Genomic DNA, 106,981 nt, shown 5'->3' with positions numbered 1-106,981 from the left:
GACCCACTGCGCGAACTCGTCGACGGGGAGGCCCGCGCCATGGCCGTCCGCGCACCCGGCGAGGACATCTCACCCGCCCGGATGGAGCTGGGACGCGATGTGGAGACGCCGTCGGCGTACCGCACCCGCTCCCGTTCCCGTGTCCGGGCCGTCACGACCCCAGGATCGTCGTCAGGAACTCCCCCGTCCACGCCAGTAGTTCGCGTCCCACCACCGGCTTGCCGCCGATCTTCCCCGTCGTCGGGCGCGGCACCAGGATCTGGTGCACGGCCGGCTTGATGACCGTCTTCGGGTACAGCCGCTTCAGGCGCAGCTCCTGCGACTCGCGCAGCTCCACCGGCGCGAACCGGATGTTCGGGCCCTGGAGCACGATGTCGCCGACACCGCAGGCGCGGGCCAGCATGCGCAGGCCGGCCACCAGGAGCAGGTTCTCGACCGGCTCCGGGAGCTTGCCGTAGCGGTCGGTCAGCTCCTCGCGGACCGCCTTGATGTCGTCCTCCGAGGACGCCGAGGCGATGGACCGGTACGCCTGGAGGCGCAGCCGCTCGCCGGGGGCGTAGTCGTGCGGGACGTGCGCGTCGACCGGGAGCTCGATCTTGACCTCCAGCGGCGGCTCCTCCTCCACGCCACCCTCCAGGGAGGCCCGGTAGTCCGCGACCGCCTCGCCCACCATGCGCACGTACAGGTCGAAACCGACGCCCGCGATGTGGCCGGACTGCTCGCCGCCGAGCAGGTTGCCCGCGCCACGGATCTCCAGGTCCTTCATGGCCACGTACATGCCGGCGCCCATCTCGGTGTGCTGGGCGATCGTCGCCAGGCGCTCGTGGGCGGTCTCGGTGAGCGGCTTCTCCGGCGGGTAGAGGAAGTACGCGTAACCCCGATCGCGGCCACGGCCGACGCGGCCGCGCAGCTGGTGGAGCTGGGAGAGGCCGAAGTTGTCGCCGCGCTCCACGATCAGCGTGTTCGCGTTGGAGATGTCGATGCCCGACTCGACGATCGTCGTGGAGACCAGCACGTCGAACTTCTTCTCCCAGAAGTCCACCACGACCTGTTCCAGGGCCTGTTCGGACATCTGGCCGTGTGCCGTGGCGATCCGCGCCTCGGGCACGATCTCGCGCAGCCGCGCCGCCGCCCGGTCGATCGACTCGACCCGGTTGTGGATGTAGAACACCTGGCCCTCGCGCAGCAGTTCACGCCGGATCGCGGCGCCGATCTGCTTCTCCTCGTAGGGGCCGACGAAGGTCAGGACGGGATGGCGCTCCTCCGGCGGGGTGGTGATCGTGGACATCTCGCGGATGCCGGTCACCGCCATTTCGAGCGTACGGGGGATGGGCGTCGCGGACATGGTCAGCACGTCCACGTTGGCGCGGAGCTTCTTCAGCTGCTCCTTGTGCTCGACGCCGAACCGCTGCTCCTCGTCGACGATGACCAGGCCCAGGTCCTTGAACTTCGTCTCGGAGGAGAAGAGGCGGTGGGTGCCGATGACCAGGTCGACGGAACCGTCCTTCAGCCCGGCGAGGGTCGCCTTGGACTCGGACTCCGACTGGAAGCGGCTCAGCGCGCGTACGTTGACGGGGAACTGGGAATAGCGCTCGGTGAACGTGCCGTAGTGCTGCTGGACCAGCAGCGTGGTGGGGACGAGGACGGCGACCTGCTTCCCGTCCTGCACCGCCTTGAACGCCGCCCGGACCGCGATCTCCGTCTTGCCGTAGCCGACGTCTCCGCAGATCAGCCGGTCCATCGGGACCGACTTCTCCATGTCCTCCTTGACCTCGGCGATCGTCGTGAGCTGGTCGGGCGTCTCCGCGTACGGGAAAGCGTCCTCCAGCTCGCGCTGCCAGGGCGTGTCCGGGCCGAAGGTGTGGCCGGGGGCCGCCATCCGGGCCGAGTACAGCTTGATCAGGTCGGCGGCGATCTCCTTGACGGCCTTCTTGGCCCGCGCCTTCGTCTTCGTCCAGTCCGCGCCGCCGAGCCGGTGCAGGGTCGGGGCCTCGCCGCCGACGTACTTGGTGACCTGCTCCAGTTGGTCGGTCGGGATGTACAGCCGGTCGCCGGGCTGGCCGCGCTTGGCGGGGGCGTACTCGACGAGCAGGTACTCGCGCGTCGCGCCCTGCACCGTGCGCTGCACCATCTCGATGTAGCGGCCCACGCCGTGCTGCTCGTGGACGATGTAGTCGCCGGTCTCCAGCGTCAGCGGGTCGATGGTCTTGCGCCGCCGGACCGGCATCCGGCCCAGGTCCTTCGTGGCGGTGCGCTGCCCGGTGAGGTCCGTCTCGGTGAGGACGGCCAGCTTCAGGCCGGGGTGCACGAAGCCGTGGTCGACGGCCCCGCACGAGACGTGGACCACGGACGGGGAGATCTCACCCAGGTCCGGGTCGAGGCGGGCCGCGATCCCCTCGCCGCCCAGCATCTCGACGGTACGGGAGGCGAGCCCCTGGCCCTCCGTGACGTACACCGTGCGCCAGCCGTCGGCCAGCCTGCCCTTGGTGTCGGCGAACGCCCGCGCGGTGTCCCCCCGGTACGCCTCCGGGGCCTGCATCCCGAGCGCCAGCGTGTCCGCGTCCAGCTCGGCGTCGGCGGCGAACGGGGAGATCGACCACCACATCATGTCCAGCTCACGGGCCCGCTCGCGGACGTCCGCGATGCCCCGCAGCGAGGCCGCGCCGACGTCGATCGGGGCCTCGCCGCCGCCCGCCGACGCCGCCCAGGACGCCTGCAGGAACTCCTGGCTCGTCGCGACCAGGTCCGCGGCCCTGGTGCGCACCCGCTCCGGGTCGCACACGACGGCCATCGCGCCCTTGGGCAGCACGTCGAGCAGCAGCTCCATGTCGTCGACGAGGACCGGGGCCAGGGACTCCATGCCCTCCACCGCGATGCCCTCGGCGATCTTGTCGAGGAGTTCGCCCAGCTCGGGGTGGGCCTCGGCGAGCGCGGCGGCCCGCTCCCGGACCTCGTCGGTCAGCAGCAGCTCACGGCAGGGCGGCGCCCACAGGCCGTGCTCGGCGACCTCGAGCGACCGCTGGTCGGCGATCTTGAAGTAGCGGATCTCCTCGACGTCGTCGCCCCAGAACTCCACCCGCAGCGGGTGCTCCTCGGTCGGCGGGAACACGTCCAGGATGCCGCCGCGCACCGCGAACTCGCCGCGCTTCTCGACCAGTTCGACCCGGGCGTACGCGGCTGCCGCCAGCGCCTCCACGGTCTCGCCGAGGTCGGCGCTCTGCCCGGTCCGCAGCGAGACGGGCTCCAGGTCGGCGAGCCCCTTGACCTGCGGCTGGAGCACGGACCGGATCGGCGCGACGACGACCGAGACCGGCCCGGTCTCCGGGTCGTCCGCGCGCGGGTGCGCCAGGCGCCGCAGCACGGCGAGCCGGCGGCCCACGGTGTCGGAGCGGGGCGACAGGCGCTCGTGCGGCAGGGTCTCCCAGGACGGGAACTCCGCGACCGTGTCCGGCGGCAGCATGGTGCGCAGCGCGGCCGCCAGGTCCTCCGCCTCCCGGCCGGTCGCGGTGACCGCGAGCACCGTCCGCCCGGCGTCCCTGGCCAGCGCCGCGACGGCGAAGGGGCGCGCGGCGGGCGGGCCCACCAGGTCGATGTGCATCCGGTGACCGTCACCGGCGGCCTTCACCGCTTCGTCGAGCGCCGGATCACGTACGACGACATCCAGCAGACCGTTCAGGCTCATGAAGGGCTTCCGTCCGGGTGAGGAGAGGGGCCTCTGACGGCCGGCTGCCGCCAGGGCGCGCTGCCCCGGGGGCAACGCGAAGGGCCCGACACGTGGAACGCGCCGGGGGTTCCAGCGTACGACCCGGGAAGGACCGCCGCTTGCGCGACAGGGGTCCCGCAGGCCACGCCCGCCCCGCACACGCACCGGCCCCGGAGCGTTCCGAGGAACGCTCCGGGGCCGGATCCGTCAGTCTGCGGCCGCCCGTCTCACCCGTCCGTGGCGATCGCGTTCAGGACGTTCATCCGGCCCGCCCGGAACGCCGGGACCAGGGCGGCGAACAGTCCGACGAAGGCGGAGGCGACGAACACCGCGATGATGGTCGGCCACGGGATCTCCAGGACGCCCAGGCCCTCCAGGGCCAGCAGCTTCTGGGCCGAGGTGCCCCAGCCCATGCCCAGGCCGAGGCCGAGCAGGGCGCCGAAGAGGGCGATGACCACGGACTCCAGCCGGATCATGCGGCGCAGCTGGCGGCGGGAGAGGCCGATGGCGCGCATCAGGCCGATCTCGCGGGTCCGTTCGACGACCGACAGGGCCAGGGTGTTCACCACACCGAGGACCGCGACGATGATCGCCAGGGCGAGCAGGCCGTACACGACGTTCAGGAGCTGGCCGATCTGGTCCTTCAGGGTCTCCTTGAAGTCGGCCTGGTTCTGCACCTTGTACTGCGGGTACTTCGCGATCGCGCTCTTGAGCGCCGCGTACGCCGCGTCCTCCTCGCCGTCCTTCGCCTTGGCGAACACCATCATGTTCTGGGGCATCCTGTCGGCGGGGACGTACCGCTGGGCGGTCGAGGTGTTCAGGTACATCGCGCCCTGGTCGAGGGCGGTGTCGTCCGAGGTGATCGCGGCGATCTTCAGCTCCGCCTTCCCGCCCCCCTCGAACGCGACGGTGACCGTGTCGCCGACCTTGACGTGGTGCGCGGTGGCGTAGCCCTCGCCGACCGACATGGCGTCCTTGCCGTACGCCTTGTCCAGGACGCCGGAGAGGACCTCGCGGCGCACGTCCTGGGCGTAGGTCGGGTCGGCCGCCGTGACGCGCTCGTCCGTCGTCGTGCCGTCCGGGGCGGTCAGCTTCGCGCCGAGGGCCTTGTAGTGCGTGAGGTGGTCGATGCCGGGGACGGCGGCCAGGGCCTCGGCGGCCTGCGGCACGATCGGCTGGCCGTTGGCCGACTGGACGATGAAGTCCGCGCCGACGGACTTGTCGAGCTCGTCGGTGGCCGAGGCGACCATGGAGGAGCCGACCACGGACAGGCAGGCCACCAGGGCCAGGCCGATCATCAGGGCCGCGCCGGTGGCGCCGGTGCGGCGCGGGTTGCGCAGGGCGTTGCGCTCGGCGAGCCGGCCGACCGGGCCGAAGAACCGCAGCAGGACGGCACTGAGCGCCCGTACGACGACTCCGGCGAGCAGCGGGCCGATCACGATGAAGCCGACGAGGGTGAGGAGGACGCCCAGGCCGAGGAAGGCGGAGCCGTCGCTCGCCTGGTCGGCCTGTGTGGTCGACCACAGGGCGGCGGCTCCGGCGCCGGTGAGGACCAGACCGAGGCCGGCCCTGACCCAGCCGGACTTGGCGTCGGCCGGGGTGCCGGCGTCGCGCAGGGCGGCCATCGGGGAGACCTTGCCGGCCCGGCGGGCCGGGATGTAGGCGGCGAGGACGGTGACGACGATGCCGAGCGCGAGCCCGGTGACCGGGGTCGTCCAGGCGATGGTGAGGTCCTCGGTGGACAGCTCCATGCCGATGGCGCCCATGGCCTTCATCAGCCCGACGGCGATCCCGATGCCGGCGCCGACGCCGAGGACCGATCCGACGATGCCCAGGAGGACCGCCTCCAGCAGCACCGAGCGGTTGACCTGCTTGCGGCTGGAGCCGATGGCCCGCATCAGACCGATCTCGCGGGTGCGCTGGGCGACCAGCATCGAGAAGGTGTTGACGATGAGGAAGATGCCGACGAGGAAGGCGATCCCGGCGAAGCCGAGCATCGCGTACTTCATGACGTCGAGGAACGACCCCATGGAGTCCTTGTTGGCGTCGGCGGCCTCCGCCTGCGTCTGGACCTTGTACGCGGCGGAGCCGTCGAGCGCCCGGACCACGTTCTGCTTCAACCGGGCGTCGCTGACACCGGGTTCGGCGGTGAGGGAGAGGTGCGAGAAGGCGTCGGGGGCGCCGAGCAGAGCCCGCTGGGCGGTGGCGGTGTCGAGGTAGACGACGGCCGCGCCCGGGTTGGTCACCTTGAAGGCGGCGATGCCGGTGATCTTCGCCTTGATGTCGCCGGTGGCCGCGATGGTGCGCAGCTCGTCGCCGATCTCCAGGTGGTGCTTCTCGGCGGTGTCGGCGTCGACCATGATCTCGGTCGGGCCGCGCGGGGCGTGGCCGGAGGTGATCTCCATGGACCGCAGGTCGTTCTGCGTCCAGTTGCCGGCGATGGTCGGGGCGCCGGTCTCGGAGCCCATGTTCTCGTTGTGGCTGTCGACGACGGTGACGGCCGCGCTGGAGACGCCGCCCTCGGCCGTCTTCACCCCCTCGGCCTTCTCGACCCGCGCGAGGAGGGAGGCGGGCAGCGATTCCGGCCGGCCGTTCTCGGGGAGGTCGTCGGCCTCGGCCTTCTTCGGGCTGACGGTGACGTCGGCGGAGGTCGCGGCGAAGAGCTTGTCGAACGTGGTGTTCATGGTGTCGGTGAAGACGAGCGTCCCGCAGACGAACGCCACCGACAGCAGGACGGCGACGGCGGAGAGCGCCATGCGGCCCTTGTGCGCGAAGAAGTTGCGCATCGAGGTCTTCCACACGGTCATGACGTCCGCCCGCGCGCGTCGAAGTCCTTCATGCGGTCCAGCACCTGGTCGGCGGTGGGGTTGTGCATCTCGTCGACGATGCGGCCGTCGGCGAGGTAGAGCACCCGGTCCGCGTAGGAGGCGGCGACGGGGTCGTGGGTGACCATGACGATGGTCTGGCCCAGTTCGTCGACGGACTTGCGCAGGAAGCTCAGGACCTCGGCGCCGGCCCGGGAGTCCAGGTTCCCGGTCGGCTCGTCACCGAAGATGATCTCCGGCTTCGCGGCGAGGGCCCGCGCCACCGCGACGCGCTGCTGCTGGCCGCCGGAGAGCTGGGTCGGCCGGTGCTTGAGGCGGCCGGCCAGACCGACGGTCTCCACGACCTGGTCCAGCCAGGCGGCGTCGGGCTTGCGGCCCGCGATGTCCATCGGCAGCGTGATGTTCTCCAGCGCGTTCAGCGTCGGCAGGAGGTTGAACGCCTGGAAGATGAACCCGATGCGGTCGCGCCGGAGCTGGGTGAGCTTCTTGTCCTTGAGGCCGGTGATCTCGGTCTCGGCCAGGTGGATCCGACCGGACGTCACGGTGTCCAGGCCGGCCAGGCAGTGCATCAGCGTCGACTTGCCGGAGCCGGACGGGCCCATGATCGCCGTGAACTGCCCGCGGGCGATGTCCACGTCGACGTGGTCGAGGGCGACGACCCGGGTCTCGCCCGTCCCGTACGCCTTGACGACCTGCCGCGCCCGCGCAGCCACGGCCGTACGCCCTCCAGTGCCCCCGTGCCTGGGAATGCTTACAGCCGTTGTCACGGTTCTTCTCCTATGTCGGTCGGCGATGGTCTGTCGCCGTCTGCTGTGAAGTCTGCTGGCAGGAGGGGGTCCGGCGCGCTGGTGCCCAGCGCAGTCTTCCGGTGGGGTTTTCCCCACCCCGGCCCCTGCGGTCCGCCCCTCGGCGGTACGTCTGCGGTACGACAACCACGCTACGGAGGGGCCCGCCCCCGTACGTCCTCCAGCGGGAGGAACGGCCCCTGGCCCGAAGTAAGGAGCTCCCCCTAGGGGGCTGGACCCGTGGATGGCGACCCGTATCAGGGACCGCGCCCAGGGGGCCACGCCGCTGGGCGGGTACGCGAACGCCCCCGGCCGGCGGCGGTGGAAGCCGGGTCGGGGGCGCGGGGGCGGGACGGTGCGGTGCCGAGGAGCCCGCCGGGCGGGCTCAGCCCTGGGTGGCCGCCACCTCCGGGGGCGCCGGGGTGCCGGGCTTGTCCGAAGGCGCGGCGGAACCGCGTACCGCCGGGATGAAGGCGGAGATCGCGACCGCGATCAGCGCGACGCCGCAGCCGAAGACCAGGCCCGTGCGGAAACCGGCCTCGGAGGTGAAGGTGAAGCCGCCCGCCTCGGTGGTCATCTGGGCGAGGATCGCGCCGATCACGGCGGCGCCGATCGAGGTGCCGAGGGCGCGCATGAGGGTGTTGAAGCCGTTGGCCGCGGCCGTCTCGGAGGCCGGGACCGCGCTCATGATGAGGGCCGGCATCGCCCCGTAGGCGAGGCCGACGCCGCTGCTGCTGACCATGAGGAACAGCATCAGGCCCCAGGCGGTGCCCATCAGCAGGATGCCGAGGCCGTAGGCGGCGGCGATCACCAGGACGCCGCTGATCAGGGTGAACTTCGGGCCGCGTGCGTCGGTGAGCTTCCCGCCGTACGGGGAGACGACCATCATCATGATGCCGCCGGGGGCCATCCACAGGCCGGCCTGGAGCATCGACTGGCCGAGCCCGTAGCCGGTGGCCTCGGGAAACTGCAGCAGCTGCGGCGCGATCAGCATGCCGGCGTACATGCCGAAGCCGACGAAGAGCGACGCGAGGTTGGTGATGAGCACCCGGGGGCGGGCCGTGGTGCGCAGGTCCACCAGCGGGTCCGTGGTGCGCAGTTCCCAGAAGCCCCAGGCGAGGAGGATCACGACGGCGGCGGCGAACAGGCCGATGGTCGTCGTGGAGGCCCAGCCCCAGTCGGCGCCCTTGGAGACGGCGAGGAGCAGGCAGACCAGGCCGGCGGCCAGGCCGAGGGCGCCGGGCACGTCGAAGCGCTGCCCCTTGGCGCCGGCCGGGACGTCGGGGATCAGGAACCAGATCAGCGCGCAGACGGCGGCGGCCAGCACGGCCGAACCCCAGAACAGCACGCGCCAGCTGGCGTACTGGGCGACCGCCGACGCGATCGGCAGGCCGAGGGCGCCGCCGATGCCGAGGGAGGCGCTGACCAGGGCGATGGACGAGCTCATCTTCTCCGGGGGCACCACGTCACGCAGCAGGGCGATGCCGAGCGGCACCATGCCCATGCCCATGCCCTGGAGCCCGCGCCCGATGATCATCGGGACGACGGAGGACGCGAGGGCGCAGACCACCGAACCGGCGATCAGCGGCACCGAGCAGGCGAGCAGCATCCGGCGCTTGCCCAGCAGGTCGCCCAGCCGGCCGGAGACCGGCACGCACACCGCGGAGACCAGCAGGGTCACGGTGATGACCCAGGCCGCGTTGGAGGACGTGGTGTCCAGGATCTTGGGCAGTTCCGCGATGAGCGGCGTGACCAGCGTCTGCATGACCGCTGCCACGGTGCCGGCGAGGGCGAGGGTGGCGACGACGCCGCCCGTCCTCGCCGGCGGCTGGGGGGCTTCCATGAGGTGGGACTCCTTGGAGGTCGTGGTCCCGCCTGCCGGGACAGCGACGTGCATCGTACATGTTCAATGCGTCATACACATTATGTGTCCCATACATATTCCGTGCGAGAATGGTCCGCCGTCCCGAACCGGCACCGAAGCAGCAGAAGCAGGAGGCCGCAGCCATGCCCAGGCCCACGGAAGAGGTGGAGTACGAGCAGATGCTGCTCGGCCGCCACAGCCTCGCCGACCACCGCGGCGGACGCCACAAGTACGCCCTCCTGGACCGGAGCGCCTACATCCTGCTGAGCCGGCTGCGCGTCCAGGGCCCCATGTCCAACGGCGAACTCAGCGACGCCTTCGGCCTCGACGCCTCCACCCTCAACCGCCAGACCGCCGCCGTGACCCGCGCCGGACTCGCCGAACGCATCCCCGACCCCGACGGCGGCATGGCCCGCAAGTTCCGCATCACCGACGACGGCGCGAAGCTCCTCGACGCGGAACGCGAACGCGTCGTGCGCTCCCTGGACCAGGTCATGCACGACTGGCCGGACGACGACATCGCCGCCTTCGCCGGCTACCTCAAACGCTTCAACAGCAGCATCGAACAGCTCTCCAAGCGCCCCTGGCCCCGCCCCTGAGACCCCGAGGCCCCGAGGCCCCGAGCCTCTGAGGACCTGAGGACCTGAGGTCAGTCCTGCGCCGAAGACACCCGCCCGGTCAGCGCCGCGAGCGAACTGCGTACGTGAGCCATGTGCGCCTGGATCTCCTCGCGACGCTCCTCGTGCTCCCGCAGTATCCGCTCGGTCTCACGCACCACCCGCTCCTCGCGCACCCGCGCCCGGGCGAGCAGCTCGGCCGCCCGCGCATCGGCATCCTCCCGGCCATGCCGCGCGGCCTCCTCCGCCTCCGCCCGGGCCCGCCGCGCGGCAGCCAGATCCGCCTCCGCGCGCTCCAGCAGCCCGGCCTGCTCCGCCGACCACGCGGCCTCGGCCTCCGCGAGCTCCCGCTCCGCCGCCTTCCACCGCTCGGCGTGCTCCTGCTCCTGATGCGCCAGCACGCTCGCCGTACGGCTGCGGGTCGCCGCCATCGCGGACTCCGCCTCCTCACGCAGCCGCGCGGCCTCGGTACGGGCCGCCTCCAGCGCCTCCCCCGCCGCCGCGTCCGCCGCCGCCACCACCGCATCGGCCGCGCTCACCGCCGCCGCCCGCACCGCCTCCGCGTCCGTGCGCGCCGCCTCCCGCAGGGCCCGCGCCGCCGCGTCCGCCTCGTCCCACAGCGCCCGCGCCTCTTCTTGCGCGGCACCCCTGAGCGCCCCGGCCTCCTCGTCCGCCAGCGCCAGGATCCGCTGCGCCCGCTCCCCCAGCGACGCGTAGTCCTGCGGTGCCAGCCGCGCCACGGCCTCGTCCAGCCGGGCCGACTCCGCCGCCAGCCGCTCCGCCAGCTCCGTCAGCCGGGCCACCCGCGCCACGGCCTCGTCCCGCTCCGCGGACAACGCCGCCACCGCACGGTCCACCTGCTCCGGGCGGTACCCACGGCCCCGCACACCGACACCGACGAACCCGTACGCGGACACCGGTGCAGAACTCATCCCTGACGCCTCTTTCCGATCTTCCCGACTCTGACGCTCCGGCCATCGAGCAATACGCCAAGGATGCGGCAATTGGTCAAGAAGTCTGAATCGATGCGGCGCTTTCCGGACGGAAGCGACCGGCATCACATACGGCAAAGGCGTGATGCCCCGCCCCCGAAAGGGACCGGGCATCACGCCTCGCGTACGGAACGGTCAGATCAGCCCGTCCCACATCTGTTCCAGCAGCACCGACCACCAGCTCTCCGGCGACGCCAGCGCCGCCGCGTCCAGCGCCACCAGCTGCGCCTGGAAGTCCACCGTCCACCGGCCCGCCTGCTCCGGGTTCAGGCCGTAGCGCAGCCGCCACATCCGGCCCAGCAACGCCATGCAGCGCACGAACTCCGGCAGCCCCGTGTTCACGAACTGCGGCGGCACCGGCGCACCGCCCGGCCCCGCCTCCACCGGCACGGCCACGATGTGCGCCGTGCCGTACTGGACACAGATCGCCCGGCCGAAGTCCGAACCCATCACCAGGTACGACCCCGCGTCCGACGCCGGCTGCACCTGCCGCTGAGCCGCCAGCTCCGCCAGCGTCGGCACCACCGGCTGACCCGGCTGTGCCCAGAAGAACGGCCCGAAGTCGGCGGGCAGCCCCGCCCACACCAGCGTCCGCGCCACGATGTCCGGCACACCCTGACGGGAGACCGCACGCTGATCGAAACGCAGCACACCCTGCGGACCGAACGTCTGCAGCATCTCCTCGGCCAGCGCCTCCGGCGGCACCGGCGGCGCGGGCTGCATCTGCGGCAGCGGGGCCCGCACCGGCGCCGGACGCGCCGGCCCGTCCGCCACCTGGTGCAACTCGCCCTGATGCGTCAGCAGATGCTGCATGCCCTGCTGCCGGCTCGCATGGTCGGTGCCGTACGGGGCGACCGAGGTGATCCGCACCTGCGGCCAGGTCTCCCGGATCATCCGCGCACAGTAACCACCGGGCAGCTCACAGGACTCCAGCTCCGTGTGCAGCTCGATCACCTGCTGCGGCGGCACGTTCATCGCCCGCAGCTCGTGCAGCATCTGCCACTCCGGGTGCGGCGTACCCGGCGCCGAGCGGCGGATCAGCTGCTGCTCACTGCCGTCCGGCGCCCGGAAGCGCAGCACGGCCTGATAGCCCGGACCCACGGTCGGCAGCCCGGCGGGCGGCGCCTGCGGATAGCCGTACGCCGGCGGCGGGGTGTGCCCGGCGGGCGCACCCATCGGCGGACCCGGCGGCTGCGGCGCGCCCGGACCGACCTGACCGGGGCCCGCGAGCATCGTCGCCGCGTGATGCACCCCGCCCGGACCGGGCCGAGGCGTCGCACCCGGCGGCGGGGGCGGCATCTGCTGCCCACCGGGAACACCGGGCGGCTGCGGCGCACCGGGAACACCGGGCGGGCCGGGCGGCTGCGGCGCACCGGGAACACCCGGCGGCCCGGGCGGCTGCGGGGCCTGCGGGCCGGCCGCGTTCGGGTCGGCGAACATCGTGGCCGCCTGGTGCACCCCGCCACCGGGCGGCGGCACCGGCGGACCGGGCTGCTGCGGGGCGCCGGGCGGGCCCAGCTGCGAGACCAGCTGCGTCGGCACGTAGCCGCCCGCCGGAGCACCGGGCGCACCCGGGCCCGACGGCGGCGGCACCGGAGCGCCCGGCCGGGCACCCGGAGTGCCGGGGGCACCGGGCGGCGGCGGAGGCGTGCCCCCGCGCTGGGCACGCGGCGTGATGGCCGCCTTGCTCGTCGCGGCGTCGGCGATGTCCCTGGCCCCCGGACCACCGGGCGGACCCGGCGGCGGGGTGTGCTGCGCGGGCGCCGGGGGGCCGGGCGGAGGCGTGGGCCGGCCGGGCACGGGCGGACCGGGCACGCTCGTCCCCGGCACCGGCGGACCGGGCACAGCACTCCCCGGCACCGGCGGACCGGGCACCGGCCCGGCCGGGCGCTGTCCGCCCGGGCTCGGCGCGATCGCCGTCTTCGGAAGCTGGCTGCCACCCGACATCAACGCCGTCGGCGCGTCCGCCGGCACCACCGGAGGAAGCTCCTCCTCGTCGTCGGCACCCGACAGCGGCGGCGCGAACACCGTCGCCGGCAGCGCCACCTCCGCATCGTCCGAGTCCGCGTTCACATCGGTCCCCGCCCACGGCGTCGCCCCCACGGGCGGCTGGAGCGAGGAGGCCGGAACGCCGTCCGAAGCGGTCGGCTCGTACGCCACCGAACCACCCTGCGTCGACGTCGACGGCGACGGGATCGGGGCGGGCGGCGGGAAGGAGGACGGGGCCGCCGGCGCGGGCGGCGGGGTGTCCCCCCGGTCCGCACGCCGGTCCGGAATGCCCAGCTTGTCCGCCGCCTCCTGGAGCCACTCCGGCGGACTCAACAGGAACGACGTCTGATTCAGGTCCACCCGCTCGGGCGGCGCCGGGGCGGCCGGCTCCCCACCCTGCGAGCCGTACTCCTCCTCGTACCGCCGGATCACCTCACCGACCGGCAGCCCGGGCCACAGGGTCGCCTCACCGCTGTCCCGCGCGATCACCAACCGCTGCCGGCCACCGTCCGAAACCGGACCATCCGCACGGTCCTCGGCCCACACCACGAACCCGAGTTCGAATTCGCGTACCCGCACCTCGCGCTGCTGATACGCCGGAACGTCACCGTTCACCCACTCGTCCGCGCGCTCCTGCGCCTGTGCGAAGGTCACCATCGCACTCACCCCTCCACCGGGACGGCCTGCGCGAAGCCACCGTCCACCATCAGGTTCGCCACCGTCTCCAGCTCCGGCGGATTGCCCGCGAGACGCTGCAGGAACGCGTCGAAGTCCTCACCGCACGGCAACAGCAGCCGGTCCACCCGCTCCTGCACCGTCCAGCCGTCCCGGTCCCGGGCGTCGTCGTACGCACAGAACCACACCGAACCCCGGCCCTCGCCCCGCACCTTCACCGCGAGCAGACCGCCCTGGACGAACGCGACACCGAGGTAGTCCTTCGTCAGATGGTCGCGCAGACACTTGTTGACGTACACCAGATCGTTCACGGCGGCCTCCTCGCGCACCGTGAAGAACGGCTGGTCGAGCAGAAGACCCAGCTCCGCGTCCAACGCCGTACCCACCGGGGCCGAACCACCGGCCGCCTTCAAAAACGAACGGTACGCACCCGGCAGCCGGTACCCCAGGTCCTCCTCGACCCCCAGGATCTGCTGCTCGCTCACCGCCACCGCCCCCTTGGGCAGCCGGAAGTGCGCGGGCCGCGTCTCCTGCAACGGACGCGTACCCCGCTTGTCCTGGTCCACCTCCGTCGACGCGAGACCGCCGTGGTGCCGCAGCAGCGCCTTCACCTCGACCGGGACCAGCTCCATCCGGCGGCCGCCCGGCACGTGGTGCCACGTCCAGCCGTGCGGCGTCGCCACCGACGGGATCGTGTCCCACAGCTCATGCCCGGCCGCGGCCATCGCCGCGTTCGCCGACACATAATCCGTGAGCCGCAGCTCATCCACACCGAAACCCTGCGGAGGCTCCGCGATCTCCGCCGCGGCACGCGCGTACGGCGAGAAATCCGGACAGCCGCTCTCGTCCATCCGCACCCCTCCGGGATGACGGGACGCCCGGACCGGGTCCGGGAAGTGCACGAGCTGCCCGGCGTAGGCCGCGTTCGGTGGCGCGGCTTGCTGCCCGAGCCGACCTGTCGTCATGGCGGTTGCCCCCTGCTGCGTCTGGCTGATGAGGACCGACCTGCCCAAGGGGGTGGTCCAGGCACAGCCTAAGCGGTGTCACCCGTACGGGGACCGGCCCCGCCACCCCCGCACCCCATCCGTCACCACCCGTCACAACCAGGTGACGGACGAGCGACGGACCGGCCACCCCCGCGACACGCAGACACGTTTCACCGACCCAGCTTTCACACGACCCGACACATTTGGCAGGCTGTCACCCGCATACACGGGGGCGTGCACACCAGGCAGCGGCCGCTGCGGGCACGGGAGGGACACAGCACCATGCACACCGCACACTCTGCACACACCGTCACGACCGGGGATCCACGACTCAGCTGGAGCAGCACCGACCAAGCCCTCGCCCCCCGCCTCAGCCAGCGCCGCGACGGCATCCTGCCCGCCGTCGCGGCCGCCCTGTCCGTACGCGGCGAAACACTCACCTGCACCGCCGGCAAGGGCGACCAGCCACCCCTCCTGCACCACCTCGTCCAGGACTTCCTCGACGCCCTCCCCACCGCGCAGCGCGAACGGTTCACCGGTCGCTGCCCCGAAGCCATACTGCTCTCCCGCCACCTCACCGCCGCCGAGGCCGGCCGCTCCAAACGCGCCCAGCGCAAGCCCCTCACCAACGGCGAGGCCCGCCGCGCCCTCAAACACGCCCGGCTCACCACCCGCCGCATCCGCGAGGACGGCGACCCCCTGCACGGCAGCTACGCGGCACCCTGCCGCTCCTGCGCCGTCATGCTCGCCCACTTCGGCGTACGCCCCGTCGACCTCACCGCGAACGGCGCGGCCACCACCGCAGAGAAGAGCTGACCGCGCCCATGCACGACCGCACCGACCTGCCCCGGCAGACCGGCCCCGACCACCGGTCCGCCACCCGCTTCCCCGTCGCCGTCGACGCCGCCCTGCGCGCCGCCGGCTGGCAGCCCGGCCGCTGGAACATCCGCCAGGCCGAGGAATGGGCCGACGCCCTGCGCTCCCACGCCTCGCCCGCCGGCCACCAGCACGCCGTCTTCCCGGCCGCCGTCGAGGCATGGGCCGAATTCGGCGGCCTCCACATCACCGCCACCGCCCCCGGCCGCCAGATCGCACCCCCGGCCGTCCGCATCGACCCGCTCAGCGGACTCCACCACGCCCGCACCCTCGGCGACCTCGGCCGCGCGCTGGCGACCGAGGTCGCGCCCCTGGGCGAGGAGGGGGACGGGCAGGCCGTCCTCGCGATCGACCTGACCGGCCGGATCTACAGCATCGACCACACCGGCGACTGGTACCTGGGCCAGGACATCGACGCGGCGCTCGCGACGCTGGTGACGGGGCTCCAGCCGGAGCGGCTGGTCTCGGGCTGAGCGGGCCTCCGGCGCGCGGATGCACGCCGGGCGCGCGGTCACCGGGCCCGGGACCTCCGGGCTGCCGGTCCACGCCGGGTGCGCGGTCCCCACCGCGAGGGTTCCGTCCTCAAACGCCGGACGGGCTTGAAATGCCTCCGCCGGGCGCGCCCCCGGCCGGCAGGACCGCCGACACCCGGAAACCGCCCGCGTCCGTCGGGCCCGAGACGAAGACCCCGCCCAGGCCGAGCACCCGCTCCCGCATACCGACCAGACCGTTCCCGCCGCTGGGCAGCCCCGCGTCCGCCGTCGCCGCGTCCGACGGGCCGTTCTCCACCTGCATCGCGACCTCGGCACCCCGGTGCGCCAGCCGCACCCACGTCCTCGCCCCCGCCGCGTGCTTGTGCACGTTGGTCAGGGCCTCCTGCACCACCCGGTACGCGGTCTGCTCGACCACGGGCGCGTACGCGCGCGCGGAGCCCTCCACCGAGAGCTCCACCGTCATGCCCGCGGCCCGCGACTGGCCGATCAGCGCCTCCACCTCGTCCAGCCGCGGCCCGTCCTCCGCCGCGGCCCGCGCCGCCCGGCCCACGGAGGCCAGCGGCACCCTGTCCACCGGGGCCCGCATCGGCTCGCCGGCCCGCAGGACGCCCAGCATCTCGCGCAGCTCCGTCAGCGCCTGGCGCCCCATGTCACCCACCAGCGCCGCGTTGCGCACCGCCTTCGCCGGGTCCTTGGGCGCCACCGCCTGAAGGGCCGCCGCGTGCACCACCATCAGGCTCACCCGGTGGGCGACCACGTCGTGCATCTCGCGGGCGATCCGGGTCCGCTCCTCCGTACGCGCCCACTCGGCACGCTCCTCGGCCCGGTCCGCGAGCAGCGACAGCTCCCGCTCCAACGAGTCCGCCCGCTCCCGCAGGCTCTCCATCAGCCGGCGCCGGGCCCCTATGTAGAGGCCGAACAGCACGGGCGGGGCGGTCAGCCCCACGGCCATGAAGAGGGACAGCATGGGGACGTACCAGTCGCCGGGCCCGAAGTCGGCGTTCTCGTCGACGCCCTGCCGCAGCCGTACGTACGTCACGATGAACGTCCCCACCAGGGACATGCTCATCAGCACCGCGGTGATCCGCCGGGGCACCTCGGACGCGGCCAGCGTGTACAGGCCGACGAGGCCCATCAGGAAGCCCATCTCGGCGGGCGTCGTCGCGATCGAGACCAGCACCACCACGATCGGCCACCGCCGCCGCACCAGCAGCACCGCCCCCGCGAGCAGCCCGAACACCACCCCGAAGGGCACCGGCAGCCCGGCCTCCCCCGCGAAGGCCACCCCCTCCAGCCCGCATTCCAGCGCCGAGACCAGCGCGAGCCCCACATCCAGCGCGACACCCCGTCGCCGTTCCCACCACCAGTAGCCACGAGTGGTCAAACCCGCCGCTTCCCGGTCTTCCCCCGTTGCGGTCATGGCATCCAGCGTACGGGCGGCCGCATCCCATTTTCGGGTGGCCTGCGCAGCACGTCGTACGTTCGACCGGAGGCCTGTCGCGGGTGCCTGGTGGTCTGCGTGTCCAAGAGTGCCGACCTCCGTCGTCGCGCCGAAGGGGCTTGGTACGGCATAGTGTTGGGTGCCGATCGGGCAGACCGGAGCAATGTCCGGTTTGAACCGAATCATTCCCCCGTGGTGTAATTGGCAGCACTGTGGCTTTTGGTGCCATCTGTCCGGGTTCAAGTCCTGGCGGGGGAGCGTGTTCGCGCGGGCCCCGACCCCTCCGGTCGGGGCCCGCGCCCATGTCCGGCTCCACGCCCCCCGGTATCCTGCGGATGTCCACCACCCGAAGCCGAAGGGCCTATCCGTGAGCTCCGTACGCCCGGCAGCCGTCGTCGTCCTCGCAGCGGGTGAGGGCACCCGCATGAAGTCGAAGACCCCCAAGGTTCTGCACGAGATCTCCGGGCGCTCGCTCGTCGGTCACGTCGTCGCCGCCTCCCGCGAGCTGGACCCCCAGCACCTCGTCGTGGTCGTGGGCCACGCGCACGAGCAGGTCACCGCCCACCTCACCGCCGCCGACGCGCAGGTGCGCACCGCCTACCAGGCCGAGCAGAAGGGCACCGGGAACGCGGTGCGGGTCGCGCTCGACGAGCTGGGCGGGGCCGTCGAGGGCACCGTCGTCGTCGTGTGCGGGGACACCCCGCTGCTGTCCGGCGGGACGCTGGCGGCGCTCGCCGCGACGCACACCGCCGACGGCAACGCGGTCACCGTGCTCAGCGCCGAGGTCCCCGACTCCACCGGTTACGGGCGGATCGTGCGTGACGCGGCGAGCGGTGCGGTGACCGAGATCGTGGAGCACAAGGACGCCACGGACGAGCAGCGGGCGATCCGGGAGATCAACTCCGGGGTGTTCGCGTTCGACGGGAAGCTCCTCGCCGAGGCGCTTGGCCAGGTGCGGACGGACAACAGCCAGGGCGAGGAGTACCTCACCGACGTGCTGTCGATCCTGCGCGAGGCGGGGCACCGGGTCGGCGCGTCCGTGGCGGGCGATCACCGGGAGATCCTGGGCATCAACAACCGGGTGCAGCTGGCGGAGGCCCGCCGGCTGCTGAACCAGCAGCTGCTGGAGCGGGCGATGACGGCCGGGGTGACCGTGGTGGACCCGGCGTCGACACTGATCGACGTGACGGTGACGTATCAGCGGGACGCGATCGTGCACCCGGGGACGCAGCTGCTGGGCGCCACGCACCTCGCGGAGGACGCCGAGGTCGGTCCGAACTCGCGGCTCACGGACACCGTCGTGCACGCGGGCGCGCGGGTGGACAACACGGTGGCGGAGGGCGCCGAGGTGGGCCCGGGCGCGCTGGTGGGTCCGTACGCCTATCTGCGGCCGGGGACGAAGCTCGGCCCGAAGGCCAAGGCCGGTACGTACGTGGAGATGAAGAACGCCGTGATCGGCGAGGGGACGAAGGTCCCGCACCTGTCGTACGTGGGGGACGCGACCATCGGCGACCACACCAACATCGGCGCCGCGAGCGTGTTCGTGAACTACGACGGTGTGGCCAAGCACCACACGACGATCGGGTCGCACTGCCGCACCGGGTCGGACAATATGTTTGTGGCGCCTGTCACGGTCGGGGACGGCGTTTACACCGCCGCCGGCTCGGTCATCACGAAGGACGTACCGTCCGGTTCGCTGGCCGTGGCCCGGGGCCAGCAAAGGAATATCGAGGGTTGGGTGGCGCGCAAGCGTCCCGGAAGCGCCGCCGCGCAGGCGGCTCAGGCGGCCGCGGAGGGGTCGTCCGGCGAAAGCTGACCGGAAACAGGTGCGTCGCGCACCGCGTACCGTGATAGATGCTCACCCCATTTCGGCTGGCTCGTTGCACATCGGGACATCTGCGTGCAGCGCCAGGAACACGTCTGAGGAGACTGTGCTGTGACCGGGATCAAGACGACCGGCGAGAAGAAACTGATGCTCTTCTCCGGCCGCGCCCACCCCGAGCTGGCCGAGGAGGTCGCGCACCAGCTGGGTGTGGGCCTCGTGCCGACGAAGGCCTTCGATTTCGCCAACGGTGAGATCTACGTCCGCTTCCAGGAGTCGGCACGTGGGGCGGACTGCTTCCTGATCCAGAGCCACACGGCTCCGATCAACAAGTGGATCATGGAGCAGCTGATCATGCTCGACGCGCTGAAGCGCGCGTCGGCCCGTTCGATCACGGTGATCGTGCCGTTCTACGGCTACGCCCGCCAGGACAAGAAGCACCGCGGGCGTGAGCCGATCTCGGCCCGTCTGGTCGCGGACCTGATGAAGACGGCGGGTGCGGACCGCATCCTCACCGTCGATCTGCACACCGACCAGATCCAGGGCTTCTTCGACGGCCCGGTGGACCACCTGTTCGCGCTGCCGATCCTGGCGGACTACGTGGGCGCCAAGGTGGACCGTTCCAAGCTGACGATCGTCTCGCCGGACGCGGGCCGGGTGCGGGTCGCCGACCGCTGGTGCGACCGGCTGGACGCCCCGCTGGCGATCGTGCACAAGCGCCGGGACAAGGACGTCGCCAACCAGGTGACCGTGCACGAGGTCGTCGGCAACGTGAAGGGCCGGGTCTGTGTCCTGGTCGACGACATGATCGACACGGGCGGCACGATCTGCGCCGCCGCGGACGCCCTGTTCGCGCACGGCGCGGAGGACGTCATAGTGACGGCGACGCACGGCGTCCTGTCGGGTCCCGCAGCGGACCGCCTGAAGAACTCGAAGGTCAGTGAGTTCGTGTTCACGGACACCCTGCCGACGCCGGGTGAGCTGGAGCTCGACAAGATCAAGGTGCTGTCGATCGCCCCGACGATCGCCCGCGCCGTGCGCGAGGTCTTCGAGGACGGCTCGGTCACGAGCCTGTTCGAGGAGCAGTAGGAAGAGCGGCGCGCACGCGTCGCCGTTGATCCACTTTGGGGTGCGGCCTCCCCGCCGGGTAGACTCAGTGAGTTGCTCGGCGAGGGAGGCCGTACTCATGTACGGCGATCCGTTATCGGCGCGCTCTTCGTAGCAGGCCTGTCGTGGGCCGGGTGACCATCCGTTGTTCCGTCACCTCACGAGGAGTGCCGCCATGGCCGAGATCAAGCTCGCCGCCCAGGTCCGTACCGAGTTCGGCAAGGGCGCCGCCCGTCGCGCGCGTCGCGCCCAGCAGGTCCCCGCGGTCGTCTACGGCCACGGTGCGGAGTCCGTCCACATCACGCTTCCGGCCCACGAGCTGCAGCTCGCGCTCCGCACCGCCAACGTCCTGATCGGCCTGGAGCTCGACGGCAAGGACGCCCTGGTCATCCCGAAGGCCGTCCAGCGCAACCCGCTCAAGGGCGACATCGAGCACGTCGACCTGCTGACCGTGAAGCGCGGCGAGAAGGTCAACGTCGAGATCGCGGTGCACGTCGAGGGCGACCTGGCGCCGGGTGGCAACCTGCTCGAGTACGTGCAGAACACCCTCCTCGTCGAGGCCGAGGCCACCCACATCCCCGAGTCCGTCACGGTTTCCGTGCAGGGCCTGGACGCCGGTGCGTCGATCCACGCCAAGGACATCCCGCTGCCCAAGGGCTCGGTGCTCGCCGGTGACGAGGACGCCATCGTGCTCCAGGTCGTCGCCGCGCAGGCCGAGGAGCCGGCCGCCGACGCCGCCGAGGGCGAGGGCGCCGAGGCCTGAGCCTCGTCCCGCCTGCTTGACTGACGGGGCGGTGGTCTCCCTCCACGAGGGGAGCCGCCGCCCCGTTTTCCTGTCCACGCCCCTGTACGTGTACGAACGAGGAGACTTCGCGCGATGTCCGACGCCACCGACCCCTGGCTGATCGTGGGCCTGGGCAATCCCGGCCCCGAGTACGCGGCGAACCGGCACAACGTCGGTTTCATGGTCGCCGACCTGCTCGCCGAGCGGATCGGCGGGAAGTTCAAGCGTGCCCCGAAGGCGCAGGCGCAGGTGCTGGAGGGGCGGATCGGTCCGCCCGGGCCGCTGAGCCGGCGGGTGGTGGTGGCGAAGCCGATGTCGTACATGAATCTGTCGGGGGGTCCGGTGGCGGCGCTGCGGGACTTCTACAAGGTGCCGCTCGGTCATGTGGTGGCGGTCCATGACGAGTTGGACATCGACTACGGGACGCTGCGGCTGAAGCTGGGCGGCGGTGACAACGGGCACAACGGGCTGAAGTCGATGACGAAGGCGATGGGGCCGGATTATCACCGGGTGCGGTTCGGGATCGGCCGGCCGCCGGGGCGGATGCAGGTGGCGGACTTCGTGCTGAAGGACTTCTCGTCCGCCGAGCGCAAGGAGCTGGCCTACGAGGTGGACCGGGCGGCGGACGCGGTGGAGTGTCTGCTGGCGGAGGGCCTGGAGCGGGCGCAGTCGGCGTACAACACGTGAGCCGGGCCGCGTACGACGGGTAGCGGTGCGGGTTCGGCCCGACCGGGCTGCGGGGTTCCGGCCGAGGGTCCGGGCCGGGGGGCGGAGTCCTTCCCGCCGTGCCTGTCGTGCGGCCGGGGTGCGGTGCCGGCCTCTTCGTGCTGGGGCTGCCGGTGTTCGCCGTCCGGTGAGGCGGGCGGACGCGCGACGGGGCGCGAGGGGAGTCCCCCGCGCCCCGTCGGCGTCCGGTGCCGGGTCAGCCGGTGTTGCGCAGGCCCGCGGCGACACCGTTGACGGTGAGCAGGAGGGCGCGGGCGAGCAGCGGGTCGGGTTCCTCGCCGCGTGCGGCCGCCTGGCGCTGGCGGGCCAGCAGCGACACCTGGAGGTAGGAGATCGGGTCCAGGTAGGCGTCACGGATGGCGAAGGTCTGCTGGAGCACCGGGCTGGTGCCGAGCAGTTCGGTGGAGCCGGTGACCTTGAGGACTTCCTGGACGGTCAGGGCGTGCTCGGCCTCGATGACGTCGAAGACGTGCTTCAGCTCGTCGGGGACGAGGCTGTCGACGTAGTGCCGGGCGATGCGCAGGTCGGTCTTGGCGAGGGTCATCTCGACGTTGGAGATGAAGTTGCGGAAGAAGTGCCACTGTTCGTGCATCTCGTCCAGGACGGTGTCGAGGCCGGCTTCGCGCAGGGCCTTGAGACCGGAGCCGACGCCGAACCAGCCGGGCACGATCTGCCGGGACTGGGTCCAGCCGAACACCCACGGGATGGCCCGCAGGCCGTCGAGGGAGACGCCGGAGCCGGGGCGGCGGGAGGGCCGTGAGCCCAGGTGCAGGTCGGCGAGCTGGTCCACCGGGGTGGAGGCGAGGAAGTAGGCGGGCAGGTCCGGGTCCTCGACGAGCTTGCGGTAGGCGGCGTGGGCGGCGTCGGAGACGGTGTCCATGGCCGCGTCCCAGCGGGCGAGGGCCTCGTCGGACTGGCGGGGGGCGGTGTGCAGGGCGGATGCCTGCAGGGTGGCGGCGACGGTCAGTTCGAGGTTCTCGCGGGCGAGGGCCGGGATGAGGTACTTGTCGGAGATGACCTCGCCCTGCTCGGTGACCTTGATCTCGCCTTCCAGGGTGCCCCAGGGCTGGGCGAGGATCGCGTCGTGCGAGGGGCCGCCGCCGCGGCCGACGGTGCCGCCGCGGCCGTGGAAGAGGCGCAGGCGTACGCCGTAGCGGTGGGCGACGTCGCGCAGGCGGCGCTGGGCGCGGTGGATCTCCCACTGGGAGGTGGTGATGCCGCCGAACTTGGAGGAGTCGGAGTAGCCGAGCATGACCTCCTGGACGTCGCCGCGCAGGGAGACGAGGCGGCGGTAGGAGGGGTCGGCGAGCATCTCGTCGAGGATGACGTCGGCGGCGCGCAGTTCGTCGGTGGTCTCGAGGAGGGGGACGATGCCGATCCTGGCCCAGCCGGCGTGGAGGTCGAGGAGGCCGGCTTCGCGGGCGAGGACGGTGGCGGCGAAGACGTCGTCGGCGCCCTGGCACATCGAGATGATGTAGGACTCGATGACTTCGGGGCCGAAGCGTTCGAAGGCTTCCTTGATGGTGTGGAAGACGCCGAGGGTCTTCTCGCCGGCCGCGTCGAGGGGGGCGGGGGTGGGGGCGAGGGGGCGGCGGGAGCGGAGTTCCTTGGCGAGGAGCTTCTGCCGGTAGTCGCGGGGCATGTCGGCGTAGCGCCAGGATTCCTCGCCGAGCCGGTCGAAGAGCTGGCCGAGGGCGTGGTGGTGGGCGTCGGCGTGTTCGCGGACGTCCATGGTGGCGAGCTGGAGGCCGAATGCGGAGAGGGTGCGGATGGTGCGGTCCATGCGGCCGTCGGCGACGATGCCGCCCTTGTGCCGGCGCAGGGAGTCCTGGATGAGGGCGAGGTCGGCGACGAGTTCGGCGGTGCCGAGGTAGTCGCAGCCGGGGCGGTGGGGGCGGCCGGTGGCGAGGCGCTCGCGGGTGTTGACGAGCTTCTGGCGGATGCAGGTGGCCTTGAGGCGGTAGGGCTCCTCGGCGTTCAGCCGCTTGTAGCGGGGGCTGATCTCGGGGAGGAGTTCGAGGTCGGCCTGGAGGGAGGCGAGGAGCTCGTCGGTGGCGCCGGTGTAGCGGATGGAGTTGGAGAGCAGTCCGCGCAGCTGGTCGACGAGTTCGAGGGCGTCGGTGATGCCGTGTTCGTGCTGGAGGATGAGGACGTCCCAGGTGACCTGGGGGGTCACGTTGGGGTTGCCGTCGCGGTCGCCGCCGATCCAGGTGCCGAAGGTGAGGGGGCGGGTGCCGGCGGGGAGTTCGACGCCGACGCGTTCCAGTTCGGCGGCGAGGTCCTCCAGGACGTCGCCGACGGCGTTGGCGTGGAGCTCGTCGAGGTAGTAGATCGCGTTCCGGGCCTCGTCGGTGGGCTCGGGGCGTACGACGCGGAGCTCGTCGGTCTGCCAGATGAGGTCGATGTTCTCGGCGAGCCGGAGGTCCTGGCGGCGGCGGTCGGCCTCGATGACCGGGGTTTCCAGGAGGGCGGCGATGCGGCGGAGCTTGTTGAGGACGGAGCGCCGGGCGGCCTCGGTGGGGTGCGCGGTGAAGACGGGGCGCACGTTGAGGTTGTTGACGGTGGCGCGCAGGTGTTCGGGGTCGGCGTCCTTGAGGCGGTCGGCGGTGCGGGCGAGGAGGCCGCCCTCGGCCGCGCGGCGGTCGCGCATCTCGTGGGCGCGGTGCACCTGTTCGGTGACGTTGGCGAGGTGGAAGTAGGTGGAGAAGGCGCGGACGAGCTTGGCCGCGGTCTCCAGGCCGGTGTCGCCGAGGAGTTCGGCGGCGGCCTCGCCGTCGGTGCGGGTCAGGGCGCGGACGCGCTCGACGAGGTCGAGGAGTTCCTGCCCTTCCTGGCGTACCAGGGTCTCGCCCAGCAGGTCGCCGAGGCGGCGGATGTCGGCGCGCAGCTCGGGGCTGGCGGCGGGGGTCTGGTCGGCACTGCTCACAGTGTGCGGCTCCTTGCAGTGGTGGTGCACGGGACCCGGGGACCGCGGTCGGCGGATGCCGACGCCACCCCGGAAAGCAGGGTGCGGACCGCGCTGTCCGACCTCTCCAGGATAGGTGTCCGTGCTTTCGGCGCTGTTCGCGCCCCGGAAGGCCCCCTTTTGTTGGTGGGGGTCCTTCCGGGGTACGCGGTGTGTGTCTACCCGGTATTCGTGCGTCTGTGCGCGGTGTTTCGTCCTCTCGTGGGCGGGCCTCCGCGCTGCCATACTTACGAAGCCGTAGGTTACGGGTGCGTAACCACGGTTGTCCGTCTCGTTCTCACCCTCAGGGGACTCCTCATGAAGACCACCCCCGATGTGATCGAGGCCGCCGCTCCGGCGGCCGGTGATCAGGTTCCTCCCTCCTCCGCCACGCTCGGCGGGGACAACAAGCGGTCGATCGAGCAGATCGCGCTCCTGCTGTTCATCGTCGTGCCGTTCGTGGCGCTGGTCGCGGCGGTGCCGCTGGCCTGGGGCCGCGGTGTGAGCTGGCTCGATCTGGGTCTGCTGGTGGCGATGTACTACATCGGCTGCCACGGCATCACGATCGGCTTCCACCGGTACTTCACGCATGGTTCGTTCAAGGCGAAGCGGCCGCTGCGCATCGCCCTGGCGGTGGCCGGTTCGCTGGCTGTCGAGGGTCCTCTGGTGCGCTGGGTGGCCGATCACCGCAAGCACCACCGGTTCTCGGACGCGGAGGGCGATCCGCACTCGCCGTGGCGGTTCGGCGAGACGCTGCCGGCGCTGCTGAAGGGCCTGTGGTGGGCGCATATCGCATGGATGTTCGACGAAGAGCAGACACCGCAGCAGAAGTACGCCCCGGACCTGATCAAGGACCCGGCGATCCGCCGGATCTCGCGTCACTTCATGACCCTCACGATCGTCTCGCTGGCGATCCCCCCGCTGGTCGGCGGGCTGGTGACGATGTCCTGGTGGGGTGCGGCGACGGCGTTCTTCTGGGGCTCGCTGGTACGGGTGGCCCTGCTGCACCACGTGACGTGGTCGATCAACTCGATCTGCCACGCGGTCGGCAAGCGCCCCTTCAAGTCCCGCGACAAGTCCGGCAACGTGTGGTGGCTGGCGGTCCTGTCGTGCGGCGAGTCCTGGCACAACCTGCACCACGCGGACCCGACGAGCGCGCGGCACGGCGTGATGCGCGGTCAGATCGATTCGAGCGCCCGTCTCATCCGCTGGTTCGAGCAGGCCGGCTGGGCGTACGACGTGCGCTGGCCCGACTCCGCCCGTATCGAGTCCCGGCGCAACCGCGCGGCGGCCGACGCGGCATGATGGACGACGTGGCGACCGACTCCAGCGCAGGCAGCGAGAACACCCGTGCACCCTCCACCCGGCGGGTCCGCCGGGTGCGGATGACGGGGAAGGAACGCCGCGAGCAGTTGCTGGACATCGGTCGCACCCTGTTCGCCGACAAGGGCTTCGAGGGCACGTCGGTCGAGGAGATCGCGGCCCGTGCGGGGGTCTCGAAGCCGGTCGTCTACGAGCACTTCGGCGGCAAGGAGGGGCTGTACGCGGTCGTGGTGGACCGGGAGATGCGCAAGCTCCTGGACATGGTCACCGGCGCCCTGACCGCAGGGCATCCGCGGGAGCTGCTCGAGCAGGCGGCGTTCGCGCTGCTGGACTACATCGAGACGTACACCGACGGGTTCCGCATCCTGGTCCGGGACTCGCCGGTCGCCCAGTCGACGGGCACCTTCGCCTCCCTGATCAGCGACATCGCCACCCAGGTGGAGGACATCCTGGGGCTGGAGTTCAAGGCCCGGGGCTTCGACCCGAAGCTGGCCCCGCTGTACGCGCAGGCGCTGGTGGGCATGGTGGCGCTGACGGGCCAGTGGTGGGTGAACGCGCGCAAGCCGAAGAAGGCGGAGGTCGCGGCCCATCTGGTGAACCTGGCCTGGCACGGTCTGGAGAACCTGGAGTCGAAGCCGCGGCTGATCGGCCACCGCAGGAGCTGACGGTGCGCGCGTCCGTGGCACGGCCGGTCCGCTCGATGATTCATCGGTAAACCACTTCAGTCCCGGTAGTCGCAGTTGTAGAGTCTGTGACCATCCCGGGAATGCCTCACCCTGCGCGTGACGCACTCGTGAAGGCGTTTCTCCCGGTTCCACCACGTACCCCTGGGGGGGCTTTGTCTTCTGTGGAACCCGGCCGAGCCATGCCCGCACGCGCCAAGCGCGCGCGGCGGCTCGCTGCCTGCACCGCTCTCGTCCTCTCGGCCGGCATGCTGCTGGCCGCTCCGGCCTCGGCCGATGACGCGGCGCCCGCGCCGCACCGCACCACCCAGCCCCGCGTCCCCGCCGCCGGCCCGCAGCCCACGCTGACCCTGCCCGGCCACACCGCGAAGAAGGAGTCGCGGGCGGCGGGCGTGGACGGCGTGAAGGCGGCGGCCGTTCCCGCCCTGCCGCGTTTCGATGTCACCGGCGACGGTTACAGCGACATCCTGTACCGCGGCATCGACGACCACCTGTACGTCACTCCGTCGGGCGACGCCGACGCCTACCCGTACTACCTGGGTATGGACGACCTGAACGAGAAGTACAAGGACATCATCCGGCCGGGCGACCTGAACCACGACGGCAGCCCCGAGATCCTCACGCTGTCGGCGTCCGGCACGCTCTCGCTCCGCTCGTCCCAGGACGCCTCCGGCGCGTCCTACCCGTACTGGCACGGCACCGGCTGGCAGCGGTACAACAAGGTCGTCTCCGTCGGCGACCTGAACGGCGACGGCCGGGGCGACCTGCTGGCCCGCACCCCGTCGGGCGACCTCTACCTGTACACCGCGACCGGCGACCTGGGCGGCGCGCCCTTCAAGGCCGGCGTCAAGGTGGGCTACGGCTGGGGTTCGTACGACCAGATCGTCGGCGCCAACGACGTCAACGGCGACGGGATCGGCGACCTCTACACCCGCACCCCCACCGGTGACGTGTACTACTACGCGGGCACCGGCGACGCCTCGGCGCCGTACAAGGCGCGCGTCAAGGCGGGCTACGGCTGGGACGTCTACAACCAGATCATCCCGGTCGACGACCTCACCGGCGACGGCCTCGGTGACCTGACGGCACGTACGCCGGGCGGCACGCTCTACTTCTACGAGTCCACCGGCTACGGCACCTTCCTCAAGCGGACGGTCGTCGGCACCGGCTGGAACGTTTCCTCCCTCTTCTCGGACCAGGGCGGCAACCCCGTCTTCGGCAAGAGCGAGCTGATGGCGCGGACCACCGGCGGCACGCTCTACTGGTACTACGCGAAGAACAACGGCAAGCTCAGCGCCCGCGTGAAGGCGAGTGACAGCGGCGGCTGGGCCGGCGCGAACATCACCTTCCCGTCGTCGCTCGACAACGACGGCTACGCCGACCTGCTGGAGACGTACGACGGCACGCTCCACCACGGGGGTACGAGCCTCGGCGGCGGCTGGAGCGGCTACAACGCCCTCGTCGGCCCCGGCGACCTGAGCGGTGACGGCAAGGGCGACCTGCTCGCCCGCACCAAGTCCGGCGACCTGTACCTCTACCGGGGCAACGGCTCGGGCACCGGCTTCTCGGCCAAGATCAAGGTCGGCTACGGCTACGGCATGTACGACAAGATCATCGGCGCGGGCGACCTCGACGGCGACGGCCTGAACGACGTGGTGGGCCGTACGCCGACCGGCACGCTCTACATGTACCGAGGCACGGGCAACGCCTCCGCGCCGTTCAAGTCGCTGCGCCTCGTGATCGGTGTCGGCTTCGACATCTACCGCAAGTGGATCGCCCCGGGCGACATCAACGGTGACGGCAAGGCCGACCTGATCGGCGTCGACGGCAAGGGCGACGTGTACCTCTACACGTCCACCGGCAGGCCCTCCGAGCCCATCGCCAAGCGCGTGAAGATCGGTTACGGCTGGAACATCTACAACAACCTGTACTAGGCACCCGAAGCACGTCGGCGGTATCCCCGTCCCCATGGTCCATGGGGACGGGGCGTTGTAGAGTCTGTGAACATCCCGGGAAGGCTTCACCCTGCACGTAATGTGCCCGTGAAAGCGTTTCACCCGGTTCCACCACTTACCCCTGGGGGGGCTTTGTCTTCTGTGGAACCCGGCCGTTCCGTTCAGCGCTCGAAGCGCGCGCGGCGGATCGCGGCCTGCACCGCACTCGTTCTCTCCGCCGGCACGTTCCTGGCGGCTCCGGCCTCGGCCGACGACTCGGCGCCCGCCCCGGCCGGCGCCGCGCAGTTCACCCCCGAGCTCGGCGGACAGCCGACGCTCACCCTGCCGAAGCGCCCCGCGAAGAAGCAGTCGGACGCCTCGCGCGCGGCGGGTGCCCAGACCCCGTCCTCGGTCGTCCCGGCCAAGCCGCTGCGCGACCTGGACGGCGACGGCTACAGCGACCTGATGTACCGGGGTCTGGACGGCAACCTGTACGCCTCGACCGACTCGTCGGGCTCGCACGTGTACGGGATCAACAGTGACGACCAGTACGAGATGCCGAAGGACATCATCACGCCGGGCGACCTGGACGGCGGCGGGATGGCCGAGGTCCTGACGCTGTCGGCGACCGGCAAGCTCTCGCTCTACCAGAGCTGGGGCGCGGACTACACCGGCTACGCCACCTGGTCCGGCAGCGGCTGGCAGAAGTACAACAAGGTCGTCGCCCCCGGCGACCTGAACGGCGACGGCCGCGCCGACCTGATCGCGCGTACGCCCTCCGGTGACCTCTACTCGTACGTCTCCACCGGCAACGTCGACAGCGCGCCCTTCAAGGCCGGTGTCAAGGTGGGCTACGGCTGGGGCTCGTACGACCAGATCGTCGGCGCCAACGACGTCAACGGCGACGGCCTGGGCGACGTCATCGCCCGCACCCCCGCCGGTGACGTGTACTTCTACGCCGCCACCGGCGACGCGGCGAAGCCCTTCAAGGCGCGCGTCAAGGTCGGCTACGGCTGGAACATCTACAACCAGATCGTCGGCATGGACGACATCGACGGCGACGGCCTGGGCGACGTCATCGCGCGCAAGCCGGGCGGCGACGTCTTCACGTACTACTCCAACGGCGACGGCACCTTCAAGGCGCGCGTCACCGGCGGCACGGAGTGGAACTCCGCCGCGCTGTTCGTCGGCGCGGGCGGCAACCCGGACTTCGGCAAGCACGAGGTCATGGCCCGCACCAAGGGCGGCAGCCTGTACTGGTACCAGGCCCGGAACAACGGGAACTTCTTCCCGCGCCAGTCGAGCAGCTCGGACACCGGCTGGAACAACGTGAGCCTCTCGCTCGCCTCCTCGCTGGACTCCGACGGCTGGGCCGACCTGCTCCAGAACTACCAGGGCACGCTGTACGTCAACGGCGACTACATCGGCACCGGCTGGCAGGTCTACAACAGCCTCACCGGTCCGGGCGACCTGAGCGGCGACGGCAAGGGCGACCTGCTGGCCCGCGACACCAAGGGCAACCTGTACCTGTACAAGGGCAACGGGCTCGGCACCAAGTTCGCGACCAAGATCAAGGTCGGCTACGGCTACAACACGTACAACAAGATCGTCGGCGCCGGTGACCTCAGCGGCGACGGCATCGCGGACGTCGTGGCCCGCACCACGGACGGCACGCTCTACCTGTACAAGGGCACGGGCAACGCCACCAAGCCGCTCTCGGGCCGCACCAAGATCGGCACCGGCTACAACATCTACAAGCAGTTCGCCGCGCCGGGCGACCTGGACGGCGACGGCAAGGGCGACCTGGTCGGCATCGACGGCAGGGGCGACGTGTACCGCTACACGTCCACCGGCACCGGCAAGATCAACAAGCGCGCCAAGATCGGCTACGGCTGGGACGTCTACAACGGCCTGTACTAGGCCCGCGTGACCACCGCGCCCCGTCCCCGCACCCGCGGGGGCGGGGCGCTGCCGTGTGCGGGCTCAGCCCACCGGCTCCAGGAACTCCAGCCGGTTGCCCACCGGGTCGTGGCTGTAGAAGCGGCGGTGGCCCGGCAGGTTGTCGTCCCGGAGCACCTCGGCGCCGCGCTCGGCCAGCCGGGCCGCGTAGGCCTCGATGTCCGTGACGCGCAGGCCCGGGTGGGCCTTGCGGGCCGGGCGGAAGTCCGCCTCGATGCCCAGGTGCAGCTGGACCGGTCCGGCCGCGAACCAGCAGCCGCCCCGGGCCGCGAGCACGGGCGGCTTGGGGATCTCCGTCATGCCGAGGATGTCCCCGTAGTACGCGCGCAGCGCCTCCTCGCTGCCGGCGGGGGCGGCGAGCTGCACGTGGTCGAGCGAGGTGATCATCGGTACTCCCGGTGGGCGACGGCGAAGATGCGGCGGAAGGGGAGGACCGTGCCGTGCGGGCCCTTCGGGTAGGCCGTGCGCAGCAGGTCGCGGTAGTCGGCGAGGAAGGCGTCCCGGGCCTCGTCGTCACCGGCGAGTGCGGTGAGCACGGGGCGCAGCCCGGTGCCCTTGACCCAGTCCAGGACGGGGTCGTCGCCCGGGAGGAGGTGGAGGTAGGTGGTCTCCCAGACGTCGGCGATGGTGCGGGGGCCGGTCAGCGCGTCCAGGTATCCGGCGGGGCTCAGCACGGCGTCCGCGTGGCGCAGCAGGCCGCCGAGCCGGGGGCGCCAGCGCGGGGACTCGGCGAGTTCGCGCATCAGGGCGTGCGAGGGCTGGTCGAAGTTGCCGGGGACCTGGAGGGCGAGGGTGCCGCCGGGGAGCAGGGCGTCCAGCCAGCGGGGCAGGCGTTCGGCGTGGCCGGGGACCCATTGGAGCAGGGCGTTGGAGACGATCAGGCCGTACCGCTCGGAGGGCGTCCAGGTGGCGGCGTCGGCCTCGGCGAAGTCCAGCAGGTCCGTGGCGTGGGCGCGGGCCCGCTCCAGCATCTGCGGGGAGTTGTCGTAGCCGGTGATCCGGGCGCCGGGCCAGCGCTCGGCGAGCAGGGCGGTGGCGTTGCCGGCGCCGCAGCCGAGGTCGGCGATGCGGGGCGCGGGCAGGCCCGGCGGGTCGGGGACGCGGGCCAGGAGGTCGTGGAAGGGGCGGGTGCGGTGGTCCGCGTGGCGCAGGTACTGCTGCGGGTCCCAGAGGGGTGCGGTCATGGGTTCCAGGATCGGCAGAAAATATCTTGATGTCAAGACACTTGAATTCAAGAGACTTCATGTCGACAGACCATCTACACTGATCCACATGGAGGACGAGGTCGACCGTCTGGTCGCTGCATGGCGCCGCGAGCGCCCCGACCTCGACGTGGAACCGCTCGAGGTCCTCAGCCGCGTCTCCCGCCTGGCCCGCCACCTCGACCGGGCCCGCCGCATCGCCTTCGCCGAGCACGAGCTGGAACCGTGGGAGTTCGACGTCCTCACGTCGCTGCGCCGGGCCGGCGCCCCCTATCAGCTCTCCCCCGGCCAGCTGCTCACCCAGACCCTCGTCACCTCGGGCACCATGACCAACCGCATCGACCGCCTGACCAAGAAGAACCTCGTCGAGCGCCTCCCCGACCCCAGCGACCGGCGCGGGGTCCTGGTCCGGCTCACCGCCGAGGGCCGCGACAAGGCCGACCAGTCGCTGGCCGGCCTCCTCGCCCAGGAGCGCGCCATCCTCGGCGAGCTCTCCCCCCAGCAGCGCGGCGAACTGGCCGGGCTGCTACGCCGGTTGACCGCCCCGTTCGACAACATCCCCGGCTAGTCCCGGGTCCTCCGGGTCGACCGGGCCGACGCCCGCGCGTCTGGCCAGTGCCACGGCCGCCAGCGTCGAGTGCACGCCCAGCTTCCCCAGCACGTTCTGCATGTGCGTCCGCACCGTGTGCGGAGAGAGGAACAGCCGCTCCGCGACCGCTTTGCGCCCCAGGCCCGCCACCATGCACCGCAGCACCTCGCGCTCGCGCGGGGTCAGCGAGTCGACGAGCTTCTCGCTCTCGGTGCGGTGCTTGCGGTCGGCCAGCAGCTCCCGCAGCGCCCCCGTCAGCAGGGCGGGGGGCAGGTGGGTCTCGCCGCGCAGCACGCCCCTGATCACCGCCAGCAGCCGTTGCAGCGAGCTGTCCTTGGCGACCCAGCCGCAGGCGCCGGCCTGGAGGGCGCGCGCGGCCCGGGCCGGATCGTCCTTCTCGGCGAGCACCACCGTACGCACCGAGGGACGGGCCGCGCGGACCGCGCCGACCAGGGAGATCCCGTCGGCCGGGCCGGTCCGCCCGGAGCGCGGGGCGGGCACCCGGGCCGGGGCCGCGGCGGTGCGGGTCTGCGGGGCGAGGTTGCCCAGCTCCGCGTCGACGAGCAGCACGTCGTAACCGCGGCCCTCGGTCGCCCCGCGCTCCAGGCAGCGCAGGGCCGCCGGGCCGCTGCCCGCCGCGGCCACCTCGACGTCCGGCTCGGCCGCGAGCGCGGCGGCGAGCGATTCGGCGAAGATCCGGTGGTCGTCCACCACGAGAACCCGGATACGGGCCACAAGCACCCCCATGCTGTGTGTGACGGGGCGCCCCGAAGCGTGCGTCCCCGGCGGGGCCGGACCCGCGCGGGTGCTGTGCCCGGCTGTCCCGTACCCCTGAATGCGGCGCAGGCCCCCCGCCGGCGCTGTGCATCAGGGTACGGGCGGGGGACCTGGGGGGAAGGGAATTGGCGGAAGTTGTCCAGAGATGCGCCCTGGGGTGGGGCGCGTGTTCCGCCTTGGGACAGAAGTGGACGAGGGACGGCGGGCGCCGCTGCGGGACGACAGCACCGCCCGCCCGGTCAGACCAGCCTGCGCGCACCCGCCGAGGGCACCGCCGGGAAGACGCCCGGAGCGGCGTGGCCGGCCGCGGTGAACGCTTCGAGCACCGACTTGGTGACGGTGTCCGCCTGCGCCTCCTCGACCAGCACGATCGCCGAGCCGCCGAAGCCGCCCCCGGTCATGCGCGCGCCGAGCGCCCCGGCCGCGTTCGCCGTCTCGACCACGAGGTCCAGCTCCGGGCAGGAGACCCGCAAGTCGTCGCGGAGCGAGAGGTGCCCCGCCGTGAGGACCGGCCCGGCCGCGCGCACGTCGCCCGCGTCCAGCAGCGCGATGACCTGCTCGACGCGCTGGTTGTCGCCGACCACATGGCGCACGTAGCGCACGACGGACTCGTCCGCCCCCGCGTCGGCCAGCCGGGCGAGCGCGGCGTCCAGCTCCTCGTACGGCAGCTCGCGCAGGGTGCGTATGCCGAGCAGGCGCGCGCCCTCCTCGCAGCCGGCCCGGCGCTCCGCGTACGCCCCGTCGCCGAGCGCGTGCTTGACGCGGGTGTCGACGACCAGCAGCCGCAGCCCGTGCGCGGCCAGATCGAAGGGGACCTGGCGGCGGGTGAGGTCGCGGGTGTCCAGGTGCAGGGCGTGGCCCTCGGTGCAGCAGGCGGACGCCATCTGGTCCATGACGCCGCAGGGGACTCCGACGAACGCGTTCTCCGCGCGCTGGGCGATGACCGCGAGTTCGGCGGGGCCCAGGCCGAGTCCGAAGAGGTCGTTGAGGGCGAGGCCGGTGACCACTTCGAGGGCGGCGGACGAGGAGAGCCCGGCGCCGGTGGGGACGGTGGAGGTCAGCTGGATGTCGGCGCCGGTGACGTCGTGGCCGGCCTCGCGCAGCGCCCAGACCACGCCGGCCGGGTAGGCGGCCCAGCCGTGGCCCTGGTGCGGGGCCAGCTCGTCCACGCGGAGCCGGACGACGCCGCCGGGCACATCGGTGGAGTGCAGCCTCAGCTCGCCGTCGGTGCGGCGGGCGACGGCGGCGCGCGCGGTGTGCGGGAGGGCGAGCGGCATGACGAAGCCGTCGTTGAAGTCGGTGTACTCGCCGATCAGGTTGACCCGGCCGGGTGCGGCCCAGATCCCCTCGGGGGTGCTTCCGTACAGCTCGGTGAAGGAAGCGGTCAGCTCTGCGTGGTCGTGGGTCATGGTGCGGTGGGCTCCTCTCGGCGGGCGAACGTCCAGGCGTCGGAGACGATTCCGGCCAGGTCGGTGCGGGACGGCCGCCAGCCGAGGCGCTCCCTGGCGGTGGCGGCGGAGGCGACGAGGACGGCCGGGTCGCCGCCGCGGCGCGGGGCCGCGGTCTCGGGGACGGGGTGGCCGGTGACCTCGCGGACCGTCTCGATGACCTCGCGGACCGAGAAGCCGTTGCCGTTGCCGAGGTTGCAGATCAGGTGCTCGCCGGGGGTGGCGGCGTCGAGGGCGAGGAGGTGCGCCTCGGCGAGGTCCGCGACGTGGATGTAGTCGCGGACGCAGGTGCCGTCCGGGGTGGGGTAGTCGTCGCCGTAGACGGAGATCGACTCGCGCTGCCCGAGGGCGACCTGGAGGACCAGCGGGATGAGGTGGGACTCGGGGCTGTGCCGCTCGCCGCAGTCGCCGTACGCCCCGGCCACGTTGAAGTAGCGCAGCGAGACGGCGGCCAGGCCGTGCGCGGCGGCCTCTCCGGTGATCATGTGGTCGACGGCGAGCTTGGTGGCGCCGTACGGGCTGGTCGGGGCGGTGGGGTCGGCCTCGGTGATGGGGCTGGAGACCGGCTCGCCGTAGGTCGCGGCGGTGGAGGAGAAGACGAGGGTGCGGACACCGGCGTCGCGCATCGCGGCGAGCAGGGCGGTGGAGCCGCCGACGTTGTTGACCCAGTACTTCTCGGGGTCGGTGACGGACTCGCCGACCTGGGAGCAGGCGGCGAAGTGCAGCACCCCGTCGTAGGAGGCGTCGAGCCACTTCGCGGCGTCCTGGATGCGGCCCTCGATGAAGTCGGCGCCGGCCGGGACGCCCTCGCGGAAGCCGGTGGAGAGGTCGTCCAGGACGGTGACGGTGTGGCCGGCCTCAAGGAGGTGCTGGGCGACGACGCTGCCCACGTAACCGGCACCGCCGGTGACCAGGTACTTCTTCGGGGTCTTGCTCACTGGCTCGCTACCTCTCGCAGTCGCTGGGCCGCGGTCTCCGGCGGCACGTCGTTGATGAACACGCTCATGCCGGATTCGGAACCCGCGAGGAACTTCAGCTTGCCGGAGGTCCGTCGGACGGTGAAAAGCTCGAGGTGGAGCCCGAAGTCCTCACGTCCGGGGACCCCGAACGGCGCCTGGTGCCAGGCGGAGATGTACGGGGTCGGCGGCTCTCCGGGTCCGAAGATCCGGTCGAATCGCCTCAACAGTTCCAGATAGACCTGTGGGAATTCCGTGCGCGCCTCCTTGTCCAGCTCCCGCAGGTCGGCGACGCGGCGGCGCGGGTGGAGGTGGACCTCGTACGGCCAGTGCGCCGCGTACGGCACGAAGGCGATCCAGTGCTCGGCGGCGAGCACGATCCGGGAGCCGTCGGCCTCCTCGCGGGCCACCACGTCGTCGAAGAGGTTGCGGCCGGTCTTCGCGTGGTGGGCGGCCATCGAGCGCAGCATCAGTTCGGTGCGCGGGGTGACGAAGGGGTAGCCGTAGATCTGGCCGTGCGGGTGGCCGAGCGTGACGCCGATCTCGGCGCCCCGGTTCTCGAAGCAGAACACCTGCTTGACCTGCGGGAGCCGGGCCAGGGCCGCGGTGCGGTCGGTCCAGGCGTCCAGGACGAGCCCGGCCTGTTCCTCGGTGAGGTCGGCGAAGGAGGCGTCGTGGTCGGAGGTGAAGCAGACGACCTCGCAGCGGCCGGAGTCGCCGGCGAGGGACGGGAAGCGGTTCTCGAAGACGGCGACCTCGTAGTCGGGCTCCGGGATCTCGCTCTGCCGCCCCGCCTGCGAGGGGCACAGCGGGCACTCGTCGGCGGGCGGGTGGTAGGGCCTGCTCTGACGGTGCGAGGCGATGGCGACGCTGTCGCCGAGCAGGGGGTCGCGCCGGATCTCGGACGAGGTGGAGACGGCGTCGAGGGGACGCGTGTCGACGGCCTCGCGGGCGAGGTCCTCGCGGCTGTCGTAGTAGATCAGCTCCCGGCCGTCGGCGAGCTTTGTAACCGTCTTCTTCACCAGGCTCCTCCCACCACCGAACATAAGTAAACACAATGAACCACAAGCCAACAGGGCCGTCAATGCCGCTTCCGCCCGGACGGACCCCGGCGCACGGCGGCGCCGGGGTCCGTCCGGGGACGTTCGGGTGTGTTCGGGTGTGTTCGGGTGGGACCGCTGCGCCGTCAGCCGATGGGATCCCGCCCCTGCCGTGTCACCGTCGCCCGGTCCAGCAGCCCGGTGCGGGCGGCCAGTGCGGCGGCCTCCAGGCGGGAGCCGACGCCGAGCTTCATCAGGACCCGCTGGACGTGGGTACGGGCGGTGCTCGACGCGATCCGCATCCCGGCCGCGATCAGCCGGGTGTCCTCCCCCTCCGCGACCCGGACCAGCACCTCGACCTCGCGCGGGGTGAGCAGCCGCAGCAGCCGGCGGCCCTCGTCGTCGGGCTGTTCCACCGGGTTCAGGAGCTCGGCGAAGGCGGCCTGGAGGAGCTGGGGCGCGATGGCCGCCTCACCGGAGCGGGCCTTGGCGATGGCGCGCTCCACACCCTCGATGCGCTCGTCGTGCCGGACGTACCCGGCGGCCCCGGCCGCGAACGCGGCGGCGATGCCGCGGGGGCTGGGGACCGGGCCGAGGACCACCACCGCGGTCTGCGGGCGCTCCCGCCTGATCCGGACGACGGGGTCGAAGGTCCCGGGCACGGCGGGCGAGGCCGTGCCGAACAGGCAGACCTCCGGGGCCCGCCCGACCACCAGTTCCGCCGCCCCGGCGGTGGGCGCGGCCGCGGCCAGCACCCGGTGGCCGCGCAGTTTCAGCGCCGAGGCGAGCGCCTCGGCGAGCAGTCGGTGGTCGTCGACCACCATGAGCCGGACACCCATCGCGCCATCCCCCTGTTGCACCGACACAGGCCCCCCGGCCCTCCAGGGCCTGCAAGTTACACGGCCGGATACGCCTGTGGGGGTGGAACCGGCCGGTTCCACCCCCACATCCGTCGATCGCGCTCAGCTGGTGCGGAAGGACACCACCAGGTACTCCTTGTCGTCCAGCGAGCTCTTGCGGGGTGCGCTGATCATCGTCTCGGAGATGTAGAGGTGCCCCTGCTCGTAGCGGAATTCCGCGTAGTCCGAGGAGAAGCTGGTCTCCGCGTCCCGGACGGCGTCGTCGGCCGGGTTGCGCATCAGGACCGTCTGCTCGAAGGTGCTGCCGTCGATGGAGACGACCTCACCGCCCTTGTCGTACGGGGGTTCGCGGTACGCGATGATGTTGCCGCCGTCCATGCGCAGCGGGAACATCGTGAACTGCTCGCCCGCGTCGGCCCGGTCGCCGGTCTGCTTGCCGGTGGTGAGGTCGAAGGAGACGATCTCGTTGGTCCGGCTGAAGCTCTCGCCCGCACCGTCGTGCTCCTCGGTGGGCAGGTAGATGCGGTTGTTGCCGACGGCGAGCTGCTGGCAGCTCTCGACCTTGGTGGAACGGCAGCTGGCCGCGTACTTCTCCGCGTCGGCGGAGATGCGGATCTTCAGCTTGCCGGTGGCCTCGTCGAGCGAGAAGAAGTCCGAGATGCCGCTGCCGTCACCGGCGGTGTCGCCGACGTCGGCGGCGACGACCAGCGGCTTGGTGGAGACGATGTTCGCGTACTCGATGCCGGCCGGCATCTTGTACGAGGAGATCGGGGCGCCCGTCGTCGGGTTCAACGCCTGGACGACGACCTGGGGGTCGTCGTACGAACCGCACTTGCGGACCACGGCGAGGGCCTCGCCGCCGCCGTACCCCTTGTCGTAGCAGCCGTCGGTGCTGACCTTCGGCTTCCACAGCTCGGCGCCGGTGTCGAGCTTGAAGGCGGCGCCGCCGTCGGTGCCACCGGCGGCGACCGTGGTGCCGCTGAGGGTGACCTCGTCGAACCGGACGGGGCGGTCACCACTGCTGGACGCGATGACCTGCTTGCTCCACACGAGCTTGCCGGTGGCCAGGTCGAGGGCGCCGACCCGGTTGCAGCTGGGGTACTTGTTGGTCTTGCTCTGCTTGCTCTCCTCGAAGACGACGGCGGTCTTGAAGTCCTTGCTCATGTACCGGGACGCGGCGCACACCTGGCCGTCCAGCGGGATCGACCAGAGCTTGGTGCCCTTGTCCAGGTCGTAGCCGACGACCTCGTTGAGGCCCGTCTTCACGTACGCCTTGTCGGTGACCCAGGAGCCGGCGACGGTGGTGACGTCGGCGACCTCGGGCTGCGGGAGCTGGAAGCCGACCGCCGACTCGACGTTCGCCGGGGCCTTCTCCTTGCCGCTGCCGCCGGTGGCGGAGCCTTCGCCCTGGTCGCCGCCCTTGCCGCCCTTGGTCCCGCCCGTGGTGCCGGCGGACGAGCCCGCCTCGTCCTTCTTGCCGTCGTCCCCGCCGGAGGCGTACCAGATGCCGCCGCCGACGATCAGGGCGACGGCGACCACGGCGGCGACGATGATCTGCGCCTGGGTGGAGAACTTCTTCGGCCCGTTCCCGCCCGGCTGGGGCGGCTGGTAGGCGGGCTGCATCGGGGCGGTCGGGTAGCCGTACGGCTGCTGCTGCTGCCCCTGCTGCGGGAAGCCGCCGTACGCCGCCTGCGTCGGGAAGTCGTGGGGCTGCTGTCCCTGCTGCGGGTAGCCGTAGCCCGGCTGCTGCTGGGGCGGCGGCGTCTGCGGGTAGCCGTAGCCCGGCTGCTGCTGGGGCGGGCCGGGGGGCGGCGGGGAGCCGTAGCCGCCGGGGGGCGGGGTCGGCGCGCCGAAACCTCCGGGCGGCGGGTCCTGCGGGGCGCCGAAACCGCCGGGCGGCGGGTCCTGGGGCGCGCCGAAACCGCCCTGGGGCGGTTCGTTGGGCGGCTGCTGGGGCGGCTGGGTCATGGCGTTGCGTACCTCGGGGAAAGAAGGGGGGTCGGTCGGGGGGGGGGCCGGTGCGGGCCGCGGGCGGGGCTGCTGCCGCCCGCGGCCGGCCGTGTTCGTCGGGTGCCGCGGTGAGCCGTCAGCTGCCGAAGGCCATCATGGTCTTCGTCTCCAGCTCTTCCTTGTCGTTGCCCGCGCTGACCCGCGCGCTCACGATGAACGAACGGCCGCCCGCGTAGCGGATCTTCGGGTCGTAGAACGACCTCTCGATCGCCGAGGTCGACTCCGGGTGCTGGAGCACCGTCTTCGGGCTGCCGCCGGCCGGGGAGAGGGTGGCGATGCCGCCGCCCTTGCCGAAGCCGCCGTCCACGTAGAGGAGGATGTTGCCGCCCTCCATGCGGAGCGGCTTCATGGTCTGCCCGGCGGGGGCGTTCGCCTTCCACTTGGTCTTGCCGGTGTTCAGGTCGAAGGCGACGACCTTGTTGGTGCGGGCGGAGCCGCTGGTGTCGTCCTGCGTCGCCATGTAGAAGGTGTTGGCGTCGGCGGCGACGCCGCTGCAGCCGTCGAGACGCTGACCGAAGATCGTGAAGCCGCCGCCGCAGTCCGGGGAGAACTTGTCGCCCTTGTCGCTGGACAGCTGGGAGCGGAGCGTGCCGTTCTCGCGGAGCGCGAGGACGCTCCACTTCTTGTCCTCGCTGGTGTTGCCCTTGGTGAGGGAGACGATGAGGGGGCTCACCGAGTAGACCTTTTCGACCTCCCACCCGCGGGCGGGCTTGTAGGTCCACTTGGCCTTGCCGGTGGCGGGGTCCAGCTCCTCGATCTCCTGCTGCGGGTTGTTCACGTCGTCGGTGCGGCAACTGACCGCCGCGATGAGCTTGGCGCCGCCGGCGAACCCGAACGGCTGGCAGGTGCCGGTCCGCTTGCCGAACACCTCCTTGCCGTCGCTCACCCGGTAGGCGTTGGCGGCACCGGTGCGGCCGGCCGTCACGGTGTCACCGCTGATGGCCATGGAGAGGTCCGACATCATGTCGAAGAGGCCGCTCTTCTTGACCTCCTTCTTCCACCCCGTCCTGCCCGTGTTGAGGTCGATCTGCTGGAGTGCGGAGCAGTCGGCCTTGTCGGTGGTGCCGTTCTTGATCGCGATGACGATCTTGCCGTCCGTGGTGGTCTGCTCGGGCGCGGAGCAGATGTCCGCCGGCAGCTTCAGCGTCCACTTCTGCGTGCCGTCGGCCACCGCGTAGCCGGAGACCGTGCGGTACATGCCCTTGACGATCGTGTCGCCGACGATCCACGGCCCGTACACCTCCGCGCCGTTGCGCGGCAGGTCGACGTCGTTCTTCTGCAGCCAGAGGACCTTGGCCTCGCCCTCCTTGCGGCCGCTGTTGAGGTCCTCGTCCTCCCGCCCGGTGCCGTTGCCGTCGCCGTCGTCGACGGAGGGCGAGACGGACGGCTTCTTCACCTGCTCGCTCTTCTCGGCGACCGGCTTGCCGTCACCGCCGTCGTCCCCGCTGGTCGCGAACCAGACGCCGCCGCCGACGACCAGGAGCGCGGCGACCGCGGCACCGATGATCATGACGGGCTTGCGCTTGAACGGGCTGCCGCCGCCCGGACCGCCGGGGCCGGGAGGGACGGGCGCGCCGGGGTGCTGCTGCGGCGGGAAGCCGTAGCCGGCCTGCGGCTGCTGGTTGTACGGGCCGGGCTGCGGCTGTCCGTAGGGGCCGGGCTGCTGGTTGTACGGGCCGGGCTGCGGCTGTCCGTACGGCCCGGGCTGCTGGTTGTACGGGCCGGGCTGCGGCTGTCCGTACGGCCCGGGCTGCTGCGGGTAGCCGTAGCCCGGCTGCGTGGCCGGCGGGGCGGCGGGGGCCTGGGGCGGGGCGGCGGGCGGCGGGCCCTGGGGCGGCTGCGGTACCCCGTGCGGCGGCTCCTGAGGAGCGCCGAAGCCTCCCTGCGGCGGTTGCTGTCCGGGCGGCTGGGTCATCAGCGCGTCCCCCTTCGTGCGGTCCGGTGCCCGTTCCGGACTCCCCCGCGATCCCACCGGTGTCCGCGGGTCGGTCAAGACCCCCTGGACCACGACGGAATGGAGCGAATCGGGCATGGATCCCGCAGTGTCACGTCAGTCGAGCGGGACTTCTTTGTACCACCCGCCGGAGGGGGCCTTCCGGTTCGGTCCGCCCCTGTTCCCAAGGGAGGACCGGGCCGTGATGCCGCTGTGATGCTTCGGATCGTCAGGCGTCCTCGGCCAGCTCGAGCCAGCGCATCTCCAGCACATCGCGCTCCGCGACCAGTTCGCGCAGCTCGGCGTCCAGCTTCGCGACCTTCTCGAAGTCCGTGGCGTTCTCGGCGATCTGCGCGTGCAGGGCCGTCTCGCGGGACGACATCTTCTCCAGCTGCCGCTCGACCTTCTGCAGCTCCTTCTTGGCCGCGCGGGCCGCCTGCGCGGAGACCGCGGGCGCCGGGGCGGCGGCCTGTCCGGCGGCCGGGGCCGCTGCGGGCGTGGCCGTCTCCGCCTGGCGCTGCCTGCGCTCCAGGTACTCGTCGATGCCGCGCGGCATCATCCGCAGCGACTGGTCGCCGAGGAGGGCCATGACCCGGTCCGTGGTGCGCTCGACGAAGAACCGGTCGTGGGAGATCACGATCATGGAGCCGGGCCAGCCGTCGAGCAGGTCCTCCAGCTGGGTCAGGGTCTCGATGTCGAGGTCGTTGGTCGGCTCGTCGAGGAAGAGGACGTTGGGCTCGTCCATCAGCAGGCGCAGGATCTGGAGCCGGCGCCGCTCACCGCCGGAGAGGTCGCCGACGGGCGTCCACTGCTTCTCCTTCGAGAAGCCGAACTTCTCGCAGAGCTGCCCGGCGGTCATCTCCCGCCCCTTGCCGAGGTCCACCCGGTCCCGCACCTGCTGGACCGCCTCCAGGACGCGCAGGCTCGGGTTCAGCTCGTGGACCTCCTGGGAGAGGTAGGCGAGCCTGACGGTCTTGCCGACGACGATCCGGCCGGCGGCCGGCTGCGCCTCGCCCTGGGTACGGGCGGCCTCGGCGAGCGCCCGCAGCAGCGAGGTCTTGCCGGCGCCGTTGACCCCGACCAGGCCGATGCGGTCACCGGGGCCGAGCTGCCAGGTGAGGTGGGTGAGAAGGGTCTTGGGGCCGGCCTGGACGGTGACGTCCTCCAGGTCGAAGACGGTCTTGCCGAGGCGGGCGTTGGCGAACTTCATCAGCTCGCTGGTGTCGCGCGGCGGCGGCACGTCCGCGATCAGCTCGTTGGCGGCCTCGATGCGGTAGCGGGGCTTGGAGGTACGGGCGGGGGCGCCGCGCCGCAGCCAGGCCAGCTCCTTGCGCATCAGGTTCTGCCGCTTGGTCTCCTCGGTCGCGGCGATCCGCTCCCGCTCGGCGCGGGCGAACACGTAGTCGCTGTAGCCGCCCTCGTACTCGTGGACCGTGCCGCGCTGGACGTCCCACATGCGGGTGCAGACCTGGTCGAGGAACCAGCGGTCGTGGGTGACGCAGACGAGGGCGGAGCGGCGGGCGCGCAGATGGCCGGCGAGCCAGGAGATGCCCTCGACGTCGAGGTGGTTGGTGGGCTCGTCGAGGACGATCAGGTCCTGGTCCGCGATGAGCAGCTTGGCGAGGGCGATCCGGCGCCGCTCGCCGCCGGAGAGCGGGGCGATGACGGTGTCCAGGCCGTTCTCGAAGCCGGGCAGGCCGAGCCCGCCGAACAGACCGGTGAGCACGTCGCGGATCTTGGCGCTGCCCGCCCACTCGTGGTCGGCGAGATCGCCGATGACCTCGTGACGGATCGTGGCCTCGGGGTCCAGGGAGTCGTGCTGGGTCAGCACGCCCAGGCGCAGCCCGCCGCTGTGCGTGACGCGGCCGGTGTCCGCCTCCTCCAGCCGGGCGAGCATCCGGATGAGGGTCGTCTTGCCGTCGCCGTTGCGGCCGACGACACCGATCCGGTCGCCCTCGGAGACGCCGAGGGACACACCGTCGAGCAGGGCACGGGTGCCGTAGACCTTGCTGACCTGCTCGACATTGATGAGGTTGACGGCCACGAACGCTCCAGCTCGAAGGAAGACTCTGGCCTTCAGCGTAGTCGCCGCCGCGCGGACCTCCGTACGAGCGGCCGCCGCCCCTGGGATAGCTTGCGCGCAACGATCAAGGGGTGGGGATGACCATGACACGTCGTACGGTTCACGGGCTGGTGCCCGTCCTGCTGGCCGCGGCCGCGCTGACCGGCTGCTCGTCGGACACGGATTCCGGCGCGGGCGCGAAGCCGGAGAAGTCCGCGGCGCCCGCGGCGAAGGCCGCGGTCAAGGGCGGCACGGTCGGCAACCCCGGCTCGGGCTGCGAGCTGCCGGTGACGTTCGACCTGGTGAAGGACTGGAAGCCGAAGGCCGTCGCGATCGACCCGGACTCGGATTTCGCCGAGCTCGCCGAGCAGGGCCCGGTCACCATGGTCTGCGAGATCGACGCCAAGCCGGCCGGGCAGATCGGCTTCCTGCGGGTGTGGCGGGCGAAGGGCGGGGACGCCTCGCCTCGCGAGACGCTCAAGGGCTTCGTCGAGGCCGACGAGAACGCGTCGAAGGCCACGTACAAGCAGGTCACGACGGGGAAGCAGACCGTCACCGAGGTGACCTACACGCTCCACAGCGAGCTCATGGACGAAAACCGCCCGGCCCGCGCCTTCGCCCTCTCGACGCCCGACGGCCCGGTGGTGGTCCATCTGGGCGGCCTGGACTCGGACGAGCACGGGGAGATGCTGCCGGCGTACGAGCTGGCGAAGCGGTCGGTACGGGTGGGCTGACGCCCGCGGAGCGTCGCGTCGCCGCCCGGGCCGGCGGACCTCCGTCGAGGCCGCCGGCTACAGGACCGCCGCCCCCGGAGCCGGGGACACCGCCGTGCGCGCCGTGCGGCAGGTGCCGGAGGCGGTGAGGGCGGCGGCGACCTCGCGGGCCGTCGCCTCGTCCTCCGTGAGGAACGCGGTGGTCGGCCCCGAGCCGGAGACCAGGGCGGCGAGCGCGCCCGCCTCCGTGCCCGCCGCCAGGGTGGCGGCCAGGGTGGGGCGCAGGGACAGCGCGGGGGCCTGGAGGTCGTTGCTCAGGGCGCCGGCCAGGGCCTTCGCGTCGCCCGCCCGCAGCGCGTCCAGGAGGGCGTCCGAGGCCACGGGCTCCGGGACCCGGGTGCCCTCCGTCAGCCGGTCGAACTCGCGGTACACCGCCGGCGTGGAGAGCCCGCCGTCGGCCACCGCGAACACCCAGTGGAACGTGCCGCCGACCTCGACCGGGGTCAGCCGCTCGCCCCGGCCGGTGCCGAGCGCGGCGCCTCCGACCAGGCTGAACGGCACGTCGCTGCCCAGTTCGGCGCAGAGGGCGAGCAGGTCCTCGCGGGAGGCGCCGGTCCCCCACAGCGCGTCGCAGGCCAGCAGGGCGCCGGCCCCGTCGGCGCTGCCGCCCGCCATGCCGCCCGCCACCGGGATGTCCTTGTCGATGTGGATGTGCACGTCGGGCGCGATGCCGTACCGGGCGGCCAGCGCGACCGCCGCCCGCGCCGCCAGGTTCGACGCGTCCAGCGGGACCTGGGCCGCGTCCGGCCCGGAGCAGGTGATCCGCAGGCCGTCGGCGGGGGTGACGGTGACCTCGTCGTACAGGCCGACGGCGAGGAAGACGTTCGCGAGGTCGTGGAACCCGTCGGGGCGCGCGGCGCCGACCGCGAGCTGGACGTTGACCTTGGCGGGGACCCGTACGGTGACGCTCATCGCGCGCTCCCGGTCTCCGTCATCGGCGGCTTGTTCTCGGCGACGGCCGCGAACTCCTCGACCGTCAGCGACTCCCCGCGCGCCTGCGGCGAGACGCCCGCCGCGACCAGGGCGGCCTCGGCGGCCGGAGCCGAACCGGCCCACCCCGCGAGTGCCGCGCGCAGCGTCTTGCGGCGCTGCGCGAACGCCGCGTCCACGACCGCGAAGACCTCTTCCTTGCTCGCCGTCGTCGCCACGGGCTCGCTGCGGCGCACCAGCGAGACGAGCCCGGAGTCGACGTTCGGCGCGGGCCAGAACACCTTGCGGCCGATGGACCCGGCGCGCTTGACGTCCGTGTACCAGTTCGCCTTCACCGACGGCACGCCGTACACCTTGCTGCCCGGCCGGGCGGCCAACCGGTCCGCGACCTCCGCCTGCACCATGACGAGGGTGCGCTCGATGCTCGGGAAGCGGTCGAGCGCGGTGAGCAGCACCGGCACGGCGACGTTGTACGGGAGGTTGGCGACCAGCGCCGTGGGCGCGGGCCCCGGCAGCTCCCGTACGAGCATGGCGTCCGAGTGCACCAGCGCGAAGCGGTCGGCGCGGGCGGGCATCCGGGCGGCGACGGTGGCGGGCAGGGCCGCCGCGAGTACGTCGTCGATCTCGACGGCCACGACGCGGTCGGCGACCTCCAGCAGCGCGAGGGTCAGCGAGCCGAGACCCGGGCCGATCTCGACCACCACGTCGTCCGGCCGGACCTCCGCCGTCCGCACGATCCGGCGGACCGTGTTGGCGTCGATGACGAAGTTCTGGCCGCGCTGCTTGGTGGGGCGTACGCCCAGGGTGGCGGCCAGTTCGCGGATGTCTGCGGGGCCCAGGAGGGCGTCGGGCTCAGTGGTACTCACCTGTAAAGCGTAAGGCGCCCCGCACTTTGCTCCCGCCGGTCAGTAGTCGAACGCCCGCGCCGTGTTGTCCGCGATCGCCTCGGCCAGGGTGTCCTCGTCCAGGCCCTTCACCGCCGCCATCGCCCGCAGCGTCACCGGGATCAGGTACGGGGCGTTGGGCCGCCCCCGGTACGGGGCCGGGGTGAGGAACGGGGCGTCCGTCTCGACCAGGACCAGCTCGGTCGGCGCGGCCGCCAGCGCGTCGCGCAGGGGCTGGGCGTTCTTGAAGGTCACGTTTCCGGCGAACGACATGAAGTAGCCGGCCTCCGCGCAGGCGCGGGCCATGTCCGCGTCGCCGGAGTAGCAGTGGAAGACGGTCCGCTCGGGCGCCCCGGCGTCCGCGAGGACGCGCAGGACGTCCGCGTGGGCCTCGCGGTCGTGGATGACGAGGGCCTTGCCGTGGCGCTTGGCGATCTCGATGTGGGCCCGGAAGGACTCCTCCTGGGCGGCCATGCCCTCGGGGCCGGTCCGGAAGTGGTCGAGGCCGGTCTCGCCCACGCCGCGCACGTGGGGCAGCGCGGCCAGCGCGTCGATCTCGGCGAGGGCCTCGTGCAGCGCGGCGAAGCCGCCCGCCTCGCGCGCCCCCTCCCGCGACCGGCCCTCGGGGTCGCCGTGCACGATGCGCGGCGCCTCGTTGGGGTGCAGGGCCACCGCGGCGTGCACCTGGGCGTGCGCGGCGGCGGTCTCCGCGGCCCAGCGGGAGCCCTTCACGTCGCAGCCCACCTGGACCACGGTCGTCACGTTCACCGCGGCGGCCCTGGCCAGGCCCTCCTCGACGGTGCCGTCCTGCATGTCCAGGTGGGTGTGCGAATCGGCGACCGGCACCCGGAGGGGTTCCGGCAGGGGCGGGGCTTCGGTGCGGCTCATGGCCACGATCGTACGAGGATCGCGGCGGCCCGCCCCACGAGGTCACCTGCGGAAGGGGTGCAGAAGGTCGGAGAGGTGCCAGTGGCGGCCGGCGGAGGGGACGGCGGTGGCGGCCACGGGCTCCTCGGCCGGCTCCTCGGGGACCGGCCCCCGGGAACGGTTCCGGTCGTACAGGAGCTGCTGGACGGTCGAGACCCGGCCCGCCCGCATGATCCGGACGACGTGCCCGCCGCAGTTGGCGCAGGTCGGGGTGGAAAGGGGCGAGGGCACCCGTTCGCCGTCCGCCTTGTAGACCACGTAGGCGTGCTGGGTCGCGTCGACGTGGTGCTCTATCTCGTAGGCCTGCTCCCACCCGTATCCGCACCTCATGCAGGCGAAGGCGTACGCCTCGTGCGCGGTGGTGGCTGTGATGTCGCTCATGCCTGCTCCTCTTGTCCCTCGGACAAGCGCTGCGGAGAATGCGCCCTGTCTTCCAGTGGACGCCTTCACCGGCAAAAGCGCACCGGCCCTGCCGAGTGTTGGAGCGGTTTTGGCCTTTTCGTGGTCAAAGGGGCCGGAACGCGGCTCTGGCTTTGCTTTTCACGATAGTCCCTTGCCGTCCGCGTGGCCGGTCCGAGCAGCGTTCTTTGCCGCGACGACGGCATCGAACACCTCGCGCTTGGGCAGGCCCGCCTCGGCGGCGACGGCGGCGATCGCCTCCTTGCGCCGCTCCCCCGCCTCCTCGCGCACCAGCACCCTGCGCACCAGCTCCTCGGCGTCCAGGTCCTCCCCGCCGGCGACCGCGCCCTCGACGACGACGGTGATCTCACCGCGTACCTGCTCGGCGGCCGACCAGGCGGCCAGCTCGCCCAGCGGACCGCGCCTGACCTCCTCGTACGTCTTGGTCAGCTCGCGGCACACGGCGCCCCGCCGTTCCGCGCCGAAGACCTCGGCCATCGCGGCGAGGGTGTCGTCCAGGCGGTGCGGGGCCTCGAAGAAGACCATCGTGCGGGGCTCGCGGGCGACCTCGCGGAGCTTGGAGAGGCGTTCGCCGCCCTTGCGCGGCAGGAAGCCCTCGAAACAGAACCGGTCCACCGGCAGCGCGGACAGGGCGAGCGCGGTGAGCACCGCGGACGGGCCGGGCACGGCGGTGACCTTGATGTCCTGTTCCACGGCGGCGGCGACGAGCCGGTAGCCGGGGTCGGAGACGGACGGCATCCCGGCGTCCGTGACCAGCAGCACCCGGGCGCCGCCGGCCAGGGCCTCGACGAGTTCGGGCGTACGGGCGGACTCGTTGCCCTCGAAGTAGGAGACGACACGCCCCGTGGTGTGGACGCCGAGCCCCTGGGTCAGCCGGCGGAGCCTGCGGGTGTCCTCGGCGGCGATGACGTCGGCCGCCTCCAGCTCGGCGGCGAGGCGGGGCGGGGCGTCCGCCAGGTCGCCGATGGGGGTCCCTGCGAGCACGAGCGTTCCAGTCGTTCCAGTCACGAGCCCCATCCTCCCAGCACGGGCAGCCCCCTTCCCACAGACGGGTTCCCTACGATGGCGCGGTGACGAGTACTGCGCCCGAAGCCCGGCAGGGCCAAGACGCCGGGGAACAGCACGGCCCGGAGCCGACCTCCTGGCAGCGGCGGCTGCGCCGCTTCGGCCATTCCCCGCGCCCCGGCATCGGGTTGCGGGAGCGGCTGATTCCGCCGTACACCCGGCCCGGGAACCAGTTGTGGGCGGTGCTCGGCGTACCGCCGCTGCTCGCCGAGCGGCTGGTGCGCTGGTCGGCGTGGGGCGGTCCGCTGCTGGTGGCGGCGGTCGCGGGGGTGCTGCGCTTCTGGAAGCTGGGCAGCCCGCACGCGGTGATATTCGACGAGACGTACTACGCGAAGGACTCCTGGGCGCTGATCAACCAGGGGTACGAGGGCGCGTGGCCCAAGGACGTCGACAAGCTGATCCTGAACGATCCCTCGCAGGTGCCGGTGCCGACCGACCCGGGCTATGTGGTGCACCCGCCGGTCGGCAAGTGGATCATCGGCCTCGGTGAGCAGCTGTTCGGGTTCACGCCGTTCGGCTGGCGGTTCATGGTCGCCGTGCTCGGCACGCTGTCGGTGCTGATGCTGTGCCGGATCGGCCGCAGGCTGTTCCGCTCGACGTTCCTCGGCTGCCTGGCGGGCGCACTGCTCGCGGTGGACGGGCTGCACTTCGTGATGAGCCGCACCGCGCTGCTCGACCTGGTGCTGATGTTCTTCGTGCTGGCCGCGTTCGGTTGTCTGCTGATCGACCGTGACTGGGCCAGGCGGCGGCTGGCGGCGGCGCTGCCGGTCGACGAGGAGGGCGTGCTGCGCCCGGACGCCGGGGTCGCGGAGAACCTGCGCCTCGGGTGGCGGCCCTGGCGGATCGCCGCGGGTGTCTCGCTGGGCCTGGCCTTCGGCACGAAGTGGAACGGGCTCTACATCATGGTCGCGTTCGGCCTGATGACGGTGTTGTGGGACGTGGGCGCGCGCCGCACCGCCGGGGCCGTGCGCCCGTACGCGGCGGTGCTGCGGCGGGACGTGCTCCCGGCGTTCGTCTCGGTGGTCCCGGTCGCGGTCCTCACGTACCTGGCGTCCTGGACGGGCTGGATCGTCCGCAACGACCCGGACCGGCACGGCTACTACCGGGGCTGGGCGGCGACCGACGGCAGGGGCGGCTCCTGGACCTGGCTGCCGGACTGGCTGCGCAGTCTGTGGCACTACGAGAACCAGGTCTACGACTTCCACGTGAACCTGACGTCGGGACACACGTACCAGTCCAACCCGTGGAGCTGGATCGTGCTGGGCCGGCCCGTCTCGTACTTCTACGAGGAGCAGAACGGCTGCCCGACGTCGTCGACCGGCAAGTGCGCCCGCGAGGTGCTGGCCATCGGGACCCCGCTGCTGTGGTGGGCCGCCTGCTTCGCCCTGGTGTACGTGCTGTGGCGGTGGATCTTCCGCCGCGACTGGCGGGCGGGCGCGATCGCGTGCGGGGTGGCCGCGGGCTGGGTGCCGTGGTTCCTGTACCAGGAGCGCACGATCTTCCTGTTCTACGCGGTCGTGTTCGTGCCGTTCCTGTGTCTCGCGGTGACGATGATGATCGGCGCGATGCTGGGCCCGGCGGCGGAGACCGGGCCACGGTACGAACTCGGCCTGGCGAAGCCCGATCCCTCGGGCGAGCGGCGCCGGACGCTGGGGGCGGTGGCGGCCGGTGTGCTGGTGCTGCTGATCATCTGGAACTTCATCTACTTCTGGCCGCTGTACACCGGGACGTCCATTCCGGAGGACTCCTGGCGGGACCGGATGTGGCTGGACACCTGGATCTGACCGGACCGTTCCCGCCATTCACGGCATGTCCGCGTCGCGTTCCGATAACAACCGGCCCCCCTGTCACCGCCCTCCCGTAAGGTGCCCCACACAGCTATCTTGAACACGTTCAAGAGGGAAGCTCCGGGGGATGGGGACAGCAGGCGATGCGCAGTGGAGCGAAGGTAGGCATAGTCGGGGGGGTGTTCGCGCTCGTCCTGGGCGGGGTGGGTTACGGGGCGTACAACGTCCTGGACGGGCTCGGGGACAGCGGCGTCGGCGGTACGAGCACGGCCGCCGACTCCTCCGAGGTGAGATCGGGCCCGGTCACCGAGGAGGAGATCGCCGAGACGTCGAAGAAGTTCCTCGCCGCGTGGGCGGAGGGCGACGCGGCGGTCGCGGCGGCGCTCACCAACAACAAGGGGGACGCCGAACCGGCCCTGGCCGGCTACAGCGAGACGGCCCACGTCACCAAGGCCGTGATCACGCCCGGCAGGGCGACCGGCTCGACGGTCCCGTACACCGTGAAGGCGACGGTCTCGTACAAGGGGACGTCCAAGCCCTGGTCGTACGCCTCGAAGCTGACCGTGGTCCGCGGACTGACCACCGGGCGCCCGCTCGTCGACTGGGAGCCCTCCGTCATCCACCCGGACCTCGCCAAGGGCGAGTCGCTGGAGACCGGCGAGTCCTCCACCGCGTCGATCGAGGCGGTCGACCGCAACGGGCAGGTGCTCACCAAGGAGAAGTACCCGTCACTCGGCGGCATCCTGGACGAGCTGCGCGGGAAGTACGGCGAGAAGACCGGCGGCACCACGGGCATCGAGACCTGGATCAACAGCGCGAACGCCGACGGGGTGGACAAGACGCTGCTGACCCTGGTCAAGGGCAAGCCGGGCAAGCTGCAGACGACGCTCGACGCGAAGATCCAGGCGGCGGCGGAGCGGGGCGTGAAGAAGTTCGCGGAGGCGTCGGTCGCGGCGGTCGAGCCGTCGACCGGGGCGATCCGGGCCATCGCGAACAACCCCTCGACCGGCTTCGAGACGGCCCGCAGCGGCGCGGTGGCCCCCGGCTCGACGATGAAGATCATCACGGCCGCGATGATCATTCAGAACGGCCTGGGCAGCGCGAACACGCCCGTCCAGTGCCCCTCCCAGGTGAGCTGGGAGGGAGTCCCCTTCCACAACCTGGACGACTTCTCGATGCCGAGCGCGACTCTGAAGACGGCCTTCGCCCGCTCCTGCAACACGGCGTTCATCAAGCCGGTCTCCCCCCTGGAGGGCAAGCGGGACACCGCCCTGGGCATCGAGGCCGGGCAGTACTTCGGCATCGGCCTCAACTGGCAGACCGGCGTCAAGACGGTCGACGGCAAGGTGCCCGAGTCCTCCGGAGCCGAGACCGCCGCCTCGTTCATCGGCCAGGGCAAGGTCCAGATGAACCCGCTCAACATGGCGTCGGTCACCGCCACCGCCGTCAACGGCCGTTTCCGGCAGCCGTTCATCGTCCCGCAGTCCCTGGACAACCGGACCTTCGCCACCGCGAGCCCCCTGCCGCCCGGTGTCTCCAGCCAGCTCAAGGAGATGCTGCGCTACACCGCGACCGCCTCCGAGGGCACCGCGACGCAGGCCATGGCGGGCGTGGGCGGCGACAAGGGCGCCAAGACCGGCTCGGCGGAGGTCGACGGCCACGCCACATCCGACAGCTGGTTCACCGGCTTCAGCAACGACCTGGCGGCCGCCGCCCTGGTCCAGTCCGGCGGCCACGGCGGCGACGCGGCGGGACCGGTCGTCGCGGAGGTGTTGCGCGCGGGACCGTGACGGGCGTCCGACCACGCGACCTCGAACGCCGTCGCGGCCGCACTCGGCCGCGACGGCGTTTCCGTGGGCGCCCGGCACCCGTAGCGGAGGGCCGCGACCCGCGAAGTGAGGGCACGGAGTATTGACACGCTCTTGTCAGGGGCGGAACACTCCACAACGGGAGAGCGCTCTCCAAGAGTTCCCGCAGTGCTTCCTTCCTCCCCGACCGGGCGCCCTCCCCCACCCCACGCTCCCCCCACGACGCAGCAGGAGGTCTCCATGCCACGGAGGTCCAGAACCCTCACCGGACTGCTCTTGTTCACCTCGCTGAGCCTGACCACGGCCGGGATCGCCGGGATCGCGGCGACGGCGAACGCGGCCCCCGAGACGGCCGCCACCGCGCACTCCGAGCACGCGGCGTACTCCATGCCGGGGATGCCCGGCATGCCGGCGTCCACCCAGGCATCGGGCGACGACCCGGACGGGGACGGCTACATCATGGCCGACCCGCCCGTCACCGGGGTCACCCCCTCGACGGAGGTCCCGCCGTCGGCGTACTTCCACGAGTTCCAGGCCAAGTGCGCCCCCACGCACACCGCGCCGGACGACCCGATCGTCTACCCGGGCCAGCCCGGCAAGTCCCACGACCACACCTTCATGGGCAACACCACGACGGACGCGTACACCACGGCCGCCTCGCTGGAGTCCGGCGACACCACGTGTCTGGCGCCCGGCGACAAGTCGGCGTACTGGATGCCGAGCCTGTTCAAGGGGGACCAGAAGATCCTCCCCGACGGCGTCCAGACCATCTACTACAAGTCGGGTGTCACCGACTACCGCAGCGTCCGCCCCTTCCCCAAGGGACTGCGGTTCGTCGTCGGCAGCCCGATGCAGAGCCAGGAGGAGTTCAAGAACCTCAAGGGCACCGTCGAGGGCTGGGAGTGCGGCGACTCGTTCAAGAACTACGACTTCCCCGCGACCTGCCCCGACCGCCGGGACGTGCAGCTCAACCTGCGCCTCCAGGCGCCGAGTTGCTGGGACGGCATCCACCTGGACACGCCGGACCACAAGAGCCACATGGCCTACCCGGTCGCGGGCGGCGCCAACTACAACTCCTGCCCGGCCGACCACCCGGTCGCGCTGCCGATGATCGAGTTCAAGATGGCCTGGCCGGTCAACGGCGACATGTCGCAGGTGAGGCTGGCGAGCGGCGCGGGCTACTCGTTCCACTACGACTTCATGAACGCCTGGGACACCGCCACCCTGGACGCGATGGTCACCCACTGCATCAAGGGCGGCCTCCAGTGCGACCCGCACGGCTACGACGAGAACCACCCCGACAAGGGCGCGGTGCTCGACGGGAACTACGAACTGCCGTAACCGCCACCGCGCGCACCCCCACAGGTCCGGGGCCTTTTTTCGGCCCACACCGGAGAGCGCTCTCCAAGATCGCGGAGGCCCCGGACCACGCGCGCGAAGCCCCCACTCCCCCCACTCGCAAGGAGAGACGCGTGCACCACCCCCCAACCACCCGTACGACCCGCACCCCCCGGCGCCTGAGGGCATCCGTCGCCGCGGCCGCGCTCCTCGGCGGCGGCCTGCTCGCCCTCCAGGCGCCCGCCGCGCAGGCGGCCGGAAACGTCGTGAAGGTCACCGGCTCGCAGGGCGACTGGCGGCTCACCGTCGACGGTTCGCCGTATACGGTCAAGGGCCTGACCTGGGGCCCCTCGGTCGCGGACGCCGAGAAGTACATGCCCGACGTCGCGTCGATGGGCGTCAACACGATCCGCACCTGGGGCACGGACGCCACCAGCAAGCCGCTGTTCGACACGGCGGCGGCCCACGGCGTCAAGGTGATCGCCGGCTTCTGGCTCCAGCCCGGCGGCGGTCCCGGCAGCGGCGGCTGCGTCAACTACCTCACGGACACGCAGTACAAGAACGACATGCTCGCCGAGTTCCCCAAGTGGGTCGACACCTACAAGGACCACCCCGGCGTGCTGATGTGGAACGTCGGCAACGAGTCCACGCTCGGCCTGCAGAACTGCTACGGCGGCGACGAGCTGGAGGCCCAGCGCAACGCGTACACCTCCTTCGTCAACGACATCGCGAAGAAGATCCACGAGGTCGACCCGAACCACCCCGTCACCTCCACGGACGCCTGGACCGGCGCCTGGCCGTACTACAAGAAGAACGCCCCGGACCTGGACCTCTACGCCGTGAACTCCTACGACGCGGTCTGCAACGTCAAGTCCGACTGGGAACAGGGCGGTTACGACAAGCCCTACATCGTCACCGAGACCGGGCCGGCCGGCGAGTGGGAGGTGGACGACGACGCCAACGGCGTACCGGAGGAACCCACCGACGCCGCGAAGGCCGAGGGCTACACCAAGGCCTGGGGCTGCGTCACCGGCCACACCGGAGTGGCCCTGGGCGCCACGATGTTCCACTACGGCGTCGAGGACGACTTCGGCGGCGTCTGGTTCAACCTGCTGCCGGGCGGTGAGAAGCGGCTCTCGTACTACGCCGTGAAGAAGGCGTACGGCGCCGACACCTCCGGTGACAACACCCCGCCGGTGATCTCCGACATGACCGTGGACAACGCCACCGAGGGAGTCCCCACCGGCTCCGACGTGCGCGTCAGCACGCACACCACCGACCCGGACGGCGACGCGCTCACCTACCAGGTCCTGTTCAGCAGCAACTACATCGACCAGAACAAGGCACTGGTCCCCGCCGAGACCACGGACAACGGCGACGGCACCCTGACCGCGAAGGCGCCGAGCAGGACCGGCGTCTACAAGGTGTACGTGAAGGCCAGGGACGGCCACGGCAACGTGGGCGTCGAGACCATGTCCCTCAAGGTGGTCCCGCCGAAGGTGGACGGCACCAACGTCTCGCAGGGCAAGCCGGCCACGGCCTCCTCCTTCCAGACCGACCCGACCGGCGGCTGCCCGTGCGGCGCGGACAACGCGGTGGACGGCAGGTTCGACACCCGCTGGGCCGGCGACTGGAGCGACCCGCAGTGGCTCCAGGTCGACCTGGGCGCCTCCACGGCCATCAAGCACGTGCAGCTGGCGTGGGACCCGGCGTACGCCAAGGGCTACGAGATCCAGACGTCCGAGGACGGCCGGAACTGGACGACGATCAAGACCGTGACCGACGGCAACGGTGACATCGACGACCTCGACGTCACGGGAACCGGCCGCTACGTGCGCGTCAACGGCACCGCGCGCGGCACGGGCTGGGGCTACTCGCTGTGGGAGTTCGGCGTCTACAGCTGACGAGGCCCGCGAGACCGCGGACCGGCAGCGGGAAGACCCCCTCGGCGTCCCCGTTCGAGGGAACGGCGACGCCGCGCACGGCCCCCCGGGGACTGCCCCCTGGGGGGCCGTGCGGAGTTCGGGGCACGCCCCCGGTGGACGACCCGAGTACCTCGCGCGCAGAGAAGGTCGAAGGCCCGGAAAGCCGTCAAGCCGCGAGCCCCCGTGTGTGCGTGCCCCCTACTCCGCCGCAGCTCGACGAAACAACGATGCAGAGGGAGCGTCCGAAGTGGAGATGCGCCTGCTGCCCGCGCCTCCGTTCAACCAGTCCTGCGGTGTGCGTGCCAGGTGGTGGCAGCAGCAGCGAGGCGCAGGGTCCACGGATCGGGGTCGGCGGTGCTGATCTCGGACCAGAGATTGGTGTTGGCAGCGGTAAAGGCGGTGATGCCTTCGGTGGGGGCGGTGTGCCAGGAGGGAATTTCGGCGGCCCAGTGTTCGGCGGAGGCGGGGGTGTGGCCGGAGGCGATGAGCCAGATGACCCAGTAGCCGGCATCGAGCCAGGCCGCTCCACGGGTGGCCCAGGCCCAGTCGACCAAACGGGCCCGATCGCCCACCGGGGCGTGGTCGTCCACGAGGACGTTGGTGTTGTTCAAGTCGGTGTGGAGGAGGTGGGGTCCAGCGAAGAAGCGGAGGTCGTCGGGGTGGGCGGCGTAGCGCTCCAGGCGCTGTTCGGCGCGGCGGAGTTCGACGCCGGGGCAGGGGGTTTCGCCGAGGCGGCGCAGGAGGGCGGCGGCTTCGGAGAGGTCGGGGGAGCCGGGGGCGTAGTCGGCGTGGTGGCCGGTGAGGACTTCGAAGCCGAGGAGGTCCCAGCCGGCGGTCTCGACGCGCCAGCTGAGGGCGGGGGCCAGGCCGGTGAGGAAGGGGGCGATGGCGGCTTCCCGGCGCTGGGTCCAGGCGCGAGGGTGGTCGGTGCGCAGCCCCTTGATGTGCCAGGTGCCCGTGGCGGAGGTGACGCGGGCCGCGATCTCGCTGTTAAGGCCGTCGGTCGCTTCCTCGACCGTGAGCAGGGGGCCGGTGTGCTCCTCGACGGCGGTACGGGCGGCGGGCGGCAGTTGGTCGAGGCCGATGCGGATGGTCACCATGGGGCTTCACTCTTCCAGAGGATGGTGGTGCGGGGGCTTCGGACGGAAAAGCGTCCGAAGCCCCCGCAGTTGTACGCGACCGGCTGTCTACCGGTACGGGTTGTCGTCGTTGCAGCCCGGGATGGCGCCCTCGGACAGCACCTCCAGGTCGTCCAGGAGGATCACTCCCTCGGGCTCCTCCAGAACCGGCGGTCGGGGGCTGATCTCCACCATGACAGCGGTCATGACGCTTCCTCGCTTCCGTGTTGGCAGTAGGTGTTCAGTGGTGCCTTCGCCTCCTGGTACGCCTTGGCGAGCGGTCGGCAGACCCGGCAGGTGCCGGAGAGCTGACAGCCGCCGCAGCCCCCGGTGCGAAGCATTTGGGCATCGGCGATGCCGGGCAGACGGAGAAGTCCGTCCAGGCCCTCGGACATGAGGTCGATGGGGTTCTCGCGGCCGACCTTGCACATGGTCGCGAGGCCGTGCGGGTCGACGTGGAAGAAGGTGTGGCCGGCGGGGCAGCCCTTGAACACGCTGGTCTTGTCCAGAAATCCTGGCGCCTGCGCGGCCAGCGGTTCGGGCGTGCCGGTGTACGTCGGCGAGATCGTGCCGTACTCCTGACGGCTCGCCCCGTACCGCTCGGCGAGGGCGCGCATGGCGTCCAGCTCGTGGGCGTTGTGCCGGGTGATGATCAGCGCCAGTTCGAGCGCGATGCCGGCCTCGCGCGCCGCGACGAGCCCCTTCTCGACCAGCTTGAACGCCCCCGGTTTGCGGGTGAGCGAGTCGAAGCTGTCCGGGGTCGCCCCGTAGAGGGAGACGGTCACCTTGTGCGGCGGCAGGTCGCGTAGGAGATCAATGATCTCGGGGCGGTGGAGCCGGGAGCCGTTGGTCAGGATCTCAATCAGCATTCCGCAGCTGTACGCGAGCGCGTACGCGTCCACGAAGTCCCGGTCGATCAGCGGTTCGCCGCCCGTGAACTGGAGCCACAGCACCCCGGCGTCCCGCAGCAGGCGCAGGAGCCGGACCTTGTCAGGCCAGGGCAGCCCCTCGAACTTCCGCTCCGCGAGGTAGCAGTGCTCGCAGTTTCTCTAGGCTATCCAGAGTTGTCGGTTCGATTTCTCTGGAGGGGACTCCTTGCCTGCTGCCCTGGAGGGCTGGACGGTGGACTTCTACGACTTCACCGTCGCTCAGCCCGAACCCGGTACTGACCAACTGTCCGGCTTTGGAGACCTACACGCCCGTGCTGCAGCCAACGGGGCTCGGCACGGCACTCCCGTGATCCTCGGCCCCGAGGGCAAGCCTGACCCGAAGGTCAACCTCTTCTTCCGTACGGGGGCGATGGTGGATGCCCGGCCGTCGACGTGGCGGCGGTACGCGTACGCGCTGGTGGTGTGGCTCGAGTTTCTCCGGGTCTTCGGGCGCCGGTGGCAGGACGCGACGCCGCGTGATGTCGAGGCGTTCAAGGAGTGGCGGTTGACGGACCTCCGTAATGACGAGCGGGTTCTGCCGACCAGCTTCGATACCGACCGGGCGGCGCTGAACACCTTCTATGTCTGGGCCGGGCACCGGTATGGGGTGGCGAATCCGGTGGCCAGCGCGGGTGTTCGCCTCGGTCGGCGGCCGTCGTTCTCTGGGGAGTTGGAGGGGTACACAGGCGGTTCCCGGGATCCGCTGCGGCCTGCCGGCTCGTCGCGACGGCAGGTGAAGTGGATGCTGCGAACGGCCTTTGAGCAGTGGCGGAACATCGGGTTGTGCGGGTACGCCTTCGACGGCGTGCGCCGTCGGGGCTGGCGAGGTTCGAACGAGGACCGGGACGCGGCCTTTGTTGATGGCCTGTACGGGACGGGGCTGCGGCTGACGGAGTGGGCGAGTGTGCTCGATGTCGAACTGCCAGCGGTCGGGAACGCCCGCTTCTCCTCCGCGTGGTTGTCTGCGGCCTGCATCAAGCGAGGTGAGGAGGGGCGGGTCTATCGGGTGCCGCGCAGTGTGCTGTCGGCGGTGGCTGCGTACACGGACCCTCTGGAGGGGTCCCGCATGGAGGCCGTACGGCGAGCCCAGCGCGCCGGGCGCTACGACGCGCTGCACGCCGTCCGCATCGTGACCGGCTATAACGCCCGGAACCGCACACTGATCGTGGAAGGCGGAAGCGGGCCGGTTCCGATCTCGGTAGATGTACTGGGGCCGGATGAGCGGCGGTTGCTGTTCCGTCGTACATCGCACGGGCTGGAGCCGCTGTGGCTGTGGCTGGCGCCCGGCGGCCTGCCGAAGAAGCCGCACGGCTGGGAGGACACTTTCCAGGCTGCCAACGAGCGGGTTGCCGAGGCATGGGTGCGGACCGCCGGTCCCGGTCTGGAAGGCGAGGAGCGGGAACGGCGAAAGGCGGAGTGCCCGTTGTGGGCAAGGCCGCACATGCTGCGGCACAGCTTCTGCCTGAAGTGGTTCTCCATCCTGTCGGCTGTCTGGCAGCGTCGGGTGGACGGGTTCACTGAGGAAGAAGTCCGAGACCTGCGTGAACAGTTGGGTGACATCTGGTACCAGCTGGCCACTTTGATGGGGCACAAGCACCCGGAGACGACTCGGAACATCTATCTCGAGCCGTTCAGCGCTCTTGAGGTCGACTATCTGATGGCGCTGCTGGACGAGGAGGAAACCGCCGGAGTGGACGCGCTGCTGCGTGCGGTGACGCGCGACGGCGGCCGGACCCTGACCGGTGTGGTGCCAGCAACGGGACCAGAAGAGATCGGCGAGCCGGGGGCGGTCCGGTGAGCCGCCGTTCCCGGGGCGGTCGCCGCGCCGCCCAGCCGACTGCGGCATGGGCGCCGGCCGAACGGCTCCAACCGGACGGCGTGAGCGTGCTGTTCGTCGAGGAGTCCAGCGGTCGCAGTCAGCTCTTCGACTTTGCCGAGCTGCCGGTCTCCGAGGAGCTCCAGCGCTGGTTGGCGGGCTGCGTGGCCGGTGAGGTCTCGGCCCGGTCCACCGTCAAACGCGTGGGCACGATGCAGAACCTGTACTTCGTCGCCCGGTCCTTCGCCCTGGTGCTCGCCGAGAGCCCCGGCCCTGTCGCGCATCCGCGTGATGTCACAGCCGACCACTTCACGGCCTTCCGGGCCCGGCACGCGCATCTGAAGTCGATGGGCAACTACGTTGCGGCCCTGCGCAGGCTGCTGCGTGCCGACACGGCCCTGAGCGAGTCGGCACGCGCCGGTCTCGCCGCCATCCGGGTCCGCAAGACCGCCCAGGAGCCGGGCGAGCTGGAGTACACCGACACTGAATGGCAGGAGATCCTGACGGCGGTCCGCCGGGACGTGCGCGTCGCGCGGGACCGCATCCGGTACGGCAGAGCTGTTCTCGCCCGGTTCCGGGCCGGGCAGTTGGCGGCGGGGAGCGACGAGGAGAAGCTCGGGCGGCTGCTCGACGTCTTCGACCGGACCGGCGCCCTGCCCCGCTACTCCGGCGGAAGCCAGACGGCCGCCGTCATCGAGGCCGGTGGTGCGACCTACGTCACCTCCCTTCTCTGCTTGTCCCTGGACGAGATGACCGCGTTCGCACTGCTCCTGGTGGCGCTGACCGGACAGAACTTCGGCACGGTGGCCTCCTGGCCCGTCGCCCACTTCCGGCCGGACGGTGGACTCACCGACAAGGGACTGGCTCTGCTGGAGTCCGTCAAGCCTCGCCGCGGGCCGGAGCGTGAGCACATGGTCGTGCCCTTGGAGGACGTGCTGACCGGGGCGGATGACGAGCACCGGCTGTTCCGCTCGCCGTTGCGGGTCTACCTCCTGCTGCTGGAACTCGGCGAGACCGCCCGCCGCCTCGGCGGTCTGACCACCGTCTTCGCCGGCCACATCCTGAATCCGCGCGCTGGCGGTACGCAGTGGCCGAGCACCCTGCGGGCCCATCACGTGGCGCGCTGGGCCAGCGAGCGGGGCTTCCCTGTTGCAGAGTCCGCTGTCGCTGGCGGACGGCCGGCCGTTTCGGTGCGACGGCTGCGCAGGACGGTGATCGAGCGTCGCCGCAGGCCGGTCGCTCAGAGCACCCGCACCATGCGGGAGATCTACCTCATGCCGAGCAAGTCCGTACGGGCCGAGAGCGAGCAGATCGTGGCGACCGCGCTGCAGAAAGAGGTGGACAAGGCCCGCCGACAACAGGCGGTCCCCGTGTTCACCCCGGATTTTGTGCGTCTGGCCGGGGAAGACCTCTCTGCCGCAGCCCAGACCGCTGGGATGGAGCCTCAACGTCTGAAGCTCCTGCTCGCGGGCGACCAGGACACTCCGCTGGCCTCCTGCGTCGATCACACCGCCAGCCCGCACGCCGCCGCCGGGCAGCCGTGCACGGCGTCCTTCCTCGCCTGTCTGGATTGCGAGAACGCCCGGGCACTGCCTCACCAGCTTCCGGTGCAGATCGCCGCGATCGAGGAAATGTACGCCCTGCGGCCGCACTTGGACCCGGCCCTGTGGGGTGCCCGCTACGAGCCCAGAGTGCAACAGCTCGAAGAAATCTCCCGCGCCTTCGACCCCGCCGAGCGGGAGCGTGCAAAGGACGCCATTACCGATGGCCAGCGACAGCTGGTCCGCAACCTTTTGGAGGGGCGATGGGATCTGTGCTGATGCTGGCCGCCGCATTCGCGGAGGAGCCTGCTCGTCCATGGCCGCCTGACGACACGGTGATCCTGCGTGGCCGCCCGGTCCGCGCCGGTACCCCGGCCGACCGACTCTCACGCTTCGGTGACGCCGTCTGGCACCTGCGGCCAGGCCATCCCGATGCCCACCAGGTGGTGAACGGTATCCACTGGTCCCGCTGGCCCGCGCCCTTGGTACTGCCCTTCAAAACCTTCGCGCTCGCGGCTTTGGACCACCCCCTGCCCGCCACCACAACGATGAGCAGCGACGGCGACCCCATGAGCGTCGACACCGTGTCGGGCAAACTCGGTGAGTTGCGCATCCTTGCCGCGTGGATGGACCAGCAGGAGATCACGCAGATCAGCGACCTGACCGACACGCAGCTCGACCGCTACCGCTCCCATGTCCTGGCCCTGGCGACCAGCAAGGAACGGAAGGGCTCGCTGCTTCGTGCCGTGCGGAGCCTGTGGGAGTACCGGCGCCACCTGCCCCGCGAGTGCCAGATGGCCACCGCTGATCCGTGGAACGGTGCCAGCGGAATGAGCTTGGCCAAGGTGGCCGCCAAAGGACGGGAGAACAGGACGCCCCGTATCGACGCGCCGACCATGGAGGCGCTGCTGGCCTGGAGCCTGCGCATGCTGGAGGACATCGGCCCGGACATCCTCGCCGCGCACCGCGAGTTCCAGATGCTCGAGGATGGTACGCATCCGAATCAGTCCCCTTACCTGGGCTTGCGCCCCGCTGCGGCACTGAAGCTCTTCATGGAGCGAGCGGTGCGCGAAGGCCGCACCCTGCCGGGATACCGGACCGCTGGCAGGCACGACGTGAACTGGAGGCATCTCGGCCGCTTGGTGGGTGCTGGAAGAGTGACCGCGCCGGGCTCACAGAAATTTGTACGGAACAGCGGGCTGCCGGTCGCAGAGGACGTCGACCTGGGGACGGTGACCGGCCGGATCGACGGTGTCCCCTGGCGGGACAGACCGATCACCTTGAGAGAACTGCCACGCCTGATCCGCTTTCTGACCGCCGCCTGCTTCGTGATCATCTCCTACTTGTCCGGAATGCGCCCCGGAGAGGCGCTCAATCTGCAGCGCGGCTGCAGCCGACGCGACGAAGCCACCGGGCAGCTGCTGGTCGACGGCCGGCGTGGGAAGGGCGCGGGGCGTCAGCCTCGCATCGAGGAGGCGGACGATGACATGTGGGGACGCTCCTGGGTCGTGGTCCAACCCGTCCACGACGCCATCTCCATGCTGGAAGCTCTCAGCTCCTCCCCGTTTCTCTTCCCTTCCAGCTTCGTGAGCGCCCAGACCAGCCGCCCGGCTGAAGATCATGCGCGGGCCGGTGCTGCGGTGACTCGCGACCTCAACGAGTTCACCACCTGGATCAACAGCACCTTCGTACGCCCCGACGGGCAACCGGCCATCCCGGCGGACCCCGCCCGGCGGGTGCACCCCTCACGGTTCCGCCGGACTCTGGCGTACTTCATCGTGCGCCGCCCTCGCGGGCTGGTGGCCGCCGCTCTTCAATACGGGCATGTAGCCACAAAAGTCACGCTGAGTTATGCGGGCGCGTCAAACACTTCCTGGATGGAAGATCTCGCCGTCGAACGGCTGGAGCTGCTGGTCGAGCAGAGCGAGGAGGACTGGCGGCTCCTCGGAGAAGGGGAGCACATCAGCGGGCCGTCCGCGTCGGAGTACAAGAGCCGCGTCACCCGTGCTCGTCAGTTCGTCGGCCGGGCCATCAGCCGGACCCGCAACATCGAGAGGTTCCTGGCGCAGGTCGACCCCAGCATCCACCACGGGGAAGGGATGACCTGCGTATGGCGAGCCGAGACCGCCGCCTGCCGCAACACCAAACTCACCCAAGGACTGCCCGCCAACGACGCCCCCGACGAGGCCGAGTGCCAGTCGGCCTGCCAGAACCTCGCCTACACCGACCGCGACATCACCCAGCTCCACGAACGGCTCGCCGCACTGGAAGCCGGCGCGGCCGACGCGCTGGCGCCCCGCCCGCTGCGGGACCGCGCCGCAGCCCAGGCCACCCAGGTCAAGAAAGTTCTGGACCGTCACAACGCCACCAAGTCCACCACCGACCCCGCTGAGGAAAAGACCGCATGACTCGCCAACCCCGTGACCGTGACGTCGAGCGCATGGCTCTCCGATCAGCTGCTGACCGGTTGCTCGCTGGCACCCCACTACGGTCCACCAGTGGCAAGCTCACCGGCACCGAGCTGATCGCCGAGTCCGGACTGCGACGCGACGTCGTCTACGGCGACCACAAAGACCTGATCGAGGAGTTCCAGGCCCGAGTCAAGGCCCAGAACGCCGTTCCCGCCGCCGTTGAGCAGGTAGCCGAGCAGAACCGAGCTCTGAAGGAAGAGGTCGCCAGTTTGAAGGCCGACCTCGCCGCAGAGCGGCAGAGGAACAAGGTGCTGGCGAAGGTCGCCGTCGAGCTCTCATTGGAGCTGGAACAGGTGCGTGAGGAACTGGCCGGGGACTCGAAGGTCGCGCGTTTGCCGATGCCCCGGCATTCGTGACGCGAGGGCCTGGATGCTGGTCGCCAGGCGTACCAGTCTCGATGCAGCGGCACGTCCGAGGAACCGGGCTCCTCCACGGTTCGCGGCACGTACAGTCTCACCGGATGGCTTCGGAGAGGATGCACAAATGCTGGTGGAGACGTTGCAGGCGGTAGCCGCAGAGGGTGGCATAGCGGTGGTAGCCGCAGCTGGCACGGATGCGTGGGAGGGGATCCGCGGGCTTGTGGCCCGGCTCTTCCATCGGGAGGAAGATCCGCAGGGTCAGGTGGTGTTGGAACGCCTCGACCAGACGGCGGCCGCCCTGGAACAGGCCGAGTCGGCGGAGGCAGAGAGGATACGGAGCCGTCAGGAGATCTCCTGGCAGACCCGGTTCGAAGACCTCCTGGAAGGTCTGGACGAGGCTGGACGCGCGGATGTGGCCGGCCAGCTTCACGAGCTGGTTGAGCTGGTGCGACAGCAAGTCGGGGGAGCGGTCTCTGCCGGATCTGGTGGGCTGGCTGTAGGCGGGGATCTGACCATCCGTGCCGAGAGTGGGTCGGTGGCAGGCGGCGTCATCAACGGCGGTGCACACGTGGGAAACCCTCCGGTGCCGGGTCCGGACCAGATCTGACCGCACCCGGCACCTCCTCGAACACCACAGCTGGCACTGCCATCGTTGCCCAACATGGCTCAATCGCCGCCAGACGCATCGACACGGCACGGATCAACAACGTGTCACTCACGCTGCAGCTCCCCGATCAGCCTCCGCTACCAACGTCTCCCGCGGCAGGAGACGTAGCCAAGGCGGCACAGTTCATCGGCGCATTCCCCCCGGACGCCGACTGGATTAGAGATCTACGCCGAGGCACCCCCGGGAGGGTCTCCAACTCGACCTGGCACGCTGCGTATGACGTGCAGGACATGCTGGCCGGTGGTGTGTTCAACTTCCGTGACGCGGAGGTCGCCGGGATGTACCAGACGCTCAAAGGCGCGCTCGACGCCCTCTGCAACGAGTTCATGGACATGGATGAGCTCGAGCACGGCGGTGGCTACTTCGAAGTTCCTCGGGAGTGGAAAGGGACTCAGCGCGAGCGTTACTACAAGGCGTTGGAGGACCTGTCGTCGGCCAGACGCCAGGTCCTGGAGCACTACGACGCCCTCGCCAACCTGTTGAACCGCAAGGATCTCCTGTCCTGGCCCGGCCCCGCATCAGCTCCCTCGACATGAGAACGACTCCGCCTCTGGAAGAGGAGACCACGGAATGGCCGATGGCACACGCACCCCTGCTGATCCGGAGATGCTCGGCGCTGCCCTCCTGGGCTACCACCGAGCCATCATCCGGTTCGACGAAGATCTGAAGGCCCTTGCGCCAGGACAGGAAGGTTTTGGAGCGCTAACCTCCGCCACCGAGGCCCTGTACTGGGCCTGCTCTTTGGGAGAGCAACTCTTCCACTGCGACCCGACGTACAAGGATCAGGCCGACGGATACGGGCAGAAAATGATCCTCGGAGCTCGATGGGCCAGAAACCGTGCCACCCACGAACTGGCGTTCGTCGTAACCGAGGCGGAAGGGCGCCAGTATCCGCAGCCGGACCCGCAGACGGGATTTGAAGTCGTCTGGCGCCCCGATGACCAGCTTCCCTCCCCCGGGAAGCACAACGCGGACCAGCAGACCGCCTACGACCTGCACTTTACCGGCAAGCCTGTCCGGCTCACCTGGGACGCGCTTTCGCAGTTCTTCGCCAGCGAGCAGAACCGCCCCGGATCGTTGCTCTCCCAGACGACTGCCGACAGCATCGGCAGGCCCACATAGCAACGGCTCGCCCGGCACGGAAGTCGAGGGCCCCCCGTGGCCCGTCGCCAACCGGTCTGCTGGTCGCCGCCGCATACGACGCACCGATGCCCGTCATCCCTCAGCGTTCCCGAGAACCCGACAACTTCGATCCCGACAACCGACTTGCCTAATGAACGCAGTTGAAGTTGCAGCCCTTGTTGATCTCGTACGTGGCCCGGCCGTACCCGAGACGGGTCTCGGAGCGTACGAGAACGGCGTCCCGCATCGCCGTGTCCGCCAAGTCCACGTTCCAGGCCGTACGGGCGTGGTCGAGGAGCCAGGCCGGCAGCGAGCTGCTGCTCTCGGCAGCCGAGGCCAGTTCCTCGTACAGCGTCCGAGGGATGCGCATGCCGCCCTTGGAGCCGGGACGGGCGATCAGGAACGTTCCGTTGTACGGGCTCGCGATCAGCTGGTGCACGGGACCTCCTCAGGGGTGTCTTCCCAGGTGTGCTGCTTGGCGTGGCCGGCGAACAGACAGCAGCCCTCACCGTCGGGCCCCGGGGCGGCGACTGGACAGTCCGACAGCACGACCAGTTCCGCCTCGTCCGTCCCGTACCAGCGGAGCCACAGCGCGGTTCCGTACGAGCCGTCGTCGCTGAGGAGGCCGAAGTGGTCCCCGTCGTCGTGCGCGGACAGTTGGCACCGCACCGCCCCGTCGACGTGATCAACGGTCGGGTCCTCCCGCGCTTCCCGTGCCAGGCCGAGCGGCACCCGGCGCCAGTGCACGCACCGCATCACGACACCATCCGAGAGGACGCGACGGCGCACCGGGCCTGCCGCGAGCACCGGGGGCAGACGCACGGCGGGTAGCGGCCCGGATTCTCCGGGGCCACCGGGTCCTCGCCAACGCGTACCGCCTTGAGAGGCCCCCACGTTGCGCCGGAGTCGCGGGAAACCCGCAACGTCATCCGTACCTCGTTCTGTCCGTTCGCCATGGCCAGGAGCATTGCGATCCACGGACCCCGGCAGAAAGGCCAAGCGGATTACCCAACCTGGATAACATCACCCTCGGTAGGCCAGTCGCAGCAATTCGTAGTCCTCATGCTGGAGCGTGCCCGATGCCCAAGCCATCCCGCTCGCAGGAACTCCCGGTCAGCCTGCTTACGGACCCGGTGATGATCGAGGCGTGCCGGGCCCGAGACTTCGGCCGCATCTTCAAGCTGGTCAAAGCACGAGCAGGCATCTATCCGTCGATGATCGCGCGCCGCTGCGATCTGACCCCGAGCCGTGTTGGTGAAGTGATCGCCGGGCGACGGCAGTTGCTGCACATGGACGTAATCGAACGGATCTCGGACGGACTGCGCATCCCCGGCCACATGCTCGGGCTTGCCCGACGCTCCTGGGAAACTCCGCCGAGCCTGACGGCCAAGCCCAGGGAACCGGCCGAAGCGCCGGCCTCAGCCGTCGAGTCGCTTGGCGCCGGGCTGCCGGGGGCGGATGTCGACAGCATCCTCGCCCTGGCGGCCGAGCACGATCTCAGCCCCTCGACACTGGACGCGCTGCACTCGTCAATCGCGGACTACTGGCGCAGAGACGACGAGCACGGGGGCGAGACCTTACGACCGGCAGTCGTCGGCCAGCTCCGTTACGTTGTCGGTCTCCTCAAGGAACAGCGGCCGGCCCCCCTGCGAACCGGCCTGCACAGCATCGCGGCCGAACTGGCCCGGCTCACCGGGTGGACCTACTTCGACGCCCGTCAGTACAACCAGGCACGCGCCTACTTCACCGAATCCCTCGGCCTCGCCAGGGCAATCGACGACCGCCAGTTCATGGCCAACGTTCTCGCCTGCATGAGCCTTCAGGCCACGTACGAGGACAGGCCCGGCGACGCCCTCGCACTCGTCACCGCCGCCCAGGACCAGGCCAGGGAGGCAGCGGGGACGACACCGCGCGTGCTGGCGATGCTCGCGATGCGTGAAGCCTTCGCCCACGCTGCCCTCGGTAATCGCGGTGCGACGCACACCGCGATCTCCGAAGCCCACGGCCAGTTCGAGCGAATCAGCACCGGTGATCCGGACCCGGCCTGGGTCGCCTATTTCGATGAACCGAAGCTGATCGTGGACACCGGCATCGCGCATGGCCGCCTGGGCGAAGCAGTACTCGCCGAACCTCTCATCGCGGACGCCCTCCGCCGAGAGCACCGGACGAACCACCGAGGGCGCGCCTTCCACGCCTTCTGGCTGGCCCGAACCCAACTCCAGCGCGGCAAACTCGATGAGGCGTGTCATACGGCCATGGACGCCCTGGCTGCGGCGGCGGCCGTCAGTTCCCAGCGGGTCGGCGGCCATCTTCGGGAGTTCTACGAGCAGTTGGAGCCCTTTCGCCGAGAACCGGCCGCAGTCGCATTCGAGTCCCGGCTCCGGGAGACACTGCCCCGCCAGGTCAGCGGATCGCCTCGTCCATGAGCACGTAGAGCAGCCCGACCAGAGAGCCGCTACTGACGATCTCGCGCCGGTCGATCATGCCCCGCACATCGGCCAGCGGGATCCACTCGATTCGATCCGACTCGTTTTTCTCGGTCGGAGGCCCCTCGTACGTTGCTCCGTCGGCGCGGAAGATGTGGTGCTGGGAGTCGGTGATGCCGTTGGCCGGCTCGGCGTAGATGAGCGGCTTGACCGGGCCGGGCCGCCAGCCCGTCTCTTCCAGCACCTCACGGGTCGCCGCCTCGGCTGGCGTCTCGCCCTCCTCGACCAACCCCATGGGAAGTTCCCACGCCCAGGCGTTGGTGATGAAACGGTGCCGCCACATCATCAGCACCTCGCGCCGCTCGTTGACGACGGCAGCCACGGCCAGATGTCGGAGCTTGACGACGTGGTGCTCCCAGCGGTTCCCGTCAGGCGTCTCGACGTCAGTGAGCCACAGGTTCACCCAACTGTTCTCGTAGATCGGACGTTCTCCGTGGATCTTCCACTGCATCGCTGCGGCCCCTCTCAATCGGCCTCCAGCATCGCAGAGCCACAGCCGCAGCCTGCCAGGTTCAATCAGATTCACGTCATAGTGACGAATAGAGGGTCGGTCTGGGTAGACGCGGATGTTCGTGATTGGCCCTCGCTCAACACCGTGAGCGGGGGCCAATCTGTTGTCAGCCAGCTACGAAGACAGGGCTAACTGTCGTTGTCTTGCTGATGACTGCGGTGGCGCCACCGCGCGAGTGCACTCCGGCCCGCCAATACACCGATAGCTGTGACGGTGCTGGCCGCCAGGTTGGCGAGGATATCGATGAGAAAGCCCTGCATGTACTCTCCATGGGCAGCTTGAAGCTACCCACCGGATGAGCGGGCTTGCGGCGAATGTCACGTACGTGACCGGAAAGTGACCCCGTCCTCGCCCAGGGGCTGCCCGAGCCACAGAGCAGCAGATTCATGGTAGCAACGAGACGTCCAACTCGGTGAAGCCCGCATCTCTCATCTCGTCTACGAGCCGCCACCACCTCGTTGCTTCAACCTGGGGTGTGCGCGGGCATGCTGGACACCTGAAGATGTATGAACTGCGACCCATCATGGACCCAGGCTCGGCGTCCCGCGCGGGTGGCGCGAAGTATCTGAGCGCATGGGTCATCCCATGGCTGCCATCAGCTTCGCGTCGGGCCATCGTCAGGCGGATTCGCGCATGCTGGCCCCTATCAGTGCATACGATCCCGACTCGGTACTGCTTGGCCATACCGACAGTCCCCCGTAAATCACCAAACCGTATGCGCACGCAAGCTTCGGCAGCGATGATCGAGGCCATCGCATAGTTGGAGTGTCCGTATACCCATCGGAGCAGGTCCTCTCAAACGCTCGCTCACTGGACCGGACGTTGCCCGGTTGGAACGGGGACAGTCCGGGCTTCGAGGTGACCGTCCGGCCCGCTCTCACCGGCAATCCTACGGAGCCCCGATGACCGCCCAACCCACGCATGATCACCTGGTGACCGATCGCAGCCTTCTCGCCACCAAGGCCTACGGAACGGGTCAGCACCTGGCCGCGCGTCAGTCCCTCTACCGCTGGCAGACCCCGAGCCACGACCTTCCGGGCATCGTCGTTGACGAACTGGCCGACGTGCGCGGTGTGGTCGCTGACGTGGGTTGCGGTAACGGGAAGTTCGTCGCCCGGGTGCGGGACGAACGGCCCGACCTGAACGTGCTGCCCACGGACGTCTCTCACGGCATCATCGGCGCCATCCCCGGAGCGGTCGTCGCGGACGTCCAGCGGTTGCCCATTGCGGATGGATGCCTGGGGGCGGTTCTTGCGCTTCACATGCTGTACCACGTGGAGGACCAACCACAGGCCGTAAGGGAGTTGAGGCGCGTACTGGCACCCGGCGGCGTCGCGATCGTCTCCACGAACAGCCGGGCCGACAAGCGGGAGCTTGAACACCTCTGGCGTCAGGCCGCAGGAGATGTGCTGGGCATCCAGGAGGGCCCGGCCCGAGTGCAGTTGTCCGCCCGGTTCACTATGGAGGACGCGCCGGCGATCCTCGGAGCGGTCTTCGGTGAGATCCGCACGATCCCCCTCCCCGGGGTGATCGAGGTGACCGACGCCGAACCAGTCGTCGCGCACCTGGCCTCCTACGAAGCCTGGGCGGACAGGATGGGCGTCCCATTCCAGGAGACGGTCGATCGTGCCCGGGAGCGGGTCAACGAGACCATCCGCGCAGAGGGCGCTTTCCGCGTCACCTGCCTCGGCGGCATGCTCGTCTGCCGATGAGGTCAGCGGATCACCTCGTCCATGAGTACGTAGAGCAACCCGACCAGGGAGCCGCTGCTGACGATCTCGCGGCGGTCGATCATGCCCCGCACATCGGTCGGCGGGCCTTCGTACGTCGCTCCGTCGGCGCGGAAGACGTGGTGCTGGGAGTCGGTGATGCCGTTGGCCGGCTCGGCGTAGAAAAGTGGCTTGACGGCGGCGCGGTGCCGCCACATCATCAGGACCTCGCGCCGCTCATTGACGACAGCGGCCACGGCCAAGTGCCGCAGCTTGACGACGCGGTGCTCCCAGCGGTTGCCGTCCGGTGTCTCTACGTCGGTGAGCCACAGGTTCACCCAGCTGTTCTCGTAGATCGGGCGTTCCCCGTGGATCTTCCACTGCATCGCTGCGGCCCCTCTCCATCGGCCTCCAGCATCGCAGGGCAGCGGCTGACCGACGTACGACCGCCTAGGAGCCACCCCAACCGCTACGAGCCGAAGGGCTAGCCGCGCTGGGGCCAGACCGGGCCCTCGTCGGTCCAGATGACGCCCTTGTTGCGGCACAGGCAGAAGGGGTGGCCGACCGGGTCGGTGTAGACCTGCCAGCCGTAGCCATGGGGGCCGATGCAGTCCTGCCTCAGCGTCGCGCCGAGGTCGAGTACGCGGCGCTGCTCCGACTCGACGTCGTCCACTTCGAAGTCGAGGTGGAACTGCTTGGGGTGCTCGCTGTCGGGCCATTGCGGAGCGCGGTAGTCGGCCACCCGGATGAAGGCCAGCTCGATCTCGCCGAACTGGATGCCGGCCCAGTCCTCAGAGCTGTCTTCCTTCACCGGACGGCCCGTGACCTCGGAGTAGAAAGCCGCCAGCTTCATCGTGTCCGGGCAGTCGATGATGAAATCGGTGAGTCGCAGCATCCCGTGATCTTGGCACAAGCTCATACCCGACCGCTCTTGGCCCCGGTGATTGTCAGTGGTCGCTGTTAGCGTCCGGCCGTTCCGGAAGAGGGATGGGGAGGGGCCGTATGGGCGCGTCGGGGTGGGACTACTCGCTTCCGTATCAGGAGGATCTCGTGGGGGCGTTCGATGCCCTGCGGCGCAGGGTCTTCCAGGAGCGGGACTACTCCTGGGTTTCGGGCGATGACTGGAGGCCGGAGGAGAAGCGGTTGCCGTGGCCCGAGACCGAGGAGGAGCTGTGGGCCGACGAGATCGCCCAGGAAGCGGGGACCCACTCGATCCTCGACATCTTCCGGATCATCGGGCCGGACGAGGAGCCGGACTACTCCACGATGAAGCAGGTGACGGAGGACGAGGCGCTGCGTGTCCTGGGCACGCGGAAGCTCACCCGGGATCACGTGCCGAGGTTCGAGGAGTTCGACTGTCGGCGTTGGTACGGGCGGTGCGCCGTGCTCCATGACGACCGGGGGGGAACCGCAGGAGGTCTACTTCTGGGGCTACTCCGGCGACTGAGCCAAACCGGTGGGGCGGTTGCCTTGGCCGCCGCCCATGGCCGGGCGGTCGTCCGAAGCGCGGCCGTGGGCGGCGGCGCCCCTCAGCCCGTGGTCTTCGCCGGGCCCGCGTACAGGTATGTGTCGCGGTCGGTGATGTGGCCGTCCTTGCCGACGGGGGTGTAGTTGCGTTCCAGGAGGCGGCCGGTGGACGGTTGCACGATCCAGCTCGGGTTGTAGATCTTGTAGCCGGGCTTCTCCTTCCACTTCCAGGAGATACGGGTGCCCGTGCGACCCGTAGCGTCCTTGACGCCCTCCGTCACCACCGCGCCCTGTGTGTCCGCCAGGACGCGGTAGAGCGCTGCCCTCAGCTTCGGTGAAATGGGGGCGTCGGTCAGCAGGTCGCCGGCCTGGAGGACGGTCTGTTCGGCGGCGGAGCCCTTCGCGCCGGCCGAGAGTGCGCTGCGAAGCGCCTCGGGGCGGGTGGGGAGGGTGTCCAGGTCGTCCCAGCCGACCCGCCCCGCGCCGACGTGCCAAGTGGCCAGGTTCGCGCTCTTCTTGGTGATCGTGCGGCCATTGTGCGCCTTGATGACGACCCTGTCGCGGCCCAGGTAGATGTCGTCGGTGTGGGCCCGGTGCCCCTCGGCCCACGTCCGGACGGTCGTCTTCCAGTACGGGGCCGAGGTGGCCGGTCCGCCCGCCACCCGGTCCGCCATGCTCGTGAACACCTCCGACGCCGACGCGCTCGCCGCCGGGCCGCCGCCGCCGAGGTCGGTGACCGGAACGATCGCCGCGCCCACCGCCACCGCCGCGACGGCCGCCGCGAGGGCGAACACCCGGCGGCGCCCGAAGCGCGGGGCGGCGACCGGGGCCGGGGTTTCCGGGGCCGACGCGTCCGCCGCGATGGCGTCCAGGACCAGCGCGTGCGCGCGGGCCCGGACCGCCGGGTCGAGGGGTTCGGTGCGGCCGGCGCGTTCCAGGGCGGCGGCGCCGGGGAAGTCGAGCAGGTCCGTGGGCGGGTTCTCGTGCGTCATGCGAAGTCTCCCGTCAGGGTCGTACGGGCGGGGCCGGCCAGTCCGTCGCGCAGGCGGGCGCGGGCCCGGTGCAGGCGGGAACGGGCGGTTCCGGCGGGGATGCCGACGGCGGCGGCCGCCTCAGCGGGGGTCAGCTGCTCCCAGGCCACGAGCAGCAGCAACTCGCGTTCCGTGGAAGGGAGTTCAGCGAGTCTGCGGCGCAGCTCCGGGGCCACCGAGGCCGCGTCCAGCCGCTGGTCGACCGCCTGCCACGGGTCGGCCGTCTCGGCGTCGGTGCCCCGCTGCGTGCGGGCGGCGGCACGCGCCGTGGTCTGCCGGTGGCGGGACAGTACGTTGCGGGCGACGCCGAACAGCCAGCCCCGGGCGGAGCCGCGCGTGGCGTCGAACGTCGCGCGGTGGGCGTACGCCTGGAGCCACACCTCGGAGAGCAGATCGTCGGCGGCGGCCGGGGCGCGGCGTACGAGGTAGCCGTGCAGGGCGGCCGAGTGCCGGGCCACCAGCGGCTCGAAGGCGGTGGGTTCACGTGCGGAGCGAGCGAGCAGGTCCTCGTCCGGGTCCATGAAGTCTCCTGTCCCGGACCGCCGGGGCGGCGGTCTCACCCCGTACTTGCACACGGACGGGGTGAGCGTTCGCGGACGAGACCCGGGCGCGGACCGACCGGCCGGGACCACCCCGCGCGCGGACGAGACCCGGGCGCGGACCGACCGGCCGGGACCACCCCGCCCCCGGCGATCCGCCAAGCCGCCCCTACTCCGAAACCGCCGCCCGGAACCCCGTGTTCACCGCCGTGAGCCCCCCGTCCACGCACAGCGACGTGCCCGTGATCCACTCCGCGTCCGACGACGCGAGGAACGCGACGGCCTTCGCGATGTCCTCGGGTTCGCCGACCCGGCCGAGCGGGTAGAGCGGGGTGATCCGGGCCAGTTCGGCCTCGCGGCCCGCCCAGGCGTCGGTGCGGATCGTGCCGGGGACGACGAGGTTGGCGCGGACGCCTCGTGGGGCCGCGTGGCCGGCGAGGGTGCGGGTGAGGCTCGCCAGGCCCGCCTTCGCGGCGCTGTAGGCGTGGTTGCCGAAGTCCTGCGTGCCGTTGACGGAGCCGATGGAGACGATCGCGCCCCGCCCGGACGCGGCGAGGTGCGGCATCGCGGCGCGCGAGCAGCGGTAGGCGCCGCCCAGGGTGATGTCGAGGTCGCGGTGCCAGGTCTCGTCCGGCTCGTCCTCGAAGAGCGTGCTGTCGACGTTGCAGGAGTACGCGTTGTTGACGAGGACGTCGAGGCGGCCGAAGGCCTCCACGGCGTACGCCACCGCCGCCTCGATCGCCGCCCGGTCCGCCACGTCGCAGGCCAGCGCCTCGGCCACGAAGCCGTCCGCCCGGATCTCCGCCGCGACCGCCTCCGCCCGGCCGCCGTCCAGGTCGGTGACGAGGACGCGGGCGCCCTCCGCGGCCATCAGGCGGGCGGTGGCGGCGCCGATGCCCCGGCCCGCGCCGGTGATGAGGACGCCGTATCCGTCGAAGCGCGCAGGAGTCATGGCGCCGACCGTACCGCGAGGACCAGGGCCGGTGGGCCGGCGGTAACACCCCCGAAGCGCGCAGGAGTCATAGCGCCGACCGTACCGCGCGCACCAGGGCCTGGGCCCGGGGATCGGCGGTGACTCCCTTCTGGAGGCCGTTGGTGACGTAGCCGAAGGCGATCCCGGACTCGGGGTCCGCGAAGCCCAGTGAGCCGCCCCGCCCCGGGTGCCCGAAGGAGCCGGGCGCGAGCAGCGGGCTCGCGGGGCCGTGGAGCATGTAGCCGAGGCCGAAACGGGTGTTGACGACGAGGACCTGGTCCGGGCCCGCCGACTCCTCGGTGCGGGCGAGGGTGAGGGTGGCCGGGGCGAACAGCCGGTGGCCGTCGACCGGGCCGATCATCGCGGCGTAGCAGCGGGCGAGGCCGCGCGCGGTGGCGGTGCCGTTGGACGCGGGGAGTTCGGCGGCGCGGTAGCCGGGATCGTTCTCGTCGGGCAGCGGGTCGATCGCGCCGAACGCCCGTCGGGTCAGCGACTCCGGGTCGCGGTAGGCCTCGACGACCGACCGCTTGGGGCGGATCCGCAGCGCGCCGGTGTTCTCGGTGGCCGGCGCCTCGACGGGGCCGACCCGGCCGATCCGGCGGGCCTCGTCGTCGGGGAGGCCGAACCAGAAGTCGAGGCCGAGCGGGCGGGCGATCTCCTCGGCGACCCAGCGGCCGACGGTGCGCCCGGTGACGCGCCGGACGAGTTCGCCGATGAGCCAGCTGTAGGTCTGCGCGTGGTAGCCGTGCGCGGTGCCGGGTTCCCAGGCCGGGGACTGGGCGGCGACGGCGCGCGCCCCGCTCACCCCGTCCGCGGCCTCCTCGGGGGTCAGCGGCCGGTCCAGGGCCGGGACGCCGGCCCGGTGGGCGAGGAGGTGGCGGACGAGGACGCGTTCCTTGCCGTTCTCCTTGAACTCCGGCCAGTACGTGGAGACCGGGGCGTGCAGGTCGATCTGGCCGCGCTGGTGGAGCAGCAGCGGGACGGCGGCGGCGATGCCCTTGCCGACGGAGCGGACGATCTGGACGGTGTCGACGGCCCAGGGTTCGCTGCCGTCGACGTCTCTGGTGCCGGCCCACAGGTCGACGACCTTGCGCCCGTGCCGGTAGACGGCGACCGCCGCTCCCCGCTCCCCGCGCTGTTCGAAGTTACGGACGAAGGCGTCCCGGACCGCTTCGAATCCGGGCGCCGCCGTGCCCCGTACATCCACGTCTGCTGCCGCACTCCCGCTCATCCCCCCATGGTGCATTGCGCCGCAGGTGGGAGGGTGGGCGGGTCACCTCGAATTCACCGTGACGGAACGCGGATCGAAGCCGAAGGGGAGTTCCAGGCGGTGGGCGCGCATCAGGGGCTCGTCGCACAGGAGGTCCTGGGTGCGGTCGTCGGCGGCGATGACCCCGTCGCTGAGGATCACCGCGCGGCCGCACAGTTCGAGTGCGTACGGCAGGTCGTGCGTGACCATCAGGACGGTGACGTCCAGCGAGCGCAGGATGTCGGCGAGTTCGCGCCGGGAGGCCGGGTCCAGGTTGGAGGAGGGTTCGTCCAGGACGAGGATCTCCGGCCGCATGGCGAGGACGGTGGCGACGGCGACGCGGCGGCGCTGGCCGAAGGAGAGGTGGTGCGGCGGCCGGGCGGCGTACTCCTCCATGCCGACCTGTTTCAGCGCCTCCATGACCCGCTCCTCCAGCTCGGCGCCGCGCAGTCCGCCGGCGGCGGGCCCGAAGGCGACGTCCTCGCGGACGGTGGGCATGAAGAGCTGGTCGTCGGGGTCCTGGAAGACGATGCCGACGCGGCGGCGGATCTCGGCCATGTTGCGCTTGTCCACCGGCAGTCCGGCGACGCGCACCGAGCCGGCGCCCGCCTCCAGGATGCCGTTGAGGTGGAGGACCAGGGTGGTCTTTCCGGCGCCGTTCGGGCCGAGCAGCGCGACGCGTTCGCCGCGTCCGACGGTCAGGTCGACGCCGAAGAGCGCCTGGTGGCCGTCGGGGTACGCGTACGCGAGGCCGCTGACCTCCAGGGAGGGCGGTACGGGGTCGGGGTCGGGGCTCATAGGGTCCATCCCACCAGACACACGGCGAGGGCGAGCAGCGGGAGGGCGGCGGCGTACGCCCACTGGGTGCGGGAGGCGGTCACCTCGTCGATGACGGGCATGGTGCCCGTGTAGCCCCGGCTGACCATCGCGAGGTGGACGCGTTCGCCGCGCTCGTAGGAGCGGATGAACAGGGCCCCGGCCGACTTGGCGAGGACACCCCAGTGCCGTATCCCGCTCGCCTCGAAGCCGCGGGAGCGGCGGGCGACGGACATGCGGCGCATCTCGTCGGTGATGACGTCGCCGTACCGGATCATGAAGGAGGCGATCTGGACGAGCAGCGGCGGCAGCTTCAGGCGCTGGAGGCCGAGCAGCAGGGAGCGCAGTTCGGTGGTGGAGGCGAGGAGCACGGAGGCGGCGACGCCGAGGGTGCCCTTGGCCAGGACGTTCCAGGCGCCCCAGAGGCCGGGGACGCTGACGGAGAGGCCCAGGACGTGGGTCTGTCCGCCGGGCACGACGAACGGCATGAGCAGGGCGAACGCGACGAACGGCACCTCGATCAGCAGCCGCTTGAGCAGGAAGCCGGCCGGGACGCGGGCGATTGCGGTGACGCCCGCGATGAGCAGGGCGTAGAGCCCGAAGGCCCACACGGCCTCGCGCGGCGTGGAGACGACGACCACGACGAAGCAGAGGACGGCGGCGAGCTTGCAGTGCGGCGGCAGGTCGTGGACCGGTGAGTGCCCGTGCCGGTAGAGCTTGTGGGCGTGGCCCGCACCCATGTCAGACCTTCTCCTCGGTGCGGGTGGCGGTCTCGGCGTCGCCCTGCGTACGGCGGCGGCGGGAGACCACGTAGAAGGCGCCGCTGCCGGCGAGGAGGGTGGCGCCGACGCCGATCACACCGGCGAGGCCGCCGGAGAGCCGGGCGTCGGAGACGTCCTTGACGCCGTAGTCGGCGAGCGGGGAGTCCGCGGTCGCGTGCTCCTCGGTCTTCTCGTCGATGCCCTGGTCGGCGGCGACCTTCTCCAGGCCGTCCGGGTCGGCGGAGGCGTAGAAGGAGACGAATCCGGCCAGCACGAGGGCGGTGACCAGGCCGGTGATCCAGAGGCCGCGGGTCGGGCGGTGGGCGGCGGGGGCGGGCCTGCGGGCGGGGGCGGGGGCGTCGACCAGTTCGCCGTCGACGCGGAGCTTGAGGGGGGCGGCGAGGCCCTTGGCGCCGTGGACCAGGTCGGGGCGGACGGCGACGACGGCGCCGACGGTGAGCGCGGTGATCAGGGCCTCGCCGATGCCGATGAGGACGTGGACGCCGGTCATGGCGGTGAAGACCTTGCCGATCGGGATGTCCGTGGTCCCGCCGATCCAGTACATCAGCGTGAAGGCGCAGGCGGCGGCGGGTACGGAGACCAGCGCGGCGACGAACGAGGCGGCGGTCACGGAGCGGCGGGTGCGCGGCAGCACGCCGAGCAGGCCGCGGAAGAGGGCGTACGCGACGACGGTGGTGACGACGCCCATGTCGAGGATGTTGACGCCGAGCGCGGTGAGGCCGCCGTCGGCGAAGAGGATGCCCTGCATCAGCAGGACGACGGATATGCAGAGCACGCCCGTATACGGCCCGACGAGTATCGCCGCCAGCGCCCCGCCGAGCAGGTGGCCGCTGGTGCCGGCCGCGACGGGGAAGTTCAGCATCTGCACGGCGAAGATGAAGGCGGCGACGAGCCCGGCCAGCGGCGCGGTCCGCTCTCCCCCGTTCTCGGCTCCGCTCGAACGGGAGGTGACCCCCAGTTCCCGCCTGGCCCCCTTCAGGCTGACGGCCACGGCACCGGCGGCGACGACGCCCGCGACGGCGGAGACGGGTGCGTTGATGAATCCGTCGGGTACATGCATGGGGGAGGCTCCGCTTCCTGCGTTCTCGGGTGCTGCGCCGGGTGCGCGGGTCGTGAACCTCTCAATGATAGGACCTTGTTGCGAAGTGTTCGCAAGAGCGCCTCCCCCTCAACTGCGAGGTCCCTCCCATAGTGCTCTTTACGTAAAATATGGGACATTGGATGACAAAGACATACACATAGGAGGAGAGTCGGCCGATGCCCCCCGTGATCCATGACCATGCCCGAGCCCGGCTCGTCACCGACGCCCGCGACCTGCCCGTCGTCCCGGTGGAACTGCGGTTCGACAGCGCGGAGACCCCCGCCACCGTCCGCGTCGCCTACCCCGGGGGCACGGAGTGGGCCGTCGAGCGCGAGCTGCTGGAACGGGGGCTTCGCTACCCGGTCGAGCAGGACGGCTGGCGAATATGGCCGTGCGGCCGGGTCCAGGTGGTCGTGGAGCGGCACGACGCGGGCGGTGTGGACGTGGTGCAGTTCGACTGCGCCCCGCTGGTCCGCTTCCTGCGGCGTACGCATCACGAGGCCGAGGCGCCCCGCCCCGCCGCCGCCCGCACCTGAGCAGGCATGCCGAGAGCCCCCGTGCACCCGTGCACGGGGGCTCTCGTCGCCCCGGCCCCCCGTCCCCACAGGTAACCCGGGCTCCCGGGGCCGCGCTCCGCTCGGACGCGGCTCCGGAGTTCGGCGGCCCCGGGATTCAGCGGCTCCCCGGGGCCGCGGGACTCACACGCGGATCAGCTCGCGCTCCCCGCCGGACTCCGGCCCCGCGTCGCCGGACGACGGCTCGTCCAGCTCCTTGCGCAGGCCCTCGCCCTCGACGTCCACGTTGGGCAGCACGCGGTCCAGCCAGCGCGGCAGCCACCAGGCGCGCTCGCCGAGCAGGGCGAGGACGGCGGGCACGATGGCCATGCGGACGACGAACGCGTCGAAGAAGACGGCGATCGCGAGCGAGAAGCCGATCATCTTGATCATCTGCTCGCTGGAGCCGATGAACCCGGAGAACACCGCGATCATGATCACGGCCGCCGCCGAGACGACCCGCGCCCCGTGCTTGAAGCCGGTGACGACGGCCTGGCCGGGCTTCTCGCCGTGGACGTACGCCTCACGCATCCGTGTGACGAGGAAAACCTCGTAGTCCATCGCGAGGCCGAAGACCACGCCCACCATGAAGATCGGCATCATCGACATGATCGGACCGGTCTGCTCCACCCCGAAGAGCGAGCCGAGCCAGCCCCACTGGAAGACCGCGACGACCGCGCCCAGGGCCGCGACGACCGAGAGCAGGAAGCCGAGCGCCGCCTTCAGGGGCACCAGGACCGACCGGAAGACCACCATCAGCAGCAGGAAGGCGAGGCCGACCACGAGCGCCAGGTAGGGCAGCAGGGCGTCGTTCATCTTCTGCGAGAAGTCGATGTTCATCGCGGTGGCGCCGGTGACCAGCACCTCGGCGCCGGTGTCGGACGTGATGTCCTCGCCCGCGTCGCGGATCGCGTGGACCACGTTCTCCGTCTCGACGGAGCTGGGGCGGTCCTTCGGGACGACGGTGATCATCGCCGCGTCGCCGGCCTTGTTGAAGGTGGCGGGGGTGACGGCCACGACGCCCTTGATCCCGGAGATCTCGTCGCCGACCCGCTTGGCCGCGGCCTTGCCGTCGGAGCTGTCCTCGGTGTCGACGACGACCAGCAGCGGCCCGTTGAAGCCGGGGCCGAAGCCCTCCGAGAGCAGGTCGTAGGCGCGGCGCTGGGTGGTGCTGGTGGGCTGGGAGCCGTCGTCCGGCAGGCCCATCTCCAGCGAGGCGGCCGGTACGGCGATCGCGCCGAGGCCCAGGACGCCGACGAGCAGCACCCAGACCGGCTTGCGCAGCACGAACCGGGCCCAGCGGGTGCCCATGTTGGGCTTCGCCTCGGGCCGGTTCTCCGCCTCGGCGGCCTTGCGCGCCCGGCGCCCCAGGACGCGCTTGCCCGCGAAGCCCAGCAGGGCCGGGACGAGGGTGAGCGCGATGAGGACCGCGATGGCGACCGTGCCGGCCGCGGCGAAGCCCATCTTGGACAGCATCGGGATGTTGACGACGGCCAGGCCGACGAGGGCGATGACCACGGTGAGCCCGGCGAAGACGACCGCGGACCCGGCCGTGCCGACCGCCCGGCCCGCCGCCTCCTCGCGCTCCCGGCCCTCGGCCAGTTCGGCGCGGTAGCGGGAGACGATGAACAGCGCGTAGTCGATGCCGACGGCGAGGCCGATCATCATCGCGAGCGTGGAGGTGGTGTTGCCCAGGTCGAGCACGTTGGCCAGGGCGGTGATCGTGGAGACACCGATGCCGACGCCGATCAGGGCGGTGAGCAGCGGCAGCCCGGCCGCGATGAGCGAGCCGAAGGTGATGACCAGGACGACGGCCGCGATGGCGACGCCGATGATCTCGGTGGCGCCGGTCTCCGGCATCACCTGGAGGGCGTCACCGCCGATCTCGACGGTCATCCCGCTCTTCTGCGCGTGGGTGCCCGCCTCCTCCAGCGCGTCGCGGGTCGCGTCGGTCAGCTCCATCGAGTTGACCTTGTACGTCACCGAGATGTACGCGGTCGAGCCGTTCTCGGAGACGGCCTTGCCGGCGTACGGGTCGACGACGGAGGCGATCTGGTCGGAGCCGTCCTTCAGCTCGCCGACGATCTTGTCGACCTCGGCCTTGTTGGCCGGGTCCGTCACCTTCTCGTGCTCGGGGGCCTTGAAGACGATGCGCGCGGTGGCGCCGTCGGCGCTGGCGGCCGGGAAGCGCTGTTCCAGCAGGTCGAAGGCCTTCTGGGCCTCCGTGCCGGGGATGGAGAAGGAACTGGAGGTCGCGGTGGCTGCGGAGGACGCGCCGAACCCGGCGAGCGCCAGCAGTGCCACCCAGATCAGGGCGACATAGCGGCGGCGCCGGAAGGCGAGCCGTCCGAGCTTGTAGAGGAATGTGGCCACGGGGGCGTACTCCCGGTCAGGTCGTTGAGTGGAAAAGGGCGTGAGGAACCAGCCCGACGACGAGAGCGGCGTGTCAGGTGGGGCTTGGGGAGTGGTCGTACGGGAAGGGCACGGGGACGGGCCGGACCGTCAGACTCCGAGAGCGGGGAGGATCACGGAGTCGACGTAGTCGAGAAGGAATGCCTGGTCGACGGGGCGGTCCTCGACCAGCTGCCGAGTGGCGAAGGCGCCGATCAGCATGTGCGGTACGTATCTGAGCGCCGGACTGTCCGGGCTCACCTCCCCCCGGTCCACGGCTCGTCGCAGCAGCGCGTCGAAACCGGTCATCTCCGGTTCGACGAGCAGTTCGCGCAGGGCCTGGAGGAGGTCGGGGTTGGTGTGGACGGCATGGCTCAGACCCCGCATCAGCGCGGCGTCCTTCTCCATCTGACAGTCGTCACTACGGCTGAGCACGGCGTGGAAGTCACCGCGCAGGGAGCCGGTGTCGACGTCGCCGAGGGTGCCGGGTTTGTTGTGCCGGAGGGCCGTGACGACGAGCGCCGGCTTGCTCCCCCACTGGCGGTAGAGGGTGGCCTTGCTGGAATGCGTACGCGCGGCGACGGCGTCCATCGTGAGGGCGTCGTAGCCGACCTCGCGGAGCAGGTCGAGCACGGCGGCGTACAGCTCGCTCTCACGCTCGGGCGTGAGCCGTGTGCGTGCCATGGTTCGACCTCCTGTTCCCCTCGGGGCCGTTCCGTGCGACGAGTTCACCGAATCATCGAACGAAACAGTTTCGTACACCAGCACGTTATCCCGGCCACCCAGCGAAACGAAACGGTTTCGCTTGTGTCGCGCACCACAAAGGTGGTCCCTCTGAGTTGCCGGGCCCCCTCCACGCGGAAAGCATTGGGGGGTGAGTGACGACGTCTCGTATCTCCGGTTCCCGCACCTCCACGAGGATCTGCTCTGCTTCGCGGCGGAGGACGATCTCTGGGTCGCCCCCCTCGCCGCCGCCGGCGAGCAGCCCGGACGGGCCTGGCGGGTGACCGTCGACCGCACCAGAGTCGGCCATCCGCGGTTCTCGCCCGACGGGACCCGGATCGCGTACACGTCCTGGCGGAGCCTCGACCCCGAGATCCACCTCGTCCCGGTCGCCGGCGGACCGTCCCGCAGGCTCACCTACTGGGGCTCCACCGACACCCGGGTCTGCGGCTGGTCGCCCGACCCCGGCGAGTCCTCGCAGATCCTCGCCGTCTCCTCGCACAACCAGCCGTTCTCCTACTTCTCCTGGGCCTACAGCGTCCCCACCGACGGCGGCCCCGGCGGCAAGCTGCCCTGGGGCCCGGTCTCCGACATCGCGGTCGCCGACATCGACGGCGAGCGCCGCACCCTGCTGCTCACCGGCACCCCGCCGCACGAACCGGCCGCCTGGAAGCGCTACCGGGGCGGGGCCACGGGCCGGCTGTGGCTGCACGGCGAGCGGCTGCTCCCGGACATCGGCGGGCACCTCGACACCCCGATGTTCGTCGGCGGCCGGATCGCGTTCCTCTCCGACCACGAGGGCGTCGCCAACCTCTACTCCTGCCGGCCCGACGGCACGGACCTGCGGCGGCACACCGACCACGACGCGTTCTACGCCCGGCACGCGGCGAGCGACGGGCGCCGGGTGGTCTACCAGTGCGCGGGCGAGCTGTGGCTCGTGGACGACCTGGAGACGCCCGACGCCGTGCCCCGCAGACTGGAGGTCCGGCTCGGCGGCCCGCGCGCCGGACGGCGCACGTACCAGGTGCCGGCGTCGAGCAACGTGGACGCGCTGTCCGTGGACGAGACCGGCCGGGCCAGCGCCGTGTCGGTACGCGGCAGCCTGTACTGGCTCACGCACCGCGACGGGCCCGCCCGCACCATCTCCGACACCCCGGGCGTACGGGTGCGGCTGCCGGAGATGCTGGGCAGCGGGGGCCAGGTCGCGTACGTCACCGACGCGGAGGGCGAGGACGCGATCGAGATCGCCCAGCTGCCGCGCGCCAGCGGCGACCGCCCGACCCGCCGGCTGGCCTCGGGCCTGATCGGCCGGGTCCAGGAGCTGGTCGCCGACCCGGACGGCGAACGCCTCGCCATCGCCTCGCACGACGGCCGCCTGCTGCTCCTGGACACCGACGAGGAGACGTCCACCGGTGAGCCGGCCGAGCTGATCCGGTCCGTCAACGGACCCGTCCGCGACCTCGCGTTCTCCCCCGACGGCGCCTGGCTGACCTGGTCGCACCCGGGCATCGGCCGCTCGCTGCGCAAGATCAAGCTGGCCCGGATCTCGGGCCCGGGCGAGCCGGCGATCGTGGACGTCACCAACGGCCGCTTCGAGGACGAGAACCCCGTCTTCACGGGCGACGGCCGCTATCTGGCGTTCCTGTCCTGGCGCGGCTTCGACCCGGTGTACGACGTCCACACCGGCGACCTGTCCTTCCCGCTCGGCTGCCGCCCCTACCTGGTCCCGCTCTCCTCGGCGACCCCGTCCCCCTTCGCCCTGCTGCCCGACGGCCGGCCCGCGGCGGGCGGCCTGGACCCGGTCGACCCGGCCGAGGCGGGAATGACGGAGGGGTCGACGGTCACCGTCGAGTTCGAGGGCCTGGAGAGCCGGGTCACGCCGTTCCCGGTCTCCGCGTCCAAGTACTCCGCGCTGACGCCCGTGAGCGGCGGTGGGCTGGTGTGGCTGCGCTGGCCGATCTCCGGGGCGCTCGGCGAGACGTTCGCCAACCCGGCGGACATGTCGGGCCGCCCGACCCTGGAGCACTTCAGCATCGCCAAGGCGAAGAAGACCGAACTCGTCGGCCATCTCGACTGGTTCGCGGTCAGCGGCGACGCCTCCCGCCTCGTCGTGATGGACGACGGCGAGCTGCGCGCGGTCCCCGCGACGGAGATCGGCGACAACGACTCCACGGTCTACCTGGACCTGCGCCGCATCCTGCACGAGGTGGACCCGCCGGCGGAGTGGCGGGGCGCGTACGAGGAGGCGGGCCGGATCATCCGCTCCTACTTCTGGGAGCCGGACATGTGCGGCATCGACTGGCCGGCGGTCCTGGACCAGTACCGGCCCCTGGTCGAACGCGTCGCCACCCCGGACGAGTTCGCCGACCTGCTGCGCGAGGTGCTGGGCGAGCTGGGCACCTCCCATGCGTACGTGTCGCCCGCGCGCCGCAACGAGGGCCCGCCGCACTACCAGCGCGCGATCGGCCTGCTGGGCGCCAACTTCGCGTGCCGGGACGGGGAATGGACCCTGCTGCGCGTCCTACCCGGCGACTCGTCGGACTCCAAGGCGCGTTCCCCGCTGGCCGGTACGGGCATCCGCGAGGGAGCGGTCCTGACCCATGTCGACGGCCGCGCGGTCGACCCGGTCGCCGGGCCCTACCCGCTGCTCGCGGCGGCGGGCGGCACCACGGTCGAGCTGACCTTCCGCCCGGCGAAGGGCGACGGCCGCCCGCGCCGCGTCGCGATCGTCCCCCTCATCGACGAACGCCCCCTGCGCTACCAGGACTGGGTCGCCAAGCGCCGCCAGGTGGTCCGGGAACTGAGCGGCGGCCGGTGCGGCTACCTCCACATCCCCGACATGGGCGGCTCCGGCTGGGCCCAGTTCAACCGCGACCTGCGCATGGAGGTCTCGCGCCCCGCGCTGATCGTGGACGTACGCGGCAACGCCGGCGGCCACATCAGCGAGCTGGTGGTGGAGAAGCTCACCCGCACGATCCTGGGCTGGGACCTGACCCGCAACGCCCAGCCCGTCTCCTACGCCTCCAATGCCCCCCGGGGCCCGGTCGTCGCCCTGGCCGACGAGGCGACCTCCTCCGACGGCGACATGATCACCGCCGCGTTCCGCCTGCTGAAGCTGGGCCCCGTCGTCGGCCAGCGCACCTGGGGCGGCGTCGTCGGCATGACCGGCCGCCACCGCCTGGGCGACGGCACGGTGATCACCGTCCCGATGAACGCGGCCTGGTTCGACACGTACGGCTGGTCCGTCGAGAACCACGGCGTCGAACCGGACCTGGAGGCGCTGCGCACCCCCCTGGACTGGGCGGAGGGCCGCCACGCGGTGCTGGACGACGCGGTCCGCACGGCCCTGGACCTCCTCGCCGCGCATCCTCCGGCGACCCCGCCGACGTACGACACGGCCCCGGACCGGAGGAGGCCGCCGCTGCCGCCCAGGTAGGCGGCGGGATCACTCCTCCTCGTCGTCCTCCTCCAGCTGCTCGTCCAGCGCCTCCAGCTCCTTCTCCGGCCGGATCATCCGGGCTTGGAGGTCCAGGTCGTCCCGGTCGTAGAGGGGAAGCACGTCCTCCTTCCAGCGGTCGGCGGCGAGCTCGAGGAGGTCCACGGCCTCGTCGAGGCGGCCCAGGTGGCGCAGGGCGACTCCGTAGTAACCGGCCGTCTCCGTACGGAACCTGTCGTTCTCGTCGCCCTCCTCCCAGGCCCTGCGGAGGTACGGTTCGGCCTCGGCGTACGCCCCGCGCTGGACCATCAGCTTGCCCGCGATCATCGAGTCGAGGCGGGACCCGAGCCCGGCCGCCCGGACGTACCAGCGCTCGGACTCCTGGTAGTCGTAATGCTGGTCGGAGAGCCAGCCCATGTGGTGGCAGGAGTGGCGGTCGCCGGCCTCGGCGGCCAGGCGGTGCCACCTGTCGCGGTCGGTGAAGCGGCGCAGCTTCGCGCACAACTGCGCCACGTCGTACGCCGCGTCCGGGTCCCCGGCGCGGGCGGCGGGCTCCATCCAGGGGATCAGGTAGCGGGCGTTCTTGCCGCCCCAGTCGTTGAGCATCGCGGCGTACTCGTAACCGGCCCGTACGTCCCCGGCCTCGGCCCGCTCGCGCAGTACGGGCAGCTGCCGGTAGTCGGGCTCGTCGGCGGCGCGGGGCCCGCCCTCGCGGAGCACGGCGATGCGGGCGAGCTGCTGCACGGCGTCCGCGTCGTCGTCGCCGAACTCCCGGAACCAGCGCTCGGCCTCGTCGTACCGGCCGAGCCGCAGGCACAGCATCCCGAGGTTCCACTTGGGCGCTTCCTCGCCCGCCTCGACGGCGAGCAGGTGGGCGCGCTCGGCCTCCGCCATCTCACCGCGCTGCTCGCACTTGTTGCCGAGCAGCGCGGCGGCCTGCGGGACCCCCGCCTCGCGCGCCCGGAGCAGCAGCTCGACGGCCTCGGGCCAGCCGTCCTCGCCGGTCTCGGTGAGGAACATGGCGTAGTACATCCCCGCCTCGGGGCTGAGCACCGAGCCCCGGCGGTAGAGCTCATCGGCGCGGGGGGCGAGCCCCGGGTAGTCCGCGAAGTGCTTGTCCAGCTCGAAGAGGCCGCGCACCGCCTTCGTGGCGGCCTCGCCGTCCTCGTCGGCCTCGGCGATGTCCAGGTCCGCGGCGACCCGGTCGAAGACCTCCTCGAACGAGTCGAAGAGCTGGGACCACCGGAAGACCGCGATGTCGCCGAGCTCGGTCTTGTCCATGAGGAACGCGGACGCCTCCGCGCACCGCCCCTCGGCGGCCATGAGCTTGCCCAGCTCGATCTTGCAGTCGAGGTGCCGCCCGTTCTCCCACCCCTGCCGGAACCACTCGGCGGCTTCCCCGGTGTTCCCGTCCTCCCGCAACAGCACCCCGAGCCCGTACGCGCACCCGCCGTGGAACTCGGCCCACGCCCGGTAGAGCGCGTCCGCCGCCTGCCGGTCGCCGCGGATCTTCCGGTACCGGGCCAGGGTGTAGTGCGACCAGATGTCCTCGGCCTCGACGGCCCGCTCCCAGTAGGGGATGCCCTCGTCGATGTGTCTCCCGAACACGAAGAAGTCCGTGTGCCGGTGGGCGGCCTTGGCATCCTTGGCCAGAGCGGCGGCGACCAGCGCCTCGCCCCGGGTCTGTATGTCCTGGGTCATGGACGCATGGTGCCAGGTGGGGCCATGTGCGTTCAGCCTGGGGCCTGTTGCTTCACATGTCCCGCTCGCCGTTCACGACGGCGACCCTCCACGTGGCCGCTCCGCCGCGCACCCGCATACGGAGGGACTGCGCCTCCACCTCGCTGTAAACCCGGCCCACGGTGACCACCCCGTTGCAGGCCACCCGGTTCGGCTCCTCCTCGGGCCGGTCCTCGTCGACGATGGTCACGCTCCCCTTGCCCGTGCAGCGGGCGTAGATGGTGTACGTGCCCTGTTCCGGCGTGAAGCGCCTCAGCGCGAGGTCCGAGTCCCCGGCGGTCTCCGGTACGAGCAGGTGGGCGTGCGCGGGCAGTTCGAGTCCGCCCGCGCCGGGAGAGGACCGGGGAACCGCGCTCGTTCGCTGTGGCGGTGCGTGGTCCGGGCCGCTGTCGCACCCCGCCGCGAGGAGAACGGCCGTGGTGACGGCGACGACTGGGAGATGCCGGGTCATGCGGACTCCTTCGGTGGGCCGAGCGGCCATCCTGCCACCGGACAGCCGTTCCCACCCCATAGCCCGCGCACGCGACCCGCCCACCCCATGTCACCACCGCGCCCGCTGTCTCGTCCCGGGGGTGAAGGCACCCGACGAGCACACGACGAACGCACGGCTCGACCACTTCACCAGCCCCGTCGCCGACAAGGCGCTCAAGTACTCCATGGCGTTCGGGCGGGAGTTGAAGGCGCTCCGCAAACGGAACGAGTGACCTCTACGCGCCTTCGGCGGCGGCCCTCGCCGCCCGTTCCACCCTCGCCCGGTGCGCCTCCCAGAACGCCGCGTCCTCCTGCGGGGCGGCGGGCGCGCCCGTCGTCCCCGTGGCGTGGTCGAGCTGTTCGCGGAGGATGTCGGCGTGGCCGGCGTGCCGGGCGGTCTCGCCGTGCATGTGGACCAGGATGTCGAACAGCGTCACCTCGGGCCGCCGCCACCAGTCGACCCGGCCCGGCGCGTCGAGGGCGAGCGCCGCGATCGTCGCGTCCGAGTGCGCCCACACCCGGCGGTACCGGCCGGTGATCTCCTCCCGCGTCTCGTCCTCGGCGGCCCACATCTCCGGGCCGCCGGGTTCGTTGTCCTGCCAGCGGGGAAGCGGCTCGGGGAACGGCCGCCCGAAGACCTCCCCGAAGTAGCGAGCGTCCCAGAACGACAGGTGCTTGACCAGGCCCAGCAGGTTGGTCCCGGTCCAGGTCAGGGGCCGCCGGATGTCGTACTCACTGAGCCCGTCGAGCTTCCGGAGAACCGCCTCGCGCACGGTCCGAAGGTTGTTGTGGAGGCGCTCTTTCGCGTAATCGTCGGTCATGCGGGACGACTCTGCCAGCCCGGGCGCGGGATGGGGACGGGTGAGCGGCATGAACGTTCGGAACTGCCGTACCCGCGTGCTGCCGTGCCGGCCCCCGGCTCCCGCGCGCCCCCGCTTACCGCCGGTCTCCCGGCTTCGCGTCAAGCAGCCTTGTCGCGCGATGTGAGGCTGATGGTGAGGTCGACGCCCAGGGCGTCGGCCAGTCGGCCCAGCAGTGGAAGGGTGGGTATCGTGCCGCCGGCTTCGAAGCGTGAGATCTGCGGCTGTTTCATCCCGCATCGCTCAGCCACCTCGGCCTGGGACAGTCCGAGTTCGATTCGCCGGTCGCGGACAAGTCGCCCCAGCTCGCGGGCGAGCGCCGTGGAGGCTTCATGCATGGTTCCTCCCGGGTCAGGCGGCCGGGGTGACGATCGTAACTGTGGGCTCGTCCCCAGGGGCAAGATGCATGTCGACCGTGAGGTCCAGGGCCCTGGCCAAGCGCATGATGACGGCGATGGGGGGCAGTTCGGTCGCAGTCTCGATGCCTTCGATCTCGTCGGTGGTGGTGTGCATGCGTTCGGCCAGCTCGGCCTCGCTCAGGCCGAGCTGCTTGCGCCGGTCATAGACGGCCTTGCCTAGAGTCATGGCAAGGCCGGCCTCCTCGTAGACGCGGTCGTACTCGGGGTCGGCGTCGAGGCGTTCGCCGCTCATCCGGCGGTGACGGCGGGTCCTCCATTCACTGTGGTTCATCGGTTCTCCCTGAAGTCGCGGCTGTAACGGTCGTGTTCGCCGACTGCCTTGTGCTCTGCTTCGCAAAGCCGTTGAGCGGCGTGGGCACGTTGTACTTCTGCTTGCTCGCGCGTCTTGGTCTTGCGGAACACAGTCAGCAGCACAACGCGCCGGCCGGGTGCCAGCCAGTAGGTGATGCGCTGGTGGACATCGCCCAGGCGGAAGCGCAGCTCACGCAGCTTGCCCCCCAGATGGCGAGAGTGCGGTTCGTCCAGCGTGGTGGGCTGTTCGGCCAGCAGGTCGGCGACTCGTTCGGCCTGTTTGTAGTGCTGCGCGGGAATGTTCTCCAGCCACAGCCGCACCTCCGGTTCGATTTCGATCGAGTACCGCCCGTCGTTCATAACACCCATGCTATGCGGGAGGAACGGCGAACGCGGATTCCTGCTTCACCCGATGCGCGTCCCGGACACCACGCCCCCTGCTCGCCCGCCGGTTCCGCCCTCCCGCCCCGTTTGTCGCCGGCCTCCAGCAGATTTGTCCGCGATCGGTAACAGAGGCAGCCTCCGAGCCCCTTTCACCTGTCCTGGTGGGGGCAGGGCCGACACGGCACCGGCAGCGGCGGCGAATCAGGCGAATCAAAGGGGCGGGGCGGACATGGCGAAGCACAGGGAGAGAACGTGGCACAGCCGGCTTCTCGCGGCGGCTCTCGGGGTGACGGCGCTGGCCGCGGCCACCTCCGTATGGACCGCGCAGGCCGGCACCACTGACGGGCAGCGGCCGGCGGCCGCCGTCTCGTCGCCGTCCGCCGCGCACCATGACCGGTCCGTGACCGAAGCCGTCGCGAAGGACATCGCCCACGCGTCGGACAAGGGCCCCAAGGGCGTCAACATCACCATCGACGACGGCCCTGACCCCACCTGGACGCCCCAGGTGCTCCAGCTCCTGAAGGAGAACGGGGTCAAGGCCACGTTCTGCATGGTGGGCACGCAGGCCCAGGCCTACCCCGACCTGGTCAAGGACGTCGTGGCGGCCGGGCACCGCCTGTGCAACCACACCGTCTCGCACGACGTCACCATGGACAAGAAGTCCGAGGCCTACCAGGCCAAGGAGATCCTCGACGCCGAGCGGATGATCACCAAGGCGTCGGGCGGCGTCCGCCCGCAGTACTACCGCGCCCCCGGCGGCGCGTTCACCCCGTACAGCCGACAGCTCGCCGCCTCGCACGGGATGCGGCCGCTGGGCTGGAACGTCGACACCAAGGACTTCGAGCACCCCGGCGCGGACGCCATCGTCGCCACCGTCAAGAGCGAGATGTCCAACGGCCCGACCGTCCTCTTCCACGACGCGGGCGGCGACCGCTCCCAGACCCTGGCCGCGCTGGGCCAGGTCCTGCCCTGGCTGAGGGAGCAGGGGTACGCGTACGGCTTCCCCGTGCGGTGAGTCCGGAGGGGGAGGCCGATGAGTTTCCGGTGCTCCCGGCGTCTACCTCTTGACGGAAAGGAGCGCACCATGCGCAAGATCATCGTTTCCACGTTCCTGACCCTGGACGGCGTCATGCAGGCTCCCGGCGGCCCCGACGAGGACCCCGAGAGCGGCTTCACGCACGGCGGCTGGCAGAAGCCCACGTTCGACGAGGGGGTCGGCGAGGCCATCGCCGACTGGTACGAGGACACCGACGCGATGCTCCTCGGCCGCAAGACGTACGACATCTTCGCCTCGTACTGGCCGACCGCCGACCCGGACAACCCGTTCACCGAGCGGATGAACTCCATGCGGAAGTACGTGGCCTCCCGCACCCTGACCTCGCTCGACTGGCAGAACTCCGAGCTCCTGACCGGCGACACCGCCGAAGCCGTACGCCGCCTCAAGGTGACCGAGGGCCGCAACATCAACGTCGTCGGCAGCGGCGACCTCGCCCAGACCCTGATGCGCGAGAACCTGGTCGACGAGTACCGCCTCACCATCCACCCGGTGATCCTCGGCTCCGGCAAGCGCCTCTTCGCCGACGGTACGATCCCCACCGCCCTGGAACCGGTCGGCGTCACGGCGTCCAAGGGCGGCACGGTCCTGGCGGTCTACCGCACCACGGGCAAGCCGACGTACGACAGCTATCAGTAGCCCCCGAGGACGTCACCCATGCGCACGCTCATCACCACCGCCTTCGTCTCCCTCGACGGCGTCGTCGAGGCCCCCGGCGGCGAACCGGGCTACCGGAACTCCGGCTGGACCTTCAAGGACGTCGAGTTCCTCCCCGAGGCGTACGAGATCAAGGGCCGGGAACAGGAGGAGGCCGGGGCGCTCATGATGGGGCGCGCCAGCTACGAGGCGTTCAGCCCCGTGTGGCCCGGCATGGCGGAGTTCGCCGGCTACAGGGCCATGCCCAAGTACGTCGTCTCCACCACGCTCACCGAGGACGCCCTCGTGGCCGACTGGGGCGAGACCCACATCCTGCGCTCCCTGGACGACGTCGCCGCCCTCAAGCAGACCGACGGCGCCCCGATCATCGTCCACGGCAGCGCGGCCCTCAACCGGTCCCTCTCCGACGCGGACCTCATCGACCGCTACCACCTCCTCGTCTTCCCGCTCCTCCTCGGCGCCGGCAAGCGCCTGTTCAGCGGCTCGGACAAGGACACGCAGCACCTGAAGCTGGTCGAGCACGAGGCGTTCCCGAACGGCATCCAGAAAAACGTCTTCGACGTGGTCCGCTGAGCGCCTTCCGGAGCGCAGGCACCCCACGCGGCATGATGACGCGGTCCACCCCGCGAACCATTCTTCGGCCGGTGCTCAGTTCTGCAACGGAAATGGGCCACGCTCCTCAGGAGTGAGCCCGGTCACGCAACGCCGCTCACGATCACGACCTTGACGCCACGCTCGGCGAGTCCGCCGGCGATGGCACGGGCGTGGCCGCCTCCTCAGGGGTCGGCTGGCGGGTGCCGACAACAGCGACCCGCAGGTCGTCCTCGGCGGCAGCCCCCCGAAGGAGGAGGAAGGGCGGACGCTGGTGAACCAGCCGCAGGTACAGCGGGTAGTCGTCGTCGAGGACTGTGACCAGCCGCATCCCCTCGCGCTCCCACGCGGAGACCTCAGCGGCGACCGCCTCCAGAAGAGGGCCCCTGTCCGGAGGCGTCGAGAGCGTCTTCCAGGACCGCGCGAGCGCTGCCCACTCGCGTTGCTGCGACGCGGCGAACGCTCCTGGTCCGAGCGGGCCGAGCTGTCCTACACCCCGCTCTGGCATCGGTCTGAATCCGTGCAGCGCGCGCCGCCCCACCGGTGGGTTGGGGATACCGGTGGGTTGGGGATGCTGGGCACTGGACGGTCGGGACTATGGGCGCCCGAAGTGCTGGATGATGCCTCTGATATCGATCAGCCATTGGCGCAGCGTGATGTCGTTGGGCGGAGTGACCCGCAGACCGAGTACGCGAGCCGCCTCTGCCAGATCATCGTCACTCGTATTGACGGTGAGGAATCCATCGGCCTCCTGAACGACAGCTGCGTGGTCTTCCGGTGCCTCGGTCGAGAGGTAGTCGTCGATCGCCTCGGCCCGGGACTTGTACTCCAGCGAGAAGTCCTGGTGGAAGTACGAGGTCAATAGGTGGGAGAGAGCGGGGAATCGGTGTCGCCACTCCCACGAGGTCTGCGGGCGGAGGTCGACGTTGGGCGCGGGACGCTTCGCCAGGAAGTTGCCCAGGTGGTGGCGTACGGCGCGCAGGCAGTCCTCCACGCCGACACCCTTGGGGGGCTCGATGTGGGGCAGGAGGTCGACGTCGTCGGCGATCTCGTCGCTGAACAGACCAACCGCGAGGAGGTCATCGATCTCGCACGCCGCCGCCTCCGCTCGCCCGGGTACGAACGCTGACGTACGCAGGTAGGAACTCAGCGCGGCGCCGGGTGCCTCCAGGGTGTCGTCGAAGGTGTGCCCCGTCGATTCGTAGGCACGCAGCAGGTCGCGCAGTTCGCGGAAGCGGTCAGTGGACGTCATGGGATGCCTGTCCGGTGCGGTGTTCATTGGGCAGTGGGGTAGGAGGTCAGGACTCGGTAGCCCAGCGCAGCGGTCGGGTCCTTCTTCAGGACTACGGTTGCGCCGGTGACCCATTCTGGGGGCAGGCCGTTCTTGAAGTTGCTGCGCGACAGGCTCAGCCCCGTGGGCTCACTCAGGTCGACGGTGAAGTCCTTCTTACCCGCGGGCTTCCCGTTGTTCAGCCACTCATCGATCTCTTTTTGATGCTTGAGAACGACAGCTTGGGTGTGCTTCTGGGCGGATGCTTCGTCGACATAACGGGACGCGTTGTCCAGGTTCTCGTCTCCGCGCAGGCGGGCCCGGAGATCCTGGGTGGTGACCTCGACGTGCCGATCCAACGTGTGGGAGTGGCTCGTGGCCGTCCCCTTGCCTTCATCGCCCGCCAGATCGGCTCCGTACTTCGGCTTGTACGCGCCCTTGCGCTTGCTGCGCGGCCAAGCGTTCGCTTCCCCGTCACCCTTGATGAGCAGGCCGAGGTCCTCCAGGCTCGTTGATCCGCCGCCGGGGAGCGCAAGGTTCGGCTCGAAGGTGGGCATGCGGATGCCGCCGAGAAGTTCGCTCATGCCGCCCGCGTCGTTGATGGCGCGGTAGGTGGATCCTGCGCTGCCGAGGAGGCCTCCCATGAGCGCGCCGCCCTCGGCGGCGTTCTGGACCTCGTCGAGACTGAAGCCCTTGCTCTCGCCCAGAATGATGGCGCCGGGCTGGGTCACGGCGAGGTCGACGGTGACCGACTCGATGCCGCCGATGGCAGCGGTGGCCAGCGTGGTGCCGGCGATGGTGGCGATCTCGGTGGAGACCGTGACGCCCAGGGTTGCTGACAGGTCGACGATCACGCCCGTGGCCGCGACGGCGGCTCCCTCGGAGATACCTACGGTGAAGACGGCGAGCAGGGTTCCGGCGGCGATCGTTGCGCCGACGATCTCCAGTTCGTGTTCCAAGCGTTTGACGGCGTGGTGGACGGCGTCGGCGTACTGGTCGAGGGACTTGGCGATGTCGCGGGACGCGTCGATCATGTCCTGGAGCCAGCCGTGGCCGCCATAGTAGTAGCGGCGCCAGAACGGGTCGTCGAAGGCGGATATCGCCTCGCCCTTGTTGTGCTCGATGATGCCGCGCGCCGACTTGTTCGCGGCGGCAGTAACCTTCTCCAGGTCGTCGGCGAAGTCCCGCCACACCTTGGCTGCGTCGCGCAGGCTGTCCTCGTCCGCGTCCGGCCACCACATACCGGTGGCATGCTGGACGATCTGCTTCGCCTTGTCCGCGACACTCACTGCGCGGTCCCGCTGCCGTCGTGCGGGGCGGGCTGGACCTTGCTGAACATCGACCGGACGAGTTCCTCGTTGTCGATGTGTCCGTCCGCCATGTCGGTCATGGCTGCTTCGATGCTGGCCAGGCCGAGGGCCAGGACTGCGGCGGCGGTCTCCATCTTCTTGACGAGCGGGCCATAGTGCTCGTGGAACTTCTGCCCTTGCTCGTCGTCTCCCCACGGCGAACCGGTGTCTGCCAGACCGGTCTTGAGCTTGGTGAGCGCCTTGGCCAGGTCATGGCTGTGCGTGTGGAAATGCGGGGCTGCCGCCTTCAAGTCGGCGATCTTGATGTCGAGTATCTTGCCGTCGCTGTGGTCGCCCATGGCGTCGTCTGCTCCCCTGGCTCGGCTGACTGGCCCGAAGACGTTAGTTCACCAAAAGAGTTCGCGGTCGCGATCCCGACAAAGGGAGGGCAAAACTCCGATCAAGGTCAGCAAAGAGCAATGAGGCAGGGCCTGTATTGGAGACCCGCGCCGTCCGCGTCCTGGACGTCACCGGCCTGGGCCTCTACTTGCCGCACATCGTCCAGGCCGCCCGCATCCTGCGCTACCGCGTCGACAACGCGAGCGGGAGATGCACCCGCGAGATAGCCGCCGGTCTTCGAGTCGTCGACCGGGGGCCCGCCACCCCGAGGCCATGACCTGACCTCTACACACGCTTCTTCGCCACAACCCGAGTCCTTTTGGTGCCTGGCCCAGTGACCAGTCATTCCGTGCCAAGCTTCCCCGCCCCGGCGGGCCGTAGAGCCGCCGCCCGGACCTTCGGCGCCCGCAGTTCGCACCACACCGTCTTGCGGTACGGGGCCTGCTCCACGCCCCACCGCAGCGCGACCGCGTCCAGCAGTTGGAGGCCCCGCCCGGACGTGCCGTCCGGGCCGGACTCCCGGAGCACCGGCCACACGGCCGGCGCCGGGTCGCTCAGGGCCACCCGTACGCGCCCCGAGGGCGTCGCGGTCACCCGTAACGAGACCGGCGTGCGCTCCCCCACATGCGTGATCACGTTCGCCAGCAACTCGCTGACGCACAGCACGAGATCGTCCGCGTCGTCCCCGGCGAACCGCGCCCGCAGTATCCGCCGCACCTCCGGTACGGCCTGCGGAACCGCCAGGAACTCCCACGTCAGCGGCAGCCCGCTCATCCCCCCGCCGCCCTCTGGAGCACCTCGGCCAGCCGCCGGGCCGTCTCGGTGTTGCAGTTACCGAGCGCGACGAGCGGCGGCCGACTCGTCCACCCGGCGAGCGTCAGCGGGTCGACTCCGAGTGACGGCAGGGTGATCCCGTTCGCCTTGAGCGCCGCGCGCAAGGCGTCGATCTCCGGGCCGATGTCGTACGGGGCGTGCTCCATGAGGGCCGTCCACCTTTCGGTTGCTAGCTGTGACGAACACCTCACACGCTGCCGCACGGGGATCTACCGTGGAAGCCAATTCCGCTCCACAGAGCGATGTGTGAAAGGCGGTCGGCCGGTGGCCAAGGAGATCGACGGTTCGGCGGGGGTGCCGCAGTTCTACGGGAAGGAGCTGCGGTACCAGCGGGAGGCGGCGGGCTTGACCATGGAGAAGCTGCTGGACGGCAGCTTCTACGGAGTCGGCATGCTGAGCGCGGTCGAGCACGGAGACCGCCGCATGCCGCGACAGCTCGCGCAGCACGTGGACCAAAAGCTGGGCACGGACTTTTTCACGCGGCGCTGTGAAGAGGTTCGGGAGGCCCGAAGCAAGGGGCACGCCGCGTTCTTCGTGGGCATCGCAGAGGCGGAGGTCCGCGCCCGGACCATCAACCAGTGGTCAGGCACCCTGCTCCCGGGGCTCCTGCAAACCCCGGCCTATGCGCGAGCCGTCATCCAAGCGACGCACCCCCTGGATACTCCGGAGGAGGTGCAGGCCAAAATCGACGCTCGGCAGGAGCGGGCCAAGCTGTTCGCCGACCCCAAGAAGCCCGAGTACTGGGTAGTCCTGCACGAGTCAGTGATTCGTCATCCGCTGCTCGAACCAGCAGAAATGGCAGCACAGTTGGACCGCATCGCCGCCATGGTGCGCAGCCGCCGAGTCGTTCTACAGATCCTTCCGTGGAACGCGGCCACCCGCCCCATCAGCGAGATGCCGCTGCTGCTCCTGGACTTCGATGACGAGCCACCGCTGCTCTACACCGAAGGCGCCTACCACGGGCAGACCATCGATGATCCGGGGCTCGTTAAGCGGTACCGCAACACATACGATCGCCTCAGGGCCGCCGCGCTGCCGCCAGAGGTGTCCCTCGCCCTGCTGGAGAAGGCGGCTGAGGAGTTCCGGAATGGCCAGCACCACCATTGATCTGAGCACCACCCGCTGGCGCAAGAGCAGCTACAGCAACGGCTCCGGCGGGGACTGCCTCGAAGTCGCCGAGGGGTACGCCCTGTGGCGTAAGAGCAGCTACAGCAACGCCGACGGCGGCGACTGCGTCGAGGTCGCCGACGGTCACCCCGGCCTCGTCCCCGTCCGTGACTCCAAGCGGCCCGAGGGGCCCGCGCTCGTCGTCGACGCCGCCGCCTGGGCGCCGTTCATCGAGGCCGTCAAGACCGCTTGAGGCGGACCACGTACACGAAGGGGCGCGCCCGGAAGGAATCCGGGCGCGCCCCTCGGCGTCACCGCGCGACCGTCAACGGTCGAAGCGCTCGCTCGCCTCGTCCTGCGCACGCTGGGAGGCGTTCTGCGCGCGGTCGCGGCCCTGCTGAGCCGCGTCGCGGGCGCGGTCGCGGTTCTGGCCCTGGTCCTGGCGGTCCTGGCGCTCCTGCGTCTTGTCCTGCGCCTGGCCGGTGAGGTCCTTGGCCTTGTCCTTGAACTGGTCGGCGATGCCCATGCTGTTCACTCCTATGTGGTGCTTGGGGTACGGCCCCGGTGGGGCCTCGACCAGATTCACACGGCCGACCACGCTCCGCATGTCGATCACTCACGCTGCGTGTGTGCCGCGCGTTCGTGCTGGTCAGCGGCGCCTCCAGCGCCCACGAGGCCCCTGCTCCTGCCCTCCATGCGCGGGCCGAACCTGCGCATCTCGCGCTGGCCGACGACGCCGATGAGGGTCGGCAGGCAGCCGCGTACGGACTGCATGCCGCGCAGCCACCACTGGGCGTAGACGTGGGCGGAGCGGCGCTCGATGCCGGCGACGATACGGTCGACGGCGGGGCCGAGCGGGTACGTACGGTTCGTGGGCCACGGGAGGCGCTGGCGCAGGTCCCGCATGACGTCGTCCTCGTCGGCGCCCCGGACCATGTCGGTGTCGGTCCAGGAGAGGTAGCCGACGCCGACCTTCACGCCCTTGTAGCCGACTTCGGCGCGCAGGCTGTGCGCGAACGCCTCGACGCCGGCCTTGGAGGCGCAGTAGGCGCTCATCATGGGGGCGGGGGTCATGGCGGCGAGGGACGCGATCTGGAGGAAGTAGCCCCGGCTCTCCATGAGGACGGGCAGGAAGGCGCGAGCCGTCACCGCGCCGCCGATGAGGTTGACCTCGATGACGCGGCGCCAGGCGACGGGGTCGGAGTCCACCAGGGGGCCGCCGGTGGCTACGCCCGCGTTGGCGACGACGATGTCGACCTTGCCGAAGCGCGCCTTGACCTCCCGGGCGACGCGGGCCATGGCGTCGTGGTCGGTGACGTCGGCGTGCCAGTGGTCGCTCTCGCCGTGGAGGCGTGCGGAGACCTTCTTCAGCTCGTCGGGTTCCAGGCCGACGAGGGCGAGGATCGCGCCCCGGGCGGAGAGCTTGCGGGCGAGGAGTTCGCCGACGCCGCGTGCCGCGCCGGTGACGACGACGACCTGTCCTTCGAGATTTACCGTGCCGCTCATGCGACCTCCTCCTTGCCCTCGACGCCTGCCGTAGTCGTACCCCGTTCCGGGAGGGCCGGGAGGTACGCGGTCACCAGTTCTCGTATTCTCGCCGTGACGGCCTCCGGCGCCTCCACGGGTGTCATGTGTCCCATGCCCGTCAGCTCGGTGAGGCCGAGGCAGTCGGGCAGCGCCGCCGCGAGGGCGCGGGCGTGGACGGGCGGCGTGAGCCGGTCCTCCGTACCCGCGATGATCGCGGTGGGCACCCGCAACTCCCGTACGCCCTCGTCGAGATCGAGGTCCGCGAGGACGTGTCCCCAGGCGACGCGGGGGATGCGGGGGCAGGCGTGCACGATACGGGCGCAGGTGTCGACCCGGTCGGGGGCCGAACCCGCCCCCATGGTCGCGTACTTGAGTATGCGGCGGGACAGGGGCGTGACCGGTCCGAGGGGGGCGCGGGCGCCGAGGACGGCGCGGGTGAGGCGGGTGCGTACGGCTCCGGCGCGCGTCGGGAGGACGAGGGACTCGGCGAGGAGGCGGGAGCTGCCGGTGCTGCAGAGCAGGACGGCGGCGGTGTGCTCGCGCAGCTTCGGGCGGCGGGAGGCGGCCATGATGGTCATGCCGCCCATGGAGTGCCCGGCGAGGACGGCCTTCTCGCCGGGGGCGAGGGTCGCGGCGAGGACCGCTTCGAGGTCGTCGGCGAGCGCGTCGGTGCTGTAGCCGTCGCGGGCGGCGGCGGGCGAGGTGCCGTGGCCGCGCTGGTCGTAGGCGATGACGCGGTGGTCGACGGCGAGGTCGCGTATCTGGGCGTCCCAGAAGCCGGTGTTGCAGGTCCAGCCGTGGGAGAGGACGACGGCGGGGGCGCCCTCCCGGCCGTGGACCTCGACGTGGATGCGGGAGCCGTCGGCGGAGACGGCGAGGAGTTCGCGGGCGGGCACGGGGCGGCGGCCGGCGACGGGCAGGGGGCGGCTCATCGGACGGCCTCCTCGGAGACGGTCCCGCTCGCGGCGCGCTGGGCGGGGACGGACGGGCGCAGGACCTGGTACTCGGAGAGGTCGACGGTCCGGGTGGCCCTGCGGAACTCGGCGGTGGTGCCGGGCCAGACGGTGGTGTTGCGGCCGTTGGCGTCGAGGTACCAGCTGTTGCAGCCGCCGGTGTTCCAGACGGTGCGCTTCATGCGGTCCTGGACGCGGCGGTTCCAGGCGTTCACCGCGGAGGGCCGGGCGTCGAGGGCGGCCCTGCCGCCGAGGACGTCCAGCTGGCGCAGGTAGTCGGCCATGTAGTTCAGCTGGGACTCGATCATGAGGATCATCGAGGAGTTCCCGAGGCCGGTGTTGGGGCCGATGATGGTCATCCAGTTGGGGAAGCCGGCCGCGCTGGCGCCGCGCAGCGCCTGCATGCCGCCCTTCCAGGACTCGGTGAGCGTGGTCCCGTCGGCGCCGACGACGCGTTCGGCGATCGGCATGTCGGTGACGTGGAAGCCGGTGCCGAAGATGATCGCGTCGACCTCGGCCTCCGTGCCGTCCGATGCGACGAGGGTCGAGCCGCGGACCTCGGCGAGGCCGGAGGCGACGACGTCGACGTTGGGCCGGGCGAGGGCGGGGTAGTACGTGCTCGACAGCAGGATGCGCTTGCAGCCGATGCGGTAGGAGGGGGTCAGTTTGGCGCGCAGGGCGGGGTCCTTGATGGCGCGGGCCATGTTGGACTTCGCGATCCGTTCGACCAGGCCGAGTTGGTCGGGGTGCTTGGTGAAGGCGCTGACCTGCAGTTCCCGGATGCCCCAGAGGAGTCCGCGGCGGGCGGTTCCGGTGGCGGGCAGGGCGCGGTGCAGCCGGCGCTCGAAGCCGCTGATCCTCCGGTCCATGCGGGGCATGACCCAGGGCGGGGTGCGCTGGAAGAGGGTCAGCCTGCCGACCTCGGGCTGGATGGACGGCACGATCTGGATGGCGGAGGCGCCGGTGCCGATCACCGCGACGCGCTTGCCGGTGAGGTCGGCGTCGTGGTCCCAGCGGGCGGAGTGGAAGACCTTGCCGGGGAAGTCGGCGAGGCCGGGGATGTCGGGCGTCTTCGGGTCGGAGAGGGGGCCGGTCGCGGAGACGACGACGTCGGCGACGACGGTCGTGCCGCCCGCGCTGTCGATGACCCAGTGCAGCTCGTCGTTGTCCCAGCGCATCCGCGTCACCTCGTGGTCGAGGCGCAGGTGCGGGCGCAGTCCGAAGGTGTCGGCGACGTGCTCCAGGTAGGCGCGGATGTGCTCCTGCCCGGAGAAGGTGCGCGGCCAGTCGGGGTTGGGGGCGAACGAGAAGGAGTAGAGGTGGGACGGTACGTCGCAGGCGCAGCCGGGGTAGCTGTTGTCGCGCCAGGTGCCGCCGACGGAACCGGCCCGCTCCAGGATCACGAAATCGGTGATTCCTTCGCGGCGCAGCCGGACCGCGGCACCGAGGCCCCCGAATCCGGATCCGATCACCGCCACGCGTACATGCTCGTGCTGGGCCATGCTGCCGCCTCCCGCGGTACGTCACACGACTCTGCCAGCAATCGCTGGCATGGTTGGGAGGGTAGGGCAGCGGAGTACCGATGGGTAGAGGGCCGACGAAGGAAGTTACCGGCGGTACAACTTGCGGTTTCCGCCCCGGGGAGGCGGATAAGGTGCGGGGGTGGCAGAAGGACGCGAGCACCGCGAGTACCGCATGGAGGAGCTGGCCAAGGAGGCCGGCATCCCCGTCCGGACCGTGCGGTTCTACCGGGAGCGCGGCCTGATCTCGCCGCCCCGCCGCGAGGGCCGCATCGCCTGGTACGACGACCACCACCTGGCCCGGCTGCGCACGATCACCGGCCTCCTGGAGCGCGGCCACACCCTGACCGGCATCGCCGACCTCGCCCGTACGTTCGAGAGCGGACGCGATGTGGCGGAGGTGCTGGGCCTGGGCGAACCGTCCGAGGAGACCCCGGTCCGCCTCACGCCCGAGCAGCTGGCGGACTACTTCGAGGGCGAGTCGACCCCGGAGAACCTGGCGCTCGCGATGGAGCTGGGCTACCTGGGGACGGACGGCGAGGAGATCGTCCACATCAGCCGCCGCCTGCTGGAGGTCTCGGCTGAGCTGGTCCGGGAAGGCGTCCCGCTCGCCACGGTGCTCGCCACGGGCCGCCGGGTCCGCGAGCACGCGGAGGCGCTGGCGGACCTGTTCGTCTCGGTGCTGCGCGAGCACGGGGCGGGTGCGGACTCGGGCGCGGGCGCGGGTGTAGGCGTGGGGGCGGGTTCGGACCCGGGTGCGCGCTCGCGCTCGGGCCCGGGCGTGGGTGCGGGTTCGGACTCGGCTGCGGCTCCGGAGCCGCCCCAACTGCGGCCGCTGGCCCGCGCGGTGATGGACGCGGAGCTGTCGATGGCCCTGGACCGGCGGCTGCGGCGGGAGAAGCCGGCCGAGGCGGAGACGAACAAGGCGGAGACGGACGAGGCGTGAACCGTCCGCCGCGCCCCGGCGCATAACCCGCCCCCGCCCGGGTAGGTCCAGGTAGGGGCGCAGGGGCCTCGCTCTACCCGGTCCCGCCCGCGCCCAACCCCGTAACCCGCTCCTACTGTTCGTACACCACCGTCACCGGCGCATGGTCGCTCCACCGCTCACCGTGCGTGGCCGCCCGCTCGACCCACGCCTTCACGGCGCGCGCGGCGAGGCCCGGGGTCGCCACCTGGTAGTCGATGCGCCAGCCCGTGTCGTTGTCGAACGCGCGCCCCCGGTACGACCACCACGAGTACGGGCCCTCGACGTCCGGGTGCAGGGCCCGGACGACGTCGACGTACGCCGCCTCCGTGAAGACCCGGGTCAGCCACTCCCGCTCCTCGGGCAGGAAGCCGGCGCTCTTGCGGTTGGCGCGCCAGTTCTTGAGGTCGGCCTCCCGGTGGGCGATGTTCCAGTCGCCGCAGACGACGACCTCGCGGCCCTCGGCGGCGGCGCGCACCTTCAGCCCGACGAGGTAGGGCAGGAAGGCGGCCATGAAGCGCTCCTTCTCGTCCTGCCGCTCGGTGCCGACCTCACCGGAGGGCAGGTACAGGCTCGCGACCGTGACGCCCGGCAGGTCGATCTCGACGTACCGCCCGCTCGTGTCGAACTCCTCGCACCCGGCGTGCCCGTAACCGCCGAAGCCGATCTGCACGCGCTCCGGGGCCCGCCGCGAGTAGAGGGAGACCCCGGCCCGGCCCTTGGCGGCGGCCGGCGCGTGGACGGTGTGCCAGCCCCCGGGCTCACGGATCTCGGCGGGCAGCTGCTCGGGCTCGGCGCGCACCTCCTGGAGGCAGATCACGTCGGCGTCGGTCTGCGCCAGCCACTCGGTGAAGCCCTTCTTGGCCGCGGCGCGGAGTCCGTTTACATTCACGGAGGTCACAGTGAGCATTGCGGCACGATACCGGCCAACGCATGCCGCATACATGTACGATATTTCGCATGAATATCCACATTCGGGCGTTCGACCACCCCGATGCCGTCAAACTCAACGATCGCGTGCAGCTCGAATACGCCGAGCGATACGGCGACGAGGGCGACGTCACACCGCTGGACGCCACGATGTTCGATCCGCCTCACGGCCTGTACCTGATCGCGTACGACGCGTCCGACCAGCCCGTCGCCACGGGCGGCTGGCGCTCCCAGGAGCGCAACGAGGAGGGCTACTCGGACGGCGACGCCGAGCTGAAGCGGATGTACGTCATACCCGAGGGCCGCGGCCAGGGCCTCGCCCGCCGCATCCTCGCCGCCTTGGAGGCGGACGCCCAGGCGGCCGGCCGCACCCGCATGGTCCTGGAGACCGGCGACCGCCAGCCGGAGGCCATCGCCCTGTACCTCTCCAGCGGCTACAGCCCGTGCGAGAAGTTCGGCCACTACCGCGCGTACGAGAGCAGCCGCTGCTACGCGAAGCCGCTCGGGGAGCGGTGAGGACGGTCTCGTCCCCGGCGGATGGTCCACCCCCCGGCCGGACCTCGATCGCGACGACGAACGGCGCGTACCAGCGCCCCGGACCGGCCCGGTACCCGCGCACCCGGTAGCGCTGTTTGCGCGGCCGAGGAGCGGGGAAACCGCCGTGCCCTCGAGCGGACGCCGCCCCGTCCGGACGCGGGCCGGTCCGCGAGCGGGATGGCGGCGGCTGTTCGACAATGGCCGCAGGAGCTGTGCGACGGTGCGTGCCGCTGTCTCGGTGTGCCGGTTCGGGGAACGGCGGTTCGGACGGGAGAAGGGCGGTCCCGGGCCGGCGGGACGCGGTGAGAGGAGCGGACATGCCGGCCGGTGAACGGGAGGACGGCACCCGGCCGTCGGCCGGACGGGGCACGAAGACGGTGGTCCTGGGGGCGGCCCTGCTGCTGTGCGTCCTGGTGGTGGTCCTGCAGGTGAGCACCCCGCCCTCCTCGCACATCGCGTCCGTGCTGGTAGCGGTCCCCGCCGTCATCGCGTTCGCGTTCGGCCCACCGGTGATCATCGGCGCGGCGGTCGTGGCGGCCGGCACCCGCTGGCTGCTCCTGCCCACCGAGCCGCAGCGGATCGGCTCGGTGGTCGCCACCACGGTGGTGATCTGCGTCATCGCCGCGCTGAGCTGCTTCGTGGTCCGCCGGGGGGAGCGGGAGTCCGCCCGGCTGCGGAAGGTCGTGTCCGTCGCCGAAACAGCGCAGCGGGCGGTGCTGCGCCCGCCGCCCGAGACCCTGGGCTGCTTCCGTACGGCCGCGAGCTATCTGGCCGCCGCCCAGTACGCCCGTATCGGCGGCGACCTCTACGCGGTGGCGGACACCGAATTCGGTGTCCGTGCGCTGATCGGGGACGTACGCGGGAAAGGACTCGGCGCCGTGTCCACCGCCTCGGCGGTCCTCGGCTCCTTCCATGAAGCGGCGTACGAGGAACCCGCCCTCGGCCCCCTGGCCCGTCGGCTCGACACCGGCCTGAACCGCTTCCTGCGCGACGAGGAAGCCTTCGTCACCGCTCTCCTGATCCAGATCGCCCCCGACGGCCACACGCACGCGTACTCCTGCGGCCACCCGCCCTCACTCGTGCTGCGCGCCGGCACGGTCCGGGAGCTCCCGGCCGCCGTCGGCCTCCCGCTGGGCCTGCGCGCCCTCGCGAGCACGTCCACCGCGCCGGACGCCCCGCAGCCGGCCGGTACGCGTCTAGGACCCGGCGACACCCTCCTGCTGTACACCGACGGGATCGCGGAGACCCGGAACGACGCCGGCGTCTTCTACCCGCTCACCGACCGCCTGACGGCCTATCAACGCGAGCACCCCCAGCCGGTCGACCCGCACCATTTGCTCACCTGGCTGCTCGAAGACGCCCAGGACTACAGCGCGGACGACACCTACGACGACGCCGCGCTCCTGGCCCTGACCTGGCTGCCCGGCCTCGAAGCGTCACACTCCAGCCCCGACAGGCCGAAGGGGCCAGGGGGGCGTGGGTGACCACTCCCGGGTGAGCACGGCACAACGACCGGGCTCGGCAGGGACCCGGCCGGCTCCCTGCTCGTCCGCGGTACGTGCGGCCAGGAGGGCTTCGGCCAAGCGGGGGGAAGTACTTCGCCGAACTTGAGGCCGTGAACCGCGCCGCCGTCGGCCTCGGGCGGACACAGCCCCGTACGTGCGTCGGCGAGGGCGGACCGCCGGCCCTCCTGGTCGGGCACACGGGCGACCCCTCGCCGAGGAGGACGTCATGAGCGGCGCGGGGCGCCGCGTCCTCTGCCTTGAGCCCTTTCCTGTCACACTTCGGTCCGGCCCAAATGGAGTATCGCCGGCTCCCACCGGATCCAGTTTCTCGACGCCCTGCACCGTAATCACGCCGAGTTCACCTCGGCCCTGCCAGCGTGTCGTTTCTACCAAGCGCACACAGAGCGTGGGAGGTTAATTCGGGACTTCCTTCCCGACACCCCCACAACACCCTCAACGGACCCGAAAGTTCGTTTAAAACAGGAGGATCAATTGTTCATCGGGAGATCGCCTTCGGGTTCGCAAACCGATGCCGGCCAACTCGCCGCGAAATCAACCCGCGAAGAGGGCATGTGGCTTACGAGGAGAGATTTCGGGCTCCTCTCCGCGGCGGCCTGCGCAAGCGTGGCCGGACTGGCCGGAGCATCGACAGCGGCCGCCGAACCCAGAGCGACCTCCAGGCGAACCGTCACCCAACTCGAGAAGTACGTCGACCCCATGCCGCGGCCACCGCTGGCCCTGCCGGGAATGGAGGCCTCCTTCCCAGGAACCGCATTTTACGAAATCACGATGCTGCAATGCGCGTGGCAGTTCCACAGAGACCTGGGGAAGGCAACCACGTGGGGTTACTGGGCCACCGATCCGGAAAACCCGGAAGGGCCGATGATCGGAATGGGCTATCTGGGGCCCACCATCATCACGAAACGGGAAGCCCCGGTGGTCGTCAATTATCGCAACCACCTACCGACCACACACCTGTTCCAGCCCAAAGTCGACGACATGCGGCGGGCCGGTCTCGCGCACGGCATTCCACCGGATGTCAACGTGCCGACCACCGTCCACCTGCACGGAAACTTCACCCCACCTCAGTCCGACGGCCTCGCCGAACAGTGGTACACCCCGGACGGCAAGTACCACGGAGAAAAATACTTCACCCTGGAAGGGGGCCAGGCCAACGAGGCGATCTACGCCTACCCCAACAACCACCGGTCGACCTTGTTCTGGTATCACGACCACGCCATGGCATTCACCAGGCTGAACGTCTATGCGGGGCTGGCCGCCCTCTACGTGGTCCGCGACGACGTGGAAACGGGCCTCAATCTACCGCGCGGCGACTTCGAGGTTCCTCTTGTCCTGCAGGACAAGAGCTTCAACGAGGACGGTTCGCTCCGCTACGACCTGGACGTGCAAGACGGCGGTGAGATCCCGGTGGTGAACGGGAAGGCGTACCCGTTCCTCGCGATCGAGCCCAGACGCTATCGGTTCCGTGTCGTCAACGCATCCAACTCGCGCTTCTGGCGACTGCAGCTCAAAGTCGGCAAAAAGCGCATGCCGTTCTGGGTGATCGGAGGAGACTCCGGCTTCCTCCCCGACAGGCCGGTAAAGCTGAAGAGCACCTTGCTGGCGCCGGCCGAGCGGCTCGACCTGATCATCGACTTCAGTGAGATGCCCCAGGGCGCGAAGGTCACCCTCTCGAATTTCGATGCCCCAGTCCACTTCCCCGACGGTGGCGGCCCGGAGATCGGCGAGATCATGCAGTTCCAGGTGACCAAGCCGCTGTCCTGCGCAGACGAGTCGACACCCCCCAAGGCGATTGTGCTGCCGGCGATCCCTCGGCTCGAGCCGACCCCCGGACTGCCTCGACGCGAGTTCGTCATGCTCCAGCCCGAGGGCGATGTGTATACGCCCGAGAATCCCTATCTCATCAATGCGCTCCCCTTCATGGCGCCGAACGAGGACTTCATCGAGGCGGGAACAACCGAGATCTGGGAGTACATCAACCTGACGCACGACGCCCATCCGATGCACGTTCACCTCGTCAACTTCCAGATCATCAATCGACAGAAGTTCGACCAAGAGGCCTATCAACGGGACTACGAAGAATGGGTTGACGCCGGCCGCAAACCGGAAACCAAACCGGACCTGAGTAAGTATCTCAGGGGCCGGCCCATTCTTCCCGACCTGGAAGAGCGAGGCCCCAAGGACACCGTCAAGACCTACACGGGGATGGTGACCAGGGTGATCCACAGGTTCAACGTGCCGGCCGGAATTCCGAATATTCCCGGCAGCGGAACCACATTGCCGGCGGAGTACATGCACCACTGCCACATCCTCGAGCACGAGGACAACGACAAGATGCGCCCCTGGGTGCTCGTCGAAGACGGCAGCGGATTCGGCGCTTCTTCCTCACATCCTGCGGGGCACGCTCACTGAGCCTCTTTCGTGCACCCCCCCAGAAAAGGTGCCCCGACCTGCAAGGATTCGAGTATCCAGATCGAATCCGGCAGAAGAGTCGGGGCACCTTTCTGATGAGCGAGCGCACGGGGCAGGGGTTCAGCGCGTCTTCAGCTGCTCGCGGAGTCGTTGCACGTGGCCCTGGACGTCGCACGCGGCACCGGGCTCCTCGGCGGGCACCGGATCGGTGG

At 70.9% G+C, this 106,981-nt stretch carries 96 protein-coding genes, 1 tRNA gene and 2 pseudogenes; 41 read left to right on the top strand and 58 right to left on the bottom strand.

Annotated features, from left to right (window positions below; genetic code table 11):
* Positions 1-151: 151 nt before the first annotated feature.
* The 4 genes from mfd to ABZ564_RS17240 form a co-directional block, all read right to left on the bottom strand.
* Complete coding sequence (gene mfd / locus ABZ564_RS17255) at positions 152-3,682, bottom strand: transcription-repair coupling factor (protein ID WP_360856518.1); 3,531 nt, start codon at positions 3,680-3,682, stop codon at positions 152-154.
* A gap of 248 nt (positions 3,683-3,930) precedes the next feature.
* Entirely contained in the window at positions 3,931-6,510 is a 2,580-nt protein-coding gene (locus ABZ564_RS17250) for an FtsX-like permease family protein (protein ID WP_360856515.1), read from the bottom strand.
* A complete protein-coding gene (locus ABZ564_RS17245) occupies positions 6,507-7,295 on the bottom strand; it encodes an ABC transporter ATP-binding protein (RefSeq protein WP_360856512.1) in 789 nt (262 codons plus the stop codon). Before ABZ564_RS17245 ends, ABZ564_RS17250 begins: the two co-directional genes overlap by 4 nt.
* Before the next feature lie 403 nt (positions 7,296-7,698).
* Positions 7,699-9,156: an MFS transporter gene (locus ABZ564_RS17240; RefSeq protein ID WP_360856509.1), complete on the bottom strand. Its 1,458-nt coding sequence runs from the start codon at positions 9,154-9,156 to the stop codon at positions 7,699-7,701.
* 164 nt (positions 9,157-9,320) lie between these two features.
* Here ABZ564_RS17240 and ABZ564_RS17235 point away from each other — a divergent pair, with 164 nt between their 5' ends.
* Positions 9,321-9,776: a MarR family transcriptional regulator gene (locus ABZ564_RS17235; RefSeq protein WP_360856506.1), complete on the top strand. Its 456-nt coding sequence runs from the start codon at positions 9,321-9,323 to the stop codon at positions 9,774-9,776.
* 50 nt (positions 9,777-9,826) lie between these two features.
* Here ABZ564_RS17235 and ABZ564_RS17230 read toward each other — a convergent pair whose 3' ends face one another.
* The 3 genes from ABZ564_RS17230 to ABZ564_RS17220 form a co-directional block, all read right to left on the bottom strand.
* Positions 9,827-10,726, bottom strand: coding sequence for a cellulose-binding protein (locus tag ABZ564_RS17230; RefSeq protein ID WP_360856504.1), 900 nt, complete (start codon positions 10,724-10,726; stop codon positions 9,827-9,829).
* 195 nt (positions 10,727-10,921) lie between these two features.
* The gene (locus ABZ564_RS17225) at positions 10,922-13,432 is read right to left on the bottom strand and encodes an SUKH-4 family immunity protein (protein WP_360856501.1); all 2,511 of its coding nucleotides are present in this window, start codon (positions 13,430-13,432) and stop codon (positions 10,922-10,924) included.
* 5 nt (positions 13,433-13,437) lie between these two features.
* Complete coding sequence (locus tag ABZ564_RS17220) at positions 13,438-14,415, bottom strand: SMI1/KNR4 family protein (protein WP_360856498.1); 978 nt, start codon at positions 14,413-14,415, stop codon at positions 13,438-13,440.
* 303 nt (positions 14,416-14,718) lie between these two features.
* Here ABZ564_RS17220 and ABZ564_RS17215 point away from each other — a divergent pair, with 303 nt between their 5' ends.
* Together ABZ564_RS17215 and ABZ564_RS17210 are read left to right on the top strand one after the other, a co-directional pair.
* On the top strand, positions 14,719-15,252 hold the full coding sequence (locus ABZ564_RS17215) for a YwqJ-related putative deaminase (RefSeq protein ID WP_360856495.1): 534 nt from the start codon (positions 14,719-14,721) through the stop codon (positions 15,250-15,252).
* A gap of 8 nt (positions 15,253-15,260) precedes the next feature.
* Complete coding sequence (locus ABZ564_RS17210; protein ID WP_360856492.1) at positions 15,261-15,785, top strand: SUKH-3 domain-containing protein; 525 nt, start codon at positions 15,261-15,263, stop codon at positions 15,783-15,785.
* Positions 15,786-15,894: 109 nt separating this feature from the next.
* Here ABZ564_RS17210 and ABZ564_RS17205 read toward each other — a convergent pair whose 3' ends face one another.
* Positions 15,895-17,226 (bottom strand): histidine kinase, encoded by a 1,332-nt coding sequence (locus ABZ564_RS17205; protein ID WP_360856489.1) that lies wholly within the window; start codon positions 17,224-17,226, stop codon positions 15,895-15,897.
* Between the two features lie 207 nt (positions 17,227-17,433).
* Here ABZ564_RS17205 and ABZ564_RS17200 point away from each other — a divergent pair.
* From ABZ564_RS17200 to pth, 5 genes are all read left to right on the top strand, one after another.
* Positions 17,434-17,505 (top strand) — tRNA-Gln (locus ABZ564_RS17200).
* Between the two features lie 109 nt (positions 17,506-17,614).
* Positions 17,615-19,063, top strand: coding sequence for a bifunctional UDP-N-acetylglucosamine diphosphorylase/glucosamine-1-phosphate N-acetyltransferase GlmU (gene glmU / locus ABZ564_RS17195; protein ID WP_360856486.1), 1,449 nt, complete (start codon positions 17,615-17,617; stop codon positions 19,061-19,063).
* 120 nt (positions 19,064-19,183) lie between these two features.
* Positions 19,184-20,158 (top strand): ribose-phosphate diphosphokinase, encoded by a 975-nt coding sequence (locus ABZ564_RS17190; protein WP_018104112.1) that lies wholly within the window; start codon positions 19,184-19,186, stop codon positions 20,156-20,158.
* A gap of 193 nt (positions 20,159-20,351) precedes the next feature.
* The gene (locus ABZ564_RS17185) at positions 20,352-20,939 is read left to right on the top strand and encodes a 50S ribosomal protein L25/general stress protein Ctc (RefSeq protein ID WP_360856483.1); all 588 of its coding nucleotides are present in this window, start codon (positions 20,352-20,354) and stop codon (positions 20,937-20,939) included.
* A 114-nt stretch (positions 20,940-21,053) separates the two neighbouring features.
* The gene (gene pth / locus ABZ564_RS17180) at positions 21,054-21,647 is read left to right on the top strand and encodes an aminoacyl-tRNA hydrolase (protein ID WP_018524799.1); all 594 of its coding nucleotides are present in this window, start codon (positions 21,054-21,056) and stop codon (positions 21,645-21,647) included.
* Between the two features lie 235 nt (positions 21,648-21,882).
* On the opposite strand, the gene ppc is transcribed toward pth, so the two are convergent.
* A complete protein-coding gene (gene ppc / locus ABZ564_RS17175) occupies positions 21,883-24,612 on the bottom strand; it encodes a phosphoenolpyruvate carboxylase (protein WP_360856480.1) in 2,730 nt (909 codons plus the stop codon).
* A gap of 336 nt (positions 24,613-24,948) precedes the next feature.
* Between ppc and ABZ564_RS17170 the strand changes: the two genes are divergently transcribed.
* The 4 genes from ABZ564_RS17170 (at position 24,949) to ABZ564_RS17155 (ending at position 30,490) form a co-directional block, all read left to right on the top strand.
* Entirely contained in the window at positions 24,949-25,935 is a 987-nt protein-coding gene (locus ABZ564_RS17170; RefSeq protein WP_360856477.1) for a fatty acid desaturase, read from the top strand.
* Positions 25,932-26,618 (top strand): TetR/AcrR family transcriptional regulator, encoded by a 687-nt coding sequence (locus tag ABZ564_RS17165; protein ID WP_360856474.1) that lies wholly within the window; start codon positions 25,932-25,934, stop codon positions 26,616-26,618. Before ABZ564_RS17170 ends, ABZ564_RS17165 begins: the two co-directional genes overlap by 4 nt.
* A gap of 200 nt (positions 26,619-26,818) precedes the next feature.
* Positions 26,819-28,570 carry a VCBS repeat-containing protein gene (locus tag ABZ564_RS17160; RefSeq protein WP_360856471.1) on the top strand — a complete coding sequence of 584 codons (1,752 nt, stop codon included), beginning with the start codon at positions 26,819-26,821 and terminating at the stop codon, positions 28,568-28,570.
* A gap of 162 nt (positions 28,571-28,732) precedes the next feature.
* A complete protein-coding gene (locus ABZ564_RS17155) occupies positions 28,733-30,490 on the top strand; it encodes a VCBS repeat-containing protein (protein ID WP_360856533.1) in 1,758 nt (585 codons plus the stop codon).
* Positions 30,491-30,553: 63 nt separating this feature from the next.
* Here the strand turns inward: ABZ564_RS17155 and ABZ564_RS17150 are convergent, their stop codons facing one another.
* Entirely contained in the window at positions 30,554-30,916 is a 363-nt protein-coding gene (locus ABZ564_RS17150; RefSeq protein ID WP_360856469.1) for a VOC family protein, read from the bottom strand.
* Positions 30,913-31,713, bottom strand: a complete 801-nt coding sequence (locus ABZ564_RS17145) for a trans-aconitate 2-methyltransferase (RefSeq protein WP_360856466.1) — start codon at positions 31,711-31,713, stop codon at positions 30,913-30,915. Before ABZ564_RS17145 ends, ABZ564_RS17150 begins: the two co-directional genes overlap by 4 nt.
* A gap of 88 nt (positions 31,714-31,801) precedes the next feature.
* Between ABZ564_RS17145 and ABZ564_RS17140 the strand changes: the two genes are divergently transcribed.
* Positions 31,802-32,299: a MarR family transcriptional regulator gene (locus ABZ564_RS17140; protein ID WP_360856463.1), complete on the top strand. Its 498-nt coding sequence runs from the start codon at positions 31,802-31,804 to the stop codon at positions 32,297-32,299.
* On the opposite strand, the gene ABZ564_RS17135 is transcribed toward ABZ564_RS17140, so the two are convergent.
* From ABZ564_RS17135 to ABZ564_RS17100, 8 genes are all read right to left on the bottom strand, one after another.
* The gene (locus tag ABZ564_RS17135; protein ID WP_360856530.1) at positions 32,258-33,055 is read right to left on the bottom strand and encodes a response regulator transcription factor; all 798 of its coding nucleotides are present in this window, start codon (positions 33,053-33,055) and stop codon (positions 32,258-32,260) included. The two genes, ABZ564_RS17140 and ABZ564_RS17135, sit on opposite strands and share 42 nt — an antisense overlap.
* A gap of 281 nt (positions 33,056-33,336) precedes the next feature.
* Positions 33,337-34,506: a galactokinase gene (gene galK, locus ABZ564_RS17130; protein ID WP_360856460.1), complete on the bottom strand. Its 1,170-nt coding sequence runs from the start codon at positions 34,504-34,506 to the stop codon at positions 33,337-33,339.
* A complete protein-coding gene (gene galE, locus ABZ564_RS17125; protein WP_360856457.1) occupies positions 34,503-35,483 on the bottom strand; it encodes a UDP-glucose 4-epimerase GalE in 981 nt (326 codons plus the stop codon). The genes galK and galE overlap by 4 nt, the downstream gene beginning before the upstream one ends.
* Complete coding sequence (gene galT, locus ABZ564_RS17120; RefSeq protein WP_360856454.1) at positions 35,480-36,523, bottom strand: galactose-1-phosphate uridylyltransferase; 1,044 nt, start codon at positions 36,521-36,523, stop codon at positions 35,480-35,482. Before galT ends, galE begins: the two co-directional genes overlap by 4 nt.
* A gap of 164 nt (positions 36,524-36,687) precedes the next feature.
* The gene (locus ABZ564_RS17115; protein ID WP_360856452.1) at positions 36,688-37,380 is read right to left on the bottom strand and encodes a LuxR C-terminal-related transcriptional regulator; all 693 of its coding nucleotides are present in this window, start codon (positions 37,378-37,380) and stop codon (positions 36,688-36,690) included.
* Between the two features lie 123 nt (positions 37,381-37,503).
* On the bottom strand, positions 37,504-39,369 hold the full coding sequence (locus ABZ564_RS17110) for a PQQ-binding-like beta-propeller repeat protein (protein ID WP_360856449.1): 1,866 nt from the start codon (positions 39,367-39,369) through the stop codon (positions 37,504-37,506).
* A 118-nt stretch (positions 39,370-39,487) separates the two neighbouring features.
* Positions 39,488-41,326, bottom strand: a complete 1,839-nt coding sequence (locus tag ABZ564_RS17105) for a PQQ-binding-like beta-propeller repeat protein (RefSeq protein WP_360856446.1) — start codon at positions 41,324-41,326, stop codon at positions 39,488-39,490.
* Positions 41,327-41,573: 247 nt separating this feature from the next.
* On the bottom strand, positions 41,574-43,388 hold the full coding sequence (locus tag ABZ564_RS17100) for an ABC-F family ATP-binding cassette domain-containing protein (protein WP_360856443.1): 1,815 nt from the start codon (positions 43,386-43,388) through the stop codon (positions 41,574-41,576).
* 116 nt (positions 43,389-43,504) lie between these two features.
* Here ABZ564_RS17100 and ABZ564_RS17095 point away from each other — a divergent pair, with 116 nt between their 5' ends.
* Complete coding sequence (locus ABZ564_RS17095) at positions 43,505-44,140, top strand: lipoprotein (protein WP_360856440.1); 636 nt, start codon at positions 43,505-43,507, stop codon at positions 44,138-44,140.
* 57 nt (positions 44,141-44,197) lie between these two features.
* Here ABZ564_RS17095 and ABZ564_RS17090 read toward each other — a convergent pair whose 3' ends face one another.
* The 5 genes from ABZ564_RS17090 to rsmI all read right to left on the bottom strand — a co-directional run bounded on the left by ABZ564_RS17090 (position 44,198) and on the right by rsmI (position 48,357).
* Positions 44,198-45,091 (bottom strand): 4-(cytidine 5'-diphospho)-2-C-methyl-D-erythritol kinase, encoded by an 894-nt coding sequence (locus tag ABZ564_RS17090; protein ID WP_360856437.1) that lies wholly within the window; start codon positions 45,089-45,091, stop codon positions 44,198-44,200.
* A complete protein-coding gene (gene rsmA / locus ABZ564_RS17085) occupies positions 45,088-45,975 on the bottom strand; it encodes a 16S rRNA (adenine(1518)-N(6)/adenine(1519)-N(6))-dimethyltransferase RsmA (RefSeq protein WP_360856434.1) in 888 nt (295 codons plus the stop codon). The genes ABZ564_RS17090 and rsmA overlap by 4 nt, the downstream gene beginning before the upstream one ends.
* A gap of 39 nt (positions 45,976-46,014) precedes the next feature.
* Entirely contained in the window at positions 46,015-46,881 is an 867-nt protein-coding gene (locus ABZ564_RS17080; RefSeq protein ID WP_360856431.1) for a TatD family hydrolase, read from the bottom strand.
* 42 nt (positions 46,882-46,923) lie between these two features.
* Positions 46,924-47,301 (bottom strand): hypothetical protein, encoded by a 378-nt coding sequence (locus tag ABZ564_RS17075; protein WP_360856428.1) that lies wholly within the window; start codon positions 47,299-47,301, stop codon positions 46,924-46,926.
* Between the two features lie 159 nt (positions 47,302-47,460).
* The gene (gene rsmI / locus ABZ564_RS17070; protein WP_360856425.1) at positions 47,461-48,357 is read right to left on the bottom strand and encodes a 16S rRNA (cytidine(1402)-2'-O)-methyltransferase; all 897 of its coding nucleotides are present in this window, start codon (positions 48,355-48,357) and stop codon (positions 47,461-47,463) included.
* Positions 48,358-48,410: 53 nt separating this feature from the next.
* Here rsmI and ABZ564_RS17065 point away from each other — a divergent pair, with 53 nt between their 5' ends.
* From ABZ564_RS17065 to ABZ564_RS17050, 4 genes are all read left to right on the top strand, one after another.
* Positions 48,411-50,189, top strand: coding sequence for a phospholipid carrier-dependent glycosyltransferase (locus tag ABZ564_RS17065; RefSeq protein ID WP_360856422.1), 1,779 nt, complete (start codon positions 48,411-48,413; stop codon positions 50,187-50,189).
* A 146-nt stretch (positions 50,190-50,335) separates the two neighbouring features.
* Positions 50,336-51,982, top strand: a complete 1,647-nt coding sequence (locus ABZ564_RS17060) for a penicillin-binding transpeptidase domain-containing protein (protein ID WP_360856419.1) — start codon at positions 50,336-50,338, stop codon at positions 51,980-51,982.
* A 258-nt stretch (positions 51,983-52,240) separates the two neighbouring features.
* Positions 52,241-53,341 (top strand): DUF1996 domain-containing protein, encoded by a 1,101-nt coding sequence (locus ABZ564_RS17055; RefSeq protein ID WP_360856416.1) that lies wholly within the window; start codon positions 52,241-52,243, stop codon positions 53,339-53,341.
* A 131-nt stretch (positions 53,342-53,472) separates the two neighbouring features.
* Positions 53,473-55,242 carry a discoidin domain-containing protein gene (locus ABZ564_RS17050; RefSeq protein WP_360856413.1) on the top strand — a complete coding sequence of 590 codons (1,770 nt, stop codon included), beginning with the start codon at positions 53,473-53,475 and terminating at the stop codon, positions 55,240-55,242.
* A 299-nt stretch (positions 55,243-55,541) separates the two neighbouring features.
* On the opposite strand, the gene ABZ564_RS17045 is transcribed toward ABZ564_RS17050, so the two are convergent.
* From ABZ564_RS17045 to ABZ564_RS17035, 3 genes and pseudogenes are all read right to left on the bottom strand, one after another.
* Positions 55,542-56,363, bottom strand: a complete 822-nt coding sequence (locus ABZ564_RS17045; protein WP_360856410.1) for an aminoglycoside phosphotransferase — start codon at positions 56,361-56,363, stop codon at positions 55,542-55,544.
* Positions 56,364-56,450: 87 nt separating this feature from the next.
* Positions 56,451-56,588, bottom strand: a complete 138-nt coding sequence (locus ABZ564_RS17040; RefSeq protein WP_185992985.1) for a hypothetical protein — start codon at positions 56,586-56,588, stop codon at positions 56,451-56,453.
* Positions 56,585-57,418 (bottom strand): annotated as a pseudogene (locus tag ABZ564_RS17035) (radical SAM protein); the annotation flags it as partial. The gene ABZ564_RS17040 and the pseudogene ABZ564_RS17035, both read right to left, overlap by 4 nt.
* An 85-nt stretch (positions 57,419-57,503) precedes the next feature.
* On the opposite strand from ABZ564_RS17035, the gene ABZ564_RS17030 reads away from it, so the two are divergent.
* From ABZ564_RS17030 to ABZ564_RS17000, 7 genes are all read left to right on the top strand, one after another.
* Positions 57,504-59,108 carry an integrase gene (locus ABZ564_RS17030; RefSeq protein WP_360856407.1) on the top strand — a complete coding sequence of 535 codons (1,605 nt, stop codon included), beginning with the start codon at positions 57,504-57,506 and terminating at the stop codon, positions 59,106-59,108.
* Positions 59,109-59,188: 80 nt separating this feature from the next.
* Complete coding sequence (locus ABZ564_RS17025; protein WP_360856404.1) at positions 59,189-60,946, top strand: hypothetical protein; 1,758 nt, start codon at positions 59,189-59,191, stop codon at positions 60,944-60,946.
* Entirely contained in the window at positions 60,931-63,075 is a 2,145-nt protein-coding gene (locus ABZ564_RS17020) for an integrase (protein ID WP_360856401.1), read from the top strand. Before ABZ564_RS17025 ends, ABZ564_RS17020 begins: the two co-directional genes overlap by 16 nt.
* Positions 63,072-63,494, top strand: coding sequence for a hypothetical protein (locus ABZ564_RS17015; RefSeq protein ID WP_360856398.1), 423 nt, complete (start codon positions 63,072-63,074; stop codon positions 63,492-63,494). The genes ABZ564_RS17020 and ABZ564_RS17015 overlap by 4 nt, the downstream gene beginning before the upstream one ends.
* A gap of 127 nt (positions 63,495-63,621) precedes the next feature.
* Positions 63,622-64,104, top strand: coding sequence for a hypothetical protein (locus ABZ564_RS17010; protein ID WP_360856396.1), 483 nt, complete (start codon positions 63,622-63,624; stop codon positions 64,102-64,104).
* Positions 64,105-64,385: 281 nt separating this feature from the next.
* Positions 64,386-64,700, top strand: coding sequence for a hypothetical protein (locus ABZ564_RS17005; protein WP_360856393.1), 315 nt, complete (start codon positions 64,386-64,388; stop codon positions 64,698-64,700).
* Between the two features lie 34 nt (positions 64,701-64,734).
* Complete coding sequence (locus tag ABZ564_RS17000) at positions 64,735-65,286, top strand: hypothetical protein (protein ID WP_360856390.1); 552 nt, start codon at positions 64,735-64,737, stop codon at positions 65,284-65,286.
* 148 nt (positions 65,287-65,434) lie between these two features.
* Here ABZ564_RS17000 and ABZ564_RS16995 read toward each other — a convergent pair whose 3' ends face one another.
* Together ABZ564_RS16995 and ABZ564_RS16990 are read right to left on the bottom strand one after the other, a co-directional pair.
* Positions 65,435-65,725: a hypothetical protein gene (locus ABZ564_RS16995; protein WP_360856387.1), complete on the bottom strand. Its 291-nt coding sequence runs from the start codon at positions 65,723-65,725 to the stop codon at positions 65,435-65,437.
* On the bottom strand, positions 65,713-66,108 hold the full coding sequence (locus ABZ564_RS16990; RefSeq protein ID WP_360856384.1) for a hypothetical protein: 396 nt from the start codon (positions 66,106-66,108) through the stop codon (positions 65,713-65,715). Before ABZ564_RS16990 ends, ABZ564_RS16995 begins: the two co-directional genes overlap by 13 nt.
* A gap of 257 nt (positions 66,109-66,365) precedes the next feature.
* Between ABZ564_RS16990 and ABZ564_RS16985 the strand changes: the two genes are divergently transcribed.
* On the top strand, positions 66,366-67,712 hold the full coding sequence (locus ABZ564_RS16985; RefSeq protein WP_360856381.1) for a hypothetical protein: 1,347 nt from the start codon (positions 66,366-66,368) through the stop codon (positions 67,710-67,712).
* On the opposite strand, the gene ABZ564_RS16980 is transcribed toward ABZ564_RS16985, so the two are convergent.
* The gene (locus tag ABZ564_RS16980) at positions 67,690-68,223 is read right to left on the bottom strand and encodes an NUDIX hydrolase (RefSeq protein WP_360856378.1); all 534 of its coding nucleotides are present in this window, start codon (positions 68,221-68,223) and stop codon (positions 67,690-67,692) included. The two genes, ABZ564_RS16985 and ABZ564_RS16980, sit on opposite strands and share 23 nt — an antisense overlap.
* A gap of 962 nt (positions 68,224-69,185) precedes the next feature.
* On the opposite strand from ABZ564_RS16980, the gene ABZ564_RS16975 reads away from it, so the two are divergent.
* Positions 69,186-69,995 carry a class I SAM-dependent methyltransferase gene (locus tag ABZ564_RS16975; protein ID WP_360856376.1) on the top strand — a complete coding sequence of 270 codons (810 nt, stop codon included), beginning with the start codon at positions 69,186-69,188 and terminating at the stop codon, positions 69,993-69,995.
* A gap of 2 nt (positions 69,996-69,997) precedes the next feature.
* Here ABZ564_RS16975 and ABZ564_RS16970 read toward each other — a convergent pair whose 3' ends face one another.
* Both ABZ564_RS16970 and ABZ564_RS16965 read right to left on the bottom strand, forming a co-directional pair.
* Positions 69,998-70,378 carry an NUDIX hydrolase gene (locus ABZ564_RS16970; RefSeq protein ID WP_360856373.1) on the bottom strand — a complete coding sequence of 127 codons (381 nt, stop codon included), beginning with the start codon at positions 70,376-70,378 and terminating at the stop codon, positions 69,998-70,000.
* 98 nt (positions 70,379-70,476) lie between these two features.
* On the bottom strand, positions 70,477-70,887 hold the full coding sequence (locus ABZ564_RS16965) for a VOC family protein (RefSeq protein ID WP_360856370.1): 411 nt from the start codon (positions 70,885-70,887) through the stop codon (positions 70,477-70,479).
* 107 nt (positions 70,888-70,994) lie between these two features.
* Here ABZ564_RS16965 and ABZ564_RS16960 point away from each other — a divergent pair, with 107 nt between their 5' ends.
* On the top strand, positions 70,995-71,603 hold the full coding sequence (locus ABZ564_RS16960; protein ID WP_360856367.1) for a hypothetical protein: 609 nt from the start codon (positions 70,995-70,997) through the stop codon (positions 71,601-71,603).
* On the opposite strand, the gene ABZ564_RS16955 is transcribed toward ABZ564_RS16960, so the two are convergent.
* The 7 genes from ABZ564_RS16955 to ABZ564_RS16925 all read right to left on the bottom strand — a co-directional run bounded on the left by ABZ564_RS16955 (position 71,522) and on the right by ABZ564_RS16925 (position 77,909).
* Positions 71,522-72,451, bottom strand: a complete 930-nt coding sequence (locus tag ABZ564_RS16955; protein ID WP_360856364.1) for a CU044_5270 family protein — start codon at positions 72,449-72,451, stop codon at positions 71,522-71,524. The two genes, ABZ564_RS16960 and ABZ564_RS16955, sit on opposite strands and share 82 nt — an antisense overlap.
* Positions 72,448-73,011, bottom strand: a complete 564-nt coding sequence (locus tag ABZ564_RS16950) for an RNA polymerase sigma factor (protein WP_360856361.1) — start codon at positions 73,009-73,011, stop codon at positions 72,448-72,450. Before ABZ564_RS16950 ends, ABZ564_RS16955 begins: the two co-directional genes overlap by 4 nt.
* A 187-nt stretch (positions 73,012-73,198) precedes the next feature.
* Positions 73,199-73,981, bottom strand: a complete 783-nt coding sequence (locus tag ABZ564_RS16945; RefSeq protein ID WP_360856358.1) for an SDR family NAD(P)-dependent oxidoreductase — start codon at positions 73,979-73,981, stop codon at positions 73,199-73,201.
* Between the two features lie 67 nt (positions 73,982-74,048).
* Positions 74,049-75,209, bottom strand: a complete 1,161-nt coding sequence (locus ABZ564_RS16940; protein WP_360856527.1) for a serine hydrolase domain-containing protein — start codon at positions 75,207-75,209, stop codon at positions 74,049-74,051.
* Between the two features lie 66 nt (positions 75,210-75,275).
* Positions 75,276-76,049, bottom strand: coding sequence for an ABC transporter ATP-binding protein (locus ABZ564_RS16935; RefSeq protein WP_360856355.1), 774 nt, complete (start codon positions 76,047-76,049; stop codon positions 75,276-75,278).
* Positions 76,046-76,807, bottom strand: a complete 762-nt coding sequence (gene cbiQ, locus ABZ564_RS16930) for a cobalt ECF transporter T component CbiQ (RefSeq protein WP_360856352.1) — start codon at positions 76,805-76,807, stop codon at positions 76,046-76,048. Before cbiQ ends, ABZ564_RS16935 begins: the two co-directional genes overlap by 4 nt.
* A gap of 1 nt (position 76,808) precedes the next feature.
* Positions 76,809-77,909 carry an energy-coupling factor ABC transporter permease gene (locus ABZ564_RS16925; protein ID WP_360856349.1) on the bottom strand — a complete coding sequence of 367 codons (1,101 nt, stop codon included), beginning with the start codon at positions 77,907-77,909 and terminating at the stop codon, positions 76,809-76,811.
* 197 nt (positions 77,910-78,106) lie between these two features.
* Here ABZ564_RS16925 and ABZ564_RS16920 point away from each other — a divergent pair, with 197 nt between their 5' ends.
* Positions 78,107-78,466, top strand: coding sequence for an SsgA family sporulation/cell division regulator (locus tag ABZ564_RS16920; protein WP_360856346.1), 360 nt, complete (start codon positions 78,107-78,109; stop codon positions 78,464-78,466).
* 162 nt (positions 78,467-78,628) lie between these two features.
* On the opposite strand, the gene ABZ564_RS16915 is transcribed toward ABZ564_RS16920, so the two are convergent.
* Positions 78,629-80,857 (bottom strand): MMPL family transporter, encoded by a 2,229-nt coding sequence (locus ABZ564_RS16915; protein ID WP_360856343.1) that lies wholly within the window; start codon positions 80,855-80,857, stop codon positions 78,629-78,631.
* Between the two features lie 129 nt (positions 80,858-80,986).
* Complete coding sequence (locus ABZ564_RS16910) at positions 80,987-81,559, bottom strand: TetR/AcrR family transcriptional regulator (protein ID WP_360856340.1); 573 nt, start codon at positions 81,557-81,559, stop codon at positions 80,987-80,989.
* 190 nt (positions 81,560-81,749) lie between these two features.
* Here ABZ564_RS16910 and ABZ564_RS16905 point away from each other — a divergent pair, with 190 nt between their 5' ends.
* Positions 81,750-85,034, top strand: coding sequence for a S41 family peptidase (locus ABZ564_RS16905; RefSeq protein ID WP_360856337.1), 3,285 nt, complete (start codon positions 81,750-81,752; stop codon positions 85,032-85,034).
* A 9-nt stretch (positions 85,035-85,043) separates the two neighbouring features.
* On the opposite strand, the gene ABZ564_RS16900 is transcribed toward ABZ564_RS16905, so the two are convergent.
* A complete protein-coding gene (locus ABZ564_RS16900) occupies positions 85,044-86,735 on the bottom strand; it encodes a tetratricopeptide repeat protein (protein ID WP_360856334.1) in 1,692 nt (563 codons plus the stop codon).
* 52 nt (positions 86,736-86,787) lie between these two features.
* Positions 86,788-87,225 carry a hypothetical protein gene (locus ABZ564_RS16895; RefSeq protein ID WP_360856331.1) on the bottom strand — a complete coding sequence of 146 codons (438 nt, stop codon included), beginning with the start codon at positions 87,223-87,225 and terminating at the stop codon, positions 86,788-86,790.
* A 121-nt stretch (positions 87,226-87,346) separates the two neighbouring features.
* Between ABZ564_RS16895 and ABZ564_RS16890 the strand changes: the two genes are divergently transcribed.
* Positions 87,347-87,478: a hypothetical protein gene (locus tag ABZ564_RS16890; protein WP_360856328.1), complete on the top strand. Its 132-nt coding sequence runs from the start codon at positions 87,347-87,349 to the stop codon at positions 87,476-87,478.
* A 3-nt stretch (positions 87,479-87,481) separates the two neighbouring features.
* Here the strand turns inward: ABZ564_RS16890 and ABZ564_RS16885 are convergent, their stop codons facing one another.
* The 4 genes and pseudogenes from ABZ564_RS16885 to ABZ564_RS16870 form a co-directional block, all read right to left on the bottom strand.
* On the bottom strand, positions 87,482-88,066 hold the full coding sequence (locus tag ABZ564_RS16885) for a DinB family protein (RefSeq protein WP_360856325.1): 585 nt from the start codon (positions 88,064-88,066) through the stop codon (positions 87,482-87,484).
* 140 nt (positions 88,067-88,206) lie between these two features.
* Positions 88,207-88,422, bottom strand: a pseudogene (locus ABZ564_RS16880) (helix-turn-helix transcriptional regulator); the annotation flags it as partial.
* A gap of 34 nt (positions 88,423-88,456) precedes the next feature.
* Entirely contained in the window at positions 88,457-88,795 is a 339-nt protein-coding gene (locus ABZ564_RS16875; protein ID WP_360856322.1) for a helix-turn-helix transcriptional regulator, read from the bottom strand.
* Complete coding sequence (locus tag ABZ564_RS16870) at positions 88,792-89,175, bottom strand: type II toxin-antitoxin system RelE/ParE family toxin (protein WP_360856319.1); 384 nt, start codon at positions 89,173-89,175, stop codon at positions 88,792-88,794. The genes ABZ564_RS16875 and ABZ564_RS16870 overlap by 4 nt, the downstream gene beginning before the upstream one ends.
* A 253-nt stretch (positions 89,176-89,428) precedes the next feature.
* On the opposite strand from ABZ564_RS16870, the gene ABZ564_RS16865 reads away from it, so the two are divergent.
* The 3 genes from ABZ564_RS16865 to ABZ564_RS16855 all read left to right on the top strand — a co-directional run bounded on the left by ABZ564_RS16865 (position 89,429) and on the right by ABZ564_RS16855 (position 91,483).
* Positions 89,429-90,214 carry a polysaccharide deacetylase family protein gene (locus tag ABZ564_RS16865; RefSeq protein WP_360856316.1) on the top strand — a complete coding sequence of 262 codons (786 nt, stop codon included), beginning with the start codon at positions 89,429-89,431 and terminating at the stop codon, positions 90,212-90,214.
* A 69-nt stretch (positions 90,215-90,283) separates the two neighbouring features.
* Positions 90,284-90,892, top strand: a complete 609-nt coding sequence (locus ABZ564_RS16860) for a dihydrofolate reductase family protein (RefSeq protein ID WP_360856313.1) — start codon at positions 90,284-90,286, stop codon at positions 90,890-90,892.
* Positions 90,893-90,910: 18 nt separating this feature from the next.
* Complete coding sequence (locus tag ABZ564_RS16855; RefSeq protein WP_360856311.1) at positions 90,911-91,483, top strand: dihydrofolate reductase family protein; 573 nt, start codon at positions 90,911-90,913, stop codon at positions 91,481-91,483.
* A gap of 142 nt (positions 91,484-91,625) precedes the next feature.
* Here ABZ564_RS16855 and ABZ564_RS16850 read toward each other — a convergent pair whose 3' ends face one another.
* From ABZ564_RS16850 to ABZ564_RS16835, 4 genes are all read right to left on the bottom strand, one after another.
* Positions 91,626-92,009 (bottom strand): DNA-processing protein DprA, encoded by a 384-nt coding sequence (locus ABZ564_RS16850; protein ID WP_360856309.1) that lies wholly within the window; start codon positions 92,007-92,009, stop codon positions 91,626-91,628.
* 87 nt (positions 92,010-92,096) lie between these two features.
* On the bottom strand, positions 92,097-92,753 hold the full coding sequence (locus ABZ564_RS16845; RefSeq protein ID WP_360856306.1) for a contact-dependent growth inhibition system immunity protein: 657 nt from the start codon (positions 92,751-92,753) through the stop codon (positions 92,097-92,099).
* A gap of 23 nt (positions 92,754-92,776) precedes the next feature.
* Entirely contained in the window at positions 92,777-94,060 is a 1,284-nt protein-coding gene (locus ABZ564_RS16840; RefSeq protein ID WP_360856303.1) for an RNase A-like domain-containing protein, read from the bottom strand.
* Complete coding sequence (locus ABZ564_RS16835; RefSeq protein WP_360856300.1) at positions 94,057-94,419, bottom strand: hypothetical protein; 363 nt, start codon at positions 94,417-94,419, stop codon at positions 94,057-94,059. Before ABZ564_RS16835 ends, ABZ564_RS16840 begins: the two co-directional genes overlap by 4 nt.
* Positions 94,420-94,556: 137 nt before the next feature.
* On the opposite strand from ABZ564_RS16835, the gene ABZ564_RS16830 reads away from it, so the two are divergent.
* Entirely contained in the window at positions 94,557-94,736 is a 180-nt protein-coding gene (locus tag ABZ564_RS16830) for a hypothetical protein (protein WP_360856298.1), read from the top strand.
* A 65-nt stretch (positions 94,737-94,801) separates the two neighbouring features.
* Here the strand turns inward: ABZ564_RS16830 and ABZ564_RS16825 are convergent, their stop codons facing one another.
* A complete protein-coding gene (locus ABZ564_RS16825) occupies positions 94,802-95,233 on the bottom strand; it encodes an ATP-binding protein (protein WP_360856295.1) in 432 nt (143 codons plus the stop codon).
* Entirely contained in the window at positions 95,230-95,439 is a 210-nt protein-coding gene (locus tag ABZ564_RS16820; protein WP_360856292.1) for a hypothetical protein, read from the bottom strand. The genes ABZ564_RS16825 and ABZ564_RS16820 overlap by 4 nt, the downstream gene beginning before the upstream one ends.
* Positions 95,440-95,557: 118 nt before the next feature.
* On the opposite strand from ABZ564_RS16820, the gene ABZ564_RS16815 reads away from it, so the two are divergent.
* Together ABZ564_RS16815 and ABZ564_RS16810 are read left to right on the top strand one after the other, a co-directional pair.
* Positions 95,558-96,400 (top strand): Scr1 family TA system antitoxin-like transcriptional regulator, encoded by an 843-nt coding sequence (locus tag ABZ564_RS16815; RefSeq protein ID WP_360856289.1) that lies wholly within the window; start codon positions 95,558-95,560, stop codon positions 96,398-96,400.
* Complete coding sequence (locus tag ABZ564_RS16810; protein WP_360856287.1) at positions 96,381-96,653, top strand: DUF397 domain-containing protein; 273 nt, start codon at positions 96,381-96,383, stop codon at positions 96,651-96,653. Before ABZ564_RS16815 ends, ABZ564_RS16810 begins: the two co-directional genes overlap by 20 nt.
* Positions 96,654-96,725: 72 nt before the next feature.
* Here ABZ564_RS16810 and ABZ564_RS16805 read toward each other — a convergent pair whose 3' ends face one another.
* The 4 genes from ABZ564_RS16805 to ABZ564_RS16790 form a co-directional block, all read right to left on the bottom strand.
* Positions 96,726-96,926 (bottom strand): hypothetical protein, encoded by a 201-nt coding sequence (locus tag ABZ564_RS16805; RefSeq protein ID WP_360856524.1) that lies wholly within the window; start codon positions 96,924-96,926, stop codon positions 96,726-96,728.
* 86 nt (positions 96,927-97,012) lie between these two features.
* Positions 97,013-97,906 carry an SDR family oxidoreductase gene (locus ABZ564_RS16800; protein WP_360856284.1) on the bottom strand — a complete coding sequence of 298 codons (894 nt, stop codon included), beginning with the start codon at positions 97,904-97,906 and terminating at the stop codon, positions 97,013-97,015.
* Positions 97,903-98,859 carry an alpha/beta fold hydrolase gene (locus tag ABZ564_RS16795; RefSeq protein ID WP_360856281.1) on the bottom strand — a complete coding sequence of 319 codons (957 nt, stop codon included), beginning with the start codon at positions 98,857-98,859 and terminating at the stop codon, positions 97,903-97,905. Before ABZ564_RS16795 ends, ABZ564_RS16800 begins: the two co-directional genes overlap by 4 nt.
* The gene (locus ABZ564_RS16790) at positions 98,856-100,382 is read right to left on the bottom strand and encodes an NAD(P)/FAD-dependent oxidoreductase (protein WP_360856278.1); all 1,527 of its coding nucleotides are present in this window, start codon (positions 100,380-100,382) and stop codon (positions 98,856-98,858) included. Before ABZ564_RS16790 ends, ABZ564_RS16795 begins: the two co-directional genes overlap by 4 nt.
* A gap of 193 nt (positions 100,383-100,575) precedes the next feature.
* On the opposite strand from ABZ564_RS16790, the gene ABZ564_RS16785 reads away from it, so the two are divergent.
* Positions 100,576-101,346 (top strand): MerR family transcriptional regulator, encoded by a 771-nt coding sequence (locus tag ABZ564_RS16785; protein WP_360856521.1) that lies wholly within the window; start codon positions 100,576-100,578, stop codon positions 101,344-101,346.
* Positions 101,347-101,458: 112 nt separating this feature from the next.
* On the opposite strand, the gene ABZ564_RS16780 is transcribed toward ABZ564_RS16785, so the two are convergent.
* Positions 101,459-102,274 (bottom strand): exodeoxyribonuclease III, encoded by an 816-nt coding sequence (locus tag ABZ564_RS16780; protein WP_360856275.1) that lies wholly within the window; start codon positions 102,272-102,274, stop codon positions 101,459-101,461.
* Between the two features lie 50 nt (positions 102,275-102,324).
* On the opposite strand from ABZ564_RS16780, the gene ABZ564_RS16775 reads away from it, so the two are divergent.
* The 3 genes from ABZ564_RS16775 to ABZ564_RS16765 all read left to right on the top strand — a co-directional run bounded on the left by ABZ564_RS16775 (position 102,325) and on the right by ABZ564_RS16765 (position 106,769).
* Positions 102,325-102,810 carry a GNAT family N-acetyltransferase gene (locus tag ABZ564_RS16775; RefSeq protein ID WP_360856272.1) on the top strand — a complete coding sequence of 162 codons (486 nt, stop codon included), beginning with the start codon at positions 102,325-102,327 and terminating at the stop codon, positions 102,808-102,810.
* Positions 102,811-103,148: 338 nt separating this feature from the next.
* Positions 103,149-104,315, top strand: a complete 1,167-nt coding sequence (locus tag ABZ564_RS16770) for a PP2C family protein-serine/threonine phosphatase (protein ID WP_360856269.1) — start codon at positions 103,149-103,151, stop codon at positions 104,313-104,315.
* Positions 104,316-104,828: 513 nt separating this feature from the next.
* Positions 104,829-106,769, top strand: coding sequence for a multicopper oxidase domain-containing protein (locus ABZ564_RS16765; RefSeq protein ID WP_360856266.1), 1,941 nt, complete (start codon positions 104,829-104,831; stop codon positions 106,767-106,769).
* The last annotated feature ends 212 nt before the right edge of the window (positions 106,770-106,981 follow it).

The organism is Streptomyces sp. NPDC019224 (assembly GCF_040632605.1).
Taxonomy (GTDB): domain Bacteria; phylum Actinomycetota; class Actinomycetes; order Streptomycetales; family Streptomycetaceae; genus Streptomyces.
Note: the sequence above shows the minus strand (reverse complement) of the source record. Positions and strands in the feature narration are given on the sequence as shown.

Excerpts from the sequence above, each read along its gene's own strand:
- ABZ564_RS17115 (WP_360856452.1), bottom strand. The coding sequence starts at position 37,380 with ATGGGTGTCCGGCTCATGGTGGTCGACGACCACCGACTGCTCGCCGAG.
- ABZ564_RS17000 (WP_360856390.1), top strand. The coding sequence starts at position 64,735 with ATGGCCGATGGCACACGCACCCCTGCTGATCCGGAGATGCTCGGCGCT.
- ABZ564_RS16870 (WP_360856319.1), bottom strand. The coding sequence starts at position 89,175 with ATGAACGACGGGCGGTACTCGATCGAAATCGAACCGGAGGTGCGGCTG.
- ABZ564_RS16795 (WP_360856281.1), bottom strand. The coding sequence starts at position 98,859 with ATGAGCCGCCCCCTGCCCGTCGCCGGCCGCCGCCCCGTGCCCGCCCGC.
- ABZ564_RS16965 (WP_360856370.1), bottom strand. The coding sequence starts at position 70,887 with ATGCTGCGACTCACCGATTTCATCATCGACTGCCCGGACACGATGAAG.
- ABZ564_RS17010 (WP_360856396.1), top strand. The coding sequence starts at position 63,622 with ATGCTGGTGGAGACGTTGCAGGCGGTAGCCGCAGAGGGTGGCATAGCG.
- galK (WP_360856460.1), bottom strand. The coding sequence starts at position 34,506 with ATGACCCACGACCACGCAGAGCTGACCGCTTCCTTCACCGAGCTGTAC.
- ABZ564_RS17235 (WP_360856506.1), top strand. The coding sequence starts at position 9,321 with ATGCCCAGGCCCACGGAAGAGGTGGAGTACGAGCAGATGCTGCTCGGC.
- ABZ564_RS16780 (WP_360856275.1), bottom strand. The coding sequence starts at position 102,274 with ATGCTCACTGTGACCTCCGTGAATGTAAACGGACTCCGCGCCGCGGCC.
- ABZ564_RS16980 (WP_360856378.1), bottom strand. The coding sequence starts at position 68,223 with ATGCAGTGGAAGATCCACGGAGAACGTCCGATCTACGAGAACAGTTGG.
- ABZ564_RS16790 (WP_360856278.1), bottom strand. The coding sequence starts at position 100,382 with ATGGCCCAGCACGAGCATGTACGCGTGGCGGTGATCGGATCCGGATTC.
- rsmI (WP_360856425.1), bottom strand. The coding sequence starts at position 48,357 with ATGGGGCTCGTGACTGGAACGACTGGAACGCTCGTGCTCGCAGGGACC.
- ABZ564_RS16920 (WP_360856346.1), top strand. The coding sequence starts at position 78,107 with ATGCCCCCCGTGATCCATGACCATGCCCGAGCCCGGCTCGTCACCGAC.
- ABZ564_RS16850 (WP_360856309.1), bottom strand. The coding sequence starts at position 92,009 with ATGCCAGAGCGGGGTGTAGGACAGCTCGGCCCGCTCGGACCAGGAGCG.
- ABZ564_RS16910 (WP_360856340.1), bottom strand. The coding sequence starts at position 81,559 with ATGGCACGCACACGGCTCACGCCCGAGCGTGAGAGCGAGCTGTACGCC.
- ABZ564_RS16820 (WP_360856292.1), bottom strand. The coding sequence starts at position 95,439 with ATGGAGCACGCCCCGTACGACATCGGCCCGGAGATCGACGCCTTGCGC.
- cbiQ (WP_360856352.1), bottom strand. The coding sequence starts at position 76,807 with ATGGGTGCGGGCCACGCCCACAAGCTCTACCGGCACGGGCACTCACCG.
- ABZ564_RS16770 (WP_360856269.1), top strand. The coding sequence starts at position 103,149 with ATGCCGGCCGGTGAACGGGAGGACGGCACCCGGCCGTCGGCCGGACGG.
- ABZ564_RS17040 (WP_185992985.1), bottom strand. The coding sequence starts at position 56,588 with ATGACCGCTGTCATGGTGGAGATCAGCCCCCGACCGCCGGTTCTGGAG.
- ABZ564_RS16860 (WP_360856313.1), top strand. The coding sequence starts at position 90,284 with ATGCGCAAGATCATCGTTTCCACGTTCCTGACCCTGGACGGCGTCATG.
- ABZ564_RS16810 (WP_360856287.1), top strand. The coding sequence starts at position 96,381 with ATGGCCAGCACCACCATTGATCTGAGCACCACCCGCTGGCGCAAGAGC.
- ABZ564_RS16845 (WP_360856306.1), bottom strand. The coding sequence starts at position 92,753 with ATGACGTCCACTGACCGCTTCCGCGAACTGCGCGACCTGCTGCGTGCC.
- ABZ564_RS16970 (WP_360856373.1), bottom strand. The coding sequence starts at position 70,378 with ATGCAGTGGAAGATCCACGGGGAACGCCCGATCTACGAGAACAGCTGG.
- ABZ564_RS16785 (WP_360856521.1), top strand. The coding sequence starts at position 100,576 with ATGGAGGAGCTGGCCAAGGAGGCCGGCATCCCCGTCCGGACCGTGCGG.
- ABZ564_RS17185 (WP_360856483.1), top strand. The coding sequence starts at position 20,352 with ATGGCCGAGATCAAGCTCGCCGCCCAGGTCCGTACCGAGTTCGGCAAG.
- ABZ564_RS17140 (WP_360856463.1), top strand. The coding sequence starts at position 31,802 with ATGGAGGACGAGGTCGACCGTCTGGTCGCTGCATGGCGCCGCGAGCGC.
- ABZ564_RS17080 (WP_360856431.1), bottom strand. The coding sequence starts at position 46,881 with ATGAGCCGCACCGAAGCCCCGCCCCTGCCGGAACCCCTCCGGGTGCCG.
- ABZ564_RS17055 (WP_360856416.1), top strand. The coding sequence starts at position 52,241 with ATGCCACGGAGGTCCAGAACCCTCACCGGACTGCTCTTGTTCACCTCG.
- ABZ564_RS17210 (WP_360856492.1), top strand. The coding sequence starts at position 15,261 with ATGCACGACCGCACCGACCTGCCCCGGCAGACCGGCCCCGACCACCGG.
- ABZ564_RS17230 (WP_360856504.1), bottom strand. The coding sequence starts at position 10,726 with ATGAGTTCTGCACCGGTGTCCGCGTACGGGTTCGTCGGTGTCGGTGTG.
- ABZ564_RS17060 (WP_360856419.1), top strand. The coding sequence starts at position 50,336 with ATGCGCAGTGGAGCGAAGGTAGGCATAGTCGGGGGGGTGTTCGCGCTC.
- ABZ564_RS17220 (WP_360856498.1), bottom strand. The coding sequence starts at position 14,415 with ATGACGACAGGTCGGCTCGGGCAGCAAGCCGCGCCACCGAACGCGGCC.
- ABZ564_RS17160 (WP_360856471.1), top strand. The coding sequence starts at position 26,819 with ATGCCCGCACGCGCCAAGCGCGCGCGGCGGCTCGCTGCCTGCACCGCT.
- ABZ564_RS17105 (WP_360856446.1), bottom strand. The coding sequence starts at position 41,326 with ATGACCCAGCCGCCCGGACAGCAACCGCCGCAGGGAGGCTTCGGCGCT.
- ABZ564_RS16895 (WP_360856331.1), bottom strand. The coding sequence starts at position 87,225 with ATGACCCGGCATCTCCCAGTCGTCGCCGTCACCACGGCCGTTCTCCTC.
- ABZ564_RS16800 (WP_360856284.1), bottom strand. The coding sequence starts at position 97,906 with ATGAGCGGCACGGTAAATCTCGAAGGACAGGTCGTCGTCGTCACCGGC.
- ABZ564_RS16855 (WP_360856311.1), top strand. The coding sequence starts at position 90,911 with ATGCGCACGCTCATCACCACCGCCTTCGTCTCCCTCGACGGCGTCGTC.
- ABZ564_RS16935 (WP_360856355.1), bottom strand. The coding sequence starts at position 76,049 with ATGAGCCCCGACCCCGACCCCGTACCGCCCTCCCTGGAGGTCAGCGGC.
- ABZ564_RS17250 (WP_360856515.1), bottom strand. The coding sequence starts at position 6,510 with ATGACCGTGTGGAAGACCTCGATGCGCAACTTCTTCGCGCACAAGGGC.
- ABZ564_RS16885 (WP_360856325.1), bottom strand. The coding sequence starts at position 88,066 with ATGACCGACGATTACGCGAAAGAGCGCCTCCACAACAACCTTCGGACC.
- ABZ564_RS16835 (WP_360856300.1), bottom strand. The coding sequence starts at position 94,419 with ATGGGCGACCACAGCGACGGCAAGATACTCGACATCAAGATCGCCGAC.
- ABZ564_RS17045 (WP_360856410.1), bottom strand. The coding sequence starts at position 56,363 with ATGGTGACCATCCGCATCGGCCTCGACCAACTGCCGCCCGCCGCCCGT.
- ABZ564_RS17215 (WP_360856495.1), top strand. The coding sequence starts at position 14,719 with ATGCACACCGCACACTCTGCACACACCGTCACGACCGGGGATCCACGA.
- ABZ564_RS17145 (WP_360856466.1), bottom strand. The coding sequence starts at position 31,713 with ATGACCGCACCCCTCTGGGACCCGCAGCAGTACCTGCGCCACGCGGAC.
- ABZ564_RS17150 (WP_360856469.1), bottom strand. The coding sequence starts at position 30,916 with ATGATCACCTCGCTCGACCACGTGCAGCTCGCCGCCCCCGCCGGCAGC.
- ABZ564_RS16775 (WP_360856272.1), top strand. The coding sequence starts at position 102,325 with ATGAATATCCACATTCGGGCGTTCGACCACCCCGATGCCGTCAAACTC.
- ABZ564_RS17110 (WP_360856449.1), bottom strand. The coding sequence starts at position 39,369 with ATGACCCAGCCGCCCCAGCAGCCGCCCAACGAACCGCCCCAGGGCGGT.
- ABZ564_RS17205 (WP_360856489.1), bottom strand. The coding sequence starts at position 17,226 with ATGACCGCAACGGGGGAAGACCGGGAAGCGGCGGGTTTGACCACTCGT.
- ABZ564_RS16975 (WP_360856376.1), top strand. The coding sequence starts at position 69,186 with ATGACCGCCCAACCCACGCATGATCACCTGGTGACCGATCGCAGCCTT.
- ABZ564_RS16805 (WP_360856524.1), bottom strand. The coding sequence starts at position 96,926 with ATGGGCATCGCCGACCAGTTCAAGGACAAGGCCAAGGACCTCACCGGC.
- ABZ564_RS16960 (WP_360856367.1), top strand. The coding sequence starts at position 70,995 with ATGGGCGCGTCGGGGTGGGACTACTCGCTTCCGTATCAGGAGGATCTC.
- ABZ564_RS17015 (WP_360856398.1), top strand. The coding sequence starts at position 63,072 with ATGACTCGCCAACCCCGTGACCGTGACGTCGAGCGCATGGCTCTCCGA.
- mfd (WP_360856518.1), bottom strand. The coding sequence starts at position 3,682 with ATGAGCCTGAACGGTCTGCTGGATGTCGTCGTACGTGATCCGGCGCTC.
- ABZ564_RS17170 (WP_360856477.1), top strand. The coding sequence starts at position 24,949 with ATGAAGACCACCCCCGATGTGATCGAGGCCGCCGCTCCGGCGGCCGGT.
- ABZ564_RS16985 (WP_360856381.1), top strand. The coding sequence starts at position 66,366 with ATGCCCAAGCCATCCCGCTCGCAGGAACTCCCGGTCAGCCTGCTTACG.
- ABZ564_RS17165 (WP_360856474.1), top strand. The coding sequence starts at position 25,932 with ATGATGGACGACGTGGCGACCGACTCCAGCGCAGGCAGCGAGAACACC.
- ABZ564_RS17075 (WP_360856428.1), bottom strand. The coding sequence starts at position 47,301 with ATGAGCGACATCACAGCCACCACCGCGCACGAGGCGTACGCCTTCGCC.
- ABZ564_RS16865 (WP_360856316.1), top strand. The coding sequence starts at position 89,429 with ATGGCGAAGCACAGGGAGAGAACGTGGCACAGCCGGCTTCTCGCGGCG.
- ABZ564_RS16925 (WP_360856349.1), bottom strand. The coding sequence starts at position 77,909 with ATGCATGTACCCGACGGATTCATCAACGCACCCGTCTCCGCCGTCGCG.
- ABZ564_RS17225 (WP_360856501.1), bottom strand. The coding sequence starts at position 13,432 with ATGGTGACCTTCGCACAGGCGCAGGAGCGCGCGGACGAGTGGGTGAAC.
- ABZ564_RS16900 (WP_360856334.1), bottom strand. The coding sequence starts at position 86,735 with ATGACCCAGGACATACAGACCCGGGGCGAGGCGCTGGTCGCCGCCGCT.
- ABZ564_RS16955 (WP_360856364.1), bottom strand. The coding sequence starts at position 72,451 with ATGACGCACGAGAACCCGCCCACGGACCTGCTCGACTTCCCCGGCGCC.
- ABZ564_RS16825 (WP_360856295.1), bottom strand. The coding sequence starts at position 95,233 with ATGAGCGGGCTGCCGCTGACGTGGGAGTTCCTGGCGGTTCCGCAGGCC.
- ABZ564_RS17095 (WP_360856440.1), top strand. The coding sequence starts at position 43,505 with ATGACCATGACACGTCGTACGGTTCACGGGCTGGTGCCCGTCCTGCTG.
- ABZ564_RS16875 (WP_360856322.1), bottom strand. The coding sequence starts at position 88,795 with ATGAACCACAGTGAATGGAGGACCCGCCGTCACCGCCGGATGAGCGGC.
- ABZ564_RS17020 (WP_360856401.1), top strand. The coding sequence starts at position 60,931 with ATGGGATCTGTGCTGATGCTGGCCGCCGCATTCGCGGAGGAGCCTGCT.
- ABZ564_RS17090 (WP_360856437.1), bottom strand. The coding sequence starts at position 45,091 with ATGAGCGTCACCGTACGGGTCCCCGCCAAGGTCAACGTCCAGCTCGCG.
- ABZ564_RS16950 (WP_360856361.1), bottom strand. The coding sequence starts at position 73,011 with ATGGACCCGGACGAGGACCTGCTCGCTCGCTCCGCACGTGAACCCACC.
- ABZ564_RS16945 (WP_360856358.1), bottom strand. The coding sequence starts at position 73,981 with ATGACTCCTGCGCGCTTCGACGGATACGGCGTCCTCATCACCGGCGCG.
- ABZ564_RS17240 (WP_360856509.1), bottom strand. The coding sequence starts at position 9,156 with ATGGAAGCCCCCCAGCCGCCGGCGAGGACGGGCGGCGTCGTCGCCACC.
- pth (WP_018524799.1), top strand. The coding sequence starts at position 21,054 with ATGTCCGACGCCACCGACCCCTGGCTGATCGTGGGCCTGGGCAATCCC.